112 protein-coding genes, 4 tRNA genes and 3 pseudogenes are annotated in these 113474 nt (G+C 68.8%); 39 read left to right on the plus strand and 80 right to left on the minus strand.

Annotated elements, in window-relative coordinates; all coding sequences use genetic code 11:
* Positions 1 to 587: 587 nt before the first annotated feature.
* Entirely contained in the window at positions 588 to 803 is a 216-nt protein-coding gene (locus ACWDV4_RS00005) for a hypothetical protein (protein WP_449973549.1), read from the plus strand.
* 57 nt (positions 804 to 860) lie between these two features.
* Here ACWDV4_RS00005 and ACWDV4_RS00010 read toward each other — a convergent pair whose 3' ends face one another.
* The 7 genes from ACWDV4_RS00010 to ACWDV4_RS00040 form a co-directional block, all read right to left on the minus strand.
* Positions 861 to 1658 carry a carbon-nitrogen hydrolase family protein gene (locus tag ACWDV4_RS00010; RefSeq protein WP_449973551.1) on the minus strand — a complete coding sequence of 266 codons (798 nt, stop codon included), beginning with the start codon at positions 1656 to 1658 and terminating at the stop codon, positions 861 to 863.
* 111 nt (positions 1659 to 1769) lie between these two features.
* The gene (locus tag ACWDV4_RS00015) at positions 1770 to 2384 is read right to left on the minus strand and encodes an N-acetyltransferase family protein (protein WP_449973552.1); all 615 of its coding nucleotides are present in this window, start codon (positions 2382 to 2384) and stop codon (positions 1770 to 1772) included.
* 32 nt (positions 2385 to 2416) lie between these two features.
* On the minus strand, positions 2417 to 3709 hold the full coding sequence (gene clpX / locus ACWDV4_RS00020) for an ATP-dependent Clp protease ATP-binding subunit ClpX (protein ID WP_449973553.1): 1293 nt from the start codon (positions 3707 to 3709) through the stop codon (positions 2417 to 2419).
* A 208-nt stretch (positions 3710 to 3917) separates the two neighbouring features.
* Entirely contained in the window at positions 3918 to 4580 is a 663-nt protein-coding gene (locus ACWDV4_RS00025) for an ATP-dependent Clp protease proteolytic subunit (RefSeq protein ID WP_449973555.1), read from the minus strand.
* Positions 4581 to 4589: 9 nt separating this feature from the next.
* On the minus strand, positions 4590 to 5231 hold the full coding sequence (locus tag ACWDV4_RS00030) for an ATP-dependent Clp protease proteolytic subunit (RefSeq protein ID WP_184536311.1): 642 nt from the start codon (positions 5229 to 5231) through the stop codon (positions 4590 to 4592).
* Positions 5232 to 5404: 173 nt separating this feature from the next.
* Complete coding sequence (gene tig, locus ACWDV4_RS00035; RefSeq protein ID WP_449973557.1) at positions 5405 to 6757, minus strand: trigger factor; 1353 nt, start codon at positions 6755 to 6757, stop codon at positions 5405 to 5407.
* Positions 6758 to 6870: 113 nt separating this feature from the next.
* Positions 6871 to 6944: transfer RNA gene (locus ACWDV4_RS00040), tRNA-Pro, on the minus strand.
* 341 nt (positions 6945 to 7285) lie between these two features.
* On the opposite strand from ACWDV4_RS00040, the gene ACWDV4_RS00045 reads away from it, so the two are divergent.
* Positions 7286 to 7359 (plus strand) — tRNA-Gly (locus tag ACWDV4_RS00045).
* A gap of 90 nt (positions 7360 to 7449) precedes the next feature.
* Here the strand turns inward: ACWDV4_RS00045 and ACWDV4_RS00050 are convergent.
* The 9 genes from ACWDV4_RS00050 to ACWDV4_RS00090 all read right to left on the minus strand — a co-directional run bounded on the left by ACWDV4_RS00050 (position 7450) and on the right by ACWDV4_RS00090 (position 14907).
* The gene (locus ACWDV4_RS00050) at positions 7450 to 8649 is read right to left on the minus strand and encodes a tyrosine-type recombinase/integrase (RefSeq protein WP_449973558.1); all 1200 of its coding nucleotides are present in this window, start codon (positions 8647 to 8649) and stop codon (positions 7450 to 7452) included.
* Positions 8649 to 8867, minus strand: coding sequence for a helix-turn-helix domain-containing protein (locus tag ACWDV4_RS00055; protein WP_449973559.1), 219 nt, complete (start codon positions 8865 to 8867; stop codon positions 8649 to 8651). The genes ACWDV4_RS00050 and ACWDV4_RS00055 overlap by 1 nt, the downstream gene beginning before the upstream one ends.
* A gap of 19 nt (positions 8868 to 8886) precedes the next feature.
* Complete coding sequence (locus ACWDV4_RS00060) at positions 8887 to 10671, minus strand: replication initiator (RefSeq protein WP_449973561.1); 1785 nt, start codon at positions 10669 to 10671, stop codon at positions 8887 to 8889.
* On the minus strand, positions 10668 to 11324 hold the full coding sequence (locus ACWDV4_RS00065; RefSeq protein ID WP_449973562.1) for a DUF2637 domain-containing protein: 657 nt from the start codon (positions 11322 to 11324) through the stop codon (positions 10668 to 10670). Before ACWDV4_RS00065 ends, ACWDV4_RS00060 begins: the two co-directional genes overlap by 4 nt.
* Positions 11321 to 12748 carry an FtsK/SpoIIIE domain-containing protein gene (locus ACWDV4_RS00070; RefSeq protein ID WP_449973563.1) on the minus strand — a complete coding sequence of 476 codons (1428 nt, stop codon included), beginning with the start codon at positions 12746 to 12748 and terminating at the stop codon, positions 11321 to 11323. Before ACWDV4_RS00070 ends, ACWDV4_RS00065 begins: the two co-directional genes overlap by 4 nt.
* A 235-nt stretch (positions 12749 to 12983) precedes the next feature.
* Positions 12984 to 13151 (minus strand): hypothetical protein, encoded by a 168-nt coding sequence (locus ACWDV4_RS00075; protein ID WP_449973564.1) that lies wholly within the window; start codon positions 13149 to 13151, stop codon positions 12984 to 12986.
* Positions 13152 to 13249: 98 nt separating this feature from the next.
* Positions 13250 to 13672 carry a hypothetical protein gene (locus tag ACWDV4_RS00080; protein WP_449973565.1) on the minus strand — a complete coding sequence of 141 codons (423 nt, stop codon included), beginning with the start codon at positions 13670 to 13672 and terminating at the stop codon, positions 13250 to 13252.
* Positions 13673 to 13792: 120 nt separating this feature from the next.
* Positions 13793 to 14524 (minus strand): GntR family transcriptional regulator, encoded by a 732-nt coding sequence (locus tag ACWDV4_RS00085; protein WP_449973566.1) that lies wholly within the window; start codon positions 14522 to 14524, stop codon positions 13793 to 13795.
* An 86-nt stretch (positions 14525 to 14610) separates the two neighbouring features.
* Positions 14611 to 14907, minus strand: a complete 297-nt coding sequence (locus ACWDV4_RS00090; protein ID WP_449973568.1) for a DivIVA domain-containing protein — start codon at positions 14905 to 14907, stop codon at positions 14611 to 14613.
* A 1032-nt stretch (positions 14908 to 15939) separates the two neighbouring features.
* Here ACWDV4_RS00090 and ACWDV4_RS00095 point away from each other — a divergent pair.
* The 4 genes from ACWDV4_RS00095 to ACWDV4_RS00110 all read left to right on the plus strand — a co-directional run bounded on the left by ACWDV4_RS00095 (position 15940) and on the right by ACWDV4_RS00110 (position 18974).
* A complete protein-coding gene (locus ACWDV4_RS00095; protein WP_449973570.1) occupies positions 15940 to 17220 on the plus strand; it encodes a hypothetical protein in 1281 nt (426 codons plus the stop codon).
* A 15-nt stretch (positions 17221 to 17235) separates the two neighbouring features.
* Complete coding sequence (locus ACWDV4_RS00100) at positions 17236 to 17787, plus strand: GNAT family N-acetyltransferase (RefSeq protein ID WP_449973572.1); 552 nt, start codon at positions 17236 to 17238, stop codon at positions 17785 to 17787.
* Between the two features lie 68 nt (positions 17788 to 17855).
* A complete protein-coding gene (locus ACWDV4_RS00105) occupies positions 17856 to 18230 on the plus strand; it encodes a hypothetical protein (protein WP_449973573.1) in 375 nt (124 codons plus the stop codon).
* A 111-nt stretch (positions 18231 to 18341) separates the two neighbouring features.
* Positions 18342 to 18974, plus strand: a complete 633-nt coding sequence (locus tag ACWDV4_RS00110; protein WP_449973575.1) for a hypothetical protein — start codon at positions 18342 to 18344, stop codon at positions 18972 to 18974.
* 786 nt (positions 18975 to 19760) lie between these two features.
* On the opposite strand, the gene ACWDV4_RS00115 is transcribed toward ACWDV4_RS00110, so the two are convergent.
* The 7 genes from ACWDV4_RS00115 to ACWDV4_RS00145 form a co-directional block, all read right to left on the minus strand.
* A complete protein-coding gene (locus ACWDV4_RS00115) occupies positions 19761 to 20327 on the minus strand; it encodes a hypothetical protein (RefSeq protein WP_449973577.1) in 567 nt (188 codons plus the stop codon).
* A 131-nt stretch (positions 20328 to 20458) separates the two neighbouring features.
* Positions 20459 to 20527 (minus strand) — tRNA-Ser (locus ACWDV4_RS00120).
* A gap of 1008 nt (positions 20528 to 21535) precedes the next feature.
* Positions 21536 to 21937 (minus strand): hypothetical protein, encoded by a 402-nt coding sequence (locus tag ACWDV4_RS00125; RefSeq protein ID WP_449973578.1) that lies wholly within the window; start codon positions 21935 to 21937, stop codon positions 21536 to 21538.
* Between the two features lie 7 nt (positions 21938 to 21944).
* Positions 21945 to 22958 (minus strand): hypothetical protein, encoded by a 1014-nt coding sequence (locus tag ACWDV4_RS00130; RefSeq protein WP_449973580.1) that lies wholly within the window; start codon positions 22956 to 22958, stop codon positions 21945 to 21947.
* 241 nt (positions 22959 to 23199) lie between these two features.
* Entirely contained in the window at positions 23200 to 24483 is a 1284-nt protein-coding gene (locus tag ACWDV4_RS00135; RefSeq protein WP_449973582.1) for a S8 family serine peptidase, read from the minus strand.
* A gap of 90 nt (positions 24484 to 24573) precedes the next feature.
* On the minus strand, positions 24574 to 25158 hold the full coding sequence (locus tag ACWDV4_RS00140) for a hypothetical protein (protein WP_449973583.1): 585 nt from the start codon (positions 25156 to 25158) through the stop codon (positions 24574 to 24576).
* Between the two features lie 585 nt (positions 25159 to 25743).
* Complete coding sequence (locus ACWDV4_RS00145) at positions 25744 to 25989, minus strand: RNA polymerase sigma factor (RefSeq protein WP_449973584.1); 246 nt, start codon at positions 25987 to 25989, stop codon at positions 25744 to 25746.
* A gap of 421 nt (positions 25990 to 26410) precedes the next feature.
* On the opposite strand from ACWDV4_RS00145, the gene ACWDV4_RS00150 reads away from it, so the two are divergent.
* Together ACWDV4_RS00150 and ACWDV4_RS00155 are read left to right on the plus strand one after the other, a co-directional pair.
* A complete protein-coding gene (locus ACWDV4_RS00150; RefSeq protein WP_449973585.1) occupies positions 26411 to 27352 on the plus strand; it encodes an anti-sigma factor RsbA family regulatory protein in 942 nt (313 codons plus the stop codon).
* A gap of 109 nt (positions 27353 to 27461) precedes the next feature.
* On the plus strand, positions 27462 to 28169 hold the full coding sequence (locus ACWDV4_RS00155) for a polysaccharide deacetylase family protein (protein WP_449973586.1): 708 nt from the start codon (positions 27462 to 27464) through the stop codon (positions 28167 to 28169).
* 18 nt (positions 28170 to 28187) lie between these two features.
* On the opposite strand, the gene ACWDV4_RS00160 is transcribed toward ACWDV4_RS00155, so the two are convergent.
* Positions 28188 to 28733 (minus strand): hypothetical protein, encoded by a 546-nt coding sequence (locus tag ACWDV4_RS00160; RefSeq protein ID WP_449973587.1) that lies wholly within the window; start codon positions 28731 to 28733, stop codon positions 28188 to 28190.
* A 194-nt stretch (positions 28734 to 28927) separates the two neighbouring features.
* Between ACWDV4_RS00160 and ACWDV4_RS00165 the strand changes: the two genes are divergently transcribed.
* On the plus strand, positions 28928 to 29290 hold the full coding sequence (locus ACWDV4_RS00165; protein WP_449973589.1) for a hypothetical protein: 363 nt from the start codon (positions 28928 to 28930) through the stop codon (positions 29288 to 29290).
* A 9-nt stretch (positions 29291 to 29299) separates the two neighbouring features.
* On the opposite strand, the gene ACWDV4_RS00170 is transcribed toward ACWDV4_RS00165, so the two are convergent.
* From ACWDV4_RS00170 to ACWDV4_RS00185, 4 genes are all read right to left on the minus strand, one after another.
* Positions 29300 to 29767: a ribose-5-phosphate isomerase gene (locus tag ACWDV4_RS00170; protein WP_449973591.1), complete on the minus strand. Its 468-nt coding sequence runs from the start codon at positions 29765 to 29767 to the stop codon at positions 29300 to 29302.
* A gap of 117 nt (positions 29768 to 29884) precedes the next feature.
* The gene (locus ACWDV4_RS00175; RefSeq protein WP_449973593.1) at positions 29885 to 31084 is read right to left on the minus strand and encodes a DUF1015 family protein; all 1200 of its coding nucleotides are present in this window, start codon (positions 31082 to 31084) and stop codon (positions 29885 to 29887) included.
* A 104-nt stretch (positions 31085 to 31188) separates the two neighbouring features.
* Positions 31189 to 31446, minus strand: coding sequence for a hypothetical protein (locus ACWDV4_RS00180; RefSeq protein ID WP_449973594.1), 258 nt, complete (start codon positions 31444 to 31446; stop codon positions 31189 to 31191).
* Between the two features lie 153 nt (positions 31447 to 31599).
* Positions 31600 to 32202, minus strand: a complete 603-nt coding sequence (locus ACWDV4_RS00185; RefSeq protein ID WP_449974111.1) for a DsbA family protein — start codon at positions 32200 to 32202, stop codon at positions 31600 to 31602.
* 243 nt (positions 32203 to 32445) lie between these two features.
* On the opposite strand from ACWDV4_RS00185, the gene pepN reads away from it, so the two are divergent.
* On the plus strand, positions 32446 to 34992 hold the full coding sequence (gene pepN, locus ACWDV4_RS00190) for an aminopeptidase N (protein WP_449974112.1): 2547 nt from the start codon (positions 32446 to 32448) through the stop codon (positions 34990 to 34992).
* Positions 34993 to 35066: 74 nt separating this feature from the next.
* Here the strand turns inward: pepN and ACWDV4_RS00195 are convergent, their stop codons facing one another.
* From ACWDV4_RS00195 to ACWDV4_RS00245, 11 genes and pseudogenes are all read right to left on the minus strand, one after another.
* Positions 35067 to 35474, minus strand: coding sequence for a DUF5130 family protein (locus ACWDV4_RS00195; RefSeq protein ID WP_449973595.1), 408 nt, complete (start codon positions 35472 to 35474; stop codon positions 35067 to 35069).
* Positions 35461 to 35751: an aa3-type cytochrome oxidase subunit CtaJ gene (gene ctaJ, locus ACWDV4_RS00200; RefSeq protein WP_449973596.1), complete on the minus strand. Its 291-nt coding sequence runs from the start codon at positions 35749 to 35751 to the stop codon at positions 35461 to 35463. Before ctaJ ends, ACWDV4_RS00195 begins: the two co-directional genes overlap by 14 nt.
* A gap of 363 nt (positions 35752 to 36114) precedes the next feature.
* On the minus strand, positions 36115 to 37173 hold the full coding sequence (locus tag ACWDV4_RS00205; RefSeq protein ID WP_449973598.1) for an amidohydrolase family protein: 1059 nt from the start codon (positions 37171 to 37173) through the stop codon (positions 36115 to 36117).
* Positions 37173 to 37697 carry a 3-hydroxyanthranilate 3,4-dioxygenase gene (locus ACWDV4_RS00210; protein WP_449973600.1) on the minus strand — a complete coding sequence of 175 codons (525 nt, stop codon included), beginning with the start codon at positions 37695 to 37697 and terminating at the stop codon, positions 37173 to 37175. The genes ACWDV4_RS00205 and ACWDV4_RS00210 overlap by 1 nt, the downstream gene beginning before the upstream one ends.
* Positions 37690 to 38154 (minus strand): RidA family protein, encoded by a 465-nt coding sequence (locus tag ACWDV4_RS00215; RefSeq protein WP_449973602.1) that lies wholly within the window; start codon positions 38152 to 38154, stop codon positions 37690 to 37692. Before ACWDV4_RS00215 ends, ACWDV4_RS00210 begins: the two co-directional genes overlap by 8 nt.
* The gene (locus tag ACWDV4_RS00220) at positions 38151 to 38915 is read right to left on the minus strand and encodes a 2-keto-4-pentenoate hydratase (RefSeq protein ID WP_449974113.1); all 765 of its coding nucleotides are present in this window, start codon (positions 38913 to 38915) and stop codon (positions 38151 to 38153) included. The genes ACWDV4_RS00215 and ACWDV4_RS00220 overlap by 4 nt, the downstream gene beginning before the upstream one ends.
* Before the next feature lie 118 nt (positions 38916 to 39033).
* Positions 39034 to 39828 carry a 2-keto-4-pentenoate hydratase gene (locus tag ACWDV4_RS00225; protein ID WP_449973604.1) on the minus strand — a complete coding sequence of 265 codons (795 nt, stop codon included), beginning with the start codon at positions 39826 to 39828 and terminating at the stop codon, positions 39034 to 39036.
* Positions 39825 to 41330 carry a 2-hydroxymuconic semialdehyde dehydrogenase gene (locus ACWDV4_RS00230; RefSeq protein ID WP_449974114.1) on the minus strand — a complete coding sequence of 502 codons (1506 nt, stop codon included), beginning with the start codon at positions 41328 to 41330 and terminating at the stop codon, positions 39825 to 39827. Before ACWDV4_RS00230 ends, ACWDV4_RS00225 begins: the two co-directional genes overlap by 4 nt.
* 37 nt (positions 41331 to 41367) lie before the next feature.
* Positions 41368 to 42702, minus strand: a complete 1335-nt coding sequence (locus ACWDV4_RS00235; RefSeq protein ID WP_449973606.1) for an FAD-dependent oxidoreductase — start codon at positions 42700 to 42702, stop codon at positions 41368 to 41370.
* Positions 42699 to 44126: pseudogene (gene kynU, locus ACWDV4_RS00240) on the minus strand (kynureninase); the annotation flags it as partial. The gene ACWDV4_RS00235 and the pseudogene kynU, both read right to left, overlap by 4 nt.
* A gap of 107 nt (positions 44127 to 44233) precedes the next feature.
* Complete coding sequence (locus ACWDV4_RS00245) at positions 44234 to 45136, minus strand: tryptophan 2,3-dioxygenase (protein ID WP_449973607.1); 903 nt, start codon at positions 45134 to 45136, stop codon at positions 44234 to 44236.
* Between the two features lie 146 nt (positions 45137 to 45282).
* Here ACWDV4_RS00245 and ACWDV4_RS00250 point away from each other — a divergent pair, with 146 nt between their 5' ends.
* The 3 genes from ACWDV4_RS00250 (at position 45283) to ACWDV4_RS00260 (ending at position 47382) form a co-directional block, all read left to right on the plus strand.
* The gene (locus ACWDV4_RS00250; RefSeq protein ID WP_449973609.1) at positions 45283 to 45723 is read left to right on the plus strand and encodes an Lrp/AsnC family transcriptional regulator; all 441 of its coding nucleotides are present in this window, start codon (positions 45283 to 45285) and stop codon (positions 45721 to 45723) included.
* Positions 45724 to 45944: 221 nt separating this feature from the next.
* Positions 45945 to 46457, plus strand: a complete 513-nt coding sequence (locus ACWDV4_RS00255; protein ID WP_449973610.1) for a hypothetical protein — start codon at positions 45945 to 45947, stop codon at positions 46455 to 46457.
* Positions 46458 to 46551: 94 nt separating this feature from the next.
* The gene (locus ACWDV4_RS00260) at positions 46552 to 47382 is read left to right on the plus strand and encodes a class F sortase (protein ID WP_449974116.1); all 831 of its coding nucleotides are present in this window, start codon (positions 46552 to 46554) and stop codon (positions 47380 to 47382) included.
* Between the two features lie 41 nt (positions 47383 to 47423).
* Here the strand turns inward: ACWDV4_RS00260 and ACWDV4_RS00265 are convergent, their stop codons facing one another.
* Positions 47424 to 47975 carry an HNH endonuclease gene (locus ACWDV4_RS00265; protein ID WP_449973611.1) on the minus strand — a complete coding sequence of 184 codons (552 nt, stop codon included), beginning with the start codon at positions 47973 to 47975 and terminating at the stop codon, positions 47424 to 47426.
* Positions 47976 to 48278: 303 nt separating this feature from the next.
* Between ACWDV4_RS00265 and ACWDV4_RS00270 the strand changes: the two genes are divergently transcribed.
* The 3 genes from ACWDV4_RS00270 (at position 48279) to ACWDV4_RS00280 (ending at position 51470) form a co-directional block, all read left to right on the plus strand.
* Positions 48279 to 49346 (plus strand): mechanosensitive ion channel family protein, encoded by a 1068-nt coding sequence (locus ACWDV4_RS00270; protein WP_449973613.1) that lies wholly within the window; start codon positions 48279 to 48281, stop codon positions 49344 to 49346.
* Between the two features lie 254 nt (positions 49347 to 49600).
* The gene (locus ACWDV4_RS00275; RefSeq protein ID WP_449974117.1) at positions 49601 to 50974 is read left to right on the plus strand and encodes an MFS transporter; all 1374 of its coding nucleotides are present in this window, start codon (positions 49601 to 49603) and stop codon (positions 50972 to 50974) included.
* Between the two features lie 67 nt (positions 50975 to 51041).
* On the plus strand, positions 51042 to 51470 hold the full coding sequence (locus tag ACWDV4_RS00280) for a globin (RefSeq protein WP_449973615.1): 429 nt from the start codon (positions 51042 to 51044) through the stop codon (positions 51468 to 51470).
* 9 nt (positions 51471 to 51479) lie between these two features.
* Here the strand turns inward: ACWDV4_RS00280 and ACWDV4_RS00285 are convergent, their stop codons facing one another.
* From ACWDV4_RS00285 to ettA, 5 genes are all read right to left on the minus strand, one after another.
* A complete protein-coding gene (locus ACWDV4_RS00285) occupies positions 51480 to 51737 on the minus strand; it encodes a septum formation family protein (protein ID WP_449973617.1) in 258 nt (85 codons plus the stop codon).
* Between the two features lie 246 nt (positions 51738 to 51983).
* On the minus strand, positions 51984 to 52577 hold the full coding sequence (locus ACWDV4_RS00290; RefSeq protein ID WP_449973619.1) for a YbjN domain-containing protein: 594 nt from the start codon (positions 52575 to 52577) through the stop codon (positions 51984 to 51986).
* Between the two features lie 131 nt (positions 52578 to 52708).
* On the minus strand, positions 52709 to 53482 hold the full coding sequence (locus ACWDV4_RS00295) for a hypothetical protein (RefSeq protein ID WP_449973621.1): 774 nt from the start codon (positions 53480 to 53482) through the stop codon (positions 52709 to 52711).
* A 22-nt stretch (positions 53483 to 53504) separates the two neighbouring features.
* Positions 53505 to 53972, minus strand: a complete 468-nt coding sequence (locus ACWDV4_RS00300) for an acyl-CoA thioesterase (protein ID WP_449973622.1) — start codon at positions 53970 to 53972, stop codon at positions 53505 to 53507.
* Positions 53965 to 55641: an energy-dependent translational throttle protein EttA gene (gene ettA / locus ACWDV4_RS00305; protein ID WP_449973624.1), complete on the minus strand. Its 1677-nt coding sequence runs from the start codon at positions 55639 to 55641 to the stop codon at positions 53965 to 53967. The genes ACWDV4_RS00300 and ettA overlap by 8 nt, the downstream gene beginning before the upstream one ends.
* Before the next feature lie 283 nt (positions 55642 to 55924).
* Here ettA and ACWDV4_RS00310 point away from each other — a divergent pair, with 283 nt between their 5' ends.
* Positions 55925 to 57325, plus strand: a complete 1401-nt coding sequence (locus ACWDV4_RS00310; RefSeq protein WP_449973626.1) for an alpha,alpha-trehalose-phosphate synthase (UDP-forming) — start codon at positions 55925 to 55927, stop codon at positions 57323 to 57325.
* An 11-nt stretch (positions 57326 to 57336) separates the two neighbouring features.
* Positions 57337 to 59925 carry a trehalose-phosphatase gene (gene otsB / locus ACWDV4_RS00315; protein ID WP_449974118.1) on the plus strand — a complete coding sequence of 863 codons (2589 nt, stop codon included), beginning with the start codon at positions 57337 to 57339 and terminating at the stop codon, positions 59923 to 59925.
* Positions 59926 to 60055: 130 nt separating this feature from the next.
* Here otsB and ACWDV4_RS00320 read toward each other — a convergent pair whose 3' ends face one another.
* From ACWDV4_RS00320 to cobC, 4 genes are all read right to left on the minus strand, one after another.
* Complete coding sequence (locus ACWDV4_RS00320; protein ID WP_449973628.1) at positions 60056 to 61723, minus strand: glycoside hydrolase family 10 protein; 1668 nt, start codon at positions 61721 to 61723, stop codon at positions 60056 to 60058.
* A 98-nt stretch (positions 61724 to 61821) separates the two neighbouring features.
* Positions 61822 to 63069, minus strand: a complete 1248-nt coding sequence (gene cobA / locus ACWDV4_RS00325) for a uroporphyrinogen-III C-methyltransferase (protein WP_449974119.1) — start codon at positions 63067 to 63069, stop codon at positions 61822 to 61824.
* A gap of 113 nt (positions 63070 to 63182) precedes the next feature.
* Complete coding sequence (gene cobT / locus ACWDV4_RS00330) at positions 63183 to 64238, minus strand: nicotinate-nucleotide--dimethylbenzimidazole phosphoribosyltransferase (RefSeq protein WP_449973630.1); 1056 nt, start codon at positions 64236 to 64238, stop codon at positions 63183 to 63185.
* A 3-nt stretch (positions 64239 to 64241) separates the two neighbouring features.
* Positions 64242 to 65438, minus strand: a complete 1197-nt coding sequence (cobC, locus tag ACWDV4_RS00335) for an Rv2231c family pyridoxal phosphate-dependent protein CobC (protein ID WP_449973632.1) — start codon at positions 65436 to 65438, stop codon at positions 64242 to 64244.
* Positions 65439 to 65560: 122 nt separating this feature from the next.
* Here cobC and ACWDV4_RS00340 point away from each other — a divergent pair, with 122 nt between their 5' ends.
* Entirely contained in the window at positions 65561 to 67723 is a 2163-nt protein-coding gene (locus ACWDV4_RS00340; RefSeq protein ID WP_449973634.1) for a transglycosylase domain-containing protein, read from the plus strand.
* Positions 67724 to 67814: 91 nt separating this feature from the next.
* On the opposite strand, the gene ACWDV4_RS00345 is transcribed toward ACWDV4_RS00340, so the two are convergent.
* Positions 67815 to 68384 (minus strand): GNAT family N-acetyltransferase, encoded by a 570-nt coding sequence (locus tag ACWDV4_RS00345; protein ID WP_449973635.1) that lies wholly within the window; start codon positions 68382 to 68384, stop codon positions 67815 to 67817.
* Positions 68385 to 68433: 49 nt separating this feature from the next.
* Entirely contained in the window at positions 68434 to 69963 is a 1530-nt protein-coding gene (locus tag ACWDV4_RS00350; protein ID WP_449973636.1) for a cobyrinate a,c-diamide synthase, read from the minus strand.
* Positions 69964 to 70116: 153 nt separating this feature from the next.
* Between ACWDV4_RS00350 and ACWDV4_RS00355 the strand changes: the two genes are divergently transcribed.
* Both ACWDV4_RS00355 and ACWDV4_RS00360 read left to right on the plus strand, forming a co-directional pair.
* Entirely contained in the window at positions 70117 to 70932 is an 816-nt protein-coding gene (locus ACWDV4_RS00355; protein WP_449973637.1) for an SURF1 family cytochrome oxidase biogenesis protein, read from the plus strand.
* A gap of 83 nt (positions 70933 to 71015) precedes the next feature.
* On the plus strand, positions 71016 to 71870 hold the full coding sequence (locus tag ACWDV4_RS00360) for a hypothetical protein (protein ID WP_449973638.1): 855 nt from the start codon (positions 71016 to 71018) through the stop codon (positions 71868 to 71870).
* A 51-nt stretch (positions 71871 to 71921) separates the two neighbouring features.
* Here ACWDV4_RS00360 and ACWDV4_RS00365 read toward each other — a convergent pair whose 3' ends face one another.
* From ACWDV4_RS00365 to ACWDV4_RS00420, 12 genes and pseudogenes are all read right to left on the minus strand, one after another.
* The gene (locus tag ACWDV4_RS00365) at positions 71922 to 73574 is read right to left on the minus strand and encodes an ATP-dependent DNA ligase (protein ID WP_449973639.1); all 1653 of its coding nucleotides are present in this window, start codon (positions 73572 to 73574) and stop codon (positions 71922 to 71924) included.
* Positions 73575 to 73616: 42 nt separating this feature from the next.
* The gene (locus ACWDV4_RS00370) at positions 73617 to 73823 is read right to left on the minus strand and encodes a hypothetical protein (RefSeq protein WP_449973640.1); all 207 of its coding nucleotides are present in this window, start codon (positions 73821 to 73823) and stop codon (positions 73617 to 73619) included.
* Positions 73824 to 73960: 137 nt separating this feature from the next.
* Complete coding sequence (locus ACWDV4_RS00375; protein WP_449973641.1) at positions 73961 to 75328, minus strand: M20/M25/M40 family metallo-hydrolase; 1368 nt, start codon at positions 75326 to 75328, stop codon at positions 73961 to 73963.
* Between the two features lie 78 nt (positions 75329 to 75406).
* The gene (locus ACWDV4_RS00380; protein WP_449973642.1) at positions 75407 to 76531 is read right to left on the minus strand and encodes a M48 family metallopeptidase; all 1125 of its coding nucleotides are present in this window, start codon (positions 76529 to 76531) and stop codon (positions 75407 to 75409) included.
* 71 nt (positions 76532 to 76602) lie between these two features.
* Positions 76603 to 77358 carry a hypothetical protein gene (locus tag ACWDV4_RS00385; protein ID WP_449973643.1) on the minus strand — a complete coding sequence of 252 codons (756 nt, stop codon included), beginning with the start codon at positions 77356 to 77358 and terminating at the stop codon, positions 76603 to 76605.
* A 54-nt stretch (positions 77359 to 77412) separates the two neighbouring features.
* Positions 77413 to 77535: a hypothetical protein gene (locus ACWDV4_RS00390; protein ID WP_449973644.1), complete on the minus strand. Its 123-nt coding sequence runs from the start codon at positions 77533 to 77535 to the stop codon at positions 77413 to 77415.
* A gap of 61 nt (positions 77536 to 77596) precedes the next feature.
* On the minus strand, positions 77597 to 79195 hold the full coding sequence (locus ACWDV4_RS00395) for a cobyric acid synthase (RefSeq protein WP_449973645.1): 1599 nt from the start codon (positions 79193 to 79195) through the stop codon (positions 77597 to 77599).
* A gap of 40 nt (positions 79196 to 79235) precedes the next feature.
* The gene (locus ACWDV4_RS00400; protein ID WP_449973647.1) at positions 79236 to 80267 is read right to left on the minus strand and encodes a cobalamin biosynthesis protein; all 1032 of its coding nucleotides are present in this window, start codon (positions 80265 to 80267) and stop codon (positions 79236 to 79238) included.
* A 98-nt stretch (positions 80268 to 80365) separates the two neighbouring features.
* The gene (locus ACWDV4_RS00405; protein ID WP_449973648.1) at positions 80366 to 80680 is read right to left on the minus strand and encodes a helix-turn-helix domain-containing protein; all 315 of its coding nucleotides are present in this window, start codon (positions 80678 to 80680) and stop codon (positions 80366 to 80368) included.
* Positions 80680 to 81072, minus strand: a complete 393-nt coding sequence (locus ACWDV4_RS00410) for a type II toxin-antitoxin system RelE/ParE family toxin (RefSeq protein ID WP_449973649.1) — start codon at positions 81070 to 81072, stop codon at positions 80680 to 80682. The genes ACWDV4_RS00405 and ACWDV4_RS00410 overlap by 1 nt, the downstream gene beginning before the upstream one ends.
* A gap of 95 nt (positions 81073 to 81167) precedes the next feature.
* A pseudogene (locus tag ACWDV4_RS00415) lies at positions 81168 to 81420 on the minus strand (Txe/YoeB family addiction module toxin).
* The gene (locus ACWDV4_RS00420; protein WP_449973651.1) at positions 81417 to 81692 is read right to left on the minus strand and encodes a type II toxin-antitoxin system Phd/YefM family antitoxin; all 276 of its coding nucleotides are present in this window, start codon (positions 81690 to 81692) and stop codon (positions 81417 to 81419) included. Before ACWDV4_RS00420 ends, ACWDV4_RS00415 begins: the two are co-directional and overlap by 4 nt.
* A 541-nt stretch (positions 81693 to 82233) precedes the next feature.
* Here ACWDV4_RS00420 and ACWDV4_RS00425 point away from each other — a divergent pair.
* Positions 82234 to 82743 carry a pyridoxamine 5'-phosphate oxidase family protein gene (locus ACWDV4_RS00425; RefSeq protein ID WP_449974120.1) on the plus strand — a complete coding sequence of 170 codons (510 nt, stop codon included), beginning with the start codon at positions 82234 to 82236 and terminating at the stop codon, positions 82741 to 82743.
* 597 nt (positions 82744 to 83340) lie between these two features.
* On the opposite strand, the gene ACWDV4_RS00430 is transcribed toward ACWDV4_RS00425, so the two are convergent.
* Both ACWDV4_RS00430 and ACWDV4_RS00435 read right to left on the minus strand, forming a co-directional pair.
* Positions 83341 to 83535, minus strand: a complete 195-nt coding sequence (locus tag ACWDV4_RS00430; protein WP_449973652.1) for a DUF397 domain-containing protein — start codon at positions 83533 to 83535, stop codon at positions 83341 to 83343.
* Entirely contained in the window at positions 83526 to 84326 is an 801-nt protein-coding gene (locus tag ACWDV4_RS00435) for a helix-turn-helix domain-containing protein (protein ID WP_449973653.1), read from the minus strand. The genes ACWDV4_RS00430 and ACWDV4_RS00435 overlap by 10 nt, the downstream gene beginning before the upstream one ends.
* Before the next feature lie 249 nt (positions 84327 to 84575).
* On the opposite strand from ACWDV4_RS00435, the gene ACWDV4_RS00440 reads away from it, so the two are divergent.
* Genes ACWDV4_RS00440 through ACWDV4_RS00450 form a run of 3 tightly spaced genes read left to right on the plus strand, consistent with a single transcriptional unit; the run spans position 84576 to position 85443 of the window.
* On the plus strand, positions 84576 to 84848 hold the full coding sequence (locus ACWDV4_RS00440; RefSeq protein ID WP_449973654.1) for a hypothetical protein: 273 nt from the start codon (positions 84576 to 84578) through the stop codon (positions 84846 to 84848).
* Positions 84845 to 85168 carry a hypothetical protein gene (locus ACWDV4_RS00445; protein ID WP_449973656.1) on the plus strand — a complete coding sequence of 108 codons (324 nt, stop codon included), beginning with the start codon at positions 84845 to 84847 and terminating at the stop codon, positions 85166 to 85168. Before ACWDV4_RS00440 ends, ACWDV4_RS00445 begins: the two co-directional genes overlap by 4 nt.
* Complete coding sequence (locus tag ACWDV4_RS00450; RefSeq protein ID WP_449973657.1) at positions 85165 to 85443, plus strand: hypothetical protein; 279 nt, start codon at positions 85165 to 85167, stop codon at positions 85441 to 85443. The genes ACWDV4_RS00445 and ACWDV4_RS00450 overlap by 4 nt, the downstream gene beginning before the upstream one ends.
* A gap of 9 nt (positions 85444 to 85452) precedes the next feature.
* Here ACWDV4_RS00450 and ssb read toward each other — a convergent pair whose 3' ends face one another.
* Positions 85453 to 86094, minus strand: coding sequence for a single-stranded DNA-binding protein (ssb, locus tag ACWDV4_RS00455; RefSeq protein WP_449973659.1), 642 nt, complete (start codon positions 86092 to 86094; stop codon positions 85453 to 85455).
* Between the two features lie 175 nt (positions 86095 to 86269).
* Here ssb and ACWDV4_RS00460 point away from each other — a divergent pair, with 175 nt between their 5' ends.
* A complete protein-coding gene (locus ACWDV4_RS00460; protein WP_449973661.1) occupies positions 86270 to 87259 on the plus strand; it encodes an alpha/beta hydrolase in 990 nt (329 codons plus the stop codon).
* Positions 87260 to 87380: 121 nt separating this feature from the next.
* Positions 87381 to 87453 (plus strand) — tRNA-Arg (locus ACWDV4_RS00465).
* 206 nt (positions 87454 to 87659) lie between these two features.
* On the opposite strand, the pseudogene ACWDV4_RS00470 reads toward ACWDV4_RS00465, so the two are convergent.
* Positions 87660 to 87749: pseudogene (locus tag ACWDV4_RS00470) on the minus strand (excalibur calcium-binding domain-containing protein); the annotation flags it as partial.
* A gap of 483 nt (positions 87750 to 88232) precedes the next feature.
* Positions 88233 to 88799 (minus strand): TetR/AcrR family transcriptional regulator, encoded by a 567-nt coding sequence (locus ACWDV4_RS00475; RefSeq protein ID WP_449973662.1) that lies wholly within the window; start codon positions 88797 to 88799, stop codon positions 88233 to 88235.
* A gap of 75 nt (positions 88800 to 88874) precedes the next feature.
* On the opposite strand from ACWDV4_RS00475, the gene ACWDV4_RS00480 reads away from it, so the two are divergent.
* The gene (locus ACWDV4_RS00480) at positions 88875 to 90740 is read left to right on the plus strand and encodes an ABC transporter ATP-binding protein (RefSeq protein ID WP_449973664.1); all 1866 of its coding nucleotides are present in this window, start codon (positions 88875 to 88877) and stop codon (positions 90738 to 90740) included.
* Between the two features lie 52 nt (positions 90741 to 90792).
* Here ACWDV4_RS00480 and ACWDV4_RS00485 read toward each other — a convergent pair whose 3' ends face one another.
* Positions 90793 to 91440 carry an alpha-ketoglutarate-dependent dioxygenase AlkB gene (locus ACWDV4_RS00485; protein ID WP_449973665.1) on the minus strand — a complete coding sequence of 216 codons (648 nt, stop codon included), beginning with the start codon at positions 91438 to 91440 and terminating at the stop codon, positions 90793 to 90795.
* A gap of 106 nt (positions 91441 to 91546) precedes the next feature.
* The gene (locus ACWDV4_RS00490; protein ID WP_449973666.1) at positions 91547 to 93715 is read right to left on the minus strand and encodes a carbohydrate-binding module family 20 domain-containing protein; all 2169 of its coding nucleotides are present in this window, start codon (positions 93713 to 93715) and stop codon (positions 91547 to 91549) included.
* 341 nt (positions 93716 to 94056) lie between these two features.
* On the opposite strand from ACWDV4_RS00490, the gene ACWDV4_RS00495 reads away from it, so the two are divergent.
* The 4 genes from ACWDV4_RS00495 to ACWDV4_RS00510 all read left to right on the plus strand — a co-directional run bounded on the left by ACWDV4_RS00495 (position 94057) and on the right by ACWDV4_RS00510 (position 97755).
* A complete protein-coding gene (locus ACWDV4_RS00495) occupies positions 94057 to 94572 on the plus strand; it encodes a hypothetical protein (protein ID WP_449973667.1) in 516 nt (171 codons plus the stop codon).
* Positions 94573 to 95089: 517 nt separating this feature from the next.
* On the plus strand, positions 95090 to 96049 hold the full coding sequence (locus ACWDV4_RS00500) for a hypothetical protein (RefSeq protein WP_449973668.1): 960 nt from the start codon (positions 95090 to 95092) through the stop codon (positions 96047 to 96049).
* Positions 96050 to 96236: 187 nt separating this feature from the next.
* A complete protein-coding gene (locus tag ACWDV4_RS00505; RefSeq protein ID WP_449973669.1) occupies positions 96237 to 96842 on the plus strand; it encodes a cysteine hydrolase family protein in 606 nt (201 codons plus the stop codon).
* Between the two features lie 7 nt (positions 96843 to 96849).
* Positions 96850 to 97755: a GlxA family transcriptional regulator gene (locus ACWDV4_RS00510; RefSeq protein ID WP_449973670.1), complete on the plus strand. Its 906-nt coding sequence runs from the start codon at positions 96850 to 96852 to the stop codon at positions 97753 to 97755.
* Positions 97756 to 97804: 49 nt separating this feature from the next.
* On the opposite strand, the gene ACWDV4_RS00515 is transcribed toward ACWDV4_RS00510, so the two are convergent.
* From ACWDV4_RS00515 to ACWDV4_RS00525, 3 genes are all read right to left on the minus strand, one after another.
* Entirely contained in the window at positions 97805 to 98578 is a 774-nt protein-coding gene (locus tag ACWDV4_RS00515; RefSeq protein ID WP_449973671.1) for a lysophospholipid acyltransferase family protein, read from the minus strand.
* 85 nt (positions 98579 to 98663) lie between these two features.
* Entirely contained in the window at positions 98664 to 99590 is a 927-nt protein-coding gene (locus ACWDV4_RS00520) for an alpha/beta fold hydrolase (RefSeq protein WP_449973673.1), read from the minus strand.
* A complete protein-coding gene (locus tag ACWDV4_RS00525) occupies positions 99583 to 100056 on the minus strand; it encodes a hypothetical protein (protein ID WP_449973674.1) in 474 nt (157 codons plus the stop codon). The genes ACWDV4_RS00520 and ACWDV4_RS00525 overlap by 8 nt, the downstream gene beginning before the upstream one ends.
* A 183-nt stretch (positions 100057 to 100239) precedes the next feature.
* Here ACWDV4_RS00525 and ACWDV4_RS00530 point away from each other — a divergent pair, with 183 nt between their 5' ends.
* The 4 genes from ACWDV4_RS00530 (at position 100240) to ACWDV4_RS00545 (ending at position 103017) form a co-directional block, all read left to right on the plus strand.
* Entirely contained in the window at positions 100240 to 100686 is a 447-nt protein-coding gene (locus ACWDV4_RS00530) for a VOC family protein (RefSeq protein WP_449973675.1), read from the plus strand.
* A gap of 68 nt (positions 100687 to 100754) precedes the next feature.
* On the plus strand, positions 100755 to 101654 hold the full coding sequence (locus tag ACWDV4_RS00535; RefSeq protein WP_449973677.1) for a pyridoxamine 5'-phosphate oxidase family protein: 900 nt from the start codon (positions 100755 to 100757) through the stop codon (positions 101652 to 101654).
* Positions 101655 to 101656: 2 nt separating this feature from the next.
* Positions 101657 to 101848, plus strand: a complete 192-nt coding sequence (locus ACWDV4_RS00540; RefSeq protein WP_449973678.1) for a ferredoxin — start codon at positions 101657 to 101659, stop codon at positions 101846 to 101848.
* Positions 101845 to 103017 (plus strand): NAD(P)/FAD-dependent oxidoreductase, encoded by a 1173-nt coding sequence (locus ACWDV4_RS00545; protein WP_449973679.1) that lies wholly within the window; start codon positions 101845 to 101847, stop codon positions 103015 to 103017. The genes ACWDV4_RS00540 and ACWDV4_RS00545 overlap by 4 nt, the downstream gene beginning before the upstream one ends.
* A gap of 187 nt (positions 103018 to 103204) precedes the next feature.
* Here ACWDV4_RS00545 and ACWDV4_RS00550 read toward each other — a convergent pair whose 3' ends face one another.
* Complete coding sequence (locus tag ACWDV4_RS00550; RefSeq protein ID WP_449973680.1) at positions 103205 to 103804, minus strand: CGNR zinc finger domain-containing protein; 600 nt, start codon at positions 103802 to 103804, stop codon at positions 103205 to 103207.
* Between the two features lie 277 nt (positions 103805 to 104081).
* On the opposite strand from ACWDV4_RS00550, the gene ACWDV4_RS00555 reads away from it, so the two are divergent.
* Together ACWDV4_RS00555 and ACWDV4_RS00560 are read left to right on the plus strand one after the other, a co-directional pair.
* A complete protein-coding gene (locus ACWDV4_RS00555; protein ID WP_449973682.1) occupies positions 104082 to 105308 on the plus strand; it encodes an MFS transporter in 1227 nt (408 codons plus the stop codon).
* Positions 105305 to 106462 carry a DNA glycosylase AlkZ-like family protein gene (locus ACWDV4_RS00560; RefSeq protein ID WP_449973684.1) on the plus strand — a complete coding sequence of 386 codons (1158 nt, stop codon included), beginning with the start codon at positions 105305 to 105307 and terminating at the stop codon, positions 106460 to 106462. Before ACWDV4_RS00555 ends, ACWDV4_RS00560 begins: the two co-directional genes overlap by 4 nt.
* Before the next feature lie 114 nt (positions 106463 to 106576).
* Here the strand turns inward: ACWDV4_RS00560 and ACWDV4_RS00565 are convergent, their stop codons facing one another.
* The 6 genes from ACWDV4_RS00565 to ACWDV4_RS00590 form a co-directional block, all read right to left on the minus strand.
* A complete protein-coding gene (locus ACWDV4_RS00565; RefSeq protein ID WP_449973685.1) occupies positions 106577 to 106993 on the minus strand; it encodes a CBS domain-containing protein in 417 nt (138 codons plus the stop codon).
* Positions 106994 to 107105: 112 nt separating this feature from the next.
* Positions 107106 to 107546 (minus strand): PPOX class F420-dependent oxidoreductase, encoded by a 441-nt coding sequence (locus ACWDV4_RS00570; RefSeq protein WP_449973686.1) that lies wholly within the window; start codon positions 107544 to 107546, stop codon positions 107106 to 107108.
* Positions 107547 to 107739: 193 nt separating this feature from the next.
* On the minus strand, positions 107740 to 108765 hold the full coding sequence (locus ACWDV4_RS00575; RefSeq protein WP_449973687.1) for an aspartate-semialdehyde dehydrogenase: 1026 nt from the start codon (positions 108763 to 108765) through the stop codon (positions 107740 to 107742).
* A gap of 117 nt (positions 108766 to 108882) precedes the next feature.
* Positions 108883 to 110229: a M16 family metallopeptidase gene (locus ACWDV4_RS00580; protein ID WP_449973688.1), complete on the minus strand. Its 1347-nt coding sequence runs from the start codon at positions 110227 to 110229 to the stop codon at positions 108883 to 108885.
* Between the two features lie 103 nt (positions 110230 to 110332).
* Positions 110333 to 111679, minus strand: a complete 1347-nt coding sequence (locus ACWDV4_RS00585; RefSeq protein WP_449973690.1) for a M16 family metallopeptidase — start codon at positions 111677 to 111679, stop codon at positions 110333 to 110335.
* Positions 111680 to 111762: 83 nt separating this feature from the next.
* Positions 111763 to 112020 carry a hypothetical protein gene (locus tag ACWDV4_RS00590; protein ID WP_449973691.1) on the minus strand — a complete coding sequence of 86 codons (258 nt, stop codon included), beginning with the start codon at positions 112018 to 112020 and terminating at the stop codon, positions 111763 to 111765.
* 293 nt (positions 112021 to 112313) lie between these two features.
* Between ACWDV4_RS00590 and ACWDV4_RS00595 the strand changes: the two genes are divergently transcribed.
* Positions 112314 to 113408, plus strand: coding sequence for a 3-deoxy-7-phosphoheptulonate synthase (locus tag ACWDV4_RS00595; RefSeq protein ID WP_449973692.1), 1095 nt, complete (start codon positions 112314 to 112316; stop codon positions 113406 to 113408).
* Positions 113409 to 113474 lie beyond the last annotated feature (66 nt).

Below are 113474 nucleotides of genomic sequence, written 5' to 3' on the forward strand. Positions count from 1 at the left end.
ACCAATCAAATAGATCAGCCGGCCGGGGTTCAAACATAACTTGGCACTGGCTTATCAAGCACCCTGTTGAGTTCTCAAAGAACAAACACACACCAAGACATGCCAGACTAATCCGGAAAGCCCTGGGGCTGATGTTCAAGTCTATGTAGTCGGACCTGCATGGTCAGGTCGGGAGTCCGACCCTACCACTTGGACCAACCGTCCCCGCGTGTTGACGCACACCGTACCCGGTGGTCGTTTCGTTCGGGGGAAGCCTTCAGACCGGCCGACTCGCTACCTTGCGGCGCTGTCCGCCCGGCTCCTGCCGGCTTCGTTACTCTACCCGGTCGGTTTCGCGATCGCAACTCCGGCTTGCCGGTCAATCGCACCACCCGGTTCCAGTCTCGCTCGGCGGTCACCCGCCCCGAGCCTGGCGCTTGCGGTTCCGGCCGTTTTGTCCGGTGTTCCGCTTGCAGAGAGAAAGTTACGGGACCACGCGACAGAACACAAATCAACGCCTGTCAACCCGTTTCCCGAGGGCCTCCGCTGTGGGCGGAGAGCGGATCAGGAAGCGCGAACGAGGCCTTCGTTGTGCCAGAGTGTGAGCCATGACCGGTAGCTCCGGAACCTGGACGCAGGACCCGCTGCTCGGGCTCCTTCTTCCCCTGTGGCAACTGGTCATCGGCGTCCTGGTGCTGGCCGCCGTTCTCCTGTCTGTGCAACGGCTGGCCCGCCGAGGGCCTTCCCGGATGACAACCGCGATGCTGGTAACCGGAAGCGTCATCGTCGGGCTCGCCGTACTCGGCGTCCTGGTTCAGCGCTAGGACGGACCGTTCCACGCCGAGGCCGGTCACGCTGATCCGTACCGCCCGTGGACGGAGTCACATCCGCCGGTTGGCCAGGCTCGGCAGTTCCGACCGAATCCGGGCCAGCCGGGCGAGGTCGAGATCCGCGATGGTCACACCCACCGCGTCGGGTGCCTGGGCCAGCACCGTGCCCCAGGGATCCACGACCATGCTGCGACCAAAGCAGGTACGCCCCGGCTCGTGATCGCCGATCTGGCCGGCCGCCACCACGTAGCACTGGTTCTCGATGGCCCGGGCCCGCAGCAGTACCTCCCAGTGATCCCGGCCGGTGTGCAGCATGAACGCGGCGGGCACCACCAACACCTGCGCACCGCCGACGACGGTGAGCTGTCGGTACAACTCCGGGAAGCGCAGGTCGTAGCAGATGGACAGGCCCACCGGTACGCCGTCGACCGAGGCGACCACCGGATCGTCACCCGGTGCGACTCCCCGAGACTCAAGGTAGGAGACCCGACCGGGAATCTCCACGTCGTACAAATGGATCTTGCGATAGGCCGCCGCCCGCGTACCGGATCGGTCGAACAGCAACGAGGTGTTGTAGGTCCGTTCCGCGTCTGGGCCAGTCTCGTGGAACGAGCCCGCCAGCACCCACATTCCCAGCCGTCGGGCAGCCGCAGCGAAGAACGCCGCGAACTCGCCATCGACCGACTCCGGCTTCGGAGCTCGGGATCCGAGGCCGAGATAGTCGACGTACTCCGGCAGCACGGCCAGGTCGGCACCGTCGGCTGCGGCCCTCGTCAACAGTTCCTCGGCGACGGCCAGATTGGCCGCCCGGTCCTCGCGAGAGTTGAGCTGGCATACGGCGACACGCATGCATCGACTCTACGGCCGTCGACGAGCTCGGACCATCCATCGAGGCCAGACCGAAGGCCACTCCCGCAGAACGCGACGCGAGGTGCCCGCAGAACGCGACGTGGGCCGCTCTCAGGACCCAGCGTGGGTGAGGAGTGCCTCCGCCCCAACCGGACGGTAGCCCGCCGCGAGAAAGGCGCGCAGACTCGCCGCGTTGCCCGGCGCGATCTGCGCCCAGACCGGCCGCCCCTGCGGGCTGAGGTAACGCGCGGCCCCGGCCAGTCGCCGACCAAGGCCCGTACCCCGGGCAGTCTCGTCCACCTCGACCGCGACCTCCCACCGTCCGGTCAGTCCGCGACCGAGGATCAGGACGCCGCCGACGGTGATCCAGACCCGGACATCGTCGCGGTACCGGTGTGCCCGGCGTACGCGGGGATGGTCGGCGGCCCGAATCGGGGTGAGCGGCAGCTCCGGAGGCCCGTCGAGCGGATCGGCCAACAGCACCGCGTCGATGTTGTTGACGGTCAGACCAGTCTTGTCGCAGATCGCGGTGAGGAACGGCGGATTCAGCGGGGCCGACAGGTCACCATCGGCAAGCTGGTCATGCACCCAGTCCGGATCGACGTCGGCGGCCACCACCGAGAGACCTGGAAAGGCAACCACCGCTGCGGCCCGCCCGGCTGGCTGCGGGGAGGTACGCAGCCATGGGCGATCGGGCAGCTGCTCGCCCTGCTCGACGCGGCGCAACAGCTCACCGAGATCGACCCTCGATGGAGTGGTCAGGCCGACTTCTCCTCGCGGTCCCGACGCCGGCGGCCAGTGAACTCACGCGGCACGATCGTCGGGTTGACGTTCTCCAGTACGACCTCGCGCGTGATCAGGACCCGAGCGGCGTCCGGGTTGCTGGGCACCTCGTACATCACGGAGAGCAGAACCTCCTCCATGATGGCGCGAAGCCCACGGGCCCCGGTGCCGCGCAGCATGGCCTGGTCGGCGATAGCCTCCAGGGCTGCTGTGTCGAACTCCAGCTCGACCCCGTCCAACTCGAACAGCCGCTGGTATTGGCGGACAAGCGCGTTGCGCGGCTCGGTCAGAATCTTGACCAGTGCGTCCCGGTCGAGGCTGCGCACGTTGGTGATCACTGGCAGCCGGCCGATGAACTCGGGGATCAGGCCGAACTTGAGCATGTCCTCGGGCATCACCTGGCCGAAGATGTCGTCGGTCGACCGCTCCGACACCGCCCGCAGGTGGGCACCGAAGCCCAACCCGCCCTGGCCGGTACGGGACTCGATGATCTGGTCCAGGCCGGCGAAGGCACCACCGCAGATGAACAACACGTTCGAGGTGTCGATCTGGATGAACTCCTGGTGCGGATGCTTACGCCCGCCCTGCGGGGGCACGTTGGCGACCGTACCTTCGAGGATCTTGAGTAGCGCCTGCTGGACCCCTTCGCCGGAGACGTCCCGGGTGATGGAGGGGTTCTCCGACTTACGGGCGATCTTGTCGACCTCGTCGATGTAGATAATCCCGGTCTCGGCACGCTTGACGTCGTAGTCGGCTGCCTGGATGAGCTTGAGCAGGATGTTCTCGACGTCCTCACCGACGTAGCCGGCTTCGGTCAGCGCGGTGGCGTCGGCAATGGCGAACGGCACATTGAGCATCCTGGCCAGGGTCTGCGCGAGGTGGGTCTTACCGCAACCGGTGGGACCGATCAACAGGATGTTGGACTTGGAGAGTTCAACGGCGTCGTTACCCGAGCCAGGTGTCCCGGCTGTCTGCGCCTGGATGCGCTTGTAGTGGTTGTAGACCGCCACCGACAGCGCCTTCTTGGCCGGATCCTGCCCCACCACGTAGGAGTCGAGGAACTGGCAGATCTCCCTCGGTTTGGGCAGCTCTTCCCACTTGACCTCACCGGACTCGGCCAGTTCTTCTTCGATGATCTCGTTACAGAGATCTATGCACTCGTCACAGATGTAGACCCCGGGGCCCGCGATGAGCTTCTTGACCTGCTTCTGGGACTTGCCACAGAAGGAGCACTTCAGTAGGTCGCCGCCGTCGCCGATCCGTGCCACCTACGTTCTCCCTGCATTCATCGGCCGGCACGCCGGCCCTGCCCTGAGGACGCTCATGTCCCGTCAGTCTCCGCTCCGCTCGCCGGTCCGCCCGAGGAGCGGTGCAGACCCGACGTTACCCGCTGCGGGAGTTTTCTCCGACCCCAAAAACGGGTGTGTCAGGGGCTGTCCGATAACACTCGTTCGGCCAGCCCCTGACCCGGGTTGCTCAGCGTGCGGCGTTCGCCGCCAGCAGCCCCTTCTTACGGCTGGTCAGAATGGTGTCGACCACACCGTATTCACGGGCTTCTTCAGCCGTCATGATCTTGTCACGGTCAATGTCCTTGCGGACCTTGTCGACGGGCTGGTTGCAGTGCCGCGACAGCATCTCCTCCAGCTGGGTCCGCATCCGCAGGATCTCGCGGGCCTGGATCTCGATGTCCGAGCCCTGCCCGTATCCGCCCTCGGTGGCCGGCTGGTGAATGATGATGCGGGAATTGGGCAGCGCCATCCGCTTACCCGCCGTACCGGCGGCAAGCAGCACCGCCGCCGCACTCGCCGCCTGCCCCAGGCAGACGGTCTGGATGTCCGGGCGGACGTACTGCATTGTGTCGTAGATCGCCGTCATGGCCGTGAACGAACCACCGGGCGAGTTGATGTACATGATGATGTCGCGATCCGGGTCGGTGCCCTCAAGCGTCAGCAGCTGGGCCATCACGTCGTTGGCCGACGCGTCGTCCACCTGGACACCGAGGAAGATGATCCGGTCCTCGAACAGCTTGTTGTAGGGGTTGGACTCCTTGACCCCGTACGACGTGCGCTCGACGAAAGACGGGAGAACGTAGCGGTTGTGCACAGCCGCGAACTGGGGCGGCAGGCTCAGGTCAGTCATCGTCAGCTCCTAGCTCAGGGTCCCGGCGCCTTCCGGAACCTGCGTGGCTCCGGTGATCACCTTGTCGATGAAGCCGTAGTCCTTGGCCTCCACCGCGGTGAACCAGCGGTCGCGATCCGAGTCAGCCTCGATCTGCGCCTGGTCCTGGCCGGTGTGGTGCGCGACCCGCTCCTGGAACATCCGCTTCGTGTAGAGCATCTGCTCTGCCTGGATCGCGATGTCCGACGCGGTGCCGCCCATGCCGCCGGACGGCTGGTGCATCATGATCCGCGCGTGCGGCAGGGCGTAACGCTTGCCCTTGGTGCCGGCGCAGAGCAGCAGCTGCCCCATTGACGCCGCCATGCCCATCGCGACCGTGGAGACGTCGTTGTCGATGAACTGCATCGTGTCGTAGATCGCCATACCGGAGTAGACCGAGCCACCCGGCGAGTTGATCCACAGGTTGATGTCGCGCTCCGGGTCTTCGGCGGCGAGCAGCAGCAGCTGGGCACAGATGCGGTTGGCGACCTGGTCGGTCACCTCACTGCCCAGGAAGATGATGCGCTCCTTGAGCAACCGGTTGTAAACCGAGTCGTCGAGGTTGCCAATTGAGTCCCCACCGCGGGCCTCGGTCACCCGGAGGGGCATCGCTGGGATATGCATTTCGGTCATGGCAGCCCTTCGCTCTCCGTACCGTCTTACGCCCGACACTAACCGGTCACTGGGGCCACAGAGCCCCTCTCGGGACAGTGTTCGCTCTCAGCGCACCCCTTCATGGCGTACGCCAGAACGAGTCCGGCCACCACGCGCCGCAAGCGACACGGGGCGGCCGGACGACGTCAGGATCAGTGCTCGTGGTCGTGGTCGTGCTCGTCAGCGCCCTCGCCACGCACCGCGTCCAGGGTCACCACGTTGCCAGCCGAGTCGGTGATCTTGATGCGCTCCATCACCGAGGACAGCGCCTTACCCCGCCGTACGTCGCCGAAGACCGCGCCGGCAGCGCCGGAGCGGACCAGCTGGTCGTAGTACTGCTGGGGAGCCATCCCGGCCCGCTGCGCGCGGTGCACGATCTCGTGCCCGAACTCGTCGTCGGAGACCTGTACGTCCTCGGCGTCGGCCAGGGTGTCGAGCAGCAGCTGGATCTTGACGCCCTCGGTGGCCGCCTCGGTCAGCTCGGCGTCGATCTGCTCCTCGGTCTTCTCCTCAGCGGCGAGGTACTCCTCGAGCGAGGCACCGATGCGCTCCAGCTGGTCGACCATGGCCTGCTTGCGGTGCTCAACCTCGTCCCGGACGACGCCCTCCGGCGCGGGCACCTCGGCGGCTGCCACCAGCTGCTCCAGGGCCTTGTCCCGGGCGGCGTAGATCTGCTCGACCTTCTTGCCCTGGGTCACCCGCCCGCGCAGGTCGTCACGCAGCTCCTCCAGGGTGTCGAACTCGCTGGCCAACTGGGCGAACTCGTCGTCCAGCTCGGGCAGCTCCTTCTCCTTGACCGTACGCACGGTCACCGCGACGTCGGCGTCCTGACCAGCGAAGTCACCGCCGACCAGCTGGGTCACGAAAGTGGTCGATTCGCCGGCTGAGAGCCCGACCAGGACCTCGTCCAGTCCGGGTAGGAGCTGCTTGCTGCCGACCTCGTGGGAGATGTTGGTGGCCGATCCGCCCGGCACCTCCGCGCCGTCGACCGTCGCGGCCAGGTCGATCTGCACGAAGTCGCCCTCCTGGGCGGCCCGCTCGACCGTCTTGAGGGTCGCGAACCGCTGGCGGAGGCCGTCCACCTGCTCGTCGATCTCGTTGTCGCCGATCTGGACCTCGTCGACCGTCACCTCGATGCCGGACAGGTCGGGCAGGATCAGCTCCGGCCGTACGTCCACCTCGGCGGTGAACTTCAGCACCTCGCGGTCGGTCAGCTCGGTGATCTCCACCTCGGGGCGACCGAGAGTCTTGATCTCGTGCTCGCGTACGGCGGTGAGGATGTTCTCCGGGATGGCCTCCTGCACCGCCTCGTTGAGCACGGCACCCCGGCCGACCCGCTGGTCGATGACGTTGGCCGGCACCTTGCCACGACGGAAGCCCGGCACGTTGACCTGCTGGGCGATCTCCCGGTACGCCTTCTTGAGGCTCGACTCGAGCTCGACGAACGGCACCTCGATGGCGAGCCGCACGCGCGTCGGGCTCAGAGTCTCGACGGTGCTCTTCACAGGCGTACTCCTTGACAGATCTCAGTCTGATATGGGCGTGATTCGGCTCATCGAGTGTAGGCGAACCAGCATGTGGCACCGGCGGCACCCGACGCCGCGGTCGTCTTTCACAGTCGGGGTGGCGGGATTTGAACCCACGGCCCCTCGCTCCCAAAGCGAGTGCGCTACCAAACTGCGCCACACCCCGTGGCCGACGAAGAGTGTATGCCTTCCGTGCCCGGTCGCGCCCGCTGGTATCGGCGCGGCGGATACGAGACCCCCAACGACACCTCACCGAAGCCCTCTTATAACCCTCCGTACCGGGTCATATACGGCCTCGGTCGCGGTGGCGCGGGCCACCGACAACGACCGACCCACCAGCTCCGCGACCAGGCCAGGCTACGCGATCAAGTGGGCTCCGTGACCAGGCCGGGAAGGTTCAGGGGTACGCCGCAGGCGACATCGATCGAATCCTGGTGGATACCCCGTCGCCCCCAGCCACCTAGACCGGGTACGCTGTTCCCCACGTCCTGGGTAACCAAGACGTACGCGGGCGTAGCTCAATGGCAGAGCTTCAGTCTTCCAAACTGACGGTGCGAGTTCGATTCTCGTCGCCCGCTCCACCAGCAACGGCCCAGGTCAGCGAGCACATCGCCGCACCTGGGCCGTTCTCGTTCCAGCCTTCTTCGATCTTGCGGGCCATTAGCGGGCCATTAGCCGATCCGGGCCGGTATGCCGGCCGCACCATCGTCGGGGTCAACGCCCTTCCGACGACGCCGGACCGTCTTCCGAGCCGTGGGCTGAGCCTTGGCAATCCGGCGGTCCATTCCGGCCGCGATCTCCCGATCACGCTCGCTGTTCGCGTGCTGGTAGATAAGCGCCGCTCGCATGCTGGCATGCCCCATCCGATGCATCAGATCCCGGGTACTCGCCCCGGTTGCGGCAGCAAGGTTGTTCCCCGTGTGCCGTAGATCGTGAAAGTGAAAACCCTCTGGCATGCCGGCCGCCCGCAGAGCCTCCACCCACTTCACTGCCCGGCGGAAGTTCCCGGTACGCAGCGCCGCGCCCTTGTCCCCCGTGAACACCAACGCGTCGGGCTCGTCCCCCACGTACTCCTTCAAGTGGCAGTTGAGAGCGGACCTGGCAGCGGCCGGGAGCGCGACCGTACGGACGCTGGCCGCAGACTTCGGTGGACCGAACTCCAGCCGATTACGCAACGCCGCCAACTTGCGAGGCACCCGCACCACTCCGGCCGCCAGGTCGATATCGGAGCGCCGCAGCGCCACCAGTTCGCCCCATCGCAGACCGGAGAACGCGGCTACGAGTACGAGGGCAGAGAACCGGGGCGGCATCTGGTCAGCGAGCGCGAGCACCTGGGCTACGGTGGCCACCGGTCGTTCCGGGGTGTGATAGCGGTCATACCCAGGGATGCGGCACGGGTTCTGCCGAATGATCTCGTCTTCCTTGACGGCGGTGTTGAGAATCGCCCGCAGCAGCGAGTACGCCTTCACCGCCTGGGGCTCGGTTGTTCCCCCGTCGAGGAGCTGTTTACGCCAGCTCCGAATGGTCTGCGGCTTGATCGCGCCCAGGGCCAGGCTGCCAAGGCGCGGCCGGATGTGGAGCCGGAACAGATCTTCGTAGTTCTCCCGCGTACGCGGTTGGAGTTTCCGTTCAGCGATCCACTTCTGCCCATACTTGTCGAGCCGGACCTCACCGGCCTCCGGAGCCGACCATTCGCCCTTGATGATCTCCGATTCGATCAGCGTGAGCCATCGGATCGCCTCCCGCTCGGTCACAAACGTGTGTGGAGCAGTCCGGTCGATCCCGTCCGGGCCGGTATACCGAGCCTGGAACCGGCCAGATGCTCGCTTTCGCACGTTGCCGAAACGACGATGCCCCTTGCTGTTCGCCATCAGGCGACCTCCCCCAGGTAGCTACGCAGGTGCGCACGGGTCATCGGGACGACCCGGTTCCCCTCGATGTAGGCGGTGACGGCGGACGCCTCGAAGCGCACCAGGCGACCGACCTTGACGAACGCGATGCGCCGCTCAGCTACCAGCCGGCGCACGAATCGCGGTGTTGCTCGGAGGCGAGCGGCGACCTCATCGGCGGTCAACAGCTCGTCATCCATCCGGTTCCTCCTCGTTGGATCAGGCAGCGGGGGCCAAGTGATCGATCGGCGTTGCCGAAACAGCGGCGGCTGTTCGTTGTCGGGCGGTGTTGAGGTCTGCCCGCCAGCGGATACGGGCCGAGACGGCGCGCAGGATGCGGTGTTCCAGGGGTAGGACGTCGGGGTCTTCGGGTCGGGCCAACTCGAACCGGTAGCGCTGTGGCCCGTCCGGTTCGGTCACAGCCTGGTCGTGTTCCTCGGTGTCGGCCATGCCGCCAGCGAGGATGGCCCGGACCCATGCCCGGTTATCCGCCCGGTGGTCGGCCAAGGTCTTGCCGGACCACTGACGGGAGACCAGTACCCGCCGGCCGGTAAAGCCGAGCGTGGACCGTTGGTGGACTTTTCCGGTGCAGCGGCCGGGGGTCAGGCCCGCCTTGACCCCGTCGGGTTGGACGCCGTAGAGGAGCCAGTTCGCGCACGTCGGCGAGCACGGCAACACCGACAGCTCAGCGTGGAGCCGGTCGAAGTGCGCCTTCTGCGCGTCCGATCGTGGCTTGGCCTGGTCGGTCAGGTCCTTGGTGACGTACTTCGTGACGTAGCGGATGGACCGCTCGGCATCCTTGGTGCCCTGCTCGATGCCGCGCGCGTCGATCCGGCCGAGCCGAGCGACGTACGCCGGGCGGCTGTCGGGTTCCTCCAGGGCGTCGAGGGCTTCCGCCCAGGTGGGCAGCGGCTGCCTTGTTTTCGGGGCGACGTATGCCTGTTGGTCGACGTCCCAGACCGGCGGCTTGTCGACGCTGTAGACAAGCCGGTCGACGTGGGGCCACCACACCTGGTGATACGTCGCGGCGGCGATCTGCTTCAACAGCCGCCGGGGCAGGGTGCCCCGGATGGCGAAGTGCGCGTGCGGGGCCAACCGGCGTTGTAACTCGATGGCTCCGGCGTATTGGACGTTCCAGCCGGCGGCGCGGCGGACGTTCTGCCACCACCGGTCCAACACCCGGGCGAAGTGGATCGCGTCCAAGGCAGCCCGCCGGTAGTCGTAGCTGGTCGGGTCGACGGGGGTACCGAGCACGTCATCGTGTTGGCCGTGCCGCTCCCCACACTCACACGGCGCGATGTAGGCACCCCGGCGGAGGTGGGAGTGCACCGGCCCGTGTGAGCCGAGGGTGAGCGTGACCAGCATCGACGGCCGGTGCGTCTTGCCCGCCTTCCCGCTGTAGGCCCGGCCCACGGTGCGCGGGTCGACAGGAAGCCGGGGCAGGTCCGGCGAATCCTGCCGCCGTTTCGTGGACCGCTTCCGCCGAGGCCGCTCATCCCGCTCTTTCGGCGTCAGGTGCCCGCGTAGGTTGGTTTCGGCCAGGGCCTCATCCAGCTCGACAATGCCCTGATCGAGGTCAGCGATCAGCGCTACCCGGTCATCGGGGTGCATCGGCTGGTATTGCAGAGCCTCCCGTTCGAACTCCATGTGCGCCCGCACCCGCACCAGCGACAGGACATCCTCACCCGGCTCGTCGGGTCGGATGGCCGGCTCGTCCGCCAGGTGCCAGCCCTCGCGGATCTGTTGGATGCGTAGCCGCCGGTTGCGTTCCGCGCACGGCTTGCACTTCACGGCCAGGGTCGCGCCGCAGGGGACCTCTACGACTTCGGTCACCCCGGTCACGGTGTCGGTACGCCGCAGCGCCAGAGGCCGGACGCACACGCCGTTTTCCTCAGCAAGGCGCTTGAGCGCGTCCTTGGCCAGGGGCATACGCATCCGGTCGGCCCGGGAACCCGGCCGAGGCGGTTCCCCGGCCGGAATCACGGTGGGTTGGGGGTGGGTCATGGGGTGGCCTCCGCAGATGCCGAAGGGGTGAACCGGGTGCCATTACGCGCGGCGAAGGCGGTCGCCGGTACCGGAACCAGTCCAGGCCGGTCAGACTCCCGACGGACCAGATCGACCATCGCCACCTGGTCGACGGAGTTGGTCCGCTCGTCGGACCGGTCGGTGTCCTGCTCGACCTGCGCCGGGGGCAGTTCTTCCGTGTCGTCGTCTTCGACTGGGACCAGGTCAGCCGGGTACAAGTCAGCGGCTGGTGGCGTCGGTTTGACGTTGAGGACGAGTTTCGACAGGCCGAGGAACGCCAGCGCGGGTACGGCGGACAGCAGCCACCCGGACAGGCCAGGCTTGGCTACCGCCAGTTGTGCCGACAGGGACAGGGCCACGGCGGCGACGAGCAGGAACATCGGGTAGCCGACCGGGCCGCCTGTGCGTCGCCGTTTGCGGATGGTGAGCAGGGCGGCGATGGGGATGAGTTCGGAGATCGCCGCGTTGGCCCAGCCGAACCAGTCCCCGGTACCGGCCGGTGAGTGGGTCATGGTCCAGTCGTGGACGTGGGTGAACGACGCCGCCCCCGCCAGGCCACCGACGATGAGGAGGATGAGGACCAGGACCACGCCCTCGAACCGGTCACCGATGCTGGACGCGGTGGTCTTCACGCCGCCACCTCCCGCCCATCGGTGTCGTCCAGTCGCCGGTAGTCGCAGCCCAGGTCACGGATGTCGGTGTCGGTGAGATAGGAGAACCGGACCCGGACGGGTTCCCGCACACCATCAAGGGCCACATAGCCGACCCCGGGCGAGGTTTCCGGGATCCGGTCACACACCGCACCTCGGTTGCGGGCACCGTCGCCGAGGACCATGTCCACCTGTTCCGGTTCGGTCAGCCGCAACGCAATGCGGGTCGGGAACAGGTCCCGGAACGGCAGCACGTCCTTACGTGGGTCCTGCAACGCCGCGACCACGTGCACCCCGACCGCCCGGCCCTGCGACAGGAGCAGTCCGAGGGCTTCCCGGATCCGGTCGCGGACCTTCCGATCAGTCAGATAGGCGGTGAGTGCGGCCAGCTCGTCGACGACCAGGACGATCAGCGGCTCATCTGTGGTCGGGACGTGTTGGCGGGTGACCCCACGCAGTACGGCGGCGCGTTGCCGCATCCGTTTCACGGCCTCTTCCAGGACCCCGGCCATGCTGTCCGGATCGTCGTAGGCGAACCGCGCGAACAGCGGCACCCCGGCAGCGAGTTCCATTCCGCCCTTGGGGTCGAACGCCCACAACTCCACCAGGCCCGAGCGGACACCACCCGCCAACGCGCGGATTAGCGACCAGATCACCGAGCCTTTGCCGGAGTTCGTCGCCCCCGCGATCAGCACATGCGACCCGGCCAACCGCAGTCGATACAGGTCCCCGTCTTCCCGGTAGCCGAGGGGCAGGCCGTCCAGGTCCGGCACCACCGGCACCGGCAACGGCTTCACCATCGCGGCCAGGGGGTCGCGGCGGACGAAGTGCAACACCACCCGATCCGGCCGGCTCGTGCTCTGTGCCCGGCCCTCACGAAGCCGGAACGCGTAGGCGAGACGTTCCGCGGCCTGCCCCCAGTCATCCGGAATCTGACCGGGCAGCATCCGCACCGTCACCCGATCCCCGAACCGGTCACACCGCACCGACAGCAGTTGGGGCACGTAGCGGTCACCGGCGAACGCCGTCGCCAACCCACAGGTAGCCATCACCGAGGCCCAACCACGCCGATAGACCCACAGGCGACGCCACCGAGCCACGACCGGATACCAGCCGAAGCGCAGCCACGACGCCGGATGCCACCGCCACCAACCGAGACAGAGCCCGACCACGGCCAGGACCACACCTACGAGCGTCGGCCAGCCGAACCGCGCCCAGATCCACCCAGCGACCAGGGTTGGGGCGGTCAGCCACCAGTAGCGGACCGCCAACACCGACATGCGGACCAGGCCCCGTAGCAGCCACCAGAAGACCAGCAACCAACCCGGAATCCGCCACGCCGGAAGCCGCACGTTCATCGGCGCGACCGGGACCTTCTCCCCCGGAATCACATTGATCAACGGCACGACCAGTCACCACCCCAGACAACCCGGGACCGGCGCGGCCGAGCCAACGTCGCCAAACACATGCGGCACGCCATCCGCCGCAGATCAAACCGACGAGGCTTCACCCACTCCTCGCAGTGCGGGCAGTAAATCGCCACCACCCGAGCAGCAGCCGGCGACAACCCAACTGCCCGGCGTAGGACGGCTTCGACCTCACGGCCGACGTGCCGCAACCACACGAGACGAATACGGCGCATCACGACCACCTCCGACGCAGCCGGTACGGCGACGGGGTGACGTCCGAGCAGGTGCCGCAGACGAAGGCGAACGGCGGCATCGCGACCAGCTCGTCGCAGACCTCGCAGTGTCGCCACACCTCGCTACGGCGGGTGGAGACACGGGCGAGCTTCACTAGCATGGGCATCGCAGCCCTCCCCTTTCTGAGGGGTTGAAGGGTTGGGAAGCGCGGGACGGGCCGGGATCTTTGGACGGACGAAGGCCCGCCCCGCGCGGTTGTTCAGATCAGGCAGCAGCGGCAGCGACAGCGGCCGGCTTGATCGCCGAAGCCCGCAGCGAGTACGCCATGCGTGCCTTGCACTGCCCCGATGACTTGCACCGCTGCGAATCGACGTACGGGGTCAGCGTCAGACCCTCGAACTGGATAGCCGGCGGGTAACCCGGCACCGCCGACGCCGGAGGAACCGGCTGATGCGGCGCGATCACCTTCACCTTGACCTCAGTGGACCGACCGAACTTCCCCGCATCCGGGTCCAGGTCCAACACCCGAACCACCCACACCCGCTCACCCGTCTCCTTGTCCCGAGCCTGGTTATCCGGCTCACCACGCCGCTCGAAGTCCACCTGCGCATCCACACCGAGACACAGCGCCCCAGCCGGGAAGACGTAGTCGAACGGAACCGGCACCTTCAACGTCAGCGGAACCACGGCAGCACCTCTCGACCCAGAACCAGCCGCCTAATAACTCGGCTAGTTGACTTGTTAAGTGGCTCGAAAGTAGTTCGCGTTCACTTGACTTGTCAAGTGGTTGAGTCGATCTCGAAAGTGTCAGTCCAGCGGGTAGACGTCTTCCAGGTCGTGGCGGGAGGCCGGGAGCAGGACATCGACCGCCAGCAGCGGCACCCCGCGCCGGTCGCAAATCGCCAGGAGCACAGTCAAGATCGGATCGCTCTGGCCGACCTGCAACAGGGACGCTTCATCCGAATCCGGGAGGCGAGCGGAGATACGTTCGCTGACATGATCGAACCGTACGGACTTGCGGGCGGTCAGGTGCCGCAGCAGCCCTTCCGAAAGCGGCTTCCCACTGCTCACGTCGGTACCGTCGGCGAGGTTGACCGGCAGGTATGCCGTACTCAGTTCCACCGGCCCGAGCCCGTCGACCGTCACTAGGAGTCGGCGAGCGACCAACGGCGTACCGGCGTCTACGCCCAGTGTCGACGCGGCCCGAGTCGGGGCGGGAATAACCTCTGCCGAGAGGACCGTAGAGCCCGGCGGCTCCACCACGTCCAGCACCGTGTACCCGCGTTCGCGCGTTGGCCGGGAGACACGAGCCGGACGGCCGAGAACGAATCGGCCCTTGCCCTGGCGGCTCTCGATCCAGCCATCCTGGCGCAACAGGTCCAAGGCCCTGACCACGACCGGGCGAGACGCGCCGAATTCGTTGATCAACGCCGTTTCGCTGGGTAGCATCGCCCCGGGCGCATAGGTGCCATCTTCGATGCGCTGCTGTACGGCGTTGACAATCACGACGTACTTCGGTGGCGCGACCTCGATCGGCATCCGTTTCACATCCCCTAGATGACAACTCAGCTTGTCAAGAGGCTATCTGCGCTGCTAGAGGTCTGTCCATCCGAGGAGTGGTCGGCTTAATGACGCCTTGATCCAGCCTGTCGGCTCTGCCAGTCACGTAGCGCCTGCTTTAGCCGCGCGTTCTCTTCCCGGAGCCCGTCTTCGGCTGCGTCCCGGGCTATCAGCTCGTCGACGACGCGCCGCACGAACGCGTAGACCTGTTCCTCGACCAGGCCGCGACGCCCGACCCGGGTACGACGGAACCGGATCGCTCTGACCCGCTCTGGCTGTAGGCGGGCCAGCCGTACCACAGCCGGAGCCATCCCTACCGCTGGCCGAGTGACCGGCCCGGCCTTGAACCGACGGTCAGACACGAGCACCCCGCGTCGGTCTAGCGGCTGGTGTGACCGTTCTCCGGTTGGTTGCCGTAGCCGTCGGACCCATAGGCCGCCCTGCGGCGGGAGCAGTGGTTACCGGGCGGCGAGACAGCAGGCGAAGGCCGGCAATGCGGACCCAGATCTCACGACGCTCCACCGCTTCGCCCTTGTCATCGAGGGTGTAGCCGATCAACCAGATCCAGCCCCGGTAGGTGTCCCGCTCCGGCAGCTTCGTGACCCGGAAGGTCAACGCCTGGCTACCTCGGAACTGGGGCGAAGCCTCGCCACCAATGCGGAACACGTCACCCGGTTCCGGAGTGACCCCGCGATTCCCTGACGACAACGGCGCAGACATCCGCCTGACCCCCTTGTTGAATGGCGCCGGAGTGGGCGGGGATCGGCCGCCGGCTCGTTCTAATCCCCTCCAGAATTACGAACCGGTCTTATACCTACCCAGCACCCACCCCGGCACCGCTCTTACCTGGTCGACGGCTCACCCGCGCCAGGAGCACATGAACCGCTCACACCCGTGCCACCGCAGTCGGGACACACCCGTCTCTGCATCCGCTGCGGGTCATCGGGTGCCCGAAGCGCGCGCCTGGGGCTGGCCAGCTTCCAGCCCCGTCCCTCGCACGCACCGCACCCCCCAGGCGCAACGGACGCTCCGGCGACCGGCTCGACGCGCGACGGCCGAAGGCGAGCAACGCCATGACCGCACCGGGTTGCCGACACCGGTCCGGTCCCGGTCGGGTACGACGCCGACACCTGCGCCGCACTCGACCATCCGTTGCGCCGGCCGTTGCGCGATAACCTCAAGTCACCAAGCGATACGTTGTGTGAGCGGTTCACGTGGAAGATCGTGCATCGACCCATGGAGACCCATCGAGGGCCTGCGTAGGCACCCGTAGAGGACATCCCAGGGACACCACGAGGACCTGTATTGCTGGAAGGACCTGTCGTAGGCGAGCGTGGATGTGAGCCCTTCAGGAAGGCGACAAGATGGCCCGGGAACGCCGCGAACCTCGCACCGTGTTGGAGCATCTGATTCAGCAGGGCGACCGCACATACGAGGAACTGGCCGACGAGTTCTCCAAGGTGGACGCACGGGCCGCGATCAGCGCCCGGCACCTCGGACGGCTGGCACGCGGTGAACGGGACATGGCCGGGTCGACACCGGCCACCCGCCGCGCCCTGGTGGCGCTCTTCGGTAAACCAGTCGAGGAGTTGCAGCGTCCCTGGGCTCCTGACCACCCCTCCACCGCGCCCGAGCAGCACGGCAGCCTCACCCTGCCCGGCGTGGGTCCAGAAAGGAACATCCTCGCCATGGCCGCCCAACGCGCCCGTCAGTACGCCATGCTCGCCGCCGAAGCCACGACCCCGGCCGCCATCGGGCAACTCGCCGAAGAAGTACAGCGCCTCGCCCTGGCCTACCCGCAACGCCCGGTCAGCCACATCATCGGCGACCTCGCCGAAACCCAAGACACCCTGTTCACCCTGCTCGAACGGCGGCAACCACCCAGCCAGTCCAGAGACCTGAACTTCCTCGCCGGCATCACCAGCGGCCTACTCGCCAAGGTCTCCCACGACCTGGCCGACCCGCACTCGGCGATGCTGCAAGCCCGCACCGCCGTACTCTGCGCCGAACAAGCTGGACACCCCGGCCTGCAAGCCTGGCTGCGCGGCCTGCAATCCCTGGTCGCCTACTGGGCTGGTCGGTACGCCGAAGCCGTCCGCTACGCCGAGGCTGGTCGTGAGCACGCCGCGCAGGCAGGCGGCACCACCGCCGTGTGGCTACCCGCCAGCGCCGCCCGCGCCTACGCCGCCCTCGGTAACGCCGAACACGCCAAGGCCGCCATCGCCGAAGCCGAGCAGGCATGGTCCCGGGTACGCCCCGACGAGATGGACGAAATGGGCGGCATCTGCACCTTCAACCAGCCCCGCACCCTCTACTACGCCGCAGACGCCCTCGCCTGGCTCCCCGACGAGGCCACCACCGCCGAGGACTACTCCACCCGGGCCGTCAACGCCTACGCCGACCCCCACGACCCCGCATGGGCCTTCGGCGACCAGGCCGGATCACACACCGACCTAGCCATCGCCCGAGTCGCCGGCCGAGACCTCGACGCCGCAGCCGACGCCATCGCCCCCGTGCTCGACCTGCCCGCCGACCAGCGCATCAACGGCATCGTTCACTCCGTCCGCCGCGTACACCAAGCCATCACCCGCGCCGGACTCGCCAGCGACGCCCGCGAAATCATCGATGGAATCGAGCACTTCACCCACACCCCCGCCAACGCCCTACCCCGATAAGGCACGATCAGCCATATGTACCCGATCACCATCCCCGGCCGCGTCATCACCTTGCGCGAACTGCGCCCCGATGACGCGGCCGACGCGTTCTCGATCGTCGGAGACGACCGCGTCACCCAGTCCCTGTCCTTCGACAGCCGCGACCAGGCCGCCACCGTCGCCATGATCCAAGGCGCAATCAGCCGGGCACAGCTCACCCCACGCACCGAGTACTACCTGGCCGTAGCAGACAACAACGACCGAATGATCGGCTTCGCGCGGATCGGCCTCACCGGCCACCAGGCCGCCAAACTCGGGTACGCCATCCACGCCGACCACTGGGGCCACGGCTACGCCACCGACGCCGCCCGCACCCTCATCAACTACGGCTTCCACCAACTCCGGCTACACCGCATCACCGCCGCCATCGGCCCCGACAACACCGGCTCCATCACCGTCGCCCAACGACTCGGCATGCAGTACGAAGGCCGACTCCGCGACCACGTCTACACCAACAGTGCGTGGCGAGACTCCCTGCTCTACTCCATCCTCGCCCCCGAATGGAAAGACAGCCCTACCCAGCCGTAGCGCCACATGCGCTGGCTGACCGGCACGCGATGATCATCCGCACCACCGTGCGTCTGTAGCATTCGGACATGCGCGACGCAGCCACGCCCCCGGACGACGGCCCCGACGCACACCACCCCACCACACCCACACCTCAGCAGCGCGCAGCCAACATCCGAGCCAACGCCGCCGAAGTCTGGGAACGAGTACAGGAATGGCGCGACTCCCCGAACTGGCACGGCAACGAGACCAACCAACGCCGCTACCAGCTCACTGCCAACGCCATCAACGCGCTCGACGCTGTACCCGATCCACGCACACACGCCGAAGTCTCGGCTCTGATCAGCGCCGTCCGCCCCATTCTTGCCGAGTGGCGACCCAGCCGCCCCGGACCCGAACAAGCCATCTACGCCGCAATAGAACGCCTTGATCATGCGGCTACCACAGATTCCACCGATCAATGACGAGCTGCTATACGGCGTCTTCAAGGCGACCCTGGCGGGTCGCTCCACAGGAGGGCGGCCGACGGTAGAAAGGATGACAGGCGAGGTGCGAGCACCGACTACGGTGGGGCAATGTGGACGGCATTGATCGGCGCTCTGGCCGCTCTTGTAGGGATTATAATCGGGCAAATACTGGCACGTAGCGGAGAATATCGAAAATGGATTAGAGCCGAGCAGCACAAGGCGTGCGCTAGTTTTCTAGAAGCCTGCGAATCAATTAAGCTGCAACATGTCACATATACCGCAATCAGGGAAGTTGCCACCGCTGCCGGTCGGTCTAATTTGCGAAAATCGCCAGAGATTCGCGCCCACGTTCGCAACATGATTGAGCACCAGCTGGGCGGTGAATATTCATCCGAGTTGAGCAATGAAGATCTAGAGGAGGCAATCGATCTACTTTTCGAACATAGTTCCGATGAAATCGATGCCGCCCTTGCAAAACAGGGGAAGGCTAGCGTTGGACGGGATGAAAAATCACACTTGGATGAAGTTGTCGCAGGCACAACACGCCTAATGCACGCAATCGAGTCCCTTCGTCTAATATGTCCCGACTCGGTAGCCGAAAAGGCGGATCGCTTGCATATTGCGACGCTTGGCTTCCTTTCCGCAAAGAATGACCACAAGGAGGCCGACAGAATTTACGCACAACGCCGCGTAGAGTTTACCAAAGAAGCTCGGTCACTATTCTTCAGGAAGCTAGGCTGACGGAAGCATATCTGCGATGATCTAGCAGCCGATCACCGGACTCATGTCGCCGAGGGGACGATATGCAGCGCGTCCGCTACTGCCGCTGGGAGCACGCGGAGGCATGGCAGATCAGTTGGCGGACGAGTGTTGCGCATCAGTCGACCGAGGACACCGCTTCAAGCGAACGATTGCCGAAACACTCTCATTAGGATCAAGGCGGCCCGCAAGCGGGCCGCGCCGGCCCGGCCCCGGCCTGCTGGCGACCTCCGGCCGGCATCGGCCGGGCCGGCCGGGCCACGCTTGGGAGACGACAAGACCAGAAGACCTCGGGGCTCCGCCCCGAACCCCGGCCCTCCTCAGAGATCAGCCAGGGGCGGACCACCTCGCCGGGCACCGCAAGGGCTACCAGCCTCCCCGGACCGGGTCCAGGTCGTACGTCCGGTAGGGCGCTCCACCTGGACCCGGTCCGGGAGGCTGGACGGTCGGTTACTGCCCGACGAGGAGATCCGCCACTAGCGAGACCGGCGCGGCAAACTGGTCTGACTCCTGATGGCAGATGAGGCGAGGAAGATCTTGAGCGCATCGGGACCATGGTGATCACAGATTCGCTGCGCAGTCTTCAAGTAGGCACGGTGACGGAGGTAGCCAAAGGCTGCGGTGATGGCGGGGATCACCAGAGCTGGAACCAGGATCTGAAAGAACTCAGGCATGGCAAACAAACCCTTCGGGGCTCGTTTCCCGGTACCCATCTCCGGGTGGCCACGACGGGGGACCTAAGAGAATCCTTGAAGTCACACACACACGTCAGGTTGCGGCCGAGTTCTTGTCAACTTGTGGCTCGATGCTACCAGCTGCCCGCTTCGGCTTTGGTCTCCACACCACCGGCTCAGGATGGAACACGCGCCGCGCTAGGCCACGTCTGACCGTCTCGGAGGCGTGGGCGCGAAACTCCTCCACAGACTCCAGCGGCCCATGCCAGCCGTGGATAAACGCCAGAACGTCAAGCATCCAAGCTCGTTCGAGCTTGGCTTGACCATGCCGACAACCGGCAGGCCACCAGACCATCGGGCCACTCCAGTCATCAGAAAAGACCCAATTGAGGAACCCAGGACTGGTTTTGTACTTCAGCTTGTAGCCGAGAAAGAGGTATCGGTAACCACCCACAGTCAGCGGCAGACGTACCACCTCCGCCAAGCTGCACCCGTTCACCGGGCAGCGGATCTCGTACTCCCGCATCGCTCGCTTGGTGTGCTCAGCCAAGCCTAGGTACCACACCCCCGCTTCACGGGCGCGGTCCCAGCACTCCGCGCGCTCTGCCGCGACATCACCATACGAGGCGAAGTTGGGATCGGCTTCCCCAGGACGCAACATGAGCCGCTCCTCATCGTGCCCGCTACATGCCCGATCGGACGGACAGCGAGGGCCAACCAAAGTCAACAGCAGTGGGAGACGACGAAGGCCCTTAACTTGCGTTTCCGCAGTTCAAGGGCCTTGCCGTTCCCTGGTGGCGGGTAGAGGATTCGAACCTCTGTAGCCTTCGCGGCGGATCTACAGCTCGCCCTAGACCCGCCGAAGCAGCGTACGGTCAGGCGAGCCATGCCATTTACTGGTTGTCGGAACCACGACAGCGATCATCCGCGACTGTCGTGACGATCGCGGGGGTGGGCACCCGCCATCGAGGGCTGGGCGATCGACTGCCGCGCCGCTGCGCGGCTTGCCACCGATTACGTGGCCGAGGCTCGCGGTGCCCAGCGCGAGGCAAGCCGCCCCGGCCCGAAGGCCGGGGCGGGAAGCCCTACGACGCCCGCCATCCGGGCCATTAGCGGGCCATAAGCCGGTGTCGCGAGCGGTCACCAGCGGTCAGTACCGGTCACCACCACCCCACCGCCGAGCAGGCACTTCGGACAGATCAGGTCAGCCGATCACGATCTTCCAAACTGACGGTGCGAGTTCGATTCTCGTCGCCCGCTCCACCAGTAACGGCCCAGGTCAGTGACGTAATCGCCGCACCTGGGCCGCTCTCGTTTCAGCCTTCTTTGATCTTGCGGGCCATCCGCGTGCCACTAGCCGATCCGGGCAGGCACGTCGCCAGCGCAGTTGCGCCCAAGTCGTTCGCGCGCCAGTGGATCGGTGCCACTCACATGCTCGCGTGGCCCGATCCGGCGCCTCAGATCCCGGATGCTGGCCCCGGTCACGGCGGCCAGACTGTCACTCAGGTGCCGCAGCCAGTAAGGGTGAAAAACGGCGGGAACGACCGATGCTGGCAGCTGTGTGGGTCGCTACCGTGATGCCCGTGACAACCTACGGCGTGGAAGCGACAGCCATGGACATCCTGCTCGCCGGCACCGCTGTCGCCCTGGTCGGATGCGCTGCCTGGATGGTCTTCCAGAGCCGCCGCGGGTCGACGGTTCGGTTTTTCGGGCGGACCGTGCCGCACCCACAGCTGTGGGCTGCAGGCGCAGCCTGCATGGGCTTCTACGTTCTGCTGGAGCTAGGAAATCTGACGGAGGTCACGCCCAGCGCTTGGCGCGCTCCGAGCCGGTGGATCAGTGCTGTGCTGTTACTGGCCGCGTTGGCTCTCATGGCCACCCGCTGGGTCCTTGCCTCTCGCGGCAGGCGTCGGACTGGTCGTTAGCAGCAAATCCCGCGTACGAGGCCCAGGAGCCCGGCTGGAAACTGCGGGAGGGAGGGTATGCGATCGCGTTACCGGTGCAGTCGGAACCCTCGTACAGGGTGATGGTCTGGAAACCGCCGCTCCAGATGAGGTACCACTGCGCGTCGGGCGACAGCGGGTGGCAGAGGCCGTCGGGCGCGGCCTGCCTGCCCACCTGCCTGCCGACTACAAACGTGGGATTGGTGGAATAGAAAACCAAACCTTCGTCGGGGTTCTTGACCGACTCGCCGGCGGACGCAAGCGTTGCGATCAGCGAGGTGGTCGAGGCTGCGACGGCGAGGCCGATAGCGGAACGCGTCCAGCCCACTCGCCAATCAGGGCACACTCGGGGCAGGGACCTTCTGACGCTTGATCCGTCGCCGGCGGACGGTGTTCGCGATGACCAGCAGGCCGGGAAGTGTACCGAGCAACCAGATCGTGGCCACCGGCCAGTGGATAAGCTCCCCCACCGCGCCCCGGATTTCCGGAGTGCCCCACACCAGATAGGACGCTTCCTCCTCGGAGGATCGGCAGTTCAGCGAGTAGACGCCGGAAGCGGGGACGTCGAACGAGGCGACCCAGCTGAAGGTGGCGGCGTCACTGCCGTAGCCGCTGGGCGGAATCGACACCAACTCGGCCGACCGATCGGCCAGGCCGGCGCCCGTGATTCGACAGTCCGGATCCTGCGGGGAGAAGCCCACCGCCAGGATTGCGTACCGGCCCGCCGCTGGCAACGTCACGGTCCCCGGTGCACTGGCTGAACTCGAGTACGGACCCACCCCGCCGTAGCCACTCACGTTGTATTCGCTCGTGCTGTCTTCGGCCCCCAACTGCACCGTTACGGGCGCGAGGAAGGCACCCAGCACGGCGACGATCCCGCCGACGAGGTAGCCGTACTGGTCTGCCAATCGGGTGTGCCGCCGCTGCGGCCCGCGTACGCCAATCACATAGCCGACCGCTGCCCCGCCGGCGGCCAAGGCAACACCGCCCAACAGGAGGCTCCACCATCCGATGGTGCCTTGTAGCGGGATGCCCCAGCGATAGACCGCCATGGACGTACCCAGGAATGCCGCGCTGATCAGCGTTGCCCCGCCGACGGCGGCCAGGAAGGCAGGGACGCCGCGTCGCTGACCGGTGTTTCGGGTCCACCTCGCTGCCACCACGGCGGCGAGCACCGGCAGGGCACCCAGGGTCCACCAGAGCGCGGTCGACACCTCCTGCTGCTCTTCCCACCGGTGGGTCGCCTCGAAGAACATCAACGGGGCGGGCAGGGTCACCGCGAGCCAGGCTGCCAGTGCCACCGGGCCGGGAAATGCCTGCCGTGCCATCCGCCAGATCGACGCATCCATGACCCCGATCGTGCCTTGGTCATCGGTCACCCGCTATGAACACGACCTGCGGACACCAGAAAACATTGGTGGCGGGAAAGGCGTCTCGCCTTCCCCACCACCAATACCCGTAACCCGAAGACTTCAGCGCACGGTCGCTAGCCCAACAGGTAGGCGCGCATGATCGTCTGCTCGACGGTGCCGCCCTGGCTGTCGGTCGCGGTGGCCCGCAGCGACACGTGGCCGGCACCGGCCGGATGCGTCACCGCCACGACCCGGTTGCCGCCGACGCCGATGGCCGGCGCGGTGTGATCGGGCGGCCGGCCCGGGCGTCGAGCACCAGGGTGGTGTCCCTGGTGAGGCTCAGTTTCGGCTGGGCCAACAGGGTGATGCTCTCGGCATCGGTGTACGCGTCGGTGAAGACCATCGCGCCGACCGTGTAGTCGCCGGCCGGTAGCCGGGTGGTGTGCCCGCCCGGGGTCCAGTCGGCGACGGTGGAGTGGTCGGCCCAGGAGGCGACGTTGCTGACGTGGTCTGCGGCGGTCACCCCGTGCCGGTCCAGCACCTGCACCGTCAGCGCGTAACGTTCGACGTCACGGAGCACCGACAGCAGCGTCGAGACAGGTGTGCCCGCGCCGGCCGGGGTGGCGGTGATCCGTCCGGTGTACTGGCCGTCCGGCGCGCTCACCGAGGTGTCGACCGTGACGTTCACCGCTGCGGTCCCGCCGGCGGGTACGGAGATCTGTGCCGGGCTGACGGCGATCATGGCCGCCGGTGCCGGTGCCCCGTCCGGCCCGGTCAGGGTGGCGGTCAGGTCCAGCGTCACCGGTGCCGTGCCGCTGTTGCGGTAGGTCACTGTCCGGGTCACCGGTACGTCGTCGTCGTGCGGCCAGTCCTGCGCCCCCAGGTTGACGCTGCCGGTGTCCGGTACGACGGTCGCGGCGATCGCCGTACCGAGGTTGACCCGGCCCGCCCCCTGCTCGGATGCGTCCACATTGGGCAGTTGCGTGGCGGTGGCCACCAGCGCCGTCTTCAGTTGGGTGCCGGTCCAGTCCGGGTGCTGCTGGGCCAACAGCACTGCCGCGCCGGCGACGTGCGGGGCCGCCATCGACGTACCGCTCATCCGGGCGTACCGGTCACCGACCGGGTCGACCCAGTCCGGCGGGGTGGCGCTGGACCGGGCCGCCACGATCCCGACACCGGGTGCGCTGATCTCCGGTTTGCTTCCCCCGTCGCCGAGCCGTGGACCGCGGCCCGAGAAGGTCGCCACCTCGTCGCCCCGGGTGGTCGCCGCCACCGACAACGCCGCCTCGGCGGTCGACGGCGAGCCGACCGTGCTCGCGCCGAGTTCGCCGTTGTTGCCGGCGGACACCACGAAGAGCGTGCCGTGCTGCTCGCTGAGCCGGTTGACCGCCTCTTCGAGCAGGTCCACGCCGTCGGTGTCCGGGCCGCTGAGGCTCATGTTCACCACGTCGGCACCCTGCTCGGCCGCCCACTGCATGCCGGCGAGGCAGGCGGGGATTGCCAGCCACCGTAGTCGTTTCACTGTGCCTCCTGGGCATGACGTTGGCCGGCCGCACGCCCAGAGCCTGCTCCCAGCGCACGGCCGACCATCGATGTCGATTGTGAGAAGTCGCTACTTCTGCGGCAGGGTCGGCACCTGCGGAGCGGCGTCGGACCACTGCGCCACCAGCACCAGCGTGCTCTGTTCCTTGATCACCTTCCCGTCAAGCACCCCGACGCTCTTGTCGGCGAGCAACAGGTGGGTCGAGCTATCGATGATCACCTGGTGGGTGGCGATGCCGTCGACGAGCTCCAACCCCTGCCCGGAGCGCCCGTGGTCGTCGGTCACCGTGCCCAGGCTCCGTACGCCCGGAATCTCGGCCAAAATCCGGAAGGCCGCGGCGCGTACCTTGGGCGGGGCGGGAGTGTCCAGCAGGAGCCGGCTGGCGTACCCGAACAACTGTTGGTTGCTCTCGGCGCTGCCCGGCGCGTAGCCCCCCTCGGTCTGGATCCGGCTGGTCACCCAGTCGCGCAACGCACCCGGCTCGTCCGGTAGTTGCCGAACCTGCTCCTGAGTAAGCTGCCCGAGGTCCTCCAGGTATCGGGGGTGCTCCGGCTCCTTGAACAGCGTGCCCTTGCCGGGCTTGGTCGACAGGACCAGCTTGTTCGGACGTCCACGCCGAGCGTCCATCGGGTCGGAGATCCGGCGGCCCGCCACGCCCGCTCATCCGCTTCGCTGCGCGGCCGCGCGCCGAGGTCCCGGTAGCCGTACCAGCTCGTTTCCCGCTGGTCACTGGCATCCCAGCTCTCGTCGATGCTGCGCCGGAGGACAAAATATCCGTCGCGGTCGGTCCCTACCCGCTGCGGCCCGTACGCATTGACCGTCTTGACGTGCCAGTACTTTCCGGTCTCCACGGGCACCTGCTCTGCCCGGGTAGCCGCCGCGAGCAGAATCTCGCGCGCCGTCGGCGGCGCCGTGCCTCCGATACTGGTCTCGGTGGCTCCTGGTTGCCCCCCGGCCAGTGGGGGCGTGCCTCCCTCGGGCCCGTGCGGGGTGGAGATCACCGACACCGCCAGCACCACGGCCGCGGCGGCCCCGACCAGGCCGGTGCCCAGGAAGGACCAGCGCAGCGCCGGCCGGGCCCCGATCGCACGGCGCAACACGGTACGGTCCGACGCGGCCGCGCCCGATGCGGTAGCAATCACGTCGTTGAGCACCTGTCGTCCGGTCTCACTGTGCGCCCATCCGACCGAGTGGGGCCGGGCACGCCGCACTACTTCGTCGATATCAATCAGAAACTCCTCAAACTGCCACTCGATCGCGGAGCGAGGCCGGAGCTTCGCTCCCGTCCTTGGTGCTGCGCTCGTACGCCGTGCGAAACCGATGGCGGGCGCGGTGCAGCCGTACCGCGTAGGCCAGACGCGAGATGCCGAGCACCTGCGCTGCCTGCGCCGGGGTCAGGTCGAACCACGCTGCGGTGACGAGCACCTCACGGTCCCGCTCGCTGAGCGTGTCCAGCGCTCGGTGCACCTCGTCGCGCAGCGCCACCTCGTCGGCGAGGCGGTCGGATGCCGCCTCCTCGACGGTCCCCGAGGCGATTCGTACGCATGGATGTCGTCGGTATGTCGATGGAACAGATCGGTTATTCGATCTTCCCGTTCGCGCATGGCACCTCCGCAAATCGCTCTGTCGCGGAGTACGTGTCGATCTGGCCGCCACGGATTACAGGCTCGGGTGAAGAATTTTGTCCGGCGTCATCGAGACTGGCCGGAGGACCGGGGATCTGCGGGCCGGGTAGCCCGGGTCCGGGAAGGGCAACACCCCTGCCGGTCGCGTCGAGCCGGCGCAGTGCATCCACCGCCTGAGAGGGGTAGTCTTCCCAGGTCAACCGGGCCTCGCCCCGGTAGGACACCTCGCCAAACCCCCCGTCTGACACGACGCCGCATGACGTTTTCGCGGAGGCCGATGCATGAACTCCTCCACCGCCCCCAGGTGCGGACAGTTCGTGCATCCCGCACTGCTCTACGCGAACCAGCACGAGTATCTCGCCGGCACGATTCCGTTCATCCAGGCCGGGCTCACCGCCGACGAGCCGGTGCTGGTCGCCGTACCCGGGGAGAACCTCGAGCACATCCGCGCGGCCCTCGGCACCGACAGCACCCGGATCCGACTGCATGACATGAGCGTGGCTGGCCGCAACCCGGGTCGGATCATCCCCGGTGTCCTACTCGACTTCGCCGCCGCCCACGCCGGAAAACCGGTACGAATCATCGGCGAGCCGATCTGGGCGACCCGTACGGCAGCGGAGTATCCCGCCTGCGCCCAGCACGAGGCGTTGATCAACGCCGCCTTCGTCGGTCGCCCGGCCACCATCCTCTGCCCCTACGACACCGGCCGCCTGCCCCAGGAGTGGCTGGACGACGCGTACCGCACGCATCCCGTCGTCCAGACCGCCGACGCGCTCCGGCCCAGCCCGTACTACACCGACCCTCTGGTCACCGCTGCCCGGTTCAACCAGCCCCTGCCGGCCCCACCCGGGTACGCGACGACCATGGCCGTGGGCCTCGACGCACTGGCCGCGATCCGGCGGTTCGTAGCCGGCCAGGCCACCGCCGCCGGTCTGTCGACGGACCGGGTCGACGACCTGACCCTCGCCGTCAGCGAACTGGCCGCGAACACCATCGAACACACCGGTGGCGGTGGCTCACTGGCGGTGTGGCAGCACGACGGGCAGCTGATCTGCCAGCTCACCGACACCGGGCACATCACCGATCCGCTCGCCGGCCGGCGTCCCGTACCGCCCCGGCAGGTGGGGGGCCGAGGGCTGCTGCTGGTCAACCAACTCTGTGACCTGGTACGCATGTACACCCGCCCGGGTGCCACCACCATCCGCATCCACATGTGCAGTTGAGCAGCGGTTGAGCAAGTGGTTGAGCAGAGCCCACGGACAACCGCCCGGAACCGTCCGGTCTAACCCCGGGCAGAACGGGTAACTGCCCAGCGTGATTCGGGGCAGGTCGATGCTCGCGGCGACGGCGGGTGCCGCAGCGGCCGCACACCTGACCCCGATCCTGACCGCCCTGCCCGGTCTGCGGCTGCGCCTGTTTCCCGGGTTGAGTGGCCTCGGCCACCCGGACCGGGTCGCGTTGACCTTCGACGACGGCCCCGACCCGGAGGCCATCCCGCAGTTCATCGAGACCCTGGCCCGGTATCGGGTCCGGGCCACGTTCTTCCTGCTGGGTTCGATGCTCGCCCGCGCGCCCCAGCTCGGGGGCGAACTCGTCGCCGCCGGTCACGAGGTGGGGGTACACGCCTGGACGCATCGCACCCTGCTGCTGCGTGGCCCGGTCGGGACGTACCGCGATCTTGCCAGGACCCGCGACCTGGTCGAGGCGGTGACCGGACAGACCCCCCGGTTCTTCCGCCCACCGTACGGGCTGCTCAGCACCTCGGCCCTGGGGGCGGCACACCGGCTGGGGCTGACCCCGGTGCTGTGGACCTGTTGGGGCCGGGACTGGAGTCGGACGGCCACCGTCGACTCGGTGCTCGGCAACCTGCGTACCCGGCTGGCCGGTGGCGGCACGATCCTGCTACACGACTCCGACTGCGCCTCCGCGCCCGGAACCTGGCGGACCAGCCTCGCCGCACTTCCGTACCTGCTGGAGGAGTGTGCCCTGCACGGCTGGGCGGTGGGACCGCTCGGCGAGCACCACCAGCCCGTCAGCTGAGCCGGCTCAGCGGCGATCTCACCTGCCGGTCACCCAGTTCCAGGCGCTGATGATCCACTCGGTCTGCCGGAGGTAGGCGACACCGACCACGAACAGGAAGACCCCGGCCACCAGGTGGGCCCCCTTGGCGGTCCGCCGGACCCGGCCGAACTGCCGTTCCCACACCATCCGGCCCAGTAGCCGCGCGAGCGTGAAGAGCCCGATCGCCACCAGGACCGTCAACACGAAGGCCAGCACCGGGCTGGTCAGGTCACCGCGCGCCGAGATGGCCCAGATGCCCCAGCAGACGAAGGCGAAGAGGCCACCGAAGGCGCTCCACTCCCCGCCCCGACGCAACTGCTGCATGCGGTAGCTCAACGGCATCCGCTGCTGCCGGGGCTCCTCCTCCCCCGGCCAGCCGGTGCCGCTCGGCTCGTGCCCGACGACGGGGAACGGCTCGGTGGATGGTTCGCGACGGTGCTCGGCCGGCTGCCCCACCGAGGCGACCCCGGGACGGAAGCCGGCGTTGCGCTGAGGCGGAACCTCAACGGTTCGTTCGGCCCATGGCTGTGTCTGGTCCACCATCTCGTCCTCCCCGATCTGGAACGGTGAATCCGTACCTTCCGACCGTCCCGTTCCGAGAGTAGCCAGCCGGCAAATCTTTCGCCGCACCAGCATTGACCGATGCCGCCGGCCCCGGGTCAGACCGCTGAGGCGATCTGGGCCGTCGATCGGTTCCGGTACGGTCGGCCGTCGATCGATTCCGGTACGGTCGGGCCATGGCCGACCCTGAGCGGCGCCGCCGCCGACTACGACACACTCCACCGACCGACCCCGACCCCGACCCCGCGGTCGAATCGGCTTCCTCCCGGATGGGATCCGCGTCGCGGCCGGCTGCCCCCGCACCGGCCGGGCCGCGCCGGGGGTCGAGTTCCGGCGCGGCGGCGGAGGATCGGGACAGCGAACGTAGCCTGCGGGGACTGGTCGGTGCCGGGGCTACCCAGCTCAGTGTGGGGGCGGCGCTACGGGCTCGGGACGCCGCCCGCCCCACCCCGGAACAGTTGGCCGAGGCGGAGGCCGGCGTGGTCGTGGTACGCCGTAACTGGGTGCCCCGGGAGGAACTCAGCCGCCCCGGCCACTGACCGGCCTGGTCAGGGCAGCGGCGGCAGTTCGCGGGAGTCCTCGTACGCGGCGATCTGCGCGATCCGGCGGGAGTGCCGGTCGTTGCCGGAGAACGGCGTGGCGAGGAACGCCTCGACGATCGCGGTGGCCTCGTCGAGGGTGTGTTGCCGAGCCCCCACGGCCACCACGTTCGCGTCGTTGTGCTCCCGACCGAGCTGAGCGATGGTCACGTTCCAGGCGAGCGCAGCCCGGACCCCGGCGACCTTGTTCGCGGCGATCTGCTCCCCGTTGCCCGAACCACCGATGACCACCCCGAGGCTGCCCGGATCGGCCACCACCCGGGCACCGGTGTGCAGGCAGAAGGCCGGGTAGTCGTCGTCCGCGTCGTAGCCGTGTGGCCCGACGTCGACCACCTCGTACCCCTGCTTGGCCAGATGGTTGGTCAGGTGCACCTTCAGCTCGTAGCCGGCATGGTCGGAACCCAGGTAGACGCGCATACCGCGCAGTCTGTCAGTTGACCGTTCGCGGCACCCAGCCGGGCCGTACCCACGAACGGCCAAGTCACATCGGGGTCGGCCCGATCGGCTCAGCGCCGCCGGACCGACCCCGTGCGCTCACGCTCCGAGTTCCGCCAGCACCAGGCCGCCCCGCGCCTTCGGGGTGAACCAGGTGCTCTTGCGCGGCAGCTTCTGCCGGCCCAGGTTGACCGCGACGAAGTCGTCCACGGTCACCGGTGCGATCAGGATCGCCAACTCCGCCCGGCCGGCGTCCACCTCACCGGCCAGCCACTGGGCCGGGTAGTCACCACCCACGTAGTTGATCCGCTTGTCGCCGGGGTCGAGACCGAGCGCGTCGCGCAGCAGCACCCGCTCGACGAGGGCGTGGTCCAGGTTCTCCACCCGGCTGCCGCCACCGGTCGGCAGCGTGACCACGTACGTCTGGCCAGCGGCGTACAGCTGGACGCTGCCGCCGGTGGCGGGGACGGCTGGCGGGCCCGAGACGGGCTCGACCTGGGCACCTGCGGACCGCAGCCGGTCCACCAGCTCCTCGGGGGTGGTGGGCAGCTCGCTGACCAGCCGGTTGTAGGGCTGGATCGCCACCGAGGCGGGAGTGGTCACCACGGCCAAAAACCTCGGCAGTTCCCCGATCTGGGCGGCCAGGCTGCGGTGGTTGCCGTCGGCGACCACCAGTTCGCCACCGCCGGCCAGCGCCCGCAGTTCGTCCTGTGCCGCGCCCGGCCCGAGGGTCCAGATGGCGTGGGTCCGCCCGGCCTGGTCCGTGTCGGTCGCCGCCGGGACGCCAGCGGCATCGGTGGCGCGGGCGAGTGCCGCGTGCAACTCGTCGCCGGTGCCGGTCTGCAACAGCAGTACGGGCGAGAGCAGGTGTCCCACAGCCTGGGCCAGGGCGACCCGCTCCCGGACCTTGGCGATGAAGACGTCCTCGTTACGGATCACCAGGCCGGGCTCGTCGGCGCTGGTGGAGATCTGGTCGGTGTCGACCATGCCGAACATCCCGTACGCCGGCTCGTCCACCGGGGAGGTGATCCGGTAGAGCACGACCACCTGCTCGGCCGGGGTGTAGCTGCCGTCGTCCTTGGCCTCGGCGAGTCGGGTGGCGGCGGCCGGCAGGGCGTCGACCAGCGACTGCCCGAGGCTCTCCGGTGCCCGATGAGGCATCTCGATGGCGAGGGCACTGTGCGGGTTGGCCTCGATGATCGCGGTGATCTCCGCGTCGTCGGCGAACTCGTCGTAGTTTTGCGCGCCGGTGCCGCCAGTGGTGATCCAGGCCCGGGCGATCGGATGCACGACCGTCATGTCCGCTCACGCTACCGGCGGGGGGTGAGGTGACCACCGACACCCCGGATCGTGTCCACCCGATGGGCACCCCATGGGCATCCCGTCGGGATCGGGCCGCTCGGTCAGCCGCGCGGCATAGGCCGCCGGTGCCGGCCCCGCCCGGGCCGGGCTGATCCGCTGGTAACGCCGGCGACGATGGCCGGCACCGGTACGACTCCGACGACGATCGGTGGGGCGAGCAGGTCGGCCAGCTCCTCGGGGAATCCTGGCCGGACGTTTGCCCATCGGCCAGCGTCGACTGACCAGTAGCCGCCGCCCACGTTCTCCTCCCGTACCTGGTCACGCGACTCTGGACCGGACGTGTGGCGATGTCTGGCCATGGGGAGCCTCCGGATACGACGGACGGGACCGCGGGGATCGCCGCGGCGGACATTCCGTGCAACGAAACCGGCGGTCCCTGGTCACGCGCGACCCGCGCCCGAGCCGTGCCTGACCAGGGAGTCGAACTCTTTGGGCGGTACCGCCAGCGCGGCTCAGTCGAAGATCGGGTCCTGGGTGCGGGACCGCTTCAGCTCGTAGAAGCCGGGCGTGCCGGCGACCAGGAGTACCCCGTCCCAGAGTCGGCCGGCCGCCTCGCCCTTGGGGGCCGGGGTGATGACCGGGCCGAAGAACGCCACCTTCTCCCCCTCGACCGGACCCGGAGCGTGGATGACCGGGGTACCGACGTCGGTGCCCACCGGCTTCATACCGGCGTTGTGGCTGATCCGCAGCGCCTCGTCGTACTCGGTCGATCCGGCGGCCTCGGCCAGATCGGGGTCGAGACCGGCGTCGGCGAGTGCGGCGGCGTACAGATCCGGCCCGAGTTCCTCCTTGTTGAGGTGAATCCGATTGCCGAACGCGGTGTAGAGGTCCCGCAACACCTGCGGGCCATACTTCTGCTCGGCGGCGATGCAGATCCGCACCGGCCCCCAGCCGAGCTCCATCAGGGCCACGTACTGCTCCGGCAGATCCCGACCCTCGTTCAGCACCGACAGGCTCATCACCCGGAACTGGACGTCCACCGGGCGTACCTGTTCCACCTCCAGCAGCCAGCGGGAGGTGAGCCAGGCCCACGGACAAAGGGGATCGAAAAACATGTCCACGGTTGCGCGCTCTGTCACAGGAATTCCTCCCCGGTTTGGAACGCCCCACTGGCGTTCCCTGCACAGATCATGAACCCTGCAATCCGCAAGGTGGTACCGGAATGAGACCGTGACCTCGACCACCAGCCGAGAATTAGGTGTCGTGGAAGACTCAGTCTCGAACCACCACGGCGGGTGGATCTACGACTGCCAATGGGGGCAGCGGTTGGACATGGATGGAGAAATCACGTGCCGGGAGTGCGCAACCTGACCCAGATCGAGGCGACCGAGCGGGCCCGTCTGCTCGACGTCACCTCGTACGACATCAATCTGGATCTCTCCGTCGCCGGTGATGCCGCGGGCAGCCCCACGTTCCGCTCGGTAACCGAGGTCCGATTCCGCTGCACCACCCCGGGGGCCACCACCTTCATCGAGGTCGCCGCCGACTCGGTACGCTCCGCGACCCTCAACGGCGCTCCGGTGGACCTTTCCGACTGGTCGGCGGAGAAGGGGCTCACCCTGACCGGACTGGCTCCCGAGAACACGCTGGTCGTCGACGCCGACTTCCTCTACTCCAACAGCGGCCAGGGCCTGCACCGCAGCGTTGACCCGGTGGACGGCGAGACCTACCTCTACAGCCAGTTCGAGACGGCCGACGCGCAGCGGGTCTACGCCTGCTTCGACCAGCCGGACCTGAAGAGCGTCTACACCTGGCACGCCACCGTACCGACGCACTGGAAGGTGATCTCCAACTCGCCGGTCGAGCGGGAGGAACCGGCCGGGGCGGAAGCCAAGACGATCCACTTCGCCGAGTCGGCCCGGATGAGCACCTACATCACCGCGCTGTGCGCCGGGCCGTACCACGAGGTGCGCTACTCCCACGACGGCATCGACCTGGGCTACTACTGCCGGGCGAGCATGGCCGAGCACATGGACGCCGACGACCTGAACCTGATCACCACGCAGGGCTTCGACTTCTTCCACGAGCAGTTCGGGGTGCGCTACCCGCTGCCGAAGTACGACCAGATCTGGGTGCCGGACTTCAACGCGGGCGCGATGGAGAACTTCGGCTGCGTGACGCACGCCGAGTCGCACTACATCTTCCGTTCGCAGGTCACCGACTTCGAATACGAGCAGCGGGCCAACACGATCCTGCACGAACTGGCCCACATGTGGTTCGGTGACCTGGTCACCATGCGCTGGTGGAACGACCTGTGGCTGAACGAGTCGTTCGCCGAGTGGGCCAGCCACTGGTGCAACACGCACGCCACCCGGTTCACCGACGCGTGGACCACGTTCCTCTCCATCCGGAAGAACTGGGGCTATCGGCAGGACCAGCTCTCCTCCACCCACCCGGTCTACTGTGAGATGCCAGACCTGGAGGCGGTCGAGGTCAACTTCGACGGCATCACGTACGCCAAGGGCGCCAGCGTCATCAAGCAACTGGTGGCGTACGTGGGGCTGGACCCGTTCCTGGCCGGGCTACGCGCCTACTTCGGCAAGTACGCCTGGGGCAACGCCACCTTCGACGACCTGCTCTCCGAGCTGGAGACCGCCTCCGGGCGGGAGCTGCGTAAGTTCGCCGCCCAGTGGCTGGAGACCGCGCAGGTCAACACCCTGCGGCCGGAGGTCACCATCGGTCCGGACGGCACCTACCAGCGGGTCACGGTCCGCCAGGAGGCCCCGACCGGCTACCCGACGTTGCGTACCCACCGGATCGGGGTGGGCCTCTACGACCTGACCGAGGGCCGGCTGGTGCGCCGGGAGCTGATCGAGGTCGACGTCACCGGCGAGAGCACCGAGCTGCCGCAGCTGGTCGGCGTACGGGCACCGGACGTTCTGCTGCTCAACGACGACGACCTGAGCTACGCCAAGCTGCGGCTGGATGAGCGGTCTCTGGCCACCGTGGTGCAGCACATCGGCGCCTTCGAGTCGTCCCTGGCCCGGGCCTTGTGCTGGGCCGCAGCCTGGGACATGGTCCGGGACGCCGAGCTGGCGACCCGGGACTACGTGGCCCTGGCGCTGGCCGGACTGCCCGTCGAGACCGACATCAACCTGATCATCCAGACGCTGCGGCAGACGACCACCACGCTGGCGTCGTACGCGGACCCGGCCTGGGCTCCCACCGGCTGGGCCGAGCTCGCTCGGACGGCACGGAGCGTGCTGCAGACCGCCGAGCCGGGCAGTGGCCTCCAGCTCGCCTGGGCTCGGTCCTTCGCCTCGGCGGCCCGCTCGGACGCCGACCTGGCCACGCTGCGGGGCTGGCTGGACGGGGCCGAGGTGCCGACCGGGCTGGCCATCGACACCGAGCTGCGCTGGTCGGTGCTGGCGGCGCTGGTCGCCAACGGGGCCGCTGGCGTGGCGGAGATCGAGACGGAGCTGGCCGGCGACCGGACCGCCAGCGGTGAGCGCGAGGCGGCGTACGTCCGGGCGCTGGCGCCCACGGCAGAGAACAAGGCCGAGGTCTGGGCCCTGCTCACCGGGGACGAGGTGCTACCGAACTGGCGGAGCCGGGCGCTGCTGCAGGGCTTCCAGCACCCGACACAGGTGGAGCTGACCGCCCCGTACGCGGAGAAGTACTTCGCCTCGGTCGGGTCGGTGTGGGCGAGCCGGGACAGCGAGCCGGCGCAGGAGTTCACCACCCTGGGCTACCCGGCGTACCAGGTCAGCACGGAGACGATCACCGCGACCGACGAGTGGCTGGCCCAGCCGGGGCACCCGGCACCGTTGCGCCGGCTGGTCGGTGAGGGGCGGGACGGTGTCGTACGGGCGCTGAAGGCCCGGGCCAAGGACGCCTCGGCCTGAGTACGAGTACGGGCCCGGTTCGCGCTCCCCGCCTCTGCGGCGGTGGCGCGACCGGGCCCGTAACGTAAGGCTGTTCAGGCCTTGCCGGCGTGGGTGGCGAGCTGGTCCAGGCCGCTGATGATGCCGCCGATCAGGTCGCCGGCACCGAAGGCAGCCGCCATGGAAAGCGCGGCAAGCTTGGCGTGCCGGTCCGGGACCCGCTTACGGACCTCGGCGCCGGTCACGATCTCAAGCACCCGCTGGTTGGGCGAGAGCGCGATCAACACCGAGCGGTCGGGGTCGATCAGCCGGCCGTGCAGCGTCTCGGCGGACTCGCGGCTCGGCTCGTCGAGGTCACCGACGTAGATCGTGAAGGTGAACCCGGTGGCCTGATCGGCCATCCGCAACGCTTCGTCGATGCGCAGTAGCTGCCGGGTCGTAAACGGGCCGTCGAGCACCTCGGGCCGGCTGCCCAGATCTGCGGTCAACTCACCAGCGGTCACTTGCGCCTCCTGTCGCGCCGCCCCGCTTCCGGGCGATCTCAGTCTTGCCGGCCAGCGCGGGGACCGGCGCACCGGCAGGCAGGGTCGTGCCGGTGGGGTCGGCGAGCTTTTCCGGCGAGGCCAGGAACCACACCGGGGTGAAGTCGTAGGGCCGGCCCGGGCGGTAGCGCTTCGAACCGTGGCCACCACGCTTACCGGCGAGCGACAGCCCGGCGATCAGTAGCACCGCCACGGCCGGAATGGCGACGAAGACCAGCAACGTCTCGGAAACAGACAACCTCAACGCTCCCAGGCGGAAGAGGGACCAGAACACCCGGGCCAGGCTGAGTGATCATGTGTCGACCTACCTGGCTCCGATAACCTCACGGTAGCGGAGAGCGTGGCCTGCCAGCCTCCGGGGTAGCGATCCCACCACACCATCTTCGGCCGCAACCAGGCACGAATCGCCGCAAGTCGGCACGTCATGGACGGGTGTCTCGGCCGACTTGCCCGGCATCTGGCCGGCCCCGGAAGGGACACGTCGAAGATCACACCGTACGACGGGACCCGCACTCGGGCAGCAGCCACCCGACGTAGTGCAGCGAGGACCGTCCCCTTCCTGGCCTGATGCCAGGTTCCCGCGATACCGGTCACGAGCGGATCAGATGTTGGCCCGGTGCCGGTCACGACCGAGAAAGCGCAGGGCGTTGCCGGAGAGCAGCTGCACCCGCTGCGCGTCGGTGAGGAAGTCCGCCTCATGCACCACCCGCCCGACCGGCCGCTCGCCGAGCGGATACGGGTAGTCGCTACCGAGCAGCACCCGCTCGACCCCAATGGTCTCCACCAGCAGCCGCAGCGCGGCCGGGTCGAAGACCACGCTGTCGACGCAGAACCGGTCGACGTAGTGGCTCGGCGGGTGGGCGGAGCGGCCGCGTACCAGGTCGCCCCGGCGGTGCCAGGCGTTGTCGGCCCGCCCCAACCAGAACGGGAAACTCCCGCCGCCATGGGCGAAGCAGAGTCGCAACGTCTCCGGCACCCGATCGAACACACCGCCGAGGATGAGCGCCAGGACCGACAGGTGGGTCTCGGCCGGCATACCGGTCAACCAGCGCGCCATCCACCGATCCAGCCGAGGACCCCCGGGCATGTCCCACGGGTGTACGAAGACCGGCGCACCCACCTCGGCACAGTGCCGCAGGAACGTCACGATCCCCTCGTCGTCCAGGTCCCGATCCCCGACGTGGTTGCCGATCTCCACCCCGACGTGCCCGTTGGTCAGGCACCGGTCCAGCTCGGCGCAGGCCGCCTCCGGATCCTGCAGCGGCACCTGGCAGAACGGCACCAACCGGTCCCCGCCCCGCCCGGTGACCTCCAACGTCAGGTCGTTGAAGATCCGCGCCACCTTGACCGCCTGGTCAGCCGGGCGCTCGTAGGAGAAGAAAACCGGGGTCGGGGAGACCACCTGCACGTCCACCCCGTCGGCCGTCATGTCGGCCAGCCGGCTGTCGGCGTCCCAACACTGGACACCGATCGGGCGGAACTCGGTCTCCCCGACCATGATCATGGCTTCGCGTTCGGAGTCGATCCGCAGCCAGGGCCAGCCGGAGCCGCCACACGCGGTGGACAACTCCGGCCAACCCCGAGGTACGACGTGGGTGTGCACGTCCACCACCGGGTACGGCTTCGCCCCTGAGCTCGACGTCTCCGTCGGTTGCGACATCAACCCTTGCCCGGGTGCAGCGCGCCGCACCGGTCACAGGTGCGGGCCGCCTCGTCGGCGTAGAACGCCTGGAAGACCGGTGGCAGGTCGGCGACGATGTCCCGGACCTGCAACTCGACCTCGTGCACCCGGTTACCGCACTCCACGCAGTACCACTGGAACTTCTCCAGGGTGCCCTCCTGGCGTACCCGCTCGATCACCAGGCCGATCGAGCCGGCCTCCGGCCGCTGCGGCGAGTGCGGCATCAACGCCGGCAGCATCCACATCTGCCCCTCCTGGATGTGCACGCTGCGCGGCCCGTCCGGGGTCATCAGGTCGACACGCATATTGCCTTTGACCTGGTAGAAGAACTCCTCGTACGGGTCGACGTGGAAGTCGGTGCGTTGGTTCGGCCCGCCCACCACCATCACGATGAAGTCGTCCCCGGTGGGGAACATCTGCTTGTTACCCACCGGCGGTTTGAGCAGGTGCTGGTTCTCGGCGATCCAGCCTGGGAAGCTGATCGGCTCGGGGATCTCACTCATGGCTGCCTCCAAACGGAAGTTCGGCTCCTGAGGGAAGTGCGGTTCCAGAAGGGAGTACGGCGACCGCCTGTATCTCGATCAGCAGATACGGATGCGGGAGCTGGTGTACGGCCACGGTGGTCCGGGCCGGACCCGTCTCGTCGAAGAACTCGGCGTACACCTCGTTGTAGCCACCGAAGTCGTTCATGTTGACCAGGTAGGTGGTGACCTGCACCAGGTCGCAGAGATCCGCACCAACCGCACGCAGAATGTCGCGGACGTTCTCAAGCACCGCCCGGGTCTGCACCCGAATGTCCAGCGAGGTGGTACCCAGGGCATCCACCTCGGCACCGGCAATCGTGTTGTCCGGCCGGCGGCTGGACGTACCGGAGACGAACGCGAACCCGCCGGCGACCTTGACGTGCGGAAACCGGCCGCGTGGCAGAGCCTTCCCAGCGACCACCCGGCCCCCGTTCACGACCGCCCCTCCGCCCGAAGCGAGACAGTGCCCAACCGTTCGACCACCGCGCGGATGTACGCCCCGGGCCGCAGCGGTACGGCGGCGGTGGCCGCCCCGGCGAGGAAGACCCAGCCCGAGTGCAGCCGTACGCCGTGCCGGCCGGCCAGTCGTATCCCCTCGTCGAGTGCCCGGCGCGGGTCACCGAGGATCGCGGCGGTGGAGCCGGTCTGCACCACCCGACCATCGACCTCCAGCAGCACCCCCAGGTTTTCCAGTCCCGCCGGCACCGGCTGCCAGGCACCGATGGCGAACCGAGCCGCCGAGGCGTTGTCGGCAACCACGTCGGGCAGCGAGAAGGTGAAGTTGGCGTACCGGGAGTCGATCAGCTCAAGGGCCGGTGCGACGGCCCGGACCGCCTCGGTGAAGTCGCCGATCGGCTCGCCTGGCTCGGGCAACCGGTCCAGCAGGAAGGCCACCTCCGGCTCGACCCGGGGGTGGATGTGGGTGCGTAGGTCCACCGCGCCCCCGTCGGGCACCCGCATCGCGTCGGTGAGCCGACCCCAGATCACCTCGTCCACGCCCACCTGCGCCATCTTGGCCCGGCTGGTCAGCCCCATCTTCAGCCCGACCAGCCGTTCGCCCCGGGCCAGCCGCCGGTCGAGCAGGGCACCCTGGATCGCGTACGCACTCTCCACGTCGATCCCGGCTGCCACCGCGAGCTGCGGTATCGCGACGGCGGACCCGGCTGCCTCGTCCAGCCGGGCCGCCAACTCCGCCAACTTCGCCGAATCCACCCGCTCCCCGCTCCCGTCGACCCTCACGAGCCACCCCCAGATGTCACGACCCACTCTCAGGCGTCACGACCCACTCTCAGATGTCACGACCCACCCCCGGATGTCACGGGCCACCTCCGGAGAAGCAGGTTCGGACCGAGCCCAGACCGGAGATCCGCGCCTCGTACGCCGCGCCGGGGGTGACCGGCACCATCGGACCGAGCGCCCCGGAGAGCACCACGTCGCCGGCCCGCAGTGGGTTGCCGGCCTGGGCGAGGGTGCCGGCCAACCAGGCGACCGCGTGTAGCGGGTTGCCCAGGCATGCCGCGCCGGCACCGACCGAGACCGGCTCACCGGCGTGTTCGAGCACCATCCCGGCGAGCCGCAGGTCCACGTCGGCGAGCCGGCGGGGCGAGGTGCCGAGCACGAACAGGCCGGTGGAGGCGTTGTCCGCCACCGTGTCCACGATGGAGATGTCCCAGCCGGCGATCCGCGAATCGACGATTTCGATCGCCGGAAGCAGATACTCGGTCGCCTGGACGATGTCGACCGTGGTCACCTGCTCGTACGGCAGGTCGGCACCGAGCACGAAGGCAACCTCGGCCTCCACCCTCGGTTGCAGTAGCCGACCGAGGTCGACCTCCGTACCGTCGGGCACCGCCAGGTCGGCGAAGAGCACCCCGAAGTCGGGCTGGTGGACCCCGAAGCTCTCCTGCACAGCCGGAGAGGTCAGGCCGATCTTCGCGCCGATCGGCCGACGACCCGCCGCGATCCAGCTGCCCACCTGGGCCTGCTGCACCGCGTACGCCGTGTCGACGTCCCCCTCCGGCAGCAGCTCGCCCCGCAGCGGCGGGCAGGGCTGGCCACTGTCGTACGCGTCGCGCAGCACCCACGCCGCCGCCTCGATGTCCACGGTCACGACAACTCCAGGCAGACGTTGGTGAGTTCGGAGTAGAAGTCCAGCGAGTGCCGGCCGCCCTCGCGACCGATGCCGGAGGTCTTCATCCCGCCGAACGGGGTGCGCAGGTCACGCAGGAACCAGGTGTTGACCCAGACGATGCCGGTGTCCAGCCGCAGCCCGGCCCGGTGCGCCCGGCCGACGTCCCGGGTCCACACCGTCGCGGCCAGGCCGTATTCGCTGTCGTTGGCCAGCGCGTACGCCTCTTCCTCATCATCGAAGGGGGCCACGTGGCAGACCGGGCCGAAGATTTCCTCCCGGTTGGTCCGGGCGGACGCGGCCAGCCCGGTGAGTACGGTCGGCTGGACGTACGCGCCCCCGTCGCGGGCGTCGCCGAAGGACGGCACCCCGCCACCGGCGAGTACGGTGGCGCCTTCGGCGCGGGCCAGGTCGTAGTGGCCGAGCACCTTGGCCCGGTGGGCCGCCGAGATCAGCGGCATGTTCACCGTCGCCTCGTCGGCCGGCCAACCGTAGGCCAAATCCGTCGCCCGGGCGGCCAGTCGTTCGGCGAACTCCGCGAAGACCGGCCGCTGCACGTAGATCCGCTCGGTGCAGAGGCAGACCTGTCCGCCGTTGGTGAAGCTGGACCGGACCGAGCCGGTCACCGCCGCATCCAGGTCGGCGTCGGCGAAGACCAGGCCGGCATTCTTGCCGCCCAACTCGAAGGAGACCGCCTTCACCCGGTCGGCGGCGGCCCGCATGATCGCCGCACCGGTGGCGGACTCGCCGGTGAAGGTGATCGCGTCGACCTCGGGGTGTCGGGTGAGGAACTCACCGGTCGAGTCCGGCCCGAAGCCGTGCACCAGGTTGAACACCCCGTCCGGTACGCCGGCCGCAGCCATCACCTCGGCCAGCAGCGTCGCCGACGCCGGGGTCTCCTCCGAGGGCTTGACCACGACGGCGTTACCGCAGGCCAGGGCCGGGGCGACCTTCCAGGTGAGCAGCAGCAGCGGCAGGTTCCAGGGCACGATCACCGCGACCACACCGACCGGTTTGCGCACTGCGTAGTTGAGTGCCCGCCCACCGCCGGCCGTGACCGTGAGGTACGACTCGGTCGGCGTACTGGCCACGATCTCGGCGAACGCCCGGAAGTTGGCCGCCCCGCGCGGGACGTCCAGGGTGCGCGCCTGCGAGATCGACTTGCCGGTGTCGGCCACCTCGGCGACGACCAGGTCGGCGAAGCGGCGTTCCAGTTCGTCGGCGACCCGGCGCAGCACCGCCGCCCGGTCCCGCTCGTCCATCCGGCCCCACGGACCGCGCAGCGCGGCCCGGGCGGCGGCCACCGCCGCGTCCACCGTGGAACGATCGGCTTCGGCCACCTCGAAAAGAGGTTCCCCGGTGACCGGGCTGACCTTGGCGAAGGTCCGCTGCCCGGCGACGAACTCGCCGCCGACGAAGTGGCGCAGCAGTCCCGGCCCACGGTCGCCCGGCCGACCGGTTAGCAGTCCCGGCGGCCAGTCCACCTGTGCCTGCGCCGATGCCACCCGCACCTCCCCGAACTCAACGACGTCCGGTTCGGCGAACGGCTACCGCGCCGAGCGCACCGAGCAGCACCACCGCACCGGCGGTGACCGCACCGAGCAGCTGATGCTGCCGACGCACCTGCCGGTGCACCTCGGCGTACGGGGTGGTGGAGAAGGAGACCAGCTCGTAGCGGGAGACGTACCGGCCGGGCAGGGCCCGTTCCAGCGCGTGCTCGACCCGCTTGCCGAACCGGAACACCGGCGAGGCCACCTTGTCGCGCATCTCCACGAAGTTGGCCAGGGCCATCTGGGCGATCGCCTCGGCGTTGTCCCGTCGCCGTACGTCGAAGAGCGGCAGCGCCATCGCCCAGGTGTCCGCGGTCTCGTCCAGACACCGGTCCAGTTCCACCACGTCCTCGAAGGCGCAGTTCGCGCCCTGCCCGTAGAACGGGACGATGGCGTGCGCGGCATCGCCGAGCAGGCCGATCCGACCACCGTGCTGCCAGGGCGCACACCGGACGGTGCCGAGCAGCCCGACCGGGTTGTGCAGGTAGTCGTCCACCAGGTTCGGTGCGAGCGGCGGCACGTCCGGATAGTGGGTACGGAAGTGCTGCTCGATCGCGGCTGGGCTACCCAGCGAGGCGAAGCTGCTCGTGCCGCTGGTCGGCCAGAACAGGGTGCAGGTGAACGACCGGTCCGGGTTGGGCAGCGCGATCATCATCGAGGTGCCGCGTGGCCAGATGTGCAGCGCGTCCGGAGCGAATGCGAAGTCCCCACCCATCGGCGGGATGGTCAGCTCCTTGTAGCCGTAGTCGAGGAAGTCCAGGCTCTCGGTCAGTACCCCGTGCCCGAGCAACTGGCCCCGTACGGCGGAGCCGGCACCGTCCGCACCGAGGATGATCTCGGCGTCGACCCGGGCTGGCCCCTCAGGGGTCTCGAAGGTCAGGTCCCCGGTCTCCGGGGCCAGCCCGACCAGCCGATGCTCGAAGTCGATCTCCACGCCGGGCAGCGCCTCGGCGGCGTCCAACAGGACGTTGTTCAACGCACCCCGGCTGATCGAGTTGATCGCCCGGTCTCCGGCCCGGCTGTACGGCTGGAAGTCCCACTCACCCTCGACCGGGTGGACCATCCGGCCCCGCATCGGTAGCGCGTCGGCGAGCACCTGGGTGTCCAGCCCGACCCGACGTAACGCGTCCAGACCGCGCTCGGAGAGCGCCAGGTTGATCGACCGGCCGCGTTCGGGCGTACCTTTGCGCGGATCGGGTCGCCGCTCGTAGACGTGCACCCGGTAGCCGCGCCGGGCCAGGAAGCAGGCCAGCAGACTGCCGGTCAGTCCGGCCCCGACAATCGTGACCTGCTCCTTCTCGGTCATCGGGCCTCCCCGCCGGACTGCGTCTCCTCGACGGACTGCGTCTCCTCGACGAGCTGCGCCAACGCGTCAACCGCCCGCCAGCAGTCGTGGTACGTCGAGTAGAGCGGTACCGGAGTCAACCGGACGATGTCCGGCTCCCGGGCGTCGGCGATCACGCCGTACTCGTGGCGAAGCCGTTTCGACAGCTCGGCGGCCCTGCCCTGGCCTATCCCGCCCGCCCCGATCCCTTCCGCTCGCGACTGCGGGGCTCGCAAAACCGGCTCACTCCTCGCGCTCACCCCGATCCCTTCCGCTCGCGACTGCGGGGCTCGCAAAACCGGCTCACTCCTCGCGCTCACCCCGATCCGAAGGGACAGTTGGCAGCCGCGTCGGGCCGGATCGGTCGGGGTGATCACCCGCAGCGGCCGGGTCGGGGTGATCTGGTCGAGCAGCCCGGCCAGGTAGCCGGTGAGTCGCTGGCTGCGCTCCCGCAACGCGATCATCCCGACCTTGTCGAAGATCTCCAGCGAGGTACGCACCGGCCCCATCGCCAGGATCGGCGGGTTGGAGATCTGCCAGGCGTCGGCGGTGGGCAGCGGCCGGGACTCCGGGGCCATCTCGAACCGGGTGGCCGGGTCGGTGCTCCACCAGCCCTCGAACCGCTGGATCGCCGGGTCGGCCAGGTGGCGCTCGTGGATGAACACGCCGGCCAGGGCACCGGGCCCGGAGTTCAGGTATTTGTAGGAGCACCAGGCGGCGAAGTCGACGTCCCAGTCGTGCAGCGCCAACGGCACGTTGCCGGCGGCGTGCGCCAGGTCCCAGCCGACAATCGCGCCGGCCGTACGCCCGGCCCGGGTGATCGCCGGGATGTCCATCAGCTCGCCAGTGCGGTAGTTGACCCCGCCGAGCAGCACCAACGCGGTCCGGTGCCCGTCCCGGTCGAGATGGTCGAGCACGTCGGCGGTGCGCAGCGTCTCCTCGCCGGGCCGGGGCCGCAGCCGTACCACGGTGGTGTCTGGGTCGAGGCCGTGGAACCGGGCCTGGCTGCGGACCGCGTAGCTGTCCGACGGGAAAGCGCTGTCCTCGATGACGATCCGGGTCCGCTCCCCCGCCGGCCGGTAGAAGGACACCATCAGCAGGTGCAGGTTGACGGTGAGCGAGTTCATCACCACGGTCTCCGTGGGTAGCGCGCCGACCAGTCGGGCCGCCGGCTCCGTCAGCAACTCGTGGTACGGCAACCACGGCCGAGCCCCCGCCAGGTGCCCCGCCACGCCCAGCGTGGCCCAGGCGTCCAGATCCTCGACCAGATCACCACGGGTGGCCCGGGGCTGCAGGCCGAGCGAGTTGCCGGCCAGATAGGCGGCGTCGGCGTACCGGCCACCCGGGGCGGGTGGAATGTGGAACAGGTCCCGGTGACCAGGGTCGGCGGCGTCCCGGCGGCGCGCCTCGTCTTCGGGGATGGTCATCCTGGCGCCTCGCTCTCCGATCACTTCACTCGCCTGGGTGGTGGGTCCCGTCACGGGGTGGTCCGGCGACCGGGACGCCCGCAGCGTCACATGGCCGTACGGGCCGACCACAGCTCCGGGAAGACCACCCGAGCCATGCTGCGTTGCAGCCAGGCGGCACCGGCGGAACCGCCGCTGCCGGCCTTAGCGCCCATCGTGCGCTGGACCGCCTGGAGATGTCGATAGCGCCAGTCCCCGAATTGTTCGGCCACCTCGGTCAGTGCCTCGCCGAGCAGGCGCAGCTGGTTGTCCGGCCCGTCGTCGGCATAGATCTCGATCCAGGCGGCTTCGGCCTCGGGGCAGGGCTGGTGCTCGATCGCAAAGTCCCGGTGCCGCAACTCGTCCGGCAGGTCGAACCCGCGACGGGCGAGCAGGTGCAGCACGTCATCCCAGAGGCTGGGGGTCGCCAGGGTCGCCACCAGCGTGGCGTGCACCTTCGGTTGTCGCCGGAACGGTCGGGCCAGGGCCGCAGTCCGGAGGCCGAGCAGGAATTCGAGCTGCCGGTACATCGCGGACTGGAAACCGGATCCCTCGCCGAGCAGATCCCGGAACCGGTTGAAGTCGCCCGGGGTCATCCAGCGCAGCCCCCGCCAGGCCGCGTTCAGCCCTTCCAGGTGCAGCGCGGCCCGGCCCAACGGACGCAGCGCTCCCCACACGTCGTCGGCACGCAGCAGCTGTTGCGCTTCCCGCAACTCGAAGCAGGTCAGTCCGAAGTAGAGCTCCATGATCTGGCTGACCATGAGGAAGGACATCTCCCCCGGGTCGTCGCTCAACGTACGTTGGAGACTGTGCAGCGTGCTGGCGTGCACGTACGCGTCGTACGGGACTCGGCCGGCGTGTTCGAGGGTCGGCTCGCCCGCGTTGGCCGCTGCCTTGGTGGCCCGCTTGCGCGCGGTGGTGGGACGAACCTTGACGTTGCCGGTCGACGTCCGCAGATCGGCGGTCTCCACCTGTGTTTCCCTCCTCGTGCCCGGTACCGTCATGATCCCGCCGACGAGGCCGACCGAGGAATGCCGATTCAACGGCGGTTTGGCCGTCCCACCCTCCCGGCCGGGGCGGATTTCGCAGGTCCACTTAACGAACGGAAGGTGGTGGCGTGGACGACGTGGACTGGGCACTGCTGCGCGAGTTGCAGGCCGATGCCCGACTCTCGTTCAGTGAGCTGTCCCGGCGGGTCCACCTGTCCCCGCCTGCCGTCGCCGAGCGGGTACGGCGACTGGAGGAGTCCGGTGTGATCACCGGCTATCACGCGCACGTCGATCTGGCCCGGGCTGGTCGTACCGTGGTGGCGCTGATCCGGATGTCCTGTTACGGCCCGGACTGCATCCTGCGGGATCCGTCGATCGTCGACTGGCCGGAGATCCTGGAAATCCATCGGATCACCGGGGACGCGTGCAGCATGCTCAAGGTGGCGGCCGGCTCGATCGACGCGTTCGAGCAGGTCATCGATCGACTCTCCCGACATGGCCAGCCGTCGAGCACGATGGTGCTCTCCACTCCGCTCGGCTGGCATCCGGTCACCCCGCTCGACGGATAGCCAACCACCGCCACGTAAAGCACCGCTGACCTCCACCCTCGTCACCAGTCAGGGAGTCGTCTCCCTTCGGGTTGTCCCGGCAATGACCGCCCGAAGGGATATACCGGACACAAGACCACGAACAGAATGCTGCCCGTGGCGTGTGTGCCCCCTGGCAGGCGGGAACGCAGGACCCGATGGGGACACGCACGCACGACCGGTCCAGGCCGGAAGGGGGAGCCATGCGGGGTCCAAGGTTCGTCGGACGCGCCTTCGCCACCGGCGCGGCCGGCGTCGCGCTCACCGGGGCACTGGTCCTACCGGGTGCCGCCGCGGCCGCTGGTAACACGTTCGTCGAGGTCACACCGAACACCGTCCAGGCCGGCGAACGGGTCAGCATCCGGGCCAACTGCGACGACGGTAACAACCGCCAGGGCAACGTGCAGTCCGACGCGTTCGGCCGGGTCATCGTACGACCGGACAACGGCTTCCTCACCGGAGCGGCGACCGTACCGAGCAGCCGCCCGCCGGGCCAGTACGGGGTGAACCTCACCTGCCAGAACGGCAATACCGCCACCACCACCCTCACCGTGGTGAACATGAGTAAGCCCAGTCAGGGCCCGGCGACCGGGGCTGGTGGCTCTGCCGGTGGGCTCAGTCCCACCGTGCTGGCCGGTGGTATCGCCGCCGTTGTCCTCGGTGCCGGACTAGCCCTCTTCGGGCTGCGGCGACGGCGCCCGGAGCTGGGTCCCTGACCCGTTCGGGACCATGGCGGATCGTCGCGTGTCGGGCAATCCTCGACGCAACCACCCGCTGCGCGCCCTCCGGCGGATCGTCGCCCAGGCCGCGGTGGCCAGCGTCACGGCGGCGAAGCCGGCCGCGGCGGCGAAGCCGGCCGCGGCTCGGCCGGCCGCCCGTACGGCGGAACCAGCCCGGCCGCCCCGGGCGGCACAGCCGGCGCGATCCCAGCAGTCCGGGCAGTCGGCGCAGTCCGCGCAGTCGGCACGGCCTGCGCGCTCAGCACCTCGCCGAGGCCGACGGGGCGGCCGTCGAGGTGGCCGTTGGCGGCTACTGCTCAGTCCGGTGACTGTGATCGTCGTGCTGATGGTCCTCATCGTCAGTGGGCTCGTCGTTGAGCGGATCACCGGTGTTCCGGTCCTGCCCAGCGGGCTGACCGCCGGGCTGCGGCCACCGCCGCGTAAGTTCCCGGTGCTTTCGGCGAGCCAGCCGGTCAGCGTGCGTAGTCAGGCGATCCAACTCGACGCACCGGTGCACACCGTCGGTCTCGCCGCGGACGGCACCATCGCGGCGCCGAGCGCGGAACGGGCCCAGGAGGCCGGCTGGTACGACCAGGGGCCCACCCCGGGACAGTACGGTCCCGCGGTGATCGTCGGACACGTCGACACCCGGACCGGGCCGGCGGTCTTCCACAACCTGGTCCGGCTCCGTCCCGGTGACCGGGTCGAAGTCGAGCGCCAGGACGGCACGGTAGCGATCTTCGAGGTCAACTCGACCAAGAGCTTCGACAAGGCCCAACTCCCGGTGGACGAGGTGTACGAGGACTTCAGCCGCCCAAATCTGCGGCTGATCACCTGTGGCGGTCGGTGGGTCGGTGGCACCACCGGGTACGCCGACAACCTGATCGTCTTCGCGTCCCTGGTCGGCTCTCGCTCGGGCTGACGACCTGGGTTGGGTCACCACCGCACCGAGCCGAACGACGGTCAGGCGGCGGGCTCTACCTCCCGTAGCTCGACCTCCCGCAGGTCCAGCCAGTCCGCCCAGCGGGGATCGGGGGTCCGGTGGCCCAGCACCCGCCAGGCGGTGCCCTTCGGGGCGGCCGGCGGGATGGGCAACCGCCAGCCCAACTCGGCCGGCGTCCGGTCGCCCTTGGTGTGATTGCACTTGGCGCAGGCCGCGACGACGTTCTCCCAGGCGTGCCGGCCACCCCGGCTGCGGGGGAAGACATGGTCGATGGTCTCCGCCGGCCCCCGACAGTAGGCGCACCGCCAGCCGTCCCGGGCGAAGATCGCTCGCCGGGAGAGGCCAACATGGGTCCGGTAGGGCACCCGGACAAACCGGGTCAATCGGACCACGGACGGCACCGGCAGTGCGTTTCGGGGACTATGCAGGACACCGTCACCGTCGGCGACACAAACCGCCTTCGCGGAGAGGACGAGGATCGCGGCTCGACGTACCGACACGACACACAGCGGCTCGTAAGTGGCATTGAGCACCAAGGCTCCGGAGCCCGCCATGGGTCGTATGTCAGGCATCGTGCTCACCCTCTCGGTCGTGGTCCCGCTTGCTCCTGTCTCACCCGTCGGGTCCGTGGCCCGCCAGGTGGCGACCGCAGCTAACGCCGGCGGATCACCGGCGTCCGTGCGCCAATAGTCCCCGATAGGTGCCGAGAATGCACGTACTAATCGAGGGTCCGGCTTGAAGCTTTTTCGCGGTGTGCCAAGATGACCGGTTCTGCACCACGCGCTGCCGGGCGGCGGCGGGTCGGGTTGCGCTCCTCAGCACCAATCGGCGGGTCGGACGTCGGCCGCCGTCACCGGTGCGGTACGAAATCATCCGTGAACCCCGCGACTCCGATCGTTGATCCGCTCCTCGTGCTGGCCGCCGAGGAAACCCCCGACCCCACCCCCAGCCAGAGCTGCCAGGACGACCTGCTGTGCGACCTGATGTGGCAGTTGACCGACTCCGCCTGGTTCGCCGAGAGCAGCTACTACATCCTGGTCAAGCCATTCCGCATCATCATGATCTTCCTGATCGCGGTGCTGGTGCGCTGGTTGCTCCACCGCACCATCTGGCGGCTGGTACGCAGCACCTCGCAAAGCGCGGTGCCGGCGGTGCTCAAGCCACTGCGGGAACGCATCCCCACCGCTGGCGGTGACCCGGGCCTGGTCTTCCCCGAACGCCGCCGGCAGCGGGCAGAGGCGATCGGCTCGGTGCTACGCAGCCTGGTCACGGCGGTGGTCTTCTCGATCGCCGTACTGCTGATCCTCAGCGAGCTGAGTTTCGACCTGGCCCCACTGCTGGCCAGTGCGGGCATCGCCGGTCTGGCGATCGGTTTCGGCGCGCAAACCCTGGTCAAGGACCTGCTCGCCGGATTGTTCATGCTGCTGGAGGACCAGTACGGAGTCGGCGACACGGTCGACCTGGGCGAGGCGACCGGCACTGTCGAGGCGGTCGGGCTGCGGATCACCACCATCCGCGACGGGCGGGGGGTGCTCTGGTACATCCGCAACGGCGAGATCATCCGGGTTGGCAACAAGAGCCAGGGCTGGGCGATGGTGGTCGTGGACATGCCGATCGGCTTCGCCAGTACGGAGGAGGCGACCGCCGTGCTGCGTACGGCGGCGGAGTCGGTGGCAGTCGACCCGGAACTGGCCACGGAGATCGTGGAGCCGCCGGAGGTGCTGGGGGTCGAGCAGATCACCGTGGACGGTGCGGTGATCCGTACCGTCGTCAAGACCACCGCCGACGGTCAGTTCTCGGTGGCACGGGAACTACGACGTCGGCTCACCGAGGCGCTGGAGAATTCCGGAATCACCGCCCGTATTGCCGCTTCCCGGATGTTCCCTCGTCCGGCGAGCCCGGCGGAGGGCGACGGTGGCACCGGTCAGGGTGGAGCCACCTGAGCTACCGGCGTGACCAGGGCGGTTGTCCGCCGATAGCGGGGTCGCGCGCCAGGTGGAGGGTCAGGTATCGTCCGTTCGTTCAGTCATTGATGCGACGCACTAGCCGTTCGCACTAGCCAGGCTGTCAGACGATCGGGCAGAATTCGGGACAGCTAATCCCGGAGCGTGACGAAGCCCTCGCTGATCCGCCACATCTGACGACGTTCCCGGCAGCTCCATCAGCAGTGGTCAGCGGCCGAGAACGATGGAGGCGCCTGGTGTCCGACGAGCGAAACGCCCACGAAGGGCCTGCCACCTTCCGTGAAGTTTTCGCCCAGTCCGAATTCCGGGCGGTCTATGCTTCCGGCGCCCTCACCTGGTTCGGCGACTACCTCACCAAGGCCGCTGTCACCCTGCTGGTCTACCAACAGACGGATTCGGTGGCAATGTCCGCCGCCGCCTTCGCCGTGAGCTTCCTGCCCTGGCTGATCGGCGGTCCGCTGCTCACCACGCTGGCCGAGCGCTACCCGTACCGCCGGGTCATGGTGGTCTGCGACCTGGCTCGGATGGCCCTGATCTCCCTGGTCGCCATCCCCGGACTGCTGCCCAGCAAGGCGATCCTGGTCGTACTCTTCGTCTCCGCCCTGGCCAACCCGCCGAGCCAGGCGGCCCGGTCGGCGCTGATGCCGACCATCCTCACCGGTGACCGACTGGTCGTCGGGCTTGGCCTGATCAGCAGCACCGGGCAGGCCGCCCAGTTCGCCGGTTACCTGGCCGGTGCGGGTATCGCCGCGATCAACCCGCATCTGGCCCTGTTCGTCAACACGCTCACCTTCGCGCTCTCCGCAGCGTTCGTCCGGTTCGGTGTGCGCCACCGGCCACCCGCGCTCAGCGCCGCCCACCGTAGCCACCTGCTACGGGAGACCGCCGAGGGATTCCGGATCGTCTTCGGCACTCCCGTACTGCGGGCCATCGCGATCCTGGTCTTCTCCTCGATGCTCTTCGCCATCGTGCCCGAGGGGCTCGCCGCCGGCTGGGCCGACGAGCAGAGCGACGGCAAGGGTGCCCCGCTCGCCCAGGCCATGATCATGGCGGCCAGCCCGGTCGGATTCATCCTCGGCGGTCTGGTGATCGGACGGGGTATCCGGCCGGAGCTGCGCCAGCGGCTGATCCGGTTCTTCGCCGTACTCTCGCCGCTGATCCTCGTACCAGCCCTGCTGAATCCGCCGGCCCCGGTGGTGGCCCTGCTGACCGCGATCACCGGCTTCTCCGTCGCCGGCCTCATGCCGGTGGCCAACGGTCTCTTCGTCCGTGCCCTCCCGCACGGCTACCGGGCTCGGGCCTTCGGGGTGATGGGCACCGGCACCCAGGTCATGCAGGGGGTGGCCGTACTCCTGACCGGCCTGCTCGCAAACCGATACTCGATCCCGCTCACCGTCGGGCTGTGGAGCCTGGCGGGTACGGCGTTGATGCTGATCACCGTCCTGAAGTGGCCGACACCGGACCGGTTCGACGCCGCCATCGCCGAGGCTCGGCGCAATGACCCGATCGAGGAGACCGGGGAACCGCACACCGCTGATCAGCCGGAGGAGACCTCTGGTCCGCCGCCCCGCCCGCCCACCTCCCAGGCCGGCGTCGGATCGATGTGAGACAGGCCGCACCTACCGTCGTACCCACGCGTCAACCCTGCCGTGGACAAGCTGGCAGGATGGAATCGTGAACCCTGCGAGTGAGCCCGCCCAGCCGCAGCCGGCAGCGACCTTCTTCGAAGCGGTCGGTGGCGAGCCGACCTTCCGTAAGCTCGTCGACGAGTTCTACGCCGGTGTCGCCACCGATCCCGTACTCCGCCCGATGTATCCGGAAGACGACCTCGGCCCGGCCAGCGATCGGATGCGACTCTTCCTGATGCAGTACTGGGGCGGCCCGAACACCTACTCGGCCCAGCGGGGTCATCCGCGACTGCGGATGCGGCATGCGCCGTTCCGGGTCGGGACGGTGGAGCGCGACGCGTGGCTGCGCCAGATGCGCCGGGCCGTGGACAGCCTCGACCTTCCCGAGGAGTACGACCACATGCTCTGGGACTACCTGGAGCGGGCCGCACACTTCATGGTCAACGTGGATCCGGCCGACGAGGCCAGCTCCTGACCCACCCCGCTAGGCCGTTCGGATCGGCAGGGCGGCGACCCCGCCGCCCTTGAGCGACCGGTTCAGCACCCGATCACCGGAGTACAGAAAACACCGGATGCCCCGGTCACCACGGGCCCATGCCTCCTCGGAGGGGGTGCGGTACGCCGTTCCTGACCGGTACGTCATCATCCCGTCGTCCGGCACCCCTACGTACCGGGCAATCACCGACCGGCAGCTGCGATGGTTCCGCCCGGGATCCCGGCCGACCTCGGCAAGATCGTTCATCGGCGGCAGACACCCGTCTGGGGAACGAACTGCTGCGCCACTGGCAGCGCACCCCAGTCATCGGTCAGGTCCCCGTCGGTGCCGGCCGGTACGCCGCACCCGGTCAGCAGCGCCACCCCCTGTGCACCTGAGAGCACCCCGACCCCGCCATCGCCGCCGCACCTCACGCCCTCCGGTCCCGGACCACGGCGCGCCGCAACATACGGGACCGGAGCGTGACGAGTAGTCCTTTTCGGATGGAGCGGGCTAGAGCAGGGCCCCCTCGTCGTGCAGCCAGTCGACAAAGGTGGAGGCCACCGCCGCACCACAGTCGAGCATCTCGACCAGCAGCGCATCGTGCGCCCCAGCGTTCAGCGGCACCTGCAACTCGGCATAGATCGGCAGCTGCCCGCGTTCGGTCGGATCGCCCACGTACGCCTTACAGAACCGGCGGGTGTGGTTCCACTCGTTGACCACCCGGTAGGCCCGATCGGCCCAGTCCGGCGGAACGGTGGCATGTGGTCGGGCCCGCACGACGAGGATCTCGTCCTCCGGCCCCTCCAGGGTGAACAGCACCGCGTGCCGCTCCCACATGGCCAACAGGTTGCCGTCGCCATCGGCCAGGTAGCGCACGTCGAGCAGGTCGAGGGCGTTACCGATCCGGTGCAACGTGACCGGGGCGATGTCGCCGGCCATGTCCTTCATCGTGGACCGCTCTGCGGGCAGGCAGTCGTGTTCGGGCTCGCGTGGTGCCGGCGGACCGACCCGTACGCTGCCGTCAGCAGTAACAGCAGAAGACCTGCTTCGACTTTCCGGCTCACCGCCACCGGTGTGACCGGGGCGCCATGACCACCACGGCATCGCTCGCGCACCTCGCTCCCCAGCGGATCCAGCCGCCTACGGTGCGTTGGATCCGAGGCACGACGGTACCCGTACAGTCGGCTTAGGGCACCCCCCTAACGGCAGCACCAAACCAGACGTACCAGCGGACATCATCCGTTCGGTGGAACTTGCACGGGTCGCATCACAAGATTGCTGACCTTGAGTGACCATGTCACTCCGTACGGTGCGGACAGGCCAACCCAGTTGCCAGCGAGCCGCACCTGCACCGGGGCATCGTCGGCCGCGCCGGCAAAATCCCGGTCGGTGGTCGGCGTGCCCGGACCGAGGAAGCCCATCCGGACGATTGCCTGCACCAGCCGCTGCGACACCTCCGCGCGGGCCGGCGGTGTCCCGTCGGCGCCTGCCTGGGTCACCACCACCGCCACGTGGTCCAACAAGGCGTCGCGTACCGCCCGCTGCCCCACCGCCCGGCCGCCGACCCCGTGCGCCTCGGCGCTGCGCAGCGTGCCGGCTGCGGCGGCGGCGATGCGCCGCAGCTCCGCACCCGGCAGCGTCTCCACCACCCGGCTGGCCGAGGGCGGCAACGGCCAGCGCCAGTCCGCGTCCCGGCGGTACGGCAGGTCGGTCCCGTTGCGTGCCAACTCGGCCAGCAGGTCCCCGGCAGCTACCGTCACGTCGCCCACCCCTGCTCCGGCCACCGTCCGACCGACCAGCACGTTCCACGGCAGTCGCGCCCAGAGAGCGGTCCGGTGGGCATCACCGGTCGACTCCGACGGCGGTACGGAACGCAGCCGTACCACCGCCGTCCGGTCCAGCCGGGTCAGCCGGGCCAGGAAGGCCCCCGCGTCCGCGACCCCGACCAGGCCGTGCCCGGCCGGGGTCGAGCCGGGCTCATCGGCGGACCGCCGCTGACCGGTCACCATCCAGCGACCCGCCCAGAGCCGATCATCGTCGACCTTCGCCGGTCGGCGGATCCAAGATCGTGTACGGCAGCAGGAACGCCCGCTCCTCGTCAGTGATCCGTCGGGGCCGTTGCAGCTTCAGGTCGAACGGTACGAGCACCGAGCGGGCCCGGCTGGCCAACACCTCGCCGTCGAAGAGTTCGTAGGCGACGGTGAAGTGGGACGCCCGGATCTCCGGGATCCACATCTCGATCCGGACGGTGGGTGCCTCTTCCGCCGTGGCCCGACCCATGGCGTAGTCCACCGGGCGTAGGTAGTCGACCTCGTGCCGCCGGATGACCACTCCATCGGCGAACGAGTCGACGCCCCACGCCCGGCCACCGGAGAACATCAACGCCACCCGGGCCTCCTCGTAGAGGGTGAGGAAGCGGGCGTTGTTGACGTGGCCGTACGCGTCGAGGTCGGACCACCGCAGCGCGCAGTGGTAGACGTACCGCTTGCCGTCAGTCACGGGTGAGCTTGCGGTAGGTGACCCGATGCGGCCGGGCGGCGTCGGCACCGAGCCGTTCGACCTTGTTCTTCTCGTACGCCTCGAAGTTGCCCTCGAACCAGAACCACTTGGCCGGGTTCTCGTCGTCGCCCTCCCAGGCCAGGATGTGCGTGGCGACCCGGTCGAGGAACATCCGGTCGTGGGAGATGACCACGGCACAGCCGGGGAACTCCAGCAGCGCGTTCTCCAGCGAGGAGAGGGTTTCGACGTCGAGGTCGTTGGTGGGCTCGTCGAGCAGGATCACGTTGCCGCCGATCTTCAACGTGAGCGCCAGGTTGAGCCGGTTGCGCTCACCGCCGGAGAGCACCTTGGTCGGCTTCTGCTGGTCCGGCCCCTTGAAGCCGAAGGCCGCCACGTACGCCCGGGACGGCATCTCGACCTTGCCGACCATCAGGTGGTCGAGCCCGTCGGAGACGACCTCCCAGACCGTCTTGTTCCCGTCCAGGCCGGACCGGTTCTGGTCGACGTACGACAGCGAGACCGTCTCACCGATCTTGACGCTGCCGTCGGTCGGCTGCTCCAGTCCGACGATGGTCTTGAACAGGGTGGTCTTACCGACGCCGTTGGGGCCGATGATGCCGACGATGCCGTTACGCGGCAGCGAGAAGCTCAGGTTGTCGATCAGGATCCGGTCACCGAAGCCCTTGGTCAGGCCGTGCGCCTCGATGACGGTGTTGCCCAGGCGTGGACCCGGCGGGATCTGGATCTCCTCGAAGTCCAGCTTGCGGGTCTTCTCCGCCTCGCTGGCCATCTCCTCGTAGCGGTCCAGCCGGGCCTTGGACTTGGTCTGCCGGGCCTTGGCGTTGGACCGGACCCACTCCAGTTCCTCGGATAGCCGCTTCTTCATCTTGGCGTCCCGACGGCCCTCGACGGCCAGCCGGGCGGCCTTCTTCTCCAGGTAGGTGGAGTAGTTGCCCTCGTAGCCGACGGCGCGGCCCCGGTCCAGTTCGAGGATCCAGCCGGCCACGTTGTCCAGGAAGTACCGGTCGTGGGTGATGGCGATGACGGTGCCGGCGTACTTGGCCAGGTGCTGCTCCAGCCACTGCACGCTCTCCGCGTCCAAGTGGTTGGTGGGCTCGTCGAGCAGCAGCAGGTCGGGGGCCTCCAGCAGCAGCTTGCACAGCGCCACCCGGCGCCGCTCGCCACCGGAGAGCTGGGTGACGTCGGCGTCCGGCGCGGGGCAGCGCAGCGCGTCCATCGCGAGTTCGAGCTTGGAGTCGATGTCCCACGCGTCGGCGTGGTCCAGTTCCTCCTGGAGCTTGCCCATCTCCTCCATCAGCTCGTCGGAGTAGTCGGTGGCCATCTGTTCGGCGATCTTGTTGAACCGGTCCAGCTTGGCCTTGGTCTCCGCGACCGCCTCCTCGATGTTGCCGAGGACGGTCTTGCTGTCGTTCAGCGGCGGCTCCTGGGCGAGCAGGCCGACCGTGTAGCCGGGCATCAGGCGCGCCTCGCCGTTACTCGGCCGGTCCAGCCCCGCCATGATCTTGAGAAGGCTGGACTTACCAGCGCCGTTCGGACCGACCACGCCGATCTTGGCTCCGGGCAGGAAGCTCAGCGTCACATTGTCCAGCACGACCTTGTCGCCGTGCGCCTTGCGCGCCTTTTCCAGGACGTAGATGTACTGGGCCACGGTGCGGCCTACCTCCAGAGTTAACGAGATTCAGTGGGCGGTGTGGTGCGCCACGCAAGTCACAAATGGCGGCTGATGCCGCGCACGCCATCCTCAATCCTGACAGGTTCTGCCCCGTCCGCCCACATCACCCCGGTCGAACGTCCCGAGCCAGGCCCTTGTTATCAAGATCACCAAGCGGTTTCACCAAGGGGCTCGGTGGGGCAGTGAGAGGGCCACGGGGCGCGGCTACGCTCAGTACGCTCATGCGGTGAACCCGTAACCACCCGGAGGTGTTCGGATCGTGACGGTACGTAGCTCGTTCGTGGTCGTGGCCAACCGCTTACCGGTTGACGAGGTGACCACGCCCGAGGGACGACAGTGGCGCCGAAGTCCGGGGGGTCTGGTCACCGCACTCCACCCGGTGCTGGTGGCCCACCAGGGCACCTGGGTCGGCTGGGCCGGCGGGGTCGGCGCGGCACCGGAGCCGTTCGAGTTGGACGGCATCGGACTGCACCCGGTTCCGCTCAGCGCCGAGGAGTTGGAGCGCTACTACGAGGGGCAGTCCAACGCCACGATCTGGCCGCTCTACCACGACGCGGTCGAGACCCCCGCCTACAAGCGCCGCTGGCGCGAGGCGTACCGGCTGGTCAACGCCCGATTCGCGGAGGCCGCCGCGGACGTCGCGGCCGAGGGCGCCACGGTGTGGGTGCAGGACTACCAGCTTCAGCTCGTCCCGGCGATGCTTCGGGAACTCCGCCCCGACCTGCGCATCGGCTTCTTCCTGCACATCCCGTTCCCGCCGATCGAGCTGTTCATGCAGATGCCGCTGCGCGCCGAGGTGCTGCGCGGCCTGCTCGGCGCGGACCTGGTCGGCTTCCAGCAGCGACTGGCGGCGCAGAACTTCGTCCGGCTGGCCCGGCACCTGCTCGGGCTGCGCTACGCGGGCCAGATGATCCAGGTCGACGGCCGCCAGGTGAAGGCCGGCGCCTTTCCGATCTCGATCGACGTGGCCGAGATGGAGCGGATGGCCGCCGACCCGGCGGTGCAGGCCCGGGCCAAGCAGATCCGGGCCGAATTGGGTGACCCGAAGACCGTCATCCTCGGCGTGGACCGGCTGGACTACACCAAGGGCATCGAGCTTCGCCTTAAAGCATTCCGGGAGCTGTTGTCTGACAAAAAGTTGACAGTTCCCGAGACGGTTATGGTGCAAGTCGCCACACCCAGCCGCGAGCGGGTCGAGCACTACCAGGCACTTCGGGTCAAGGTAGAGCGCGAAGTTGGTCGGATTAATGGCGAATTTGGGCGTGTCGGCGTGCCGGCCGTCCATTATCTCCACCAGTCGTACAGTCGCAGTGAACTGGCCGCGCTCTACTGTGCGGCCGACGTGATGATGGTGACCCCACTGCGAGACGGAATGAATCTGGTGGCCAAGGAGTACGTCGCATCGCGCGCCGACACTGGCGGCGCGCTCGTGCTCAGCGAGTTTGCCGGCGCCGCGACCGAGCTGCGTCAGGCTTTTCTCTGTAACCCGCACGACCCCGACGGTGTGAAGGACGCCCTGCTGCGTGCCGTACACGTCGACAAGGTCGAGGCCAAGCGCCGTATGCGGATCATGCAGCGTCATCTGCGGACCCACGACGTGGGGCAGTGGGCGCGGTCCTTCCTCAAGGAGCTGGGCGTGCCCGACAAGGAGGCGGCGTGAAGACAGCCGTCCTGGACGGCGCACCGCCGGCCGCCGAGGCCATCGACCCCGCGCTGCGGGCCGCCGTTGGCCGGATCGCTCGGGTGCCCCTGCTACTGATCGCCTGCGACTACGACGGCACACTGGCACCGATCGTGGAAGACCCGACCAAGGCGGTACCGCTGCCGGAATCGGTCGCTGCCATCCGGGCCCTCGCGGCACTGCCGCAAACCACCGTCGCGGTCGTCTCCGGGCGCGCGCTCCGCGACCTCGCGGCCCTCTCCCGGCTGCCCAGCGAGGTCCACCTCGTGGGTAGCCACGGGTCGGAATTCGACATCGGCTTCGTGGAGCGGCTCTCCCCCGAACTGCTGGAGGTACGTACCCGGCTTCGCAACGAGCTGCGCACCATCGTCGCCGACCAGACCGGTGTACGGCTGGAGCGGAAACCGGCCAGCATCGCCGTACACACCCGGGGGGCGGACCCGCAGACCCGGGCTGCGGTCGTGACGGCGGTGCTCGACGGCCCAGCCACCTGGCCGGACGTAACGGTGACCCAGGGCAAGGAGGTCATCGAACTCTCGGTGGTCGCCACCCACAAGGGGACCGCGGTCGACCAGCTCCGCACCCAGATGTCGGCCAGCGCCGTCCTGTTCATCGGCGACGACGTCACCGACGAGAACGCCTTCGGCAACCTGCACGGCCCGGACGTCGGTATCAAGATCGGTCCGGGCGAGACCAAGGCGGGTTACCGGGTCAACGAGCCGATCGAGGCCGCCCGGGTGCTCGGTCTGCTGCTGGAGACCCGGCGGCACTGGCTCTTCGGCGAGCGGGCGGTACCAATCGAGCGGCACTCGATGCTGGCCAACGGCCGTACCGTCGCTCTGGTCACTCCCGAAGCCAAGCTCACCTGGCTCTGCCACCCCAAGCCGGACTCGTCGGCGATCTTCGCCGACCTGGTCGGCGGCAGTCCGGCCGGGCACTTCAGCATCGCACCGGAGCGCGGCGGCCTGCCCCTGGGCCAGCGCTATCGGGCCGGCACGATGACCGTCGAGACCCGCTGGTCCGGGTTGACCGTCACCGACTGGCTGGACCGACCCTCCAGCGACGAGGTACCGGCCGGCAACGCGGTGATCAGCGGTGACTCGACCCTGATCCGGGTCCTCACCGGCTCCGGCCGGGTGCAGTTGGAGTTCGCCCCCCGACCCGAGTTCGGCCAGGTGGCGGTGCAGTTGCAGCCGCTGGGCGACGGGTTGCTGGTGCTCGGCTCCAACGAGCCGGTTTCGCTCTACTCCCCGGGCGTGACCTGGAACGTGGTGGCGGACGGTGGCTACGAGACGGCTCGGGCCCTGGTCGATCTCTCCGCCGCAGGTGGTTCGATCACCGTGGAGCTACGGTTCGGCTCGCACAGTCTGGAGCATCACCGGACCCCGGTGCACGAGCGTCAGCTCGCCGCCGAGCGTCCCTGGCAGGACTGGGTGGCCCAGCTACGGCTGCCCACCACCGCCCGGGACATGGTCGCCCGTAGTGCCCTCACCCTGCGCGGGCTGTGCCACGAGGCCACCGGCTCCATCCTCGCCGCCGCGACCACGTCGCTGCCCGAGGAGCTGGGCGGGGTACGCAACTGGGACTACCGCTACTGCTGGCTGCGAGACGCGGCGATGACCGCTCGCGCGCTGGTGGATTTGGGCTCGATCGTCGAGGCGGAAGCCTTCCTGCGCTGGGTAGACGGCTGCATCGAACGCACCGGCGGGCACCCGGAACGGCTGCACCCGCTCTACACGGTCGACGGCTACGAGTTGGGTGCCGAGGCGGTCATCGACACCCTCCCCGGCTATGCCGGCTCCCGGCCGGTCCGGGTCGGCAACCTGGCCAACCACCAGCTCCAGCTCGACGTCTTCGGCCCGATCGCCGACCTGCTGGCAGCCGTGGCCGACCTGCGCGGCTCGGTACGGGACTCCGAGTGGCGAGTGCTGGAGAACATGGTCGAGGCGGTCAGCCGCCGGTGGCACGAGCCCGACCACGGCCTCTGGGAAGCTCGTCTGCCTCCCCGGCACCACGTCTACTCCAAGGTGATGTGTTGGATGACGGTGGACCGGGCGCTGCACATGGTCCGCCAGCACGGTGACGGCGACCGGCCGGACTGGGTCGAGCTGCGGGACCGGATCGGGCACAACGTGCTCGAGTACGGCTGGCACGAGGGTGCCGGGGCCTACAGCGTGGCGTACGGCGATGAGGAGATGGACGCCTCCTCGCTCTGGATCGGCCTCTCCGGGCTGCTGCCGGACGACGATCCCCGGTTCCTGGCCACCGTCCTCAAGATCGAGGCGGATCTGCGCAGCGGACCGGTCGTCTACCGCTACCACTGGGACGACGGGCTGCCGGGCCGGGAGGGCGGGTTCCACATCTGCACCGCCTGGCTGATCGAGGCGTACCTTCGTACCGGCCGGCGCTCGGACGCCGAGGAACTGTTCCGGCAGATGGTCGACACCGCCGGGCCGACCGGGCTGCTCCCTGAGCAGTACGACCCGCTCGCCGAGCGGGGCCTGGGCAATCACCCGCAGGCCTACAGCCACCTCGGTCTGATCCGCTGCGCCCTACTGCTGGACAACCTGGTCAAGTAGTCGGCCAACCCACCAGGACAGTTGTTGATCATGAAGTTATCGCCACGCGTACCGGCGTGACGCGGGCGATAACTTCATGATCAGCTAGCTCGGGGGTGGGTCGGGGCGTGGCTAGGTTGCTGTCGCCGGATCAGTTGGTCGTCACGGCGGTGGCCGGGGCGCTCTCGTGGTGCAGCCGGGACACGGCGGTCACCAGGTAGGTCGCCGTACCGACCGGCGGCGGCGCGGTGTCCACGAAACGCTGCGTGCCGCTGCCCGCCCGGGGCAGGGCGACCAGGTTCCGAGCCGCCTCGATGCCGCAGCCAGCCCCGTCCGCCCGGTAGATCGCGTAGTACGCCGGGGTCGTACCACCGCTGGGAGCGGTCCAGGTCAGCTCGACCCCGGCGCTGGTCCGGGTGGCGGTCAACCGCACCGGTACGCCGGGAGCCGTACCGCCGAGCCGGGTGTTCACCGGCACCAGCGCCGGATACCGGTAGAAGTCGGTACGCAGCCGGTCGGCGAAGCCGAGCGGGTTGGCCAGCAGCTCCTCGATCGAGTAGTAGATGTCGCCGGACACCTGGTGGCTCCGGTTGAGCACCAGGTGGCGGGGCATCTCCTCGGAGTCGCCCCAGGAGTTGATCCGGTACGCCGCCTGACCGATGTAGAGCTGCACGTTCGTGCCCGCCACCACATTCGACCACCAGGGCATCAACACCTCGTACGCCGCTGCGGCGAAGCCGGTGTTCCAGTAGAGCTGCGGGGCGATGTAGTCCACCCAGCCCTGCTTGACCCACTTGCGGCTGTCCGCGTAGATCGCGTCGTAGGACTGGAGTCCCGAGGTGGCCGAGCCGAGCGGATCGGTGGACTGGTTGCGCCAGATCCCGAACGGCGAGATGCCGAAGCGTACGTGCGACTTGGCCTGCCGGATCCGGGTGCCGACCTCCTGCACCAGCGTGTCGACGTTGGACCGCCGCCAGTCGGCGAGCGATCGGCCGGCACCGTAGGCGGCGTACTCGGCCGCGTCGTCGAAGGTCTGCCCGCTGACCGGGTACGGGTAGAAGTAGTCGTCGAAGTGCACGCCGTCGAGGTCGTACCGGGTGACCGCGTCCATGATCGCGTTGACCGTGTGCTGCCGGGCGGCCGGCACCCCGGGGTTGTAGAAGAGCTTCCCGTCGTAGCGCTCCACCCAGGTCGGGTTACGCCGGGCCGGATGCGTGGCGACCAGTTTCGTCACATCCCCCTGGGTGCTCACCCGATAGGGGTTGAACCAGCCGTGCAGTTCCAGGTTGCGGGCGTGCGCCTCGGTCACGGCGAAGGCGAGCGGGTCGTAGCCGGGGTTGCCGCCCTGGGTGCCGGTCAGGTACTGCGACCAGGGCTCCAGGGTGGATGGCCAGAACGCGTCGGCCGCCGGCCGGATCTGGAGGAACACCGCGTTGAGCCGCAGGCCCTGTGCCCGATCGAGCAGGGTACGCAGCTCCGCCTGCTGCGCGGCGGCGGACAGTCCACTCTGGGACGGCCAGTTGATGTTGGCCACCGAGGCGATCCAGGCGGCCCGTAGCTGCCGTTTGGGCAGCTCCCCCACCGGACAACCATCCTCGACAGTGGCCTGCGCCGCCGACCCCGGCGCGAGGACGGCTCCAGCGGATTGGGCCGTGGTGGCCTCGGCGCGGGCGGTGGCCTCGGTGGGGGCGGTGGCCTCGGTGGGGGCGGTGGCCTCGGCGGAGTGCGGGGTTGCCCCACCGACCGTCGCCACGGCGGCGAGCACCGCCATCGCTGCCGTGACGACCAATCGTCGCCCGGGTAGGAAACTTCGTGCCATCAGGACACCTCCGGTCCGGCAGTACCTGGACAGGCCGGCCGGAGCCGCCCCAGATTGGCGACAAGTTTCGCGCAAGCCTATTTAAATGTAAAGATGCTTCACGCGGTCGAATCGGCTCCCAGCACTGTCACCACCTCGCCGATCACCACCACGGCCGGCGGGCGAAGGCCCGCGTCGCGTACCGCGTCGGCCACCTCGCCGAGCGTGGAGCGCAACACTCGCTGCGCGCCGGTCGTACCCTCCTGCACGACCGCCGCCGGCGTGCTCGGCGCTCGCCCGTGTGCCCGCAGCGTCGCGGTGATCGCGGCCAGGTTCTTCAACCCCATCAGTACGACCAGCGTGCCCCGCAGTCGGGCCAGTGCCGCCCAGTCGACCAGGGAGGCCGGGTCGTCGGGTGGGAGGTGACCGGAGACCACGGTGAACTCGTGCGCCACCCCCCGATGGGTCACCGGGATCCCGGCGACCGCCGGGGCGGCGATCGAACTGGTCACCCCGGGTACGACGGTCACCGGCACGCCGGCCGCCGCGCAGGCCAGCAGCTCCTCCCCGCCCCGACCGAAGACGTACGGGTCACCGCCCTTGAGCCGGACCACGAACGAACCGGCCTTCGCCCGCTCCACCAGAATCCGGTTGATCTCCTCCTGCGTGCGGGCCGGACCGTACGGGATCTTCGACGCGTCGACCAGCTCGACGTCGGATCGCAGCTCGTCGAGGAGCAGTCCCGGCACCAGCCGGTCGGCGACCACGACGTCCGCCTCGGTGAGCAGCCGCCAGCCCTTGACAGTGATCAGCTCCGGGTCGCCCGGTCCGGCGCCGACGAGGGCCACCCGCCCCGCTTTGCTGTTAGGAAGGGCCCCTTCCAAGGCAGAATCCGATAACAAGGGGCCCTTCCTAACAGCAAGGAACCCGCGGATCGCGTCGCGTACCGCCATCGACCGGCGCGGGTCGCCGCCGCCCAGCACCGCCACGGTCACCGGGCCGTGCCGGGTCACCGCCGGGGTCCACGCGGTCGCCGCGTCCCGGTCGTCGGCGCGTACGCAGAACACCCGCCGTCGGGCCGCCGCCGCGCTGACCGCCTCGGCGGCGACCGGATCGTCGATCGCCACCTGCACCAGCCAGACCCCGTCCACATCGGTGTCCTCGAACCGGCGCTGCGCCCAGTCCAGTCGGCCAGCATCGACGTGGGCCCGCAGTGCCGGGGTCAGCTCCGGGGCGACCAGGAGCACCTGCGCCCCGGCGTCCAGCAGAGCCGGCACCCGACGGGTCGCCACCGCTCCCCCGCCCACCACCAGCACCCGCTGGCCAGCCAGGCGCAACCCCAACGGATAGGGACTGCCGCTCGACAGCCGACGACCGGTCTCGCTCGACGACTCGCGACCCTCATGGCTCAACGGCTGGCGGCCCTCATCGCTCGACGACTCGCGGCCCTCATCGCTCGGCGGCTGGCGACCCTCGTCGTTCACTTCTCGGTCACTCCCGCCGAATCGAAGGTGGCCACCTCGTGCAGCACCCGTACCGCCGAGGCGACGACCGGATAGGCGAGCAGCGCCCCGGTCCCCTCGCCCAGCCGCAACCCCAGGTCGATCAGCGGTTCCAGGCCCAGCCGGGCCAGCGCCACGCTCGCCCCCGGCTCGACCGAACGGTGACCGGCGATCATCGCGCCGACCGCGTCGGGCGCGAACGCCGCCGCGGCCAGCGCTGCCGAGACCCCGATGACACCGTCCAGCAGCACCGGCCGCTGCCGGGCCGCCGCGCCGAGGATGAATCCGGTCAGCGCCGCGTGTTCCAGCCCGCCGACCGCCGCAAGTACGCCGAGCGGGTCCGTCGGTTCCGGAGTGTGCCGGTCCAGCGCCGCCCGCACCACCGCCACCTTCCGGGTGTACGTCGGATCGTCCACTCCGGTGCCCCGGCCGGTCACCTCCGCTGGGTCAGTCTCGGTGAAGGCGGCGATCAGAGCGGCGGCCGGGGTGGTGTTCGCGATGCCCATGTCCCCGGTGAGCAGCAGGTCCGCCCCGGCGTCGACCAGGTCCCCGGCGACCTGGATACCCACCTCGACGGCGGTCCGGGCCTCGTCCCGGGTCAGCGCTTGCTGTTGGCTCAGATCGCGGGTACCGGCGCGTACCTTCGCCGCCACCAAATCCGGATGGTCCTGCTCCGGCAACGCGGTCGCCACCCCCACGTCGACGACGGTGACCGAGGCACCCATCTGTCGGGCAAACGCGTTCACCACCGCCCCGCCGGCCAGGAAGTTGCTGACCATCTGTGCGGTAACCTCCTGCGGCCAGGGGGTCACGCCCTGGGCATGCACCCCGTGGTCGCCAGCGAAGACCGCCACTGCGGCGGATACCGGCAGCGGCGGCGGGCAGGTCCCGGCCAGCCCGGCGAGCCGTACGGACAGCTCCTCCAGGGCACCCAGCGAACCGGCCGGTTTGGTCAACCGGCCATGCAGTGCGCGGGCGGTCGCCATCGCCTCCTCGTCGAGCGGACGGATCGCCGCCAGGGTGGTTGTCAGCATCAGTCAGACCTCCAGGATGTTCGCCAACGCGTCGACGAACGCGTCAGTGGTGGCAGTGTCCCGTACCGCCACCCGAAGCCAGTCCGGGCCCAGGCCAGGGAAGGTGTCGCCGCGTCGTACCGCGTAGCCGCGTTCCCGCAGCGCCAGTCGGACGGCGGCGGCACCGGCGAGGCGTACCAGGACGAAGGCGCTGGCCGGCGTGCCTGCGACCTGGACGCCGGGAAGCGCAGCCAGCCGGGCTACCAGGTGGGCGCGGTCCTCGGCGAGCCGGGCGGCGATCTCGCGTTCGGCGGCGACCGCGTGCGGGGTCGCGCAGGCGGTGGCGGCGGCCAGCGCCGGGGTGGAGACCGCCCACAACGGCTGTACGGCGGCCAGCCGGGCGAGCAGGTCGGCCGGGCCGAGCAGGTAGCCGATCCGTAGTCCGGCCAGTCCCCAGGTTTTGGTGAGACTGCGTACCACCACCAGGCCCGGTACGTCCCGCCGGGCGGCCAGCGACTCGGGCTCGCCTAGTACGCCTGGCGCGATGGTGGTGTCGGCGAACGCCTCGTCGACGACGAGGACCCGACCCGGTCGGGCGAGGGTGGTGAGCACCTCGGCCGGGTGCAGTACCGAGGTCGGGTTGGTGGGGTTGCCCACGAAGACGAGATCGGCGTCGGCCGGCACCAGGGTGGGGTCCAGCCGGAAGCCGGTCTCCGCCGGCAGCAGGACCCGTTCGATCCGGTGGCCGGCGGCACGCAGTGCGGCCTCGGGCTCGGTGAACTGCGGGTGCACCACCACCGGCCGACGGACGCCGCGCAGCGCCTGGGCCAGCAGGACGAACCCCTCAGCGGCCCCCGAGGTGAGCAACACCTCGTCGGCGGGTCGCCGATGCCGGGCGGCAACCGCAGCCCGAGCCGGGGTCGGATCGGGGTAGGCCGCCAGCTCGTCCAGGGCGGCGGTGATCGGCTCGCGGAGCCACGCCGGCATCTCGTCCCGGCGTACGTTCACCGCCAGGTCGACCAGGCCCGGCGTCGCCTCGACGTCCCCGTGGTGGCCAAGGTCCTCATGCTGGCCAAGGTCCTCATGTTGGCCGCCATGCTCCTGCTGCTGGCCAAGGTCCTCATGCTGGCCGGGGTCCTCGCGCTGGCCAGGGTCCTCGCGCTGGCCAGGGTCCTCGTCGATGGTTGCCGCGGTCGGGGGCGGGTATGGCTGCGCGTACATGCTGGCGATCCTGCTCGGTACGCCGGCCGGCCCACACGACCGGGTCCCGAACAGCCAGATTTCATGAGAAAGTTTCGCGAATCTTTGTCAGACCAAATGGGTGTATGTCATAGCTTGATGGGGTGAAAAAGTCTCCGTTTTCCGCCATGGGGCGGCTCACTCCGCTACTCCGCGCCGGGCTCATCGCCGGTGTCGTCGTCGCCGTCGCGGCCTACCCGCTGGTAGCCATCGTCGGCCTCACCACCAAGGCCGGCGCCGACGCCATCGAGATCAAGACCAGCGCGTTGCAGGACTCGGCACCGGCACAGACCACGTACGTCTACGCGTCGGACAACAAGACCCTACTCACGGCCTTCTATGAGGAGCATCGGAAGTACACCCGGCTTGAGGACATGTCACCGAACATCCAGCAGGCGATCGTGGCATCCGAGGACTCCCGCTTCTACAAGCACAACGGGGTCGACCCCAAGGGTGCGCTGCGGGCCTTCGTCGCCAACCAGCAGGCCGGTGGGGTGTCCCAGGGCGCATCGACGCTGACCATGCAGTACGTCCGGATGGCTTCCCGGGACAACGCCAAGTCCCCGATCGAGGTGCAACAGGCCACCGAGCAGACCGCGGTCCGCAAGGTCCGCGAAATGCGGTTGGCTCTCGACCTGGAGAAGCAGCTGACCAAGGAAGAAATTCTGGAGCGCTACCTCAACTCGGCCTACTTCGGGCACCGGGCGTACGGCATCTTCGCCGCCTCCGAGATCTTCTTCTCGAAGACCCCCAAGCAGCTGACCCCGGTCGAGGCGGCCACCCTCGCGGGGCTGGTCAAGTCCCCCTCCGAGTACGACCCGGCCAGCTCCGACCAGAAGGCCGCGACCGACCGCCGCAACTACGTCATCTCCCGGATGCGGGACATGGGTTACCTCTCACCGGAGGCCGCCACCGCGGCACAGGCCGAACCCATCAAGCTGAAGTTGACCGACCCGCCCAACGACTGCACCGCGCTGCCGAAGGAGTACAACAGCTGGGGCTTCTTCTGCGACTACCTGAAGAACTGGTGGAGCGCCCAGCCGGCGTTCGGCGACAACCCGCTGGAGCGGATCGACAAGCTCCGCCGGGGCGGCTATCGGATCGTCACCAGCATCGACCCGAAGATCCAGGAGATCGCCGACCGGCAGGTGCAGTCCCGGGAAGCCATCGGCAGTCCGTTCGCCCATGGCCTGGTCGTCGTCGAGCCCGGCACCGGCCGGGTCAAGGCGATGTCGGTGAACCGGACCTATTCGCTGGACCTGAGCAAGAACTCACCCCACTCCAACCCGGCGCTGCGGGAAAGAATGAAGGGCAACTATCCCAACACCGTGGCCCCGCTGCTCGGCGGCGGCACCGTACCCGGCTACCAGGCGGGTTCGACGTTCAAGATGTTCACCATGTTGGCCGCGCTGGACGCCGGGATGCCCCTGTCGACCTCGTTCAACTCCCCGCACCGCTTCACCACCATCTATCCCGATGGCAGCGGTGGCCCGACCGACTGCGGCGGATTCTGGTGCCCGTCCAACGCCAGCGGCGCGATGACCGGTACCCACGCCATGTGGTCCGGGTTCGGTAAGTCGGTCAACACCTACTTCGTACAGCTTGAACAGAAGGTGGGGGCCGACCAGGTGGTCCGGCTGGCTGAACGGCTCGGCCTGCGCTGGCGTACCGAGGTGGACCGCCGGCAGGCCTCGATCGACCGGGCCAAGATGTGGGGTGCGTTCACCCTCGGCGTCTCCGACGCCACCCCGTTGGAGATGGCCAACGCCTACGCGGCGATCGCCGCCGACGGGCAGTACTGCGACGCGCTGCCGGTGCTGTCGATCACCAATCCCAACGGTTCACCCGCGATGTACAAGACCGCTTCCGGCCTGGAACGGGAAGCAGCGAAACCCCGCTGCCGTCAGGAGGTCAGTGCCGACGCTGCCCGTGCCGCCACCGACGCGGCCCGCTGCCCGACCGGCGACACTCCGGCTCGGGGTTCCTGCGGCGGCTGGTCGACGGCCGACAGCGTACGGGGAACGGTGGGACGTCCGGTGGCCGGCAAGACCGGTACCACCGACAGCACCCGGTCGGCCTGGTTCGTCGGCTACACCCCGGAGTTGGCGGCGGCGAGCTTCATCGCCGATCCGGACAACCCGTTCAACGCCGTGGGTGACGGACAATCCAACAAACCCGTCGATAGCGCTGCCTTCACCTTGAAAGACGCGCTAAAGGACAAACCAGTCCGCCAGTTCACCCCACCATCCGACGCCATCGTCCGCTGAGAGGTGTTAGGAAGGGCCCCTTGCTATACAAAAAGCGATAGCAAGGGGCCCTTCCTAACACCTGAACACCCCTCTGCACACCGCGGACCGCTCAGCGCAGGTCGGCCGCCACGAAGGACCAGACCTCCAGGTCGACCCGGCCGCCCTGGGCATAGCCCGCGTTACGCAGCAGCCCCTCGTACGTAAAGCCGGCCTTCTCGGCCACCCGCCGGGATGCGGTGTTGCCCGGAGCCACCCGCAACTCCACCCGCTGGAACCCGTGCTCCAGGATCAGCGCGATGGCCAAGGCGTCGACCGCTTCGGCCGCGATCCCGAAGCCTCGCGCCTCCGGGGCGATGGCGTACGACACCTCGGTGACCCGGCCGCCCCAGTCGGTGCGTTTGGTCCAGAGGCACCCGACCAACTGCTCATCCTCGCGCCGGACCACTCCGTAGTGGTCGCCGCTACCGCTGTCCCGGCGTTCCTGGGCCATTTCGGTGCACCAGGAGAGAGCGTCGATCTGGCCGGACTCCTCGGGCAACGGCAGCCATCGCTGGGTCTGCTTGTCGGCGAAGATCTCGCCGACCGTGACCGCGTCAGTCGCCCCGAGCGGGCGTACGTGCGCCCGGGGCGTCGACACGGTCAGGGTGGGAAAACGTCGTACCGCCACGTGCCCGCTCACATCATCACCGCACCACGCTCGTCGATCACCATCGTCGTGCCGTACCTGTTCACGCCGTCACCTGACCAACCGGGTCGCCCACCGGGGCAGCCACCGGCGCGACCACCGAGGCCGGCACGACCGGCGACAGTGGGACGACCGTCCCCGGGACGGCACCGGGCCGAAGGGGATGCGGCTCGGGCAGCCGCGTCGCGGCGGTGACGAGCCGCTGGGCAATCCCGGGTACGCCCGCCCAGTGCAGAATCAGTTGGGACGCGTGCACTCCGCGCCACACGAATCCCTCCGGGGCACCGCCATTCCACGTCCAGGCGGGGGTGTGCCCTGCGCGAGGCTGGAGCACCCCGGCATGCTGCTTGTAGCCGACCAGCCGGGTACCGAGTTCCGCCACCGGTGTGCTCGCCCGGGCCGTCGCCTCGCGGTAGCCGACCACCAGCTGAGCAGTACTCGTCCCGCTAGCCTCGAGCAGCCCGCACATCGGCCGCCCGTCGAACTCCCGGGCCAGCCACAACGCACCTGCCCCCTCGGCGAGCACCGGCCGGCCGGAGCGAGCGAAATCGGCTACGGCACCGCACAGTCGCCGGTTCGCCGACAACTCCTCGGCGTACGACTCGGGCAGGCCACCGCCGACGACCAGCGCGGCCGCCCCCGCCGGCAGTGTCTCGTCGCGCAACGGATCGACGATGCGTACCTCCGCGCCGGCGGCGACGAGCAGTTCAACGGTCTCCGAGTAGGAGTAGCTCACTGTAGGGCCGCCGGCTACTGCCACCACCGGCCGAGGCACCCCCAGCCCAGGCAACACGACCGGAGCGGTCGACATCCCTGGAGCAGCCGGTGCCGCCGGAGCAGTCGGCTCGGGGGACCATGCCGCAACGGGTACGCGCGGCGCGGAACGGGCCAGGGTGAGTAGTCGGTCGAGGTCCACTGCCTCGGCGATCGCCTCGCCCAGCCGGCGGACCCCCCGGTACGCCTCGACGCTGCCGTGGGCCACCGGAACGATCCCGTGTTCCCGCGTGGGCAGCACGTGGGACAGGTCCTGCCGGCGAAGTACCCCGAAGACGGGTACGCCGATGTCGTCGAGCGCCTCCCGGAGCAACTGCTCGTGCCGGTCGGAGGCGACCCGGTTGAGGATGACTCCCCCGAGCCACACCAACTCGTCGTAGGCACGGAACCCGTGTACCAGCGCCGCCACCGACTGGCCCATCGTCGCGGCGTCGACCACCAGCACCACCGGTGTCCGCAGCGCGGCGCAGATGGCGGCGGTCGAGTCGATCTCCGGTTGCTCGACGACGCTGTCGAACAGGCCCATGGTGCCTTCGACAACAGCCAGATCGACATTCGCGGCACCGTGTACGAACAGAGGTGCGATCCGCTGAGCGCCGACGAGCCGAGGGTCGAGGTTACGGCCGGGACGTCCGGCGGCCAGGCCCAGGTAGGCGGCGTCGGTCTGATCCGGGCCGACCTTGAAACCGGCGGTGGTCAGCCCCCGGGCCGCATACGCCGCGAGCAGCCCAACGGCGACGGCGGTCTTGCCGTGCCCGGACGACGGGGCACTGACCGCCAGGCGGGGAACGGCGGTCATGGTCGGCTCCTGGGGGACAGGGCCCGGGACGGGCTGATTCGGTCTCGAACGGACAACGGGGTCACGCGCGACGATACCCCGTGCACCCGGCCGCCGGTCGATGCCGATCCGGCCCGAGCGTAGTGGCTCCCGCCACCCGGGTAACCTCGTCACGTGTACCGGTTCCTGCTCACGCCACGCTGGCTGGGCATCCTTGCCCTGACTCTGGTCGCGGCCACGGTGATGGTCCTGCTCGGCAACTGGCAGTTGAGCCGCTACCAGACGCGCTCGGCGATCAACGACCAGATCGACGCGGCCACCCACCAGACTCCGACCCCGCTGACCGAGACACTCCCCGGACCGGGAAGTGCCCCCGGTACGACTGGCCAGGCACCGCAGAAGGCCACGGAGTGGGGCCGGGTCACGGTCACCGGGCGGTACGACAGTGACAACACGATCCTGGTCCGGGGCCGTACGGTGAACAGCCGGGTCGGCTTCGAGGTGGTAACCCCCCTGGTCCTGGCCGATGGCTCGGCGGTGTTGGTAAACCGGGGTTGGGTTCCACCGGCCAGCGGTGACGCCATGGCCCAACCGGAGGTCCCGGCCGCGCCGACTGGTCAGGTGACCGTCGTCGGGCGGGTACACATGTCGGAGAGTCGGCCCGACACGCCACAACGACGCAACGGCTACATCGAGACCCGGCGGATCGCGGTGCCCCGGCTCACCGCCGAACTGCCCTATTCGACCTACGGTGCCTACCTGCTGCTCGACGAGCAGGATCCACCGGCAGACCCGGTCTTCTCGGCCATTCCGATCAAGCACGAGAACAACTGGCAGAACGCCGGCTACGTCATCCAGTGGTGGCTGTTCGCACTGATGACCCTCGTGGGCTTCGGCTGGCTGGCGCGCCGCGAGGCCCATGGCCCTCCTGATCGCAGTACGGCAACCGAGGACCGGCTCGGCGAGCCAACGCCAACGTCCCCGGCCTGAGCCCACTCCTCGACATTGCGCATCGGTACGTTTCGCCCGCCACGGTAAGGTGCCGTCGTGATCGAGCAGAGGGAGGTAACCCGGTGAGCGTGGATCCGACGGCTCCCATCCCCGGACCGGGGATGCCGGAGCAGTCTCCGTCACCAGTCGACCCGCCGGCCATGCCAGCACCAGCTTCGTTGCCCGCGCCCCCACCCAGCCCAGCATCGCCCTCGTTCTCGGTGCCCCCGGCTCCACCGTTTCCGGCGGCCCCGCCGATCCCGGAGCAGCCGGCACCCCCCACCCAGCCGATCCCGGTGCAGTCGGCACCCCCCACCCAGCCGATCCCGGTGCAGTCGGCACCCCCCACCCAAGGAATTCCGGTGCAGTCGTACTCGCCGGAGCAGCCCACCGGTTACCCGGTGCCCGCGCCATTGGGCGGCCAGCCCGGCGGATACCCGGTCAGTGGACCGCCTGGCGCGTACTCGGTGAGTGGACCCCCTGGTGCGTACCCGGTGAGTGGGCAGCCGGACGCGTACCCGGCGGGTGGGCCGCCGGGGCCGTTCCCGCCCAGTGTGCCGGCGGTCTTCGCGGCCGGAGCCCCGGGACCGGTGGTAGCGCAGATCGGCGAGATCATGGTGGTGCCGCCGATGGTCCGCACCCCGGCGGGGGACATCCCGCTGGCCGGATCGTCGTGGCACATCCAGGACCACTGGCAGATCGAGCAGAAGATCCCGACCTGGGCGATCGTCTGTGCGATCGTCGGCTTCTGCATCCTGACCGTCTTCAGCCTGCTGTTCCTGCTGGCCAAGGAGACCATCTACCGGGGCACCGTGCAGGTGACGGTGGCCAACGCCGGGCGGCAGTACGTGGCCCGGATCCCGGTCACGGACCAGACCCAGGTGCACCACCTCAACAACCAGATCAACTACGTACGGTCGCTGGCTGCGGCCAACTGAGGCTGAGCGACGGCCAACTGAGCTGAGCGACCCGGGTCGGCGCGGCGGTGATCAATCGCCGTGCCGACCGACGTGGATCGCCCGTACGGCGTCGATGGTGTCCGCCTCGGCCGCGCTCTTGTCGTCGCGGTAGCGCACCACCCGGGCGAAGCGCAGCGCCACCCCACCCGGATAGCGGGAACTGGTCTGCACCCCGTCGAAGGCGATCTCCACCACCTGCTCTGGTCGGACCCGGACCACCCAGTCGCCTCGATCGACCGCCAACTCCAGGAACCGCTCGGTCTGCCACCGCAGCAACTCGTCGGTGAGCCCTTTGAACGTCTTGCCGAGCATCACGAACCCGCCGGTCTGCGGGTCCCGGGCACCGAGGTGCAGGTTGGACAGCCAGCCGGAACGCCGTCCACTGCCCCACTCGACGGCGAGCACGACCAGGTCGAGGGTGTGCCGGGGTTTCACCTTCACCCAGGCGGCACCCCGGCGGCCGGCCGCGTACGGCGCGTCGGGTGCCTTGACCACGACCCCTTCCTGACCGGCGTCGAGCGCGGTGGCAAAGGCAGCGGCGGCCTCGTCGACGGTGGCGACCTCGGTCCGTCCGACGAGCAGTGGTACGCCGACCGCGCCAGTCAGCGCCGCCCACCGGTCCCGACCGGGTGCGTCGAGCAGGTCCGTGCCGTCCAGGTGCAGCAGGTCGAAGAAGTACGGCGTCAGCACGGTCTCGCCGGTGGTGCTGGCGGCGGCGCGTACCGCCGGGGCGGCCGGGGCGGGGCGCGACGGCCGGGAGGCTTCGGCGGAGACCGTGCCGCTCATGTCGGCGGCAGTCAGGCCGACGGGGCCTCCTCGGTGGCGGCGCGCGCCCCGGGTGGCGGCCCGGCTGGCGGTCTCCTGGAACGGGCGGGGTCGACCGGTCGAGTCGAGGGCGATCGCCTCACCGTCGAGCACCATCTCCCGGGCCGGCAACGCGCGGACCGCCGCGACCACTTCCGGCACCCGAGCGGTGATCTCATCGAGGCTGCGGGTGAAGACGGCGATGTCGTTGCCGGAGCGGTGTACCTGGATGCGGATCCCGTCGAGTTTGACGTCCACGACTGCCGGGGTGCCGGTGGCGGTCAGCGCCTCGTCGACCGACGAGGCGCTCTGCGCCAGCATCGGGGCGAGTGGTCGGCCGACCTGGAGGGTGAACTCGCTCAACGCCGCCGCCCCGCCGGTCAACGCGGCCACGGCGACCACCTTCAGGTCGCCTGCGAGCAGCAGTGCCCGGCGTACGGCGGTGGCCGGAACGTCGGCGGCTCGGGCGATGGCGTCGGCCAGCAGCCCGCCCTGGGCGCCTTGGCGCAGCTCGCCGCTGAACAGGCCGACCAGCATCCGTTGCTCGTCGGCGGTGGCGGCGGCGAACAACGCGCCGAGCAGTTCCCGGCGACGGGCCTGCGCACCGGCCCCGTGCACGGCGGCGATCTCGGCGATCGCCGCGTCGACTCCGGCCACGGTCAGGGTTGGTTGCTGCGCCGGTGCGGGCAGGTCACGCAGGCTGGCCGGGCCGACACCGGTCTGCCGTTGCCGCAGTTCACCGGCGAGATAGCCGGACCCCGCCGGGATCTCGTCGACATCGAGCCGGCGCAGCGCCACCGCCAACAGGTCGACCTTGGCCAGGCGACCGGGGGTGACCGTCACAGCGGCGGAGGTGGCCGCCAGGTCCAGGAACCGCACCTGTCCATCCTGGCAGCCACCTCCGCCGAATGTCGGCTGCTCCTACGCTGAGATCGGCTCCTCGATCCGTAGCCCCCGGGCCCGTACCGCGTCGGCCACCTGGGACAACACCGTGTCGAGCGCGCAGAGAACAGCGGAAAGCTCGCCGAGTTGATCCGTCAGCATCTCGTCGGACCATGCGGAGACGTCGACGTCCCCCAGAGCACAGACAGCGGCGTCGAGCCGCGCGATCGCTTCGTTCGTACTCATGTTCGAAAGCCTACCGTAGATGTCCGCTTCGCGGGCCGTTTTCCCAGTTCGGCGCGGCCGGAAAGAACAAATCCGGCGGCACCCGACCGGGCAGGTCGGGTGCCGCCGGGTCGCATGGTCAACCGCCGGACGTACGGTCAGCGGCTGGCAGCAGCCGCCTCGGCAACCTTCGCCAGCAACAGCGTCTCGGCGAGGCAGACCCGGGCGAACTCCCCCAGGTGCAGGCTCTCGTTCGGACCGTGCGCCTGGGCGTACGGGTCCTCCACGCCGGTCACCAGGATCGCCGCCTTCGGGAACATCTCCTGGAAGGTGGCGATGAACGGAATGGAGCCGCCGACCCCCATGTCGACCGGGTGAACCCCGTCCCAGGCGGTACGGAAGGCGGAACGGGCCGCGTCGTACATCGGCCCGGAGGCGTCGATCACGCATGGGTCGCCGTCATGCTCGAAGGAGACGGTGACCTGCGCGCCCCACGGGGCGTTGCGCTCCAGGTGGGCGGTGAGCGCGGCGTACGCCTTCTTCGGGTCGTCGCCCGGGGCGAGCCGGACGCTCAGCTTGGCCTTTGCCGCCGGCACCAGGGCGTTGGGCGCCTCGCCGGTGGCCGGGGCGTCGATGCCGAGCACCGCGAGCGCCGGCTTGGTCCACATCCGGTCGGTAAGCCGCCCGGTGCCGATGAAGGAGACGCCGTCGATGAGCCCGGCCTCGGTCCGCAGCCGCTCCTCCTGGTAGTCGACGGTGGCCCCGGTCCGGCCGACCAGGCCCTCCACCGCCACGTCCCCGGCGTCGTCGTGCAGGGTGGCCAACAGCCGGGCCAGCGTGGTCAACGCATCGGGTGCCACGCCACCGAACATCCCGCTGTGTACGGCGTGCGACAGCGTGCGGACCTCGACGAAGCAGTTGACGATGCCGCGCAGCGAGGTGGTCAGCGCCGGTACGCCGATGTCCCAGTTGCCGGAGTCGGCAATGACGATCACGTCCGAGGCGATCTCGTGCTGGTACTCCTTGAGCAGCCGTTCCAGGGAGTCGGAGCCGTACTCCTCCTCGCCCTCGATGAACAGCACCACACCCACCGGCAGGTCGTCGCCGAAGGCCCGCAGCGCGGCGATGTGCGCCATGATCCCGGCCTTGTCGTCCGCCGCACCCCGACCGTAGAGCCGCCCGTTTCGCTCGACCGGCTCGAACGGGTCGCTCTCCCAGAGCGACAGGTCGCCAACCGGCTGTACGTCATGGTGGGCGTAGAGCAGCACGGTCGGGGCACCGGGGGGTGCGGGCCGCCGACCGATCACCGCCGGCTGGCCGCCGGACCGCACGATCTGCACATCGAGGGAGCAGCCCCGCAGCAGCTCGGCGACCGCCTCGGCGGATCGCTCGACGTGGGAGTGGTCGAAACCCTCGAAGGCGATGCCGGGGATACGGACGAGTCGTTCGAGGTCGGCGCGGACACCGGGCAGCTCGCGCTCGACTGCCGCGCGCAGCTCAGCCTCGGTGAAGGTGGATGTGGTCATGACCGAAATGGTAGGCCGGCCTTACCAACCACCTTCTCGGGAGCCCTCGCCGCCGCCCGGCTCCGGCCCCGCCCGGCACTACTGTCCGTTATCTGCTGCGGTCGCGCGGCCCGGCCGCCGGTTCGACCGACCGGCGGCGCGGGCGGCCGCCTCCCCGGCGGCCCCCATCCAGGCTCGGGCCCGGCCGGCACCGCTGCCGACCCACTCGCCAATGTCGGTGGCTCCGTCGCCGAGGCGACGCAGCAGCCCCACCAGCGGATCCTGGGTACGCCCGAACGCCTCCCGGTAGGACTCGGCCGCAGCCTTGATCTCCTCGGTCACCGAGGTGTCGCCGTCCTCCGCGCGCCGGGGGTACTCCCCGGCCAGCACTCGACCGTAGGCACCCGAGTCGATCCACTGCCGCAGATGCGCCGCACGCGCCACCGGTACCGGATGGGTGCTCCAGGCGGTCATCCGGATCTTGTGGAAGCTGTCCCGCAGGTCACCACCGCCGTCGTACTCGGTTGCCTGCTCAAGGAAGGCGGTCGTGTCGACCTGGGACAGGTCGCCGCCACCAGCGAGCTTCATCAGCAGCCGCAGCGCGGCGGCCGGATCCTGCCCGGCGAGCAGCCCGGCCCGGTCGGCGGAAAGCTCGGCCTTGCGCCACCATTCGAGCATCGCGGCGATGATCGCCCGCAGGGCGAGCGCACCGACCGGCAGCCAGCTCAGGTTGGCCGCCCAACGGGTGAGGATCATCAGGATGGTCTTGTACACGGCGTGGCCACTGCCCACATGACCAAGTTCGTGGCCGAGCAGGCAGCGCAGTTCGTCGTCGTCGAGTTGCTGTACGGCGGCGGAGCTGACCACGATGAACGGCCGGTCCAGCCCGATCGCCTCGGCGGTGAGCCAGGGCGACTGGGTGACGTACAGTTCGGGCAATTCGGGCCAGTCGAGGGTGCTGGCCGCCTCGGTGAAGCGGTGGTAGACGCGCGGGTACTGCCGATGGTCCACCCGGATACCGGCCGCCAGATAGGACAGTCGGAAGGCGCGCTCGTTCCACATCCCGAAGAACGTCTTGAGTACGTCGTCGAAGCCGCGAAGCTCGCGTAGCGCGGTGAGTGCCCCCCGGTCCGCCGGATGTTCCCAGGCCCGCGAACTGATCCCGGTGAGTACGACCCGACGCCGGGCCGGAGTGGCGGTCGTTTCCTGGTCACCTGTCGTCATGGTGCGCCCCCGATTACCTCGCCTCGCCCCTTTCGCAGATCGTGCCGCAGTGAAACCGTTACGTCCATGCCCTATCGGCGAGGCGGATCGGGCAACCGTACGTAGTACCGAGCCGCATCGGTCATCGGTGCTGGTGCTGGCACATCTGCCGACCCGGGTGCTGGTTCGGATGCTTGTTCGAGTGCTTGTTCGGGTGCTGATTCGAGTGCTTGTTCGGGTGCTTGTTCGGGTGCGCCGTCGACGATCAGGTCGGCGTCTCCGGCGGTGTCGTCCAGGGCCAGATGGTCATGTTCCGCGCGCCGCCACCGGTCCAGTTGGGGACGGATCGCCGCGCCGTCCCGGGTCAAGGCCCGGTCCAGTCGCAGCTGGTCCGGTGCGGTCACGAAGACGGCGAAGGTCAACTCCGGCCGGATGGTGGCCCGGGCCGCAGTGAAACCCTCCAGGATCACCACCGGGGCGGGTGGGACGGGGGTCCAGTCCGCCCCGAAACGTCGCTGGTCCCAATCGTACGAGCGGTAGTACCCGGTCCGGCCGGCCCGCAGCGGGGCGAGCACCCACTCCTCCAGCCGGGACCAGAAGGTGAACTGGTCCATCCAACCGTCGAGCAGGTCGTCGGTGTGCACGATCGGTGGCCGGTCCCGTGCCATCCCCGCGAACGTTTCGGTCGGCCCAGCCGCACTGAATGCCTCGGCCAGCCGCTCGGCGAAGACCGACTTGCCCGCGCCGCTGGGCCCGTCGACGGCGACCAACCGGGTACGCCCCAGCCGGGCCGGCCGGTCCAGGATCCACCGGACCAGATCCGCGTACGCCTCAACGACCCCTGCCACGGTGCAGACCGTAGCCGCCCGAGGTGGGTACCCCGTCGGGGCGGTACTGAGCGGTCAGTACTTGCCACCCCCACCGTCACCGCCGCCGGTGCCGTACACGATGGCGACGATCACGATCCCAATCACGATCGCCGCGATCACGAGCCACAGGATCGTTCTGTTTTTGTTCCTAGCCACTTGGATCACCCCGGGTCGGGCGTACCCGTACCCGGGGCGATCATGCGACCAACTCCCGACGCTACGGCGCGCCGGGCGGCACGAACGGCAGGTCGGCGGCGGGACCGTCCGCGACGAGTCGCCAGAGCGCATCGGTGTCCAGGTGCTCCTCGACAAGATCACCGAGCAGGTCGAGTGTGCGTTCCCGGGCGGCGGCGAAGGACGTGTCCGGGGCGGTCCGGAAGCCGTGCCGGCCGGAGAGCCGGGCCACCTCGGTGAGGAAGCGGCGGCGGAACTCGTCGGACTCGAAGGCACCGTGCCAGTGCGTACCGAAGACATGGCCGGCGGCGGCCCCCTCCGCGCGACCATCGGCGTAGGTCAGCAACAGCGGCAGATCCGGATCGGCGTACGAGACGTAACCGTGGTGGATCTCGTAGCCCCGGACCGGGACCATGCCGACGGCCGGCGCGTCGGAAGCCGTGCCATAGGCGGTGCCATGGGCCGTGCCGCCGGCCGAGCCATAGGCCGTGCCCACGGACCGGGTAACCGTCTTGTGTTTGTCGAAGGTGATCTCGACGGGCAGCAGGCCGAGCCCGGCCACACTGCCCCGGCGGCTCTCCACCTCGTCATGGATGGCCCGGCCGAGCATCTGGTAGCCCCCGCAGATGCCGAGCACCGGACGGCCGGCGGCGGCATGGGCCCGGACGGCATCGGCGAGACCGGTCCGCCGAAGCCAGTCCAGGTCGTCCACCGTGGACTTCGTCCCGGGGAGTACGACCAGGTCGGCGGCGGCGAGTTCGGCCGGCTCCACGGTCAGCCGGACCCGTACGCCGGGCTCGGTGGCCAGCGCCTCCACGTCGGTGGCGTTGGAGACCCGGGGCAGCCGGACCACGGCCACGTCCAGCCACTCAGTGCCATGCGGGGGTGCCGGTCGACCGAGCACCTGCCCGTAGGCGAGTGAGTCTTCGGCGTCCAGCCACAGGTCGACGTGCCAGGGCAGCACCCCGTACGTCGGCCGTCCGGTGACCTGCTGGAGCATGTCTAGCCCCGGTTGGAGCAGTCCCAGGTCGCCCCGGAATTTGTTGATCACAAAACCGGCGACCAGCGCCTGATCGGCGGCGTCGAGCAGGGCGAGCGTGCCGAAGAGGGAGGCGAAGACCCCGCCCCGATCGATGTCGGCAACCACGATGGTGGGCAGTTTGGCGTGCCGGGCCAGCCCCATGTTGACGTAGTCGGTGTCCCGTAGGTTGATCTCGGTTGGGCTGCCGGCCCCTTCGCAGACCACCACGTCATACTCGGCGCGCAGCTCGGCCAGGGCGGCGAAGGCGGTCTCGGCGAGACGGGGGCGCAGCGTACGGAAGTTGGTCGCGGTGACCGTGTCGACCGCCTCGCCGAGCAGGACGACCTGGCTGGACAGGTCACTGCCCGGCTTGAGCAGCACCGGGTTGAACCGAAGGTCGGGGGCCAGCCCGCAGGCGGCGGCCTGCATCGCCTGCGCCCGGCCGATCTCGCCACCCCGCCCGTCGGCGCTGATCGCCACCGCCGAGTTGTTGGACATGTTCTGTGCCTTGAACGGGGCGACCCGGACCCCGCGCCGATGCAGCCAGCGGCAGATCCCGGCGGTGACCACGCTCTTGCCGGCGTCGGAGGTGGCCCCGGCGACGAGCAGCGCCCCGCTCACGGCCGACTCACGGCCGACCCGGTGCCGGGCAGCGCCCCGGTCATCCCTGGCCCCGTACCCGGCGCAGTGCCCAGCGGAGGATCGCCCGTCGGGCGGGCGCGGCGGCCGCGTGGCCTACCGTCAGTCCGAGCGCGGCCAGGCCGACGGCCCCGGAGAGCCGGGCGGCCCGCTTGATGTGTCGCGCCTCCGGCCGGGGGCCGTCACCGAGGAAGGGCCGGACCTCGGAGCGCCCGAAGTAGATGTTGCGCCCACCGAGTCGTACGCCGAGCGCGCCGGCCATGGCAGCCTCGCACTGCCCGGCGTTCGGGCTCGGGTGGTCATTACGGTCCCGTCGCCAGACTCGCCACGCCTCGCCCCGATCGCCGTGCACGACCGGGGCGGCGGCGATGGTCAGCAGCCCGGTCAGCCGGGACGGCACCAGGTTGAGCAGGTCGTCGAGGCGGGCGGCGGGGGTGCCGAACCGTTCGTACCGTGGTGACCGGTGTCCCACCATCGCGTCGAGGGTGTTCGCCGCGCGATAACCGAGCAGTCCGGGCAGGCCGGCGACGGCACCCCAGCACAGTGGTGCGACCACCGCGTCGGAGGTGTTCTCCGCGACCGACTCGACGGTGGCGCGAGCGAGTTCCGGCTCGTCCAGCGTTGCCGGATCACGCCCGCAGAGATGCCCCAGCCGGTTACGGGCGGCCGGCAGGTCGCCGCCGCGTAGCGCCTTGCCCATGATGGTGGCCTCGCGGCGGAGCGTACGGCCACCGAGCACAGTCCAGGTGCCGACGGCGACGAGCGCGGCCCGCGCCACCGGATGCCGTCGGGTCGCCGCAGTCGCCGCCACCCCCACCATCACCGGTACGCCGACAGCCAGAGCAATGTGCAGCGCCCCGGCCGAGCGGTGCGGCCGGTAGAGCCGTCGTTCGAGTGCACCCGCGGCCTGTCCGAACCCCGCCACCGGATGGAACCGGCGCGGGTCACCGAGCAGCGCGTCGAGTGCGTAGCCAACCACCAGGCCCGTCGCGTTGGCCAGACTGGTCGAGTTGGTCAAGCCCGCTGCCTTGGCCAAGCCGGTCGTCACCCGCATGTTGATCACCCCCGGTGCAGCCTAGGCCAATGCCCGTAGCCGTTGCCGTCGTACGTGCTCAGGCCCACGAGCGTCTGGCTCGCCCAGCCGGTGCGGGATCAGGCGATCTGACGGAGGTCGCTGCCGTAGTCGAAGATGATTCGCATCCGAGCACCCAGTGCTCGTGCGTATCGGCCGAGGGTCGCCACCTCGTTGGCCTCCAGATCGCCGTTCTCAATCTGGCTGACCCTGCCCGGCGTAACCCCCATCATCTCGGCCACCTGCCGCTGCGTGAAACCTAGCCGCTTCCGCTCCTCAGCAAGGTGAAATGCGCTAACCCATGCCTCAGTTCGGGCGCGCTCCACGTCGAGCGCGTCGTCGTCCCCATCGTGCAGTTCAGCGCGAATCTCGTCCCAGTCGTGAAAGTCACTCATCAGCCTTCCCTCCGCTTCCTCTCGAAGGCAAGCCAACCTTCGTACGCAACCTCCGCGACCGGGATTGCTTCCTTGTACCACCGCGTCCAGTCTCCAGCTTTGTTGCCGGCCACCAACAACACCGCCTGCGACCAGGGATCAAAGACAAACAGAACCCGAATCGCAACCTCCCGCCCAGACCTCGGGCGTAGCTCCTTAAGGTTGCTGATACTCGAACCCTTAAGAGTGTCGACCAGCGGACGCCCTAGACCCGGACCAGTCTCGGCAAGCATGTCGATCGCCACGTTGACGGATCGGTACGCCGCCGGGTCAGCCTGTTGCAGAGCTCGCAACCAGGAACGGACATCGCTCGTCGTCCTGATCGCCCAGCGACGCGCCGGTCCGCTAGCCATCAACAAACTATAGCTCAGGCTATACAAGACGCAGACCTAGTAGGGGCCCTCAGGCACAGGAGCGCCTGCGTCGGGGAACCGAAGCTTCCGGGGCGCTACCCGTCGTAGTGGTATCGGCAGGCGATAATCTCGACATCACTCTTTGTGATCCGATAGACCAGCCGGTGTTCGCGAGAGATCCGCCGAGACAGAAACCGAACAGCTCCCCCGCAGGGGCTCTGGCTTTCCAACACCTTCATATCTGTTGCGCATGACGTCTGCGATGAGGTCGTTGATGCGCCTGACCAGCTTGCGGCTGGTATGACTGAGGTACTGGTTCCAGGCCGTCGGCGTGAAGACCAGCCTCACGCAATGTCCCGCACGTCGCCTGGGTCAACCAGGTTCCGCTCGACGGTGTCACCCTGTTCCAGCTCGGCGATCGACCGACGCAGGGCAGCGGCGTTGCTCGGATTCCGGAGCAGATATTCGGTTTCCTTCATTGACTCGTATTTCGCGAGCGGCACGATGACAACCGGCTCGTGCCCCGATCGGGTCACCACAACCTCCTCCGCGTCGTTGATGACGCTGTCCAGCTCGGCAGCCAGGTTCTGGCGGAGCTGGGTGAAGTTCACGGTACGCACGATCACCTCCCGTACATGTACAGAAAACTGAACCTTGCGGGGGGCCGCGTGCCAGACACTCGCCCTGAGCACCCAGAGCACGACACCGCAGGAGAGTCGATGCCTCCCCGCCACCGGAGATGATCAGGACGTCATAGACCTTACCGAGACGCCGTAACGTCCATGACGTTCTGATCACCAGGGGCTCCCGAGCGCCCCTCCAAGCCCACCGAGCGAGCCCGGTCCCGAGCCTGGCCCTGGGCCCGGTCCTGGGCCCGGTCCCGAGGCCGGCGGCCCACAACGCGCAGCCGAGTGGGATCGGGTCCGAAATGCGGATCCGGCGCAGGACATCCATGAGAGCAGCAAACCTGTCGGACAGGTAGGCGAGGCCGGCTTTTACCACCAGCGTTCTGACGCAAATCATCAAACGGGAACGGCCGAATGTTTGACCCGCTGCTCTGACGATTGCCCCTGACTAGGACCGGGCAGGATGGACTACCTTTTGAGCATCCGACCTTCGTGCCCGGTGGGTAGGGTGCCGCCCATGATCGCGAACAGCCACTTGCCGCTGACGAATCCCTGGCTATCTGAGCCCTCGCCAAAAGAACAGCTCGATCGTGAACGGCTTGAGGAACGCATCCTCAACTTACTGTCGTCACAGAATATGTGCGTGCTCGCCACCATCGGTGCGGACGGACCGCTTGCCACTCCGGTGCGCTACTACCCGCTTGGCTTCGCAGTGCTGTTCACCGCAGCACCCGCATCACCGAAGATGCGGAACATCGCCACCGACCCACGGGTGTCCGTCGGCATCTTCGCTCCCCTGGTCGGGCTGGCTAGCAGCCGCGGTGCCCAACTGTTCGGGAAGGCGAGGGTGCTCGGTCCGCAGCACCCCGACCGCGCGCACTACTGGGCGGCGTTCCGGTGGGAGAACGAGCACGCCGAACGCGGCCGGCCGCTATCCGAACCACCTGAGGACACGCTCGTGGTTGTTGAGGCGGAGCGGATCGTCTATACCGAGCACTGGCTCCGGCGTGAGGGATTCGCGCCCCGGCAGTTCTGGCAGCGTTGAAGGCGTCTTGCACCGGCTGATCGTTGAAGTCGGACGACAACCACGATCACGACGACATTGGCCCGCTCGAGCGATGCGCTATTGCCGTGATGGTGGCCAGATCAGGCCACCGGTTGAGCCAGGGGCATTGCGTTTTAGCGTTACTGCTGGTCACCGTGTTGATGAGGTCGTGTGATCGTCGGTCGGCGCGTCGGTTGACAGGGGCGATGTTGGTTTCGCCGTTGATACGGCGCCAGCCGATCGGGGTGTTACGTAGGGTGGCAGCCACGAGCCCCCGCGTTCACTGTCGGTGACCGGTCCTGGTGGGGTGTCGGTCACGGGGGTTGTCACGGTCAGTACGGAGATCAGAGCCGATGTCATCGGCGGGTGGAGTCCTCGGTTGTCGTGTAGCGCGAAAACCTCATGATCACCTTGAGGGCTCCACCCGCCTCCACAGAGGCCATTCACCTCGAAAAACCCCAGCTCAGACGCCTGCACAGCTAGAACGCAATGCCCCTGCCGGTTGAGCCGGCGGAAGCCGGTCCCATGACATTGGGCTTCTTGCGAACACCTCGCCAACGGTTGGTAGCCGCCGGCGCGCAGCCAACCTCGGGCCGGCTAGGCGTCGTACTGCGCGGCGAAGCCGACGAACGCGCGCCACGCGGCCGGGCCGAAGGTCAGCATGCCACCGTCGCGGTCCTTGGTGTCCCGGACCAGGACGGTGCCGGGAAGGTTGTCGGCCACCTCGACACAGTTGCCGCCGCTGGTGCCGCTGCGCGTCGACTTCCGCCACCGGGCGTCATTCAGATCCATGAGTTCACCACTTCCTCGATGAGCGCCAAGGACTGCCGGCGCGGTAGCGCCTCGCTGCGGATGCTCTCCCACCGCTCCAACAGCGTATCCAGATCTTCCGGTCTATCCACCACCGTCCCGCCGAGCTGGTTTTCCAGGTGCCCCACCCAGCTGTTGTCGGCCATGCGCCCCAACAGCAGCGGGCCGGAGAGCCCCGCGTGCAGCCCGACACTCGTCGGGACGACGTGCACGCTGACGTTGGGCCGCTCGGCACACCTACGCAGGTGCAACAACTGCTCGGGCATCAGCTTGGCGCACCCCTCGCCGGCTTGGCGGATGGCGGTCTCGTTCACCACCACGATGAGCTGTGGCGGGTGATCCTGCGCCAGGATTTCCTGCCGCTCCAGCCTTGTGCCGACCCGCGCCTCGACCTCGTCGTCGGTCAACCGCGCGTCCAGGCGTAGCACGGCGCGCGCGTAGTCCGCCGTCTGCAACAGGCCGGGAATCAGGTTCGGCTCAAAACAGCAAAGCTGGGTCGCGGTTCGCTCCGCGTCCAGCCACTGCCGGAACCAGGACGGAGCACCGAACCTGGTCACCAGACGCTCGTAGATGCCGCCCGTCTCCAGTGCACGGTCGGCACCCCGAACGAATGCCATCGTCAACGCCCGGGTACCGCTCTCCACGGCGCTGACGTGTGAGGCACTGAAACCGGCCTTCCGGCCGAACGCCTCTTGGGTCATGCCGGCCGCCCCTCGGCCCCGGCGGATCTCCCCAACGATGAACTCTGCCAATGGTCCCGCCAGATCAGGCATTCAGTTCCCCTCAACGTCACAGATCCACTACTCACGTCGCCCTAGCGCTGCCGCGACCTGCCCAGCGCGGTCCCACCTGCCCCGATCGCCTTCCGAGCGTAGTCACTCGGGCACCAGCATGTATCTATCGGATGCGGCGGCCCGGCAATGCCGCCAGAGGGAACGCATCCGATCCGGGGACCACCGCCCGCCTCCCCCGCGCCCGCGCGGTGGTCCCCGTCCCACCTCCGTGCAGAGAGGAGCGTCGCCATGCTCCACGGCCAACCGATCACCCTCGTCGAGCACCGCCGCGACTGGCGCACCCTGGGCCGACGCTGTGTCTGTGGGCTGAGATGGCCCTGCCCGGACCGCCGCCCGTTTCCGGGGCTCGGGGTGCCCCGGGTCGGTGTGACTGCCGTACCGCGTCAGAACGGTCCCACCGTTGCCTGGTATCAACCGAGCAACGACCCGACCTGGTATCAGCCGGGCGACAACCCGGCCACGTCCCAACCGGGCGACGACCTGGGCGCGGTGCTCTGGTGACCGGCAAACCGTTCGTGGCGAGCGACGTGCTCACAGCCTGGGTCCACGAACGCGTCACCACCGGCACCCTCATCTCCCTGCCCGATACCTACTACCTGCCCAGTGCTGGCCAGTTGTGGCTGGAGGTCGACCGGGTCGGGTCGATCTCCCGGTGTGGCGACATCGCGTACGTGACGGTCGTCGGCTGGGACGTGGCTCGACGCGCTCGCGGGCAGCAGGTTTCCCGCGAAGTGCAGGTCAGGCTGGACGCGCTACACGTACCTGGCGTACTGGTACACCCGTTCCCGCCGCTGGACGACGGCCACGACCCCGACCGATGATCACGCATACGGCGATTCCACGTCTCTGGCTCTGTCGCGGATGTGGTGGCCCGTGGCCATGTGGCACCGCCCGACTGAGCTTGCTGCGCGAGTTCGCCCATGACCGGGTCGGGCTCTCCGTCTACCTGGCCGGCCTGTACGTCGTGGCGCTGACCGACCTCCACCCGATGGACCCTGCGTTGATCTACGGCCGGTTCCTCGGCTGGGTGCCGAGGAGAGTCCGGTCCCGGGGTGAAGACGGGTGCCCCGACATCCCGTCTTCACCCCGGCGTTGATCTGCTTTATCAGGCCGGCACCGGCAGGGCGGCCGGCTCGATGTCCTCTTCCTCGATGCCTTCATCGACGTCCAGCGCACCGATCCGAACGTCAGTGGTGGAACGCTGGCCGAGAACCGGCGGATAGCCGGCAGCCGCCGGGGAGACCGGCATCTCCGAGAGATCGTCGTCGAACGGGCGGTCGTCGTGCCGAGTCGGAGCCTCCTCCTCCGCCACCAACTCGGCGATCTCGCCGTGGACTCGGGCCTCGGCCTCCTCGTCCTCGATCGAACTGGTGGTCATGCTCGGCCGGTTGCGCTGGAACTTGCCCCGCCCCCGGGACAGGTCGTGCCCCACGGCGACCGCCTCCAACTCGTAGAGGGTGCGGTGGTTGCCGGCGTCGTCAACCCAGTCCCGGGTGTACAGGCGCCCGGCCACCACCACCGGATCGCCGACCATGATCGAGGAGGCGACCCCCTCGGCGAGCTTGCGCCAACAATTGACGCGTACCCGAAGGCTGTTTCCATCTACCCACCGGCCGCTCTCCCGGTCGAACCGGCGGGCGGTCGAGGCCACCTTGAAGTTGGCCACCAGCGTGCCGCTCTGCGTGGTACGCCGCCACTCCGGCGCGGTGAGTACGTTCCCCACCACGGTCACATACGTATCGAACATCGCCCCTCCACAGGGTTCCGGTTCCACGGTTCGAGTCGACTCGTCGCACAGCGTGGACCGTGGTCCCCTGCCGCCGCGACCACTCCGACGCGAGCTGTGGACAACCGGGGCACCTGTGGAAAACAACCTGATCATGCACTTATCTGCTACGGCTACCGCGAGGTAACGTCGCAGCGTGGAACCGGATGTCCTCGGCACGCCGTACGAGTGCCACACGATCGACCTCGGGCAGGACGATGAGGGCCCGGTGGTGGCCACCCTCGTCCGGTGCCGCGCGGAGCAGCCCAGCCGGCGAGCCGTGCTCTACGTACACGGATTCGTCGACTACTTCTTCCAGACGCACCTGGCCGACTTCTTCACCGAACGCGGCTGGGACTTCTACGCCCTCGACCTGCGCAAGTACGGCCGCAGCCTGCTCCCCCACCAGACGCCCAACTTCTGCCGCGACCTGAGCGACTACTTCCCGGAGCTGGACGAGGCGGCCCGGATCATCCGGGACGAGGACGGCCACGACACCCTGCTGACCGTCGGGCACTCCACCGGTGGCCTACTCACCGCGCTCTGGGCGCACGCCCGACGGGACGCCAACATCGTCGACGGGGCATTCCTCAACAGCCCCTTCTTCGACCTGAACGTCCCCTGGCTGGTACGTCGACCGCTGGCGGCGACCGTCACCTGGCTCGGTCGTGGGTCGCCCTACCGGGCCCTCCCGATCCGGCTCCCCAACGTGTACGGCCAGAGCCTGCACGCCACCCAGCGCGGCGAGTGGAACTACGACCTGGCCTGGAAGCCGCTCGTTGGATTCCCGATACGGGTCGGCTGGCTGGCCGCCATCCGCCGGGCCCAGCAGCAGCTACGGGCGGGGCTGGCGATCCCCGTACCGGTAATGCTGGCCTGCTCGACGCGGAGCTTCCGGGGGGCCAAGTGGCATGATTCGGCGGCGCTGGCCGACTCCGTACTCGACGTCGAGCACATGGTCCGCTGGGCCCCTCGACTGGGACGGCACGTCACCCTTGTCCGGTTCGACGGCGGCATGCACGATCTCACGCTCTCCGGACCGGCCGTTCGCGAACAGGTCTTCACCGAGCTGGGCCGCTGGGTCGACGCCTTCCTCACCCCAGCCGACATCCGGGCCTCGGGACCGGCCGACACCGAGAGGCCGTAAAAAACCTGGTGCTCGTCAGTGGCCGGTCTGTAAACCTAGGATGTGCTGGCCGGACGGTCACCCCCCATCCAGCCGGACGACCAGCCGGCGGCTTGGGTAACCTTCTGGCGCACCACACCAGGCGCCCGTAGCTCAGCGGATAGAGCAGGAGACTTCTAATCTCAAGGCCGCAGGTTCGAATCCTGCCGGGCGCGCAGCAAAATCCCAGGTCAGCCCCTATGGCAACTTCTCAACGCGCAGCGCTTGAGGGCCCACAGTTGAAAGATCAGTTGAAAAACTCCTCCAGTTCCGCTCACGCGTCCCTGGCCTACCCGTCCCAGCCCGGGGTCCTACGACGTCCACAGCAGGGATCCCATCTGTTTGGCCACGTCGTTCTTGATCTTGTCCACGACCGTCGTTCTCAGGCGACTCCGGCACCGTCCCGGTCGAGCTTGCGGGAGTAGCCAGGACTGGCTGCGGTAAATCCGGCTTTGCCAGCTTCCCGTACCGCCGCACAGTTCGGGTGTTACCTCTTGCCGCTCCGGGGTTTCTTGGTCGTCTTCTTCGACGTCGGGGTCGACGCTTTTCTCGTTGGACTCACGGTCTTGGTGGCAGTCGTCTTGGGCGGTGCCGGCATGGTGGTGGTCAGCGTGCCGGGCACCCCTGGCGACGGAGTCGGGCTCGGTGAGGCTGTGGGCGTCGACGAAGCACTCACCGTCGGCCGAGTCGGCTGCGTTGTCGGGTCGGCGGCCCCCGCTCCGCAAGCGTTCATCGTCAGGGTGATGGGCAGCGCGGCAACCATCAGGGTCGCACGGAGTCGTCGATTCGGCACCGGCCAAGTTTCGCACCAGCGCACAATGCCGCAGGCGCATGGACATCGATGCCGGCATGGCTGCGAGACCCACCTGCCATCAGGTACGGAAGCCTCGCCCGGCAGCTGAGGCGTTAGGAAGGGGCCCTTCCTATACAGAAAACGATAAGAAGGGGCCCTTCCTTACACCGGGGCGATGGCTTTGTCGACGGTGCGGACGACCAGGCGGAGCACCTCGTGCCGGGAGGCTCCGGTCTCGGCGAGGTAGCTCCAGCCACTGTAGAGCTGGGACCAGAGCACGCTCTGCAGCCAGGAGGCTGGCAGTTCCGGGTCGAGTGAGCCGTCCTGATGGCCCCGCTCAACCATCGCGGCGAACTGGGGGTCGCACCCGCCCTGGTCGCTCTCCAGCGGATCACCAGCGAGTTGCGGATCGTTGAAGAGCAGCGACAGCAGGTCGCCTAGGTCGAAGTACTCGTGGCAGAGCCGGCGTAGCGCCTCGGCACCGGTGCCCTCGCCGAGGCGGGCGCGTTCGGCCGCCTGGTTGATCCGGGCCACGCTCTCCGCGCTGATCGCGGCCAGCAGGTCGGACCGCTCGGGGAAGTAGCGGTGCAGGGTGGTCCGACCGACGTCCGCCGCGACGGCGATCTCGCCCAGGGTGGCGGCGGAGTTCTGCCCGAGCACCTCGATGGCGGCTTCGACGATCGCCTGGCGGGTGCGAACCCGACTGCCACTTTCCCTCACGTCACTCACCCGATGAGGTTAGCAACCACCCCTAAACGGAAATCTCTTTGACCGTAGTGGAACATGCATGTTCCACTAGAGGGCGTGAATGATCCGAAACAAAACGCGTCTCTTCCGCGACTTCGGCTTCTCCTCTCCTTCATCACCCCGCACTGGCGGGTGTTGCTGCTCGGACTCGTACTCGGCCTCTTCACCAACGCCATCGGGCTCGCCACCCCGATGGTCACCAAGTGGGTCCTCGACACCCTCGGCGCCTCCGCGTCGATGACCCAACCGATCGCCGTACTGTTGGCGCTGGTCATCGTGGGTGCGGCAATCTCCCTGTGGCAGTGGGTGCTGCTGGGCACCCTGGCCGAGCGGGTCGTACTGGACGCCCGTACCTCGGTCATCCGGCGCTACTTCGCCGCGAAGATCGGCGATCTGCTCAAGCGGCCGAGCGGCGAGCTGGTCACCCGGGTCACCTCCGACACCGCACTCCTGCATCAGGCGTCCGGCAGCATCGTCGGCCTGATCAACAGCACCCTCGCCCTGATCGGCACCCTGGTGCTGATGGGCGTGCTCGACCTCGTACTGCTCGGCAGCACCCTGGTCGCGGTGATCATGGTCGCCATCATCATGGCGACGCTGATGCCCTCGATCGCCAAGGCACAGGAGGCGGCACAGGAATCGGTCGGCCGACTCGGCGGATCACTTGGGGGTGCGCTGCGGGCGATCCGTACCGTCAAGGCGAGCCGGGCCGAGGTCCGACAGAGTGAGCGGATCATCGCGGACGCCCGGGACTCGGCCGCGCACAGCGTACGGGCCGCCCGTCGGACCGCCTCGGTCTGGACGATCGCCTGGACCGGCATCCAACTGGCGATCATCGCGATCCTCGGCATCGGTGCCTGGCGCGCGCAGCTCGGGCTGCTGGAACTCTCCAGCCTCATCGCCTTCCTGCTCTACGCCTTCCAGCTGATGGGTCCGATCAGCGAACTGACCCAGAACGTCACCGCCCTCCAGGCCGGCATCGCCGCCGCCTCCCGCATCCGCGAGATCGAGGCCATCGCCGTCGAACCCCAGGTGGCAACCGCCCCCACCGGGCCGTCCACAGCAGATCAGATCCGGTACGACGATTCGCCCGTGCTCGTCTTCCGCGACGTCACCGCGCGCTACGCGCCGGACACCGCCCCCGCCGTACGGGGCATCGACCTGACCATCCCCCGCCGGGGGCACACCGCCATCGTCGGCCCCTCGGGGGCGGGTAAGACGACCCTGTTCTCGCTGATCCTGCGCTTCCTCGAACCCACCGAGGGGGAACTGTTGCTCGACGGCCGCCCCTACGCGACGTACACGCACAGCGAGATCCGGGCCAAACTCGCGTACGTCGAGCAGGAGACGCCAGTCGTGCCCGGCACCATCCGGGACAACCTGCTCTTCACCCACCCCGACGCCACCGACGACGAGTTGCGGGCGGTCCTGAAGGCGGTCCGGCTGGACGAGAAGATCGATTCGCTGGACGAGGGGCTGGACACCTCGCTCTCCTCCAGCGAAGTCTCCGGAGGTCAGCGGCAGCGCATCGCCCTGGCTCGGGCGATCCTGCGTACCCCGGAGATCTTGCTGTTGGACGAGGCGACCGCGCAGGTCGACGGGCTCACCGAGGCTGCGCTGCACGACTGCATCCGGGACCGTGCCGCCGCCGGTGCCGTGGTCACCATCGCCCACCGGCTCTCCACGGTGCTCGACGCCGACAGCATCGCGGTGATGGAGGATGGGCGGATCCGAGCCCAGGGCACGCACGCCGAACTGCTCGCCACCGACGATCTCTATCGCCAACTCGTCGAGGCGCTGCGGATCGCCGACTCCCGAGAGCGTGGCCAGCAGTCGGACGACCGGAGGCGGAGCGAAGAGCCGGACGACCGGAGGCGGGGCGAGCAGCCAGACGGCGACCTCGAACTGGCGGGACGCCGATGACGGTGCCTGCCGCCTAGCTTCGCCACATCAGGCAGCGCCCTCGACGCGGCGGTCACGCGACACCGGCCGGACGGAACTGCACGCTGATGCGTGGCCCGACCGGCTGGCTGGTCTTCGGGATGGCGTGCTCCCAGGTCCGCTGGCAGGATCCGCCCATCACGACCAGGTCGCCGTGACCCAGTGGAAAACGCAGGCTCGGGCCACCATCCCTCAGGCCACCATCCCTCGGGCGCAGCAACAGTGGTCGGGGTGAGCCGAACGAGACGATCGCCACCATCGTGTCGTGTCGTGCCGACCGGCCTTTCGTGTCGCCATGCCAGGCCACACTGTCCCGGCCGTCGCGGTACAGGCACATGCCGGCGGTGACGAACGGCTCGCCCAGCTCATCGGCGTAGTGGTCGGTGAGCTGTTGACGCGCCTGGGTCAGCAGCTCGTGGGGCAGCCGCTCGTGTCCGGCGTACCAGCGCAGCAGGCGTGGCACGTCGACCTCGCGGTCGTACATCTCCCGACGCTCGGCCCGCCACTCGACGTCCCGCAGCAACGTCCGGAGCACGGCGTCGGAGCCGACCACCCAACCGGGCAGGTGGTCCACCCAGGCACCACGGGTCAGTTCGTGACGTCGGACGCGTCCGGCCAGCCGGCCCAGCGTCGGCTCGTCGGCCAGGTCCAACATCGAGGGCTGGTACGCCACGTCGGTCATTTGGGCAGCCTACGCCGTCATCGAACACTCGTTCTAAGCCGGCGGACATAACAATGGCCCCGGCCCCGCGTACCTCGGTACGCGGGGCCGGGACCCGCCGGGCCGGCTATCGCCAACTGTCGGTGAGGGTCACCGCGCCCGTCGGGGTGTAGGAGCGGTTCGCGCCGGACTCCCAGGTCACCGTGCCGTCCGGGTCCTTTTTGAGGAACTTGTATTCGAACTGCTGGCCGACCGGCAGGCTCACGCTGCCCTTCCAGGTCGGATAGCTGCTCTCGTCGGTGGTGAGGCGCACCGCGTTGGCCGGGTTCCAGGAGCCCAGCTCCGGGGCGGATCCGACCACGTAGACCTCCTGGCCGTACCAGGTGGTGACGTTGGCGTGGAAGGAGACCGCCGCGCTGCTGCCTCCGCCGCCGCCGGCCTGGTTCCAGGTGACATTGAACGAGTTGCCTCCGCTACCGGTACGGTTCGGGTCGTTCTCCCACTGCACCGAGCCGTCCGGCGAGACCTTCACCAGTTTCCACTCGAAGGACGTGTCGGCCGGGATGTCGACCGAGCCGGACCAGGCGGGATAGGTGGTCGCGTCGGTGGTCAGGTGCAGACCGTTGACCGGGTTCCACGAGCCCAGCTCCGGGATCGAGCCGACCACGTACACCTCCTGGCCGTACGAGGTCTCCACGGTGGCAGTGAAGGACGTGTCGTCCAGCGGCGGGTCGACCGGGTCGCAGCCGTCCGGGTCGTCGCACTCGGTCATCGCCTCGACGTGCAGGGCGACGCCTCGGTTGGCCGGGATGCTGGTGGTGAACGTGCCGCCAGCGACCGCGATCACGCCACCGGTGCACTCGTCGGTGGCCGCCCGGTAGGTGCCCCGGGCCACGTTGCAGTATTCGCCGTCGGGCAGGTTGGTGGTGAAGGTCCGGCTCCAGGCGCTGCCGGTGGCGTTGAAGGCGGCGTACCCCTTGGTGCCCCGGGCGAAGCCGAGCCGGCCGTTGCCGTCGGTGACGGTGTTGCCGATGCCGGTGCCCTCGGTGGCGTTACGGAAGCTCGGCATGCCGGCGACCTGCTCGTTGCGGTGCTCGCAGATCCACGCCGAGCTGGCGCAGTCGGTGGCGTTGGTGGTGCCGTTGGCGGAGCTGGGCGGGCCCTGGGCGACCACCGAGCCGAAGGCATAGCTGGACATCAGCTGGGGCGTGCCGTACGGGTGGGCCATCATGAACGCGTCGGCCAGGTAGTACCGGTCGCCGTCCTTGTAGGTCAGGGTCGGCGTCGACCGCTGGGTGTCGTGGTTGTCGATGAAGACCACGGCCTGGGCGCTGGTCAGCCCGCCGTAGTTGGGCATGCTGGTGAACTGCGCGATGTTGCCGTCCTTGAAGCCGGCGGAGACGGCCCGCTGGTAGTCGAAGTTGGTGACTCCGCCGTACGGGGCGTACGCCGTGTACGGGACGGTCTGGTCGCCGTACACCTCGTGGAAGAGGTCGGGCTTACCGCCGAAGCCGGGTACGTCGTGCAGCTTCGAGATGATGTCGGCGAGGTGCGCCTCCTGGACGTGCTTTGCCGCGTCCACCCGGAAGCCGGCGACCCCGAGGTCGATCACCGAGTTCATGTACTTCGCGATCTTGCGCCGGACGTTGGGATCGGCGGTGTTGAGGTCGGCCAGGGCGAGCAGTTCGCAGTCCTGGACCTCGCTCTTGCTGTTCCAGTTGCTGATGGTGCGGTAGCAGGGGCCGAAGTCGGCGTAGCCGTAGCTGTCTCCCGACCCGTCGTTGAAGAGGTTGGGGTATTCGTACTTGCTGAAGACGGTGCCGGCGCTGCCCGGACCGCTACCCACCGAACCGGTGCCGCTCATGTGGTTGAGCACCATGTCGACGTAGATCTTCACGCCGACGTCCCGGCAGCGTTCCACCATGTCGATGAACTCGGCTCGGTTGCCGCGCCGGGTCTGGTCCAACCGGTACGACACCGGCTGGTAGTCCTGCCACCAGGGGTAGGTCGCGCCCTCGGCGCTGGGCAGGACCACGTGTTCCTGGGGTGGCGAGACCTGGACGCCACCCCATCCGTTCGGGCCGAGGTTGGTTTCGCACTCCTGAGCCACGGAGTCCCAGCGCCACTGGAACAGGTGGACGATCGACTTGCCGTTGCTCTCGACCGCTGCCGCCGACGCCGGTTCGGGGGCGGGCGCGGCGCTGGCAGCGGGGCTGCTGGTCGGTGCGGCGAGAAGGGACAGGGAAAATCCGAGTACGGCCGCCAGGGTGGCGGCCATCGATCTACGGACAGTCATCACGCTCTCCAAGGGACGGGGGATTTCCCGGATGGGCGGGACAGCTCGCGGACTTGCAGATTTCTTGCATGTTTCGCAAGAGTTTCCACGAGTGATGCCGAGAGTAACAACTCACAGCCCGGATGTGAACCACATGTTTCGATGGATAGCCACTTGGGCAAGTCGCCTGATTTCCCGCTTTAGCCGACCAGCAGCGCGCAGCCCGGGGTCACCAGTGGTCGAAATATCTGCAATTCTTTTCATCTTTCTGTCGGGATGAGACAGTCGTATCGCCACTCAGCAGCCGATCGGCATCCGGGTTAAGGTGGTCGATACCAGGCAAGATCGGCAGAGGAGTTCTCGTGAAGCAACTCGCAAAGGGACACCGAATCGGCGTAACGGTCAGCCTGGCCCTGCTACCGATCCTCGGGGTCGGGGCGTGCGGGGTCGACGACGGTGCCAACCCCGGCGTGGCGCAATCACCGTCTGGCACACCGGTCAGCACGGCTACGAGCACCCCGGCCACGAACCCGACCACCACCCCGGCCGCGACCCCGAGCAGCGACCCGATCCGCCTACTGAAGGGACGCTGGGTCGCTCGCGGCGACTTCCCGACCGACGTCTCCTCGATAAAGGTGGAGTCGGACGGCTCGGCGGTCTACTTCACCGAGGGCGACCCACGCACCTATCGCGGCAAGCTGGAATACACCGGGGACGGCTCCACCCACCGCTACCGGCTGGCACTCACCGGCCGGGAGGACGGATCGACCGAGCCGGACAAGAAGTTGACCTTCCAGATCGAGCTGGTCAACGACGACTCGTTCACGGCCAGCATCGGGAACGGCGGGTCGAAGGACACCTACAAGAAGGAGTCCTAACCGGATGGCGGCGTGACCGGGTGACGGGGCGATCGGGTGACCGACGGATCCGTCCGCCCGGCGCGCGCCGACCTCACCACTACCCGAACCATCACAACCGGCTCTGTCCCGCCTCGCGGATGACGAACCCGCCTGGTGGATGAGGGACCCGCCTCGCGGTTGACGAGCCCGCCTCGCGGTTGACAATCCTGCCTCGCGGTTGACGGTCTGTCCGAAGCGGCTCGCCCCCCACGCCCGTCACATCGACATCCCTGAGGGCGCACGTCACCAGATGGTTGACGATGGTGCCTATCGTCTTGGGCGTGCCGCTCACGTTCTGCCGGCAACGCAACACCACATCGGACGGTTGGCCCTGCCCCGTCCGAGATCGTCGAGCGGATGCGCCGGCGCCACGTGACGGCCGAATCATGACCCAACTTCGCAATCCTGTCGATCTGGATCAGGTCACGGTGCTGTCACCACAAGCCAACGAGGCCATCCGCCGGTGGCTGGACGACTACCACAAGGAGTTCAACGAATGAGCACCAGACGCTCGCGCCCGGCGCGGGCCTTCGCCGGGCTGCTGGCCCTCGCCGCCGCCGCGTCGACCCTGTCGGCCTGCGCCACCCGCTCCGAACCCGACCAGATCATCCTCTACTACAAGTCCGGGGCCGGCGACAACAGGGAGTTCGTCGAGTGCATCGAGCCGGGCGGCTCCGGCTCCTACCCGATCGACGACGTGACCTATCCCCTGCCGACCTCCCTGCGGACCTGGAACATCCGCCCGAACGGCGGGGACACCGACCAGCCGATCCGCTCGTCGTCGAAGCCTGGCCCCGACGGTCAACCCGGCCCCGACGTGATCGTGCACGCAACGGCCGAGTTCTACCTGAACACCAACTGCGACGGCGGTAAGGACTCACCGATCGTGCAGTTCTGGGAGAAGACGGGACGCCGTTACGAGGTGGCGACCGACGGCGAGTTCTCGACCGAGAACTGGCGCAAGATGCTACTGAACACGTTGGTCCCGGCTGAGGAGAAGGCGATCCGGGAGGCAACGCGGACCCACTCCGCCGACGACCTGGACGCCAACACCAACGGCATCTGGAAGCAGATCGAAGATCAGCTCGGGCAGTCGTTCCTGGCCGAGCTGAGGACCAAGACCGGTGGGGACTACTTCTGTGGCCCGACCTTCGACCGTACCAACGGAAGCTGCCCGCCGATTCGGATCTCGATCACCGACATCGGCTTCGCCGACCCCAAGATCGCTGAGGCTCGGGCTGCGGTGTTCGCCGCCCGGCAGCAGGCCGCAGCCGACCTGATCAGGGCCGAAGCAAAGGTGCGTGAGGCCCAACTGCTGGCCCAAGCGAACAAGACCCCCGGCTACCTGGAGTTGGAGAAGGCCAAGCTGCAGTTGCAGGCCGCCCAGGCCTGTGCGGCGAACCCCAACTGCACCCTCATCGTCGGCGGCGCCGACGTGAACGTGAACGCCAAGTAGTTGCCCCCCTGATGCTGGCGTGATTCGCCCAAGTAAGTGGATCACGCCGGCCCCATCCGAAGACGGACGGCCGGCCCTTCCCGAAGACGTACAACCTGCTCGGCACCGAGCGCCGGTGACCAGATCGGTCCGGGTCGAGACATGATGGTGCCTTACCCTCGCATCGTCGCCGGACCAGGATCAGAGCGTGACCAAAGCACTTGTCGTCATCGACGTCCAGGAATCCTTCCGGCAGCGGCCGATCTGGTCGGCTGTTTCCAACCCCGACCTCGTCGCCCAGGTGGACCGCCTCGTGACCGCGGCCCGAGACGCGGGTGACCTCGTCGTCTGGGTTCTGCACGCCGAACCGGGCAGCAACACCCCCTTCGACCCGGCCAGCGGCTACGTCCGGCTGATCGAGGGACTGGTGCCGGCCGAGGACGAACCGGTCATCACCAAGACGTCGCGCAATGCCTTCACCACCACCAACCTGCAACAACTGCTCACCGCCCGGGGCATCCGCGAGCTGGTCGTCTGCGGCATCCAGACCGAACAGTGCTGCGAGACGACCGCCCGGGTGGCCGCAGATTTCGGCTTCGACGTCACCTTCGTGACCGACGCGACCGCGACCTTCCCCATCCCGCACCGGGACGCGCCGAAGGGACTCACCCCGGCCGAGATCCTGGCCGATCCGAGGACGTTGCACACCGCTGACATCGTCACCCGGACCGAGTACGCCCTGGCCGGTCGATTCGCGACGATCCGTACCGTCGCGGAACTGACCAGGCAGCTGGCCACACCGGTGAACGGCTGACCATATCGTGCCCCAGGTCGTCTTCCTGCTCGTCCCGCAGCTGCACCTGCTGGACCTCGCCGGGCCCGCCCAGGTGTTCCACACCGCTGCGGAGTTCGGGTACGACTACCGGCTCGGCTACGTGGCCGAACAGGAGGACGTGCCAACCGCCCAGGGCCTACCGGTCCGGGCCTCGCTGAGCTGGCCGGCTCTCGCACCGGAGGACCTGGTCGTCGTACCCGGTTGGCGGGCACCGAACCTCGCCCGTACCGGGCACCTCCGCGCGGACAGCCTGCGCCGGTTGGCCGACCACCACGCGGCCGGTGGCACGGTGGCCAGCGTGTGTGCCGGGGCGGACGCGCTGGGCCGGGCCGGTCTGCTCGACGGTCGACGGTGTACCACCCACCACGAGGTGCAGAACGAGTTGGCCCAGCGCTACCCGAAGGCAACCGTGGTACGCGACATGCTGTACGTCGTGGACGAGCGGGTGGTCACCTCGGCCGGCATCGCCAGCGGCATCGACCTCGCGTTGCATCTCGTCGCGATCCGGCACGGCCCCGGCGTCGCCGCCCGGATCGCCCGCGCAATGGTGGTCTACGCCCGCCGCAACGGTGACGAGCGGCAGGCCAGCGCCATGTTGCGACATCGGGCGCACCTGCACGACGTGGTGCACCGGGTACAGGATCTGATCGATGCACGGTTCACCGAGCGGCTGCCGCTGAGCCAGCTGGCGGCAGCCGGTGGGGTAAGCCAACGGACCCTGACCCGACTCTTCGGCAAGGCGATCGGGATGACACCACTGCGTTACCAGCATCTGCTCCGGGTCGAGCATGCCGAGCATCTGATTGGGCACGGTACGACGCTGGAGTCAGCCGCCCGAGCGGTCGGCTTCGAGGATGCCCGGATGCTCCGCCGGCTCCGGTCCCGCACCTGACCGTCAGGCCGCGGGCTTCGACACCATCAGGCCTCGGGTTTCCACGCCATCAGGCCTCGGGCTTCGACTCCGGCCGGTCCGGGGCCGCCGGGGTACGTCGTCCCCGCCCGTCCAGGATCGCCGCCTCTTCCGGGGTGGGTGCCGATCCGCCGAGGTGCGCCGGCAGCCACCAGGTGTCGTCCGGCCCGGCGGGCTGGTCGGGGTATTCCCGCTGGGCCTGGTCGACCAGCGCGGACAACCGGCGCCGCAGCTCGATCGTGGTGGTGCCGGCCTTCTCCGTCGCCTCGAACGGTTCACCGACCAGGATGGTGATCGGGGTGTGTCGGCGGGTCAGCGTACGGGGTCGACCCTTGGTCCACAGGCGCTGCGTGCCCCAGAGCGCAACCGGGATGATCGGCACCTTGGCCTCCCGGGCCATCCGGGCCGCACCGAGCTTGAGGTCCTTGACCATGAACGACCGGCTGATCGTGGCCTCGGGAAAGATGCCGACGACCTCGCCCCGGTGTAGCGCCTCGACGGCGGTCACGAACGCCTTCGCGCCGTCCTTACGGTCGACCGGGATGTGGCGCATGCCGCGCATCAGCGGCCCGGAGATCCGGTGGGTGAAGACCTCCTTCTTGGCCATGAACCGCACCAGCCGCCGCGACTCGTTCGCGCCGAGACCGGCGAAGATGAAGTCGAGATAGCTGACGTGGTTGCTGGCCAGGACCGCACCACCGGTGGTCGGCACGTGCTGCCCGCCCTCCACCCGTAGGCGCAGGTCCAGGACCCGGAACAGGGTCTTGGCAGCGGCGATGACAGGCGGGTACACGATCTCTGGCACGCTCGGACTCTACCCAGCGATCCTGCCGCTGTAACTGTCGCCATCCGGGATTCGTACGGACCGGGCCTACTGCGTCGACCGTCGGTCACCGACCGGCTGCCGTCTCGGTGGTGAGGAACCCGGTGACCAGCTCGGCTAGTTGCTCCGGCCGTTCCGCCACCATGGCGTGGCTGGCTCCCGCCAACTCCACCACCCGCAGGTAGGGATTCTCGTCCCGTACCCCGGTGAGCCGGGCGAACGTACCTCGCCGGTACGCCTCGTACAGGTCGTGGAAGGGCTGCTGTTCCGGCAGGTCCTCGGTGGCGAGCACGAGCAGCAGCGGGCAGCGGACCGCCCGATAGTCTCCGACCAGGTCGAGCGCTGCCATCGCCACCCGCAACTCCTCGGTGGTCACGGCACCCGGGCGCAGCGACGTCCCGCCGTCCTGGCTGACCAGGTTCCGTTCGAAGGTCGCCACCCAGGCGTCACCGGACGGGCCGCCGTAACGTTCGGCCATCATGCGCTGCCCGGCCCGTGCGGCGGCGAGCTGTTCGTCGCTGAGCGGACCCGCCATCGCACCGACCATCGCCGCGAAGAGCGTGTGCAGCCGATCCAGCTCAGCGGTGGCCCGATCATGGGCTAATCCGGCCAGTTGCTCGGGACGGCTGGGCGGCGGATTGCCATCCAGGCTCACCGCCCCCGGGCACTCCGGGTGCCGCCGAGCCCACCGGGTCGCCACCATGCCACCGAGGGACACTCCTGCCACTGCCGGCGTACCGAGGCGGAGTTCGTCGGCCACGGCGTCGAGATCATCGAGTACGGCGTCCCACGCCCAGGTTCCGTCGCCGGACCGGCCATGGCCGCGCAGGTCCACCGTGACCACCCGGTGCGCCGGCTGAAGTGCCTGGGCCAGCACCTGCATGCTTTCGAGGTTGGCACCCGCACCGTGGAGCAGCAGCAGCGGACTTTCGTTCCCGCCGAAGTCCCGAGCTGCGATCGGCACGGGTCCTGAGGTGACCAGCAGGTCATGCACGTTTCGACTGTCCTTCCAGTTGGATGAGGCGGTCCCGCACTGAGGCCGACACCACGCCACCGTCCGGGTGGCGGGCCAGTTTGCCGCGGTTGACCAGGTCGTGGACACCCTGCCGGGTGATGCCGAGCATCGCGCCAGCCACCGCGTACGGCACCGACTCGGCGGTCGGGTGGCCGACCCGCCACGCCACGACCCGTCCCAGCGGTGTTGTCCACCAGTCGGCCGGTGGCTGGAACGGACCATCCCCGGGGTAGAGCGTGGACATCAACCGGACGATCGCCATGGTGGCTTCCTGGTCGTCGCTGTCGAGGATCCGGGCCACCCAGGTCTTGGCGCGGTTTCCGACGACGGTACGCAGTGCGTCGACGGTGTCGTCGCCATCGAGCAGGATCTCCACCGGGTCGAGCAGCCGGATGTCGACTAGTCGGATCAGATGTTCGGTGAGCTGTTCGCGGGTTGGCAACATCGGCCGACCTCCTCTACTTGACAGCAAGTGTCAAGCACTTGACGTCTGACGTCAAGTAGTCGACAGCCGCGTGATCCACATCATTCGAGCCTTCTAATGCCGGATACGACTTGCTTCCGTAAGAAGTCATACCCTAACGTTCTCACGCCTAGCCAACATGCAAACCATTAGAATGAGGCTTTCATGACCACCTTCCAGACTGGACACGTCGGACTGAACGTGACCGACCTCGACCGCTCGATCGCCTTCTACCGGAAGGTCTTCGACTTCGAGACCCTTGGTGAGTCCCGCGAGGGCGACCGACGGTTCGCGTTCCTCGGCCTGGACAGCAAGCTGATGTTGACCCTCTGGCAGCAGAGCACCGGCGAGTTCGCCACCGAACTGCCCGGCCTGCACCACCTCTCGTTCCAGGTGCCCGACATCGACGCGGTACGCCGCGCCGAGACGGTCCTCCGCGAGATCGGCGCTCCCCTGGCGTACGACGGGGTCGTCGCACACGGCGAGGGAGCCTCCTCCGGCGGCGTCTTCTTCACCGATCCGGACGGCATCCGCCTGGAGATCTACGCCCCCGCTGGCGCGGAGAACGCCCCCGCCCCTGCCCAGGCCGCCCCCACCTGCGGCTTCTTCTAAGTCGACCCGCCGCCGCTGCCGGCCACGACGGTGGCCCGCAGCGGCACCCCTGCTGGGAGGAGAAGCTGATGAACCACGAGGGCGAACGTGCGGCGCAACGCCGGGCTGGAGTGACCGCCGAGAACTGGGGCTCCGCCGGGGTGGCTTCCACCATCCCGCCGGTGGCGATGGACTTCCTCCGTCAACAGCGGATGCTGATGATCGGCGCGGCGGACGACACGGGTGCGGTGTGGGCGAGCCTGCTGGCCGGCGCACCGGGATTCGCCGACCCGACCAACGAGCGCACCATCGCGATCAATGGCCGCACCGGCCCCGAGGATCCGCTCGCCGGCCTCTTCGAGACCGGGCGGGACCTCGGCATACTCGCCATCGAACCGCAGAGCCGGCGGCGGATGCGGATCAACGGCCGGGCCGTCCGCAACGGCGACCGGCTCGTGGTCCATACCCAGCAGGTCTACGCCAACTGTCCGAAGTACATCCAGACCCGGGATGTGCTCACTGACGCGCCGGAATTCGCGAGCGGGCCAGCCCGTACCGCATCGGAACTCGACGACCAGCAGCGTCGCTGGATCACCGCTGCGGACACGTTCTTCGTGGCCAGCCACTCCCGGCACGGCACCGACACATCCCATCGGGGCGGTAATCCGGGCTTCGTCACGGTCACCGGGCCCCGCCAGCTCAGCTGGCCCGACTATCTCGGCAACTCGATGTACATGACGCTGGGCAACCTCGAACTCGACCCGCGCTGCGGCCTGCTCTTCCTGGACTGGGAACGGGGTCACACGCTGCACCTGACCGGTCGAGCGCACACCGACTGGGACCCGAACCGGGCCGCCCGGCTACCCGGCGCCCAACGGGTCATCGACTTCGAGGTCGACCGGGTCGTCCAGATCAACCGGGCCACTGCGCTGCGCTGGACGTTCGGCCGCTACTCACGCTTCAACCCCGTGCTACCTGGAAAGGAATGATCATGCGTGTCCGAGTGGACATGATCCGGTGCGAGACCCACGCCCAGTGCGTCTTCGCCGCCCCGGACGTCTTCCGTCTCGACGACAACGACGAACTGGTCTACGACTCCGCGCCCGACGACTCGTTGCGGCCGGAAATCGAGCAGGCCGCCGCCGCCTGCCCGGTCCAGGCGATCCTCATCGACGAGTCATGACCAGGCAGTCAGCCAGCCCGCCCCGGCACATCGTGGTGATCGGGGCCGGGCCGGCCGGCTTCCGCGCCGCCCAGGAACTACGTGCCCTCGGCTACGACGGTGAGCTGACGATGGTCGGTGGCGAACCGCACCGGCCGTACCGTCGGCCACCACTCTCCAAGGAGTTCCTGATCGGCGCGGTGGATGTGCTGCTGCCCGACACCGAGACGCTTAACGCGCGATGGCTCCTCGGGCAGCCGGCCAGCGGGCTGGACCTGCGGCACCGGCGGGTACTGCGTGGTCGACTGCCGGCCCTACCCTTCGACGCGGCGGTCGTCGCCACCGGCGTACGGGCCCGGCGGCCGGCGGCCGTACCGGCGCTGGCCGGAATCCACACCCTGCGCGGCCTCGATGACGCACTGGCGCTGCGCGCCGAGCTACCCCGCCGCCCGACGGTGGTGGTGGCCGGTGCCGGATTCGTCGGCTCGGAGATCGCCGCCACGCTCCGCGGCCTTGGTCTGGCGGTCACCCTGGTCGGCAGCGAGCCGGTCCCCCTGCATCGGGCCCTCGGCGTACGACTCGGGCGGATGGTCGCTCGCACCCACCTTGAGCACGGCGTCGACCTGCGGCTCGGCCGTACGGTGACCGGAGTCGCCGGTACCGGCCGGGTCGAACAGGTCCGCCTCGACGACGGCACCTCCCTCCCCGCCGACCTGCTGGTCCTGGCCCTCGGCGCCGAGCCGAACACCGAGTGGCTACGCGGCAGCGAACTGCGGATCGACGATGGTGTGGTCTGCGGCCCAGACGGGCTGGCCGCACCCGGGGTGGCGGTGGCCGGCGACGTCGCCCGATGGCCGCACCCGCTGTTGGCCGGGGAACTGGTCCGCGTCGAGCACCACAGCAACGCCATCGATCAGGGCACCTTCGCCGCTCGGGCGCTACTCGACCCTGCCCGGCGGCACCGGTTCGGCGGTGTGCCGTCGTTCTGGACCCATTTGTACGACCGTCGGGTGCAGTCCGTCGGATTCACCGGTGCCGCATACGACCTACGGATCGTCGAGGGGGAACCGGACGGCCGGTTCCTCGCCGAGTACCGCCGGCACGGGCGGTTGATCGGCGCACTGACTGTCGGTCTGGTCCGCCAACTGGCCGCCCGTCGCCACCAACTTGCAAAGGAGATCGAATCGTGAACCGCGCATCCCGGTGGAACGTCCGCCACTGCCACCGTTCACCGCCGTTCACCGCCACTGCCACCGTTCACCGCCGTTCACCGCCACTGCCACCGTTCACCGCCGTTCACCGCCGCCGTGACCACCGCGGCCAAGGTACGAGCAGCCGAGGAAGCCTGGAACACCCGTGAGCCGGCGCGAAGCTGCCCTACTCGGCCCGGGTCTTCGTCCGTTCGTAGTAGCGAGCGGCCCGGGCCCGGTTGCCACAGCCACCGGAGCACCATTCCCGCCGAGGATGCTGCTTGACGAAATAGAGCACGCACCCGGGGCCCTGACAGGCGCGCAGGGCGGCCCGGTCCGGGCCGGTCAACAGGTCGACGGTGGCGGCGGCGATCTCGGCCAGCGCGGTGACCAGTGGCGGGTGGTCGCTCGTGGTGACCGCCGAGGGTCCGGACGTCCACCGCAGTTCCCGTCGGGGCGACCCGGCGCGGATCACTTGATTGACTGCGTCGATTGCTGCTGATGGTGGCTGGTCGCCCGTCACCGTCGCCTGGGCGATCAACCGGATCGCCTGCCGCAGGTCTCGGGCCACCGCCAAGTCGGCAGGACCGGCCGCAGCCAGATCGGCCTCGCCCAGCGAGGTTCCGAGTCGGTCGCTCACATCCCGCAACCAGCCGCCCAGTTGCTCTACCGTTTCCAGACCGTCGCGCAGCTGACTGCGTACCGCGTAGGTCGTGTTGGCCAACTCCAGCGGCAACGGCTCTCCGAGCAGCGGCGCACCGCCTGCGGACAACTGCACCGAATCCATGCTTCTTATGCTAACTTGCCGCCCCATGCGTCAGATCGCGTCAGCCTCCGATCGGGTCGGCATCCGCATGTCGGTCGACCGCCACCGGAGGCTCCCGTCGTAAAGTGACGCTCGTGATCCCGGTAGAGGCGATTGCCGCCGCGTACGGCCAGTGGATCACGCCTGCCCTGCCGCTCTACGGCAACGACCACGAGCGCGCCGACTTCGCTCCCTGACCGGCCCTGGCCTTTCCCGCCTCCGGTCCCTTCCCATCTCTCTCCGCTGGGAGCGTTCGCCGATGTCCGCAACCTCGACCAATCCCCCTGACTCCACTCCGGGCAGTGACAGCAGCACCGGCGCCTTCTCGGTGCTCCGGGCACCGCAGACCGCCCGGGTGCTGGGTGCCAGCCTGCTCGGCCGGCTTCCCCAGGGCGCGGCCCCACTCGCCCTGCTGATCTTCGCTCGGGAGACGATGTCTCTCACCGTGGCGGGTCTGCTCGTCGCCGCATACACCGCTGGCATGGCAGTAGGGCAACCCCTGCTCGCCCGGATCGCCGACCGATGGCGGCAACCACCGGTGCTGTGGAGCGGCGTCGCCATCTCCACCACCGGATTCGCGTTGACCGCCGCCGGAGCCGGACTACCGGCCACCCTGCTCGGCGCCGCGCTCGCCGGGCTCGGCGCACCACCATTCGAAGCCGGGCTACGAGTGCTCTGGCGCGACCTGCTTCCGGCACATCAGGTACACACTGCGTACACCTTGGACACCGCTACGCAGGAAATCATCTTCGTGGCGGGTCCGATAGTGACGCTCACCGCGACCCAGGTCGCCGGGCCGGTCGGTGGTCTGGCCGCCGCCGCGCTGTTCCAGGCCCTGGGCACCGCCCTGTTCGCCACCGCGCCTGCGGTTCGCCGTTGGCGCGGCGAGCCGGCCGTACGACATTGGGCCGGCCCGCTACGCGCCAGTCGACTACGACTGATCCTGGTCGCGTTGCTGCTGGTCGGCGCCGCCGTCGGCAGCGTCACGGTCGCGGTGACCAGTTACGCCGAGGCGGCCGGCGACCGGTCCCTGGCCAGTTGGCTGCTGGCCGCCCAGGCCGGCGGGGCACTGATCGGTGGACTGCTCTACATCCGCTTCGCCGGGCTGCGCGCCCGCAACACCCTGCTCCGGGCCACCGGCGCGTACGCCATCGGCTACCTGCCGCTGCTGCTCACCCCCGACCTGCCTGGCATGCTGGCCCTGATGTTGGTCAGCGGCCTGGCCCTCTCCCCGCTGTTGACGATCGCCTTCGTTTCGATCGACGCGGTCGCCCCAGCCGGTACGGCGGCGGAGGGCTTCGCCTGGGCCGCGACCGCCTTCTCGGTCGGCAGCGCCATCGGTTCCGCGATCGACGGTGTACTGCTGGACACCACCGGGGAGGTGACCATCGGCTTCCTGCTCGCCCCGGTCGCCGTGGCGCTGGCCTGTGTTCCGCTGCTGTTCAAGTCCAACCCACGTGGGGTGGAGGAAGGGGTCGCCCGGTGACCAATACGCTTCGGGTCGAACGTCGACAGGTGCTTGCCTACCGGATCGCTGCCCAACAACTCGACCGGGTCGAACTGCGTCCCGCCGAGTTGGCGGTACTCGACCTCGGGGTGCAGGACACCCCGTACGGCTCGGCCCGGCTCGCGCTCGCCGCCCGTACCTCCGCTGAGCTGGACGACGAGTCACTGGCCCTGGTGTGGGCAGCCCGAGGCGCGCCGCACCTGCACCGCCGCGCCGAACTGCCCCGGATCGCGAAGGCACTGTGGCCGCTCAGTGACGCGGACGCGGCAAAGCGGATCGTCAGCACCCAGATCCGGGAGGCCGGGAAGCTGGGCCTGGCAGCGTTCGAGGCGGCGGCCGATGCCTTCTCGGCGGTCGTCGCCGGGCCAACGGCCACGGGCGAAGTGGTCGGGCCGATGGCCAAGGGCGAGGTAAGCGCGCCGATGGCCAAGGGCGAGGTGAGCGGTGCGGTGACCGCTCGGGTACCGGCCGAGGTGACGTACCCGTGCCGCCCCTGCCAGGCCACCCACATCTCCGGAGCACTGTTTCAGCAGGCAGGGCTGGCTGGGGGTGTCGAACTGACGGTGGTCGGCGGCAAGACGATGATCGCTCCCGTACCGGATTGGGCTGGCCGCCCAGAGGTCGCCGCAGGTACGGCCGATCTGATCGCCACCTATCTGCGGCTGCTTGGTCCGGCAACGCTGGCCGAGGCAGCCAAGCACGTCGGCACCAGCCAGACCGAGCTACGTCCGGTATGGCCGGACGGGCTCACCGAAATGACCGTCGACGGGCGGCGGACGTGGCTACCCACCGACCGGATCGACGCGTTGCGGAACGCGCCACCGCCGAGGCTGGTCCGGCTACTGCCGGCTGGTGATCCGTACCTCTCGGCCCGGGACCGTGATCTCCTGGTGCCGGACAAGACCCGGCAGTCAGAGGTATGGCGCGTCCTCGGCAACCCCGGCGCGCTGCTGGTAGACAACGAAATCGTGGGAGTCTGGCGGGCGAAGCTCGCCGGCCGGTCCCGGCTGGAAGTCACTGTGACCCCCTTCGAGCCGCTGCCCAACCGGGTACGTTCCGCCATCGACGACGAGGCCCGAGTGCTGGCGCAGGCGCGCGGTGCCGCCGACGTACGGGTCAGCCTGGCGGAATAGCCGCCAGGTCAGCCCGGGCGAGGTAGCCACGGATCACGCCAACTCCCCGCGCCCGGGTGTTAGGAAGGGCCCCTTCCTATGCAAAAAGCGATAGGAAGGGGCCCTTCCTAACAGTTAGTTGTTCGGCTCGTCGGCGCTGATGTCGGCGAGTACGGACTGCGGCTCCCGCTCGACGGCGATGTCACCCAACGAGACCAGGCCCACCAGTCGTCCGTCTTCCAACACCGGCAACCGGCGTACGCCGTATGTCCGCATCAAGTCGGCTGCCGCCACCGCGTCGTCGTACTGGCTCACCGTGACGACGTCCTGGCTGAGGATCTGGTTGAGCGTCGCGCTGTCGACGTCCAGTTCCTCGGCGACCCCGCGCACCGTGATGTCCCGGTCGGTGACGATACCCAGTACGGCATCGCCGTCGGTGACGATTACGTCCCCGATCGCCCGGTCACGCATCTCCTGCGCGGCGGCGGTGAGCGTGTCGGTGCCGTCCATGGTCACCAGCCGGGTCGTCATGAACTCTCCGACGGTCGTCATCCTGCTCCCCTCTCGTCTCGGGCACTTCGCGTCTACCCGAGCCGAGCGGGAAGGTAACCGGATCCTGCCGGCACCTACGGGGTCGGAGTCCTGGCCGCTGCTCCGCTTCGCGCTAGCCGCGCGGTGGTGCCCCGTAGACCCGATCGACGTGCAGGTGCAGGGCGATCCGCCGGTCGGCGACCATAGCTCGCCGGTAGTCGTCCCAATCCGGGTGTTCGCCCTGGACCGCCCGGAACACGTCGATCAGTTCCTCGACGGTGGCGTCGTGCGGATCGGCCGCGACCGGGGTCAGTTCGGCGGTCACCTCGGCCACCACGTACGCCCAGCCGTCCTCGCTGCTGACGTGGAAACTGGCGCGCGGGTCACGCCGTAGGTTGGCGGTCTTCGCCCGGCCATCGGTGATCGAAACCCGGATCAGGTTCCGCTCCCGGTCGAACGCGTAGCTCACGTTGGACAGCTGCGGCCGACCGTCCCGTTTGATAGTGGCCAGTACGCCCAGGTGCCGGCTGCCCAACAGGGCCAGCAACGCGTCTTGGGTCCGATCCTCCGCCATCACGAAACCTCCGTCCGACCTGTCGCGATCAAGGCAACTCTGGGCACTCTTTCACGGAAAGTGCGGCTCTGCCATCGCAGATGACCACACTTTCCGGGAAAAAGGGGGCAGTCGGGGCGGGGGCCCGCCGCCGGTCAGCGAGGCTAAGCGGCGGCGGGCCCGGTCAGCGGGACTCGGGGCGGGGCCGGCCGGGTCAGCGGGACTCGGCGGCGACCAGCTCGGCGATCTGTACGGCGTTGAGCGCCGCACCCTTGCGCAGATTGTCGTTGGAGCAGAAGAACGCCAACCCGTGCTCGACGGTCTCGTCGACCCGGATCCGGCCCACGTACGTCGGGTCCTGACCGGCGGCCCGCAGCGGGGTCGGTACGTCGGCCAGCGCCACCCCGGGCGCACCGGTCAGCAGTTCGCGTGCCCGCTGCGGCGACATCGGCCGGGCGAACCGGGCGTTGACCTGCAACGAGTGGCCGGTGAAGACGGGCACCCGGACACAGGTACCGGAGACCTTGAGGTCGGGGATTTCCAGGATCTTGCGGCTCTCGTTGCGGAGCTTCTGCTCCTCGTCGGTCTCGTCGGAGCCGTCGTCAACGATCGAACCCGCGAGCGGGAGCACGTTGAACGCGATCGGCTGAGCGAACGAGCGCGGCTCCGGAAACTCCACCGCCGCCCCGTCGACAGCCAGTTCGGGGGCCCGCTCCGCCACCTTGCGCACCTGCTCGTCCAGTTCGGCAACACCGGCCAGGCCGGCACCGGAGACCGCCTGGTAGGTGGCGATGATCAGGCTGACCAGCCCAGCCTCGGCGTGCAGGGGGCGCAGGATCGGCATCGCCGCCATGGTGGTGCAGTTGGGGTTGGCGATGATGCCCTTGGGGCGTACGGCGGCGGCGTGTGGGTTGACCTCGGAGACCACCAGTGGCACCTCCGGGTCCATCCGCCAGGCCGACGAGTTGTCGATCACGACGGCACCGGTCTCGGCGACCCTGGGGGCCAGCTCCTTGGACGTCCCTTTACCAGCCGAAAAGAGAACGATGTCCAATCCCCGGTAGTCCGCGGTCGCCGCGTCCTCCACGGTGATCTCGTCGCCCTGCCACGGCAGGTTCCGCCCCGCCGAACGCGCCGAAGCAAACAACCGCACCTGTTCCGCCGGGAACTGCCGCTCGGCCAGCAGTCGACGCATCACGCCGCCGACCTGGCCGGTAGCCCCCACAATGCCGATCCTCATGCCCGCGAGGCTACCCAGTTCCGAGCCCTGACCAGCAAGTCAAATCCCAACCAGCGGCACCGGACACTCCCAAAAGAGCAAACCGGGCCGCCGGTCAGCGGACGACAGGACCGTCGGTCAGGGGGCGGCGTCGACCACCTCACCGAGCCCGCTGGCGACCAGTTCGTCGCGGATCACCGCCGCATCGCCCTCCACCACCAGGGTCAGCCCCTGGGGCCGCAGGTAGGTAGCGGCAGCAGCGGACACCTCGGCCTCCGTCGCCGAAAGCAGCTGGCTGCGCAGCCGTGCGTGATAGTCGTCGGGCAGGCCATGTACGACCAGTGTGGCAAGCGCGGCGGCAATAGCCCGAGGGCTCTGCAACTCCACCGAAAGCTGCCCCGCCCGCCAGGCGCGGGCCACCGCAAGCTCCGCCTCGGTCACCCCGTCGGCCTGGGTACGGGCGATCTCCCCCACCGCGTCGATCAGCGCCGGGGCGGTGACCCCGGTCTGTACGCCGGAGCTGACGGTGAACCGGCCGAACCGGCGGGACGAACCGAAGTCGGCCCGAATGCCGTACGTGTAGCCACGCACCTCGCGGATCAGGTGGTTGAGCCGGGAGGTGAAGGCACCACCGAGCACGGTGCCGGCGAGCACCATCGGTACGTGGTCCGGGTGGGCGCGGTGCGGTGCGGTGTGGCCGAGCCGGAGCGTCGACTGCACCGAGCCGGGCCGGTCCACCAGGATGATCCGCCGTCCTTCCCGAGGTGCCACCTCGATCGGGGCACCCACCTCGACCGGCCCGCCCGCCGCACCGGCGAACGCCGCCGCGCCGAGCGCATCGAGGTCGATGCGGTCCAGGTCACCGGCGACCAGCAGCGTGCCGGGGCGGGTCAGCCACTCGGCATGGAAGCCGATCACGTCGTCGACGGTCAACGTGGCAACCGAGTCCGGGTCGCCATCCATCGGCCGGCCGTGCCGGTGGGACACCCCGAACAGGTCGGCGCGCAGGGCCGCGTCGGCGCGCGGACCGGGGTGCGCCCAGTCCATCCGCAGCGCGGTCACCTCGTCGTCGCGGACCCGGGTCACATCGGCGGGGTCGAGCCGGGGCGTACGGACTGCCTCGGCGAGCAGCTCCACGGCGGGCAGCAGCCGGTCCACCGGCACCTGCACGCTGACCTGGAACGAGTCCCAGTCGGCGGAGGTGGAGAGCTGGCTGCCCAGCCGCTCCAATGCCAACGCGTAGTCGGCCGAGTCGCGTCGGGTCGTACCCTCCTCAAGGGCCTTGGCCACGACGACGGATAGCCCTTCCCGGCCGACCGGTTCGCGGCCGGCACCGGCGTCGAGCAGCAGCACCGCGACGGCGAGGTTGTGTCCGGGCAGGTGCGCCGCGACCACCTGGCCGTCGCCGACAGCCCGGCGTACGACGGTCGGGAAGCGGTACGGCCGGGCCACGCCCGGGGCGGGACGCTCGGATATCAGGGTCACTGTGTTCCCTTTCCTTCGCGCTGCGGGGCTCGCAAAACCGGCTCACTCCTCGCACTCACTGGCCCGGCCCTTTCCTTCGCGCTGCGGGGCTCGCAAAACCGGCTCACTCCTCGCACTCACTGGCCCGGCCCTTTCCTTCGCGCTGCGGGGCTTCTTCGCTGGACTGCTCTTCTGGCAGATAGGTGAGGATCACCCGGTCCTGTGGCCGCAGCGCCTCGCTGGCCAACCTGGTCACGTCGTCGACGGTCACCGCGAGCCAGCCGGGCAGCCGGTCGGCGGCCCGCGCCGGGTCGCCGAACTGGGTGGCGTATCGGCCGAGAGTGTCCGCCCGACCATCGACTGTGGACATCTGTCGCCACCAGGACGTGGTCAGCAACGCCTTGGCCCGGTCCAGCTCGGCCTCGGTCACCCCGCCGGTGGCGATCTCGTCCAGGACCTCGACGAGTCCGGCCTCCAGTTCGTCGGCGGTGACGCCGGGGCGGGCGGTACCGGTCACGATCAGCGGTGCTGGGGCATGTGCCAGATCGACCCCGTACGCGGCGACGGTGTCCGGCTGGGCGAGCCGTGCCCCGTCAGCGATCCGCTGGTAGAGGCGGCTACCCCGGCCACCGCCCAACACCGCCGCGAACACGGTAGCCGTGTCGTAGCCCACGCTGCCGAACGGATGGGTGCGATGGGCCAGGTAGACCCGGGGCGAGGGCACGTCGGCGGTCACCGTCTCCCGTGCCGGTACGCCGGTCGGCGTGACGGTGCGCCCGTCCGGGGCGGCCGGGATGTCGGGGCGGGACGCGAGCGCGCCGAAGTACTTGTCGGCCAGGGCGAAGACATCACTCGGCGTCACGTCACCGACCACGGTCAGCACCGTGTTGTTGGGCGCGTAGTAGGTGCTGTGGAACGCCTGGAAGGTGGCCAGGTCTGCGGCGTTGAGGTCGGCCATCGAGCCGATCGTGGCGTGGTGATACGGGTGCCCCGGCGGGTAGAGCAGGGGCAGCAGCCGCAGCCACGCGTCGCCGTACGGGACATTCTCGTACCGCTGCCGCCGTTCGTTCTTGACCACTTCCCGCTGGTTGTCCAGCGTCTCCTGGGTCAGCGCCGGAACCAGACCGCCCATCCGATCGGCCTCCAACCACAGCACCAGTTCCAGATGCTCGGCGGGGACGGTGTTGAAGTAGTTGGTGCGGTCCGGATTGGTGGTGGCGTTGAGCGAGCCGCCGGAACCCTGGATCAGCCGCATGTGTTCGGTCTTGCCGACGTTGACCGAGCCCTCGAACATCAGGTGCTCGAAGAGGTGGGCGAAGCCGGTCTGACCAGCGGGTTCATGGCGTGACCCCACGTCGTACCAGAGGTTGACGGCCACCGCTGGGGCGGTCCGGTCCTCGCTGACCACCACTCGTAGTCCGTTTTCCAGTCGGGTGGTCTCGATCGGCCAGGGGTACCCGGTCTCCGTCATGGTCATGACGCTATCCGATTGGCCGACGTTGAGCCCAGCAGCCACAGCGAGCTCAGTCCGGCGGCTCTGCGACCACAGCCAGGTCAGTCCGGCGGCTCCACCACGGCGGTCGCCTCATCCGACGTACGCCGCTCCACGATCGTGTCCGGCGCGGCGTCGTCCGCGGCGACGCTGGTCGCGGCCGAATCCCGTTCGGTCGAGTCCGATTCCCGTTCGTCGGAGTCGGCGAGGATCGCCTGGGCCTGGCGCACCGGGTCGTCGCTGCCCGCTGTCCGCTCCTCGGGGAGCAGGTGTTCCGCTCGGGACTCGACTCGTTGCTGATCATTGATCTCGGTAGTCATGCGCCCCCTCCTACCCAACCGGGTGCCCCGCCACGCCGGATCGGTGGCAACGGTTGCCGGTGACTTTCGTCGTGCGGTCGCCGGTCGGGTATGGTTGCCGGCGTGACGTGCTCGTATCGATGGTTTAGTCAGCCGGCCCTGGGCGCCGGTGACTCAGCCATGACCTGACGTCACCACATCCGCCAGAGCCGGCTGAGGCAGGGACATTCGTCCCTGCCTTTTTGCGTTCGCGAGCAGCCGGCTCGACCTCGGGCACGCCGGCACCGAGGCTGTCGGCGGGAGGATTTCAGAGCATGACAATCACCGGTACGGGACGCGTCAGCGACCAGCGCATCGACAAAATCGTGCCGCTGACCACCCCAGCGCTGTTACACCACGAGTTACCCCTGGACGAGACGCTGGTCTCGGCGGTGGTGGCGGGTCGACGGGCGGTGACCCGGGTGCTGGACGGCGACGACGACCGACTACTCGTCGTCGTCGGCCCCTGCTCGGTGCACGACCCGGCGGCGGCGCTGGACTACGCCGCCCGGCTCCGGGACACCGCTGGGCGTCTCGCCGACGACCTGCTGGTCGTGATGCGGGTCTACTTCGAGAAGCCCCGCTCCACGGTCGGCTGGAAGGGCCTGATCAACGATCCGGCGCTGGACGGGTCCGGTGATGTCAACACCGGTCTGCGTACCGCCCGGTCGCTGCTGGTCGAGGTGCTACGGATGGGGCTGCACATCGGCTGCGAGTTCCTCGACCCGATCACCCCGCAGTACATCGCCGACACGGTCGCCTGGGGGGCGATCGGGGCCCGTACGGTGGAAAGCCAGGTCCACCGCCAGCTGGCCTCCGGCCTGTCGATGCCGATCGGCATGAAGAACCGGTCGGACGGAAACGTCGCCACCGCCGTGGACGCGATCCGGGCGGCGAGCGTGCCACACGTCTTCCCGGGCATCGACGTCTCCGGCGCACCGGCGATCATGCACACTCGCGGCAACACCGACGGCCACGTGGTGCTGCGTGGTGGCCGGGGCGGGCCCAACTTCGAGGCGGCGGCGGTGGCCGACGCATTGCGGCTGCTCCGGGGGGCTGGCCTACCCGAGCGGCTGGTGATTGACACGAGCCACGACAACAGCGGCAAGGACCACCGGCGGCAGCCGCTGGTCGTGGCCGATGTGGCCGACCAGTTGGCCGCCGGCCAGCGCGGCATCGTGGGGGTGATGCTGGAGTCGTTCCTGGTGGCTGGCCGGCAGGACCTGGATCCGACCCGGGAACTGGTCTACGGCCAGTCGATCACTGACGCCTGCCTGAGCTGGGAACAGACGGAAGGTGTGCTGGCGAAGCTGGCAGACGCGGTCCGCGCCCGACGCGCACGGTTGGCGGTCGGCCAGGCCCTGGCCTGACGGCCGCTCAGGAACGCGACGAAAGACCGCTCAAAAAACCGGCGAAGAACAATGCGCCGCCCACGG

The sequence above is a fragment of the Micromonospora sp. NPDC003197 genome (assembly GCF_053590565.1).

What these genes read in the sequence shown, in the direction of transcription:
- ACWDV4_RS00005 (WP_449973549.1), top strand. Translation starts at nt 588, where the DNA reads ATGACCGGTAGCTCCGGAACCTGGACGCAGGACCCGCTGCTCGGGCTC.
- ACWDV4_RS00010 (WP_449973551.1), bottom strand. Translation starts at nt 1,658, where the DNA reads ATGCGTGTCGCCGTATGCCAGCTCAACTCTCGCGAGGACCGGGCGGCC.
- ACWDV4_RS00025 (WP_449973555.1), bottom strand. Translation starts at nt 4,580, where the DNA reads ATGACTGACCTGAGCCTGCCGCCCCAGTTCGCGGCTGTGCACAACCGC.
- ACWDV4_RS00030 (WP_184536311.1), bottom strand. Translation starts at nt 5,231, where the DNA reads ATGACCGAAATGCATATCCCAGCGATGCCCCTCCGGGTGACCGAGGCC.
- ACWDV4_RS00050 (WP_449973558.1), bottom strand. Translation starts at nt 8,649, where the DNA reads ATGGCGAACAGCAAGGGGCATCGTCGTTTCGGCAACGTGCGAAAGCGA.
- ACWDV4_RS00055 (WP_449973559.1), bottom strand. Translation starts at nt 8,867, where the DNA reads ATGGATGACGAGCTGTTGACCGCCGATGAGGTCGCCGCTCGCCTCCGA.
- ACWDV4_RS00060 (WP_449973561.1), bottom strand. Translation starts at nt 10,671, where the DNA reads ATGACCCACCCCCAACCCACCGTGATTCCGGCCGGGGAACCGCCTCGG.
- ACWDV4_RS00075 (WP_449973564.1), bottom strand. Translation starts at nt 13,151, where the DNA reads ATGCCCATGCTAGTGAAGCTCGCCCGTGTCTCCACCCGCCGTAGCGAG.
- ACWDV4_RS00085 (WP_449973566.1), bottom strand. Translation starts at nt 14,524, where the DNA reads ATGCCGATCGAGGTCGCGCCACCGAAGTACGTCGTGATTGTCAACGCC.
- ACWDV4_RS00100 (WP_449973572.1), top strand. Translation starts at nt 17,236, where the DNA reads ATGTACCCGATCACCATCCCCGGCCGCGTCATCACCTTGCGCGAACTG.
- ACWDV4_RS00105 (WP_449973573.1), top strand. Translation starts at nt 17,856, where the DNA reads ATGCGCGACGCAGCCACGCCCCCGGACGACGGCCCCGACGCACACCAC.
- ACWDV4_RS00110 (WP_449973575.1), top strand. Translation starts at nt 18,342, where the DNA reads ATGTGGACGGCATTGATCGGCGCTCTGGCCGCTCTTGTAGGGATTATA.
- ACWDV4_RS00115 (WP_449973577.1), bottom strand. Translation starts at nt 20,327, where the DNA reads ATGTTGCGTCCTGGGGAAGCCGATCCCAACTTCGCCTCGTATGGTGAT.
- ACWDV4_RS00130 (WP_449973580.1), bottom strand. Translation starts at nt 22,958, where the DNA reads ATGGATGCGTCGATCTGGCGGATGGCACGGCAGGCATTTCCCGGCCCG.
- ACWDV4_RS00150 (WP_449973585.1), top strand. Translation starts at nt 26,411, where the DNA reads ATGAACTCCTCCACCGCCCCCAGGTGCGGACAGTTCGTGCATCCCGCA.
- ACWDV4_RS00155 (WP_449973586.1), top strand. Translation starts at nt 27,462, where the DNA reads ATGCTCGCGGCGACGGCGGGTGCCGCAGCGGCCGCACACCTGACCCCG.
- ACWDV4_RS00160 (WP_449973587.1), bottom strand. Translation starts at nt 28,733, where the DNA reads ATGGTGGACCAGACACAGCCATGGGCCGAACGAACCGTTGAGGTTCCG.
- ACWDV4_RS00165 (WP_449973589.1), top strand. Translation starts at nt 28,928, where the DNA reads ATGGCCGACCCTGAGCGGCGCCGCCGCCGACTACGACACACTCCACCG.
- ACWDV4_RS00170 (WP_449973591.1), bottom strand. Translation starts at nt 29,767, where the DNA reads ATGCGCGTCTACCTGGGTTCCGACCATGCCGGCTACGAGCTGAAGGTG.
- ACWDV4_RS00175 (WP_449973593.1), bottom strand. Translation starts at nt 31,084, where the DNA reads ATGACGGTCGTGCATCCGATCGCCCGGGCCTGGATCACCACTGGCGGC.
- ACWDV4_RS00180 (WP_449973594.1), bottom strand. Translation starts at nt 31,446, where the DNA reads ATGGCCAGACATCGCCACACGTCCGGTCCAGAGTCGCGTGACCAGGTA.
- ACWDV4_RS00185 (WP_449974111.1), bottom strand. Translation starts at nt 32,202, where the DNA reads ATGTTTTTCGATCCCCTTTGTCCGTGGGCCTGGCTCACCTCCCGCTGG.
- ACWDV4_RS00205 (WP_449973598.1), bottom strand. Translation starts at nt 37,173, where the DNA reads ATGTCGCAACCGACGGAGACGTCGAGCTCAGGGGCGAAGCCGTACCCG.
- ACWDV4_RS00210 (WP_449973600.1), bottom strand. Translation starts at nt 37,697, where the DNA reads ATGAGTGAGATCCCCGAGCCGATCAGCTTCCCAGGCTGGATCGCCGAG.
- ACWDV4_RS00235 (WP_449973606.1), bottom strand. Translation starts at nt 42,702, where the DNA reads ATGACCGAGAAGGAGCAGGTCACGATTGTCGGGGCCGGACTGACCGGC.
- ACWDV4_RS00255 (WP_449973610.1), top strand. Translation starts at nt 45,945, where the DNA reads ATGCGGGGTCCAAGGTTCGTCGGACGCGCCTTCGCCACCGGCGCGGCC.
- ACWDV4_RS00265 (WP_449973611.1), bottom strand. Translation starts at nt 47,975, where the DNA reads ATGCCTGACATACGACCCATGGCGGGCTCCGGAGCCTTGGTGCTCAAT.
- ACWDV4_RS00285 (WP_449973617.1), bottom strand. Translation starts at nt 51,737, where the DNA reads ATGAACGATCTTGCCGAGGTCGGCCGGGATCCCGGGCGGAACCATCGC.
- ACWDV4_RS00290 (WP_449973619.1), bottom strand. Translation starts at nt 52,577, where the DNA reads ATGCCGTGGTGGTCATGGCGCCCCGGTCACACCGGTGGCGGTGAGCCG.
- ACWDV4_RS00295 (WP_449973621.1), bottom strand. Translation starts at nt 53,482, where the DNA reads ATGGTGACCGGTCAGCGGCGGTCCGCCGATGAGCCCGGCTCGACCCCG.
- ACWDV4_RS00320 (WP_449973628.1), bottom strand. Translation starts at nt 61,723, where the DNA reads ATGGCACGAAGTTTCCTACCCGGGCGACGATTGGTCGTCACGGCAGCG.
- cobT (WP_449973630.1), bottom strand. Translation starts at nt 64,238, where the DNA reads ATGCTGACAACCACCCTGGCGGCGATCCGTCCGCTCGACGAGGAGGCG.
- cobC (WP_449973632.1), bottom strand. Translation starts at nt 65,438, where the DNA reads ATGTACGCGCAGCCATACCCGCCCCCGACCGCGGCAACCATCGACGAG.
- ACWDV4_RS00350 (WP_449973636.1), bottom strand. Translation starts at nt 69,963, where the DNA reads ATGACCGCCGTTCCCCGCCTGGCGGTCAGTGCCCCGTCGTCCGGGCAC.
- ACWDV4_RS00370 (WP_449973640.1), bottom strand. Translation starts at nt 73,823, where the DNA reads ATGAGTACGAACGAAGCGATCGCGCGGCTCGACGCCGCTGTCTGTGCT.
- ACWDV4_RS00375 (WP_449973641.1), bottom strand. Translation starts at nt 75,328, where the DNA reads ATGACCACATCCACCTTCACCGAGGCTGAGCTGCGCGCGGCAGTCGAG.
- ACWDV4_RS00380 (WP_449973642.1), bottom strand. Translation starts at nt 76,531, where the DNA reads ATGACGACAGGTGACCAGGAAACGACCGCCACTCCGGCCCGGCGTCGG.
- ACWDV4_RS00400 (WP_449973647.1), bottom strand. Translation starts at nt 80,267, where the DNA reads ATGCGGGTGACGACCGGCTTGGCCAAGGCAGCGGGCTTGACCAACTCG.
- ACWDV4_RS00405 (WP_449973648.1), bottom strand. Translation starts at nt 80,680, where the DNA reads ATGAGTGACTTTCACGACTGGGACGAGATTCGCGCTGAACTGCACGAT.
- ACWDV4_RS00410 (WP_449973649.1), bottom strand. Translation starts at nt 81,072, where the DNA reads ATGGCTAGCGGACCGGCGCGTCGCTGGGCGATCAGGACGACGAGCGAT.
- ACWDV4_RS00430 (WP_449973652.1), bottom strand. Translation starts at nt 83,535, where the DNA reads ATGGATCTGAATGACGCCCGGTGGCGGAAGTCGACGCGCAGCGGCACC.
- ACWDV4_RS00435 (WP_449973653.1), bottom strand. Translation starts at nt 84,326, where the DNA reads ATGCCTGATCTGGCGGGACCATTGGCAGAGTTCATCGTTGGGGAGATC.
- ACWDV4_RS00440 (WP_449973654.1), top strand. Translation starts at nt 84,576, where the DNA reads ATGCTCCACGGCCAACCGATCACCCTCGTCGAGCACCGCCGCGACTGG.
- ACWDV4_RS00450 (WP_449973657.1), top strand. Translation starts at nt 85,165, where the DNA reads ATGATCACGCATACGGCGATTCCACGTCTCTGGCTCTGTCGCGGATGT.
- ssb (WP_449973659.1), bottom strand. Translation starts at nt 86,094, where the DNA reads ATGTTCGATACGTATGTGACCGTGGTGGGGAACGTACTCACCGCGCCG.
- ACWDV4_RS00485 (WP_449973665.1), bottom strand. Translation starts at nt 91,440, where the DNA reads ATGACCGACGTGGCGTACCAGCCCTCGATGTTGGACCTGGCCGACGAG.
- ACWDV4_RS00490 (WP_449973666.1), bottom strand. Translation starts at nt 93,715, where the DNA reads ATGACTGTCCGTAGATCGATGGCCGCCACCCTGGCGGCCGTACTCGGA.
- ACWDV4_RS00500 (WP_449973668.1), top strand. Translation starts at nt 95,090, where the DNA reads ATGAGCACCAGACGCTCGCGCCCGGCGCGGGCCTTCGCCGGGCTGCTG.
- ACWDV4_RS00525 (WP_449973674.1), bottom strand. Translation starts at nt 100,056, where the DNA reads ATGTTGCCAACCCGCGAACAGCTCACCGAACATCTGATCCGACTAGTC.
- ACWDV4_RS00530 (WP_449973675.1), top strand. Translation starts at nt 100,240, where the DNA reads ATGACCACCTTCCAGACTGGACACGTCGGACTGAACGTGACCGACCTC.
- ACWDV4_RS00535 (WP_449973677.1), top strand. Translation starts at nt 100,755, where the DNA reads ATGAACCACGAGGGCGAACGTGCGGCGCAACGCCGGGCTGGAGTGACC.
- ACWDV4_RS00540 (WP_449973678.1), top strand. Translation starts at nt 101,657, where the DNA reads ATGCGTGTCCGAGTGGACATGATCCGGTGCGAGACCCACGCCCAGTGC.
- ACWDV4_RS00545 (WP_449973679.1), top strand. Translation starts at nt 101,845, where the DNA reads ATGACCAGGCAGTCAGCCAGCCCGCCCCGGCACATCGTGGTGATCGGG.
- ACWDV4_RS00550 (WP_449973680.1), bottom strand. Translation starts at nt 103,804, where the DNA reads ATGGATTCGGTGCAGTTGTCCGCAGGCGGTGCGCCGCTGCTCGGAGAG.
- ACWDV4_RS00555 (WP_449973682.1), top strand. Translation starts at nt 104,082, where the DNA reads ATGTCCGCAACCTCGACCAATCCCCCTGACTCCACTCCGGGCAGTGAC.
- ACWDV4_RS00565 (WP_449973685.1), bottom strand. Translation starts at nt 106,993, where the DNA reads ATGACGACCGTCGGAGAGTTCATGACGACCCGGCTGGTGACCATGGAC.
- ACWDV4_RS00570 (WP_449973686.1), bottom strand. Translation starts at nt 107,546, where the DNA reads ATGGCGGAGGATCGGACCCAAGACGCGTTGCTGGCCCTGTTGGGCAGC.
- ACWDV4_RS00575 (WP_449973687.1), bottom strand. Translation starts at nt 108,765, where the DNA reads ATGAGGATCGGCATTGTGGGGGCTACCGGCCAGGTCGGCGGCGTGATG.
- ACWDV4_RS00585 (WP_449973690.1), bottom strand. Translation starts at nt 111,679, where the DNA reads ATGACGGAGACCGGGTACCCCTGGCCGATCGAGACCACCCGACTGGAA.
- ACWDV4_RS00590 (WP_449973691.1), bottom strand. Translation starts at nt 112,020, where the DNA reads ATGACTACCGAGATCAATGATCAGCAACGAGTCGAGTCCCGAGCGGAA.
- ACWDV4_RS00595 (WP_449973692.1), top strand. Translation starts at nt 112,314, where the DNA reads ATGACAATCACCGGTACGGGACGCGTCAGCGACCAGCGCATCGACAAA.